The 111624-nt window shown below is 71.3% G+C and carries 108 protein-coding genes and 6 pseudogenes (1 of these 114 only partly in view); 71 read left to right on the forward strand and 43 right to left on the reverse strand.

The window, feature by feature from the left end; translation table 11 throughout:
- The first annotated feature begins 179 nt into the window (after positions 1 to 179).
- Entirely contained in the window at positions 180 to 821 is a 642-nt protein-coding gene (locus ACWCPI_RS23930) for a superoxide dismutase (RefSeq protein ID WP_451040024.1), read from the forward strand.
- Positions 822 to 1022: 201 nt separating this feature from the next.
- Here the strand turns inward: ACWCPI_RS23930 and ACWCPI_RS23935 are convergent, their stop codons facing one another.
- Positions 1023 to 1268 carry a hypothetical protein gene (locus ACWCPI_RS23935; protein ID WP_451040025.1) on the reverse strand — a complete coding sequence of 82 codons (246 nt, stop codon included), beginning with the start codon at positions 1266 to 1268 and terminating at the stop codon, positions 1023 to 1025.
- Between the two features lie 158 nt (positions 1269 to 1426).
- Here ACWCPI_RS23935 and ACWCPI_RS23940 point away from each other — a divergent pair, with 158 nt between their 5' ends.
- Positions 1427 to 2116 (forward strand): HAD family hydrolase, encoded by a 690-nt coding sequence (locus ACWCPI_RS23940; protein ID WP_451040026.1) that lies wholly within the window; start codon positions 1427 to 1429, stop codon positions 2114 to 2116.
- A gap of 232 nt (positions 2117 to 2348) precedes the next feature.
- Here the strand turns inward: ACWCPI_RS23940 and ACWCPI_RS23945 are convergent, their stop codons facing one another.
- A complete protein-coding gene (locus tag ACWCPI_RS23945; RefSeq protein ID WP_451040027.1) occupies positions 2349 to 3512 on the reverse strand; it encodes a magnesium and cobalt transport protein CorA in 1164 nt (387 codons plus the stop codon).
- 151 nt (positions 3513 to 3663) lie between these two features.
- Between ACWCPI_RS23945 and ACWCPI_RS23950 the strand changes: the two genes are divergently transcribed.
- Positions 3664 to 4815, forward strand: coding sequence for a winged helix DNA-binding domain-containing protein (locus ACWCPI_RS23950; RefSeq protein ID WP_451040028.1), 1152 nt, complete (start codon positions 3664 to 3666; stop codon positions 4813 to 4815).
- A 64-nt stretch (positions 4816 to 4879) separates the two neighbouring features.
- Here the strand turns inward: ACWCPI_RS23950 and ACWCPI_RS23955 are convergent, their stop codons facing one another.
- From ACWCPI_RS23955 to ACWCPI_RS23970, 4 genes are all read right to left on the reverse strand, one after another.
- Complete coding sequence (locus ACWCPI_RS23955; protein WP_451040029.1) at positions 4880 to 5527, reverse strand: LysE family translocator; 648 nt, start codon at positions 5525 to 5527, stop codon at positions 4880 to 4882.
- Between the two features lie 180 nt (positions 5528 to 5707).
- Positions 5708 to 6496 (reverse strand): S1 family peptidase, encoded by a 789-nt coding sequence (locus ACWCPI_RS23960; protein WP_451040030.1) that lies wholly within the window; start codon positions 6494 to 6496, stop codon positions 5708 to 5710.
- Positions 6497 to 6736: 240 nt separating this feature from the next.
- Positions 6737 to 9565: a helix-turn-helix transcriptional regulator gene (locus tag ACWCPI_RS23965; protein WP_451040031.1), complete on the reverse strand. Its 2829-nt coding sequence runs from the start codon at positions 9563 to 9565 to the stop codon at positions 6737 to 6739.
- Between the two features lie 303 nt (positions 9566 to 9868).
- On the reverse strand, positions 9869 to 10699 hold the full coding sequence (locus ACWCPI_RS23970; protein ID WP_451040032.1) for a response regulator transcription factor: 831 nt from the start codon (positions 10697 to 10699) through the stop codon (positions 9869 to 9871).
- 124 nt (positions 10700 to 10823) lie between these two features.
- Between ACWCPI_RS23970 and ACWCPI_RS23975 the strand changes: the two genes are divergently transcribed.
- From ACWCPI_RS23975 to ACWCPI_RS23990, 4 genes and pseudogenes are all read left to right on the forward strand, one after another.
- A complete protein-coding gene (locus ACWCPI_RS23975; RefSeq protein ID WP_451040033.1) occupies positions 10824 to 12494 on the forward strand; it encodes an AMP-binding protein in 1671 nt (556 codons plus the stop codon).
- Positions 12491 to 13180, forward strand: a pseudogene (locus ACWCPI_RS23980) (AMP-binding protein); the annotation flags it as partial. The gene ACWCPI_RS23975 and the pseudogene ACWCPI_RS23980, both read left to right, overlap by 4 nt.
- A gap of 125 nt (positions 13181 to 13305) precedes the next feature.
- A pseudogene (locus tag ACWCPI_RS23985) lies at positions 13306 to 13724 on the forward strand (protein kinase); the annotation flags it as partial.
- 367 nt (positions 13725 to 14091) lie between these two features.
- The gene (locus ACWCPI_RS23990; RefSeq protein ID WP_451040034.1) at positions 14092 to 14361 is read left to right on the forward strand and encodes a hypothetical protein; all 270 of its coding nucleotides are present in this window, start codon (positions 14092 to 14094) and stop codon (positions 14359 to 14361) included.
- 1 nt (position 14362) lies between these two features.
- Here the strand turns inward: ACWCPI_RS23990 and ACWCPI_RS23995 are convergent, their stop codons facing one another.
- The 5 genes from ACWCPI_RS23995 to ACWCPI_RS24015 all read right to left on the reverse strand — a co-directional run bounded on the left by ACWCPI_RS23995 (position 14363) and on the right by ACWCPI_RS24015 (position 17850).
- Positions 14363 to 14509, reverse strand: coding sequence for a hypothetical protein (locus tag ACWCPI_RS23995; protein ID WP_451040035.1), 147 nt, complete (start codon positions 14507 to 14509; stop codon positions 14363 to 14365).
- A 645-nt stretch (positions 14510 to 15154) separates the two neighbouring features.
- Positions 15155 to 15988 carry a helix-turn-helix domain-containing protein gene (locus tag ACWCPI_RS24000; protein ID WP_451040036.1) on the reverse strand — a complete coding sequence of 278 codons (834 nt, stop codon included), beginning with the start codon at positions 15986 to 15988 and terminating at the stop codon, positions 15155 to 15157.
- On the reverse strand, positions 15985 to 16500 hold the full coding sequence (locus ACWCPI_RS24005) for a DUF6879 family protein (RefSeq protein WP_451040037.1): 516 nt from the start codon (positions 16498 to 16500) through the stop codon (positions 15985 to 15987). Before ACWCPI_RS24005 ends, ACWCPI_RS24000 begins: the two co-directional genes overlap by 4 nt.
- On the reverse strand, positions 16484 to 16690 hold the full coding sequence (locus tag ACWCPI_RS24010) for a hypothetical protein (protein ID WP_326755621.1): 207 nt from the start codon (positions 16688 to 16690) through the stop codon (positions 16484 to 16486). Before ACWCPI_RS24010 ends, ACWCPI_RS24005 begins: the two co-directional genes overlap by 17 nt.
- A gap of 428 nt (positions 16691 to 17118) precedes the next feature.
- A complete protein-coding gene (locus tag ACWCPI_RS24015) occupies positions 17119 to 17850 on the reverse strand; it encodes a restriction endonuclease (RefSeq protein WP_451040038.1) in 732 nt (243 codons plus the stop codon).
- Positions 17851 to 18028: 178 nt separating this feature from the next.
- Here ACWCPI_RS24015 and ACWCPI_RS24020 point away from each other — a divergent pair, with 178 nt between their 5' ends.
- The 5 genes from ACWCPI_RS24020 to ACWCPI_RS24040 all read left to right on the forward strand — a co-directional run bounded on the left by ACWCPI_RS24020 (position 18029) and on the right by ACWCPI_RS24040 (position 21602).
- Complete coding sequence (locus ACWCPI_RS24020; RefSeq protein WP_451040039.1) at positions 18029 to 18343, forward strand: hypothetical protein; 315 nt, start codon at positions 18029 to 18031, stop codon at positions 18341 to 18343.
- Positions 18340 to 18966 carry a helix-turn-helix domain-containing protein gene (locus ACWCPI_RS24025; protein ID WP_451040040.1) on the forward strand — a complete coding sequence of 209 codons (627 nt, stop codon included), beginning with the start codon at positions 18340 to 18342 and terminating at the stop codon, positions 18964 to 18966. Before ACWCPI_RS24020 ends, ACWCPI_RS24025 begins: the two co-directional genes overlap by 4 nt.
- Before the next feature lie 227 nt (positions 18967 to 19193).
- Complete coding sequence (locus ACWCPI_RS24030) at positions 19194 to 19658, forward strand: hypothetical protein (RefSeq protein WP_451040041.1); 465 nt, start codon at positions 19194 to 19196, stop codon at positions 19656 to 19658.
- A gap of 596 nt (positions 19659 to 20254) precedes the next feature.
- The gene (locus ACWCPI_RS24035; RefSeq protein WP_451040042.1) at positions 20255 to 20851 is read left to right on the forward strand and encodes a hypothetical protein; all 597 of its coding nucleotides are present in this window, start codon (positions 20255 to 20257) and stop codon (positions 20849 to 20851) included.
- Between the two features lie 82 nt (positions 20852 to 20933).
- Complete coding sequence (locus ACWCPI_RS24040) at positions 20934 to 21602, forward strand: hypothetical protein (RefSeq protein WP_451040043.1); 669 nt, start codon at positions 20934 to 20936, stop codon at positions 21600 to 21602.
- Between the two features lie 341 nt (positions 21603 to 21943).
- Here the strand turns inward: ACWCPI_RS24040 and ACWCPI_RS24045 are convergent, their stop codons facing one another.
- Positions 21944 to 23365 (reverse strand): recombinase family protein, encoded by a 1422-nt coding sequence (locus ACWCPI_RS24045; RefSeq protein ID WP_451040044.1) that lies wholly within the window; start codon positions 23363 to 23365, stop codon positions 21944 to 21946.
- Between the two features lie 24 nt (positions 23366 to 23389).
- Here ACWCPI_RS24045 and ACWCPI_RS24050 point away from each other — a divergent pair.
- Positions 23390 to 24325 (forward strand): annotated as a pseudogene (locus ACWCPI_RS24050) (AMP-binding protein); the annotation flags it as partial.
- An 84-nt stretch (positions 24326 to 24409) separates the two neighbouring features.
- On the opposite strand, the gene ACWCPI_RS24055 reads toward ACWCPI_RS24050, so the two are convergent.
- Positions 24410 to 24925, reverse strand: coding sequence for a GNAT family N-acetyltransferase (locus ACWCPI_RS24055; protein WP_451040045.1), 516 nt, complete (start codon positions 24923 to 24925; stop codon positions 24410 to 24412).
- A gap of 41 nt (positions 24926 to 24966) precedes the next feature.
- The gene (locus ACWCPI_RS24060; RefSeq protein ID WP_451040046.1) at positions 24967 to 25647 is read right to left on the reverse strand and encodes a hypothetical protein; all 681 of its coding nucleotides are present in this window, start codon (positions 25645 to 25647) and stop codon (positions 24967 to 24969) included.
- 229 nt (positions 25648 to 25876) lie between these two features.
- On the opposite strand from ACWCPI_RS24060, the gene gcl reads away from it, so the two are divergent.
- Complete coding sequence (gcl, locus tag ACWCPI_RS24065) at positions 25877 to 27661, forward strand: glyoxylate carboligase (RefSeq protein ID WP_451040047.1); 1785 nt, start codon at positions 25877 to 25879, stop codon at positions 27659 to 27661.
- 638 nt (positions 27662 to 28299) lie between these two features.
- On the opposite strand, the gene ACWCPI_RS24070 is transcribed toward gcl, so the two are convergent.
- The 3 genes from ACWCPI_RS24070 to ACWCPI_RS24080 form a co-directional block, all read right to left on the reverse strand.
- The gene (locus ACWCPI_RS24070) at positions 28300 to 29763 is read right to left on the reverse strand and encodes a catalase (RefSeq protein WP_451040048.1); all 1464 of its coding nucleotides are present in this window, start codon (positions 29761 to 29763) and stop codon (positions 28300 to 28302) included.
- Between the two features lie 187 nt (positions 29764 to 29950).
- Entirely contained in the window at positions 29951 to 30841 is an 891-nt protein-coding gene (locus tag ACWCPI_RS24075; protein ID WP_451040049.1) for a 2-hydroxy-3-oxopropionate reductase, read from the reverse strand.
- 155 nt (positions 30842 to 30996) lie between these two features.
- Positions 30997 to 31836, reverse strand: coding sequence for a TIM barrel protein (locus tag ACWCPI_RS24080; RefSeq protein WP_451040050.1), 840 nt, complete (start codon positions 31834 to 31836; stop codon positions 30997 to 30999).
- Positions 31837 to 31969: 133 nt separating this feature from the next.
- On the opposite strand from ACWCPI_RS24080, the gene ACWCPI_RS24085 reads away from it, so the two are divergent.
- The 7 genes from ACWCPI_RS24085 (at position 31970) to ACWCPI_RS24115 (ending at position 37715) form a co-directional block, all read left to right on the forward strand.
- The gene (locus ACWCPI_RS24085) at positions 31970 to 32221 is read left to right on the forward strand and encodes a hypothetical protein (RefSeq protein ID WP_451040051.1); all 252 of its coding nucleotides are present in this window, start codon (positions 31970 to 31972) and stop codon (positions 32219 to 32221) included.
- Positions 32218 to 32586 (forward strand): helix-turn-helix domain-containing protein, encoded by a 369-nt coding sequence (locus tag ACWCPI_RS24090; RefSeq protein ID WP_451040052.1) that lies wholly within the window; start codon positions 32218 to 32220, stop codon positions 32584 to 32586. The genes ACWCPI_RS24085 and ACWCPI_RS24090 overlap by 4 nt, the downstream gene beginning before the upstream one ends.
- A 123-nt stretch (positions 32587 to 32709) precedes the next feature.
- Positions 32710 to 33219: a 2-oxo-4-hydroxy-4-carboxy-5-ureidoimidazoline decarboxylase gene (gene uraD / locus ACWCPI_RS24095; RefSeq protein WP_451040053.1), complete on the forward strand. Its 510-nt coding sequence runs from the start codon at positions 32710 to 32712 to the stop codon at positions 33217 to 33219.
- A 14-nt stretch (positions 33220 to 33233) separates the two neighbouring features.
- On the forward strand, positions 33234 to 33626 hold the full coding sequence (uraH, locus tag ACWCPI_RS24100) for a hydroxyisourate hydrolase (protein WP_451040054.1): 393 nt from the start codon (positions 33234 to 33236) through the stop codon (positions 33624 to 33626).
- 4 nt (positions 33627 to 33630) lie between these two features.
- Positions 33631 to 34578 (forward strand): factor-independent urate hydroxylase, encoded by a 948-nt coding sequence (gene pucL, locus ACWCPI_RS24105; RefSeq protein ID WP_451040055.1) that lies wholly within the window; start codon positions 33631 to 33633, stop codon positions 34576 to 34578.
- 122 nt (positions 34579 to 34700) lie between these two features.
- Positions 34701 to 36077, forward strand: coding sequence for an 8-oxoguanine deaminase (locus ACWCPI_RS24110; protein ID WP_451040056.1), 1377 nt, complete (start codon positions 34701 to 34703; stop codon positions 36075 to 36077).
- Positions 36078 to 36323: 246 nt separating this feature from the next.
- On the forward strand, positions 36324 to 37715 hold the full coding sequence (locus tag ACWCPI_RS24115; protein WP_451040057.1) for a nucleobase:cation symporter-2 family protein: 1392 nt from the start codon (positions 36324 to 36326) through the stop codon (positions 37713 to 37715).
- Positions 37716 to 38355: 640 nt separating this feature from the next.
- Here the strand turns inward: ACWCPI_RS24115 and ACWCPI_RS24120 are convergent.
- From ACWCPI_RS24120 to ACWCPI_RS24145, 6 genes are all read right to left on the reverse strand, one after another.
- Positions 38356 to 38805, reverse strand: a complete 450-nt coding sequence (locus tag ACWCPI_RS24120) for a spore-associated protein (protein ID WP_451040058.1) — start codon at positions 38803 to 38805, stop codon at positions 38356 to 38358.
- Positions 38806 to 39040: 235 nt separating this feature from the next.
- Positions 39041 to 39463, reverse strand: a complete 423-nt coding sequence (locus ACWCPI_RS24125) for an acyl-CoA thioesterase (protein WP_451040059.1) — start codon at positions 39461 to 39463, stop codon at positions 39041 to 39043.
- A 53-nt stretch (positions 39464 to 39516) separates the two neighbouring features.
- Entirely contained in the window at positions 39517 to 40152 is a 636-nt protein-coding gene (locus tag ACWCPI_RS24130) for a hypothetical protein (protein ID WP_451040060.1), read from the reverse strand.
- Between the two features lie 520 nt (positions 40153 to 40672).
- Positions 40673 to 41074: a DUF5955 family protein gene (locus ACWCPI_RS24135; protein ID WP_451040061.1), complete on the reverse strand. Its 402-nt coding sequence runs from the start codon at positions 41072 to 41074 to the stop codon at positions 40673 to 40675.
- 11 nt (positions 41075 to 41085) lie between these two features.
- The gene (locus ACWCPI_RS24140) at positions 41086 to 43404 is read right to left on the reverse strand and encodes a hypothetical protein (protein ID WP_451040062.1); all 2319 of its coding nucleotides are present in this window, start codon (positions 43402 to 43404) and stop codon (positions 41086 to 41088) included.
- A gap of 114 nt (positions 43405 to 43518) precedes the next feature.
- A complete protein-coding gene (locus ACWCPI_RS24145) occupies positions 43519 to 44727 on the reverse strand; it encodes a pyridoxal phosphate-dependent aminotransferase (RefSeq protein WP_451040063.1) in 1209 nt (402 codons plus the stop codon).
- Positions 44728 to 44814: 87 nt separating this feature from the next.
- On the opposite strand from ACWCPI_RS24145, the gene ACWCPI_RS24150 reads away from it, so the two are divergent.
- On the forward strand, positions 44815 to 45453 hold the full coding sequence (locus ACWCPI_RS24150) for a winged helix-turn-helix transcriptional regulator (protein WP_451040064.1): 639 nt from the start codon (positions 44815 to 44817) through the stop codon (positions 45451 to 45453).
- Between the two features lie 86 nt (positions 45454 to 45539).
- Here ACWCPI_RS24150 and ACWCPI_RS24155 read toward each other — a convergent pair whose 3' ends face one another.
- From ACWCPI_RS24155 to ACWCPI_RS24165, 3 genes are read right to left on the reverse strand one after another with little or no spacing between them, the layout of a single operon-like run.
- Positions 45540 to 46343, reverse strand: coding sequence for a hypothetical protein (locus ACWCPI_RS24155; RefSeq protein ID WP_451040065.1), 804 nt, complete (start codon positions 46341 to 46343; stop codon positions 45540 to 45542).
- Positions 46343 to 47611 carry a VWA domain-containing protein gene (locus ACWCPI_RS24160; protein ID WP_451040066.1) on the reverse strand — a complete coding sequence of 423 codons (1269 nt, stop codon included), beginning with the start codon at positions 47609 to 47611 and terminating at the stop codon, positions 46343 to 46345. The genes ACWCPI_RS24155 and ACWCPI_RS24160 overlap by 1 nt, the downstream gene beginning before the upstream one ends.
- 43 nt (positions 47612 to 47654) lie before the next feature.
- Positions 47655 to 49169 (reverse strand): IucA/IucC family protein, encoded by a 1515-nt coding sequence (locus ACWCPI_RS24165; RefSeq protein ID WP_451040067.1) that lies wholly within the window; start codon positions 49167 to 49169, stop codon positions 47655 to 47657.
- Between the two features lie 93 nt (positions 49170 to 49262).
- On the opposite strand from ACWCPI_RS24165, the gene ACWCPI_RS24170 reads away from it, so the two are divergent.
- On the forward strand, positions 49263 to 50774 hold the full coding sequence (locus ACWCPI_RS24170) for an IucA/IucC family protein (protein ID WP_451040068.1): 1512 nt from the start codon (positions 49263 to 49265) through the stop codon (positions 50772 to 50774).
- 55 nt (positions 50775 to 50829) lie between these two features.
- On the opposite strand, the gene ACWCPI_RS24175 is transcribed toward ACWCPI_RS24170, so the two are convergent.
- Genes ACWCPI_RS24175 through ACWCPI_RS24185 form a run of 3 tightly spaced genes read right to left on the reverse strand, consistent with a single transcriptional unit; the run spans position 50830 to position 53088 of the window.
- The gene (locus ACWCPI_RS24175) at positions 50830 to 51879 is read right to left on the reverse strand and encodes a fatty acid desaturase family protein (protein ID WP_451040069.1); all 1050 of its coding nucleotides are present in this window, start codon (positions 51877 to 51879) and stop codon (positions 50830 to 50832) included.
- Between the two features lie 14 nt (positions 51880 to 51893).
- Positions 51894 to 52082, reverse strand: coding sequence for a hypothetical protein (locus tag ACWCPI_RS24180; RefSeq protein WP_451040070.1), 189 nt, complete (start codon positions 52080 to 52082; stop codon positions 51894 to 51896).
- A 10-nt stretch (positions 52083 to 52092) separates the two neighbouring features.
- Positions 52093 to 53088, reverse strand: coding sequence for a DUF2156 domain-containing protein (locus ACWCPI_RS24185; RefSeq protein ID WP_451040071.1), 996 nt, complete (start codon positions 53086 to 53088; stop codon positions 52093 to 52095).
- 174 nt (positions 53089 to 53262) lie between these two features.
- Between ACWCPI_RS24185 and ACWCPI_RS24190 the strand changes: the two are divergent.
- From ACWCPI_RS24190 to ACWCPI_RS24285, 20 genes and pseudogenes are all read left to right on the forward strand, one after another.
- Positions 53263 to 53351, forward strand: a pseudogene (locus ACWCPI_RS24190).
- Positions 53352 to 53512: 161 nt separating this feature from the next.
- Complete coding sequence (locus tag ACWCPI_RS24195) at positions 53513 to 54532, forward strand: diacylglycerol/lipid kinase family protein (RefSeq protein ID WP_451040072.1); 1020 nt, start codon at positions 53513 to 53515, stop codon at positions 54530 to 54532.
- Positions 54516 to 55988: an MmgE/PrpD family protein gene (locus tag ACWCPI_RS24200; RefSeq protein WP_451040073.1), complete on the forward strand. Its 1473-nt coding sequence runs from the start codon at positions 54516 to 54518 to the stop codon at positions 55986 to 55988. Before ACWCPI_RS24195 ends, ACWCPI_RS24200 begins: the two co-directional genes overlap by 17 nt.
- A 59-nt stretch (positions 55989 to 56047) precedes the next feature.
- Positions 56048 to 57682 (forward strand): aldehyde dehydrogenase family protein, encoded by a 1635-nt coding sequence (locus ACWCPI_RS24205; RefSeq protein WP_451040074.1) that lies wholly within the window; start codon positions 56048 to 56050, stop codon positions 57680 to 57682.
- A gap of 36 nt (positions 57683 to 57718) precedes the next feature.
- Positions 57719 to 58858, forward strand: coding sequence for an acyl-CoA dehydrogenase family protein (locus ACWCPI_RS24210; RefSeq protein ID WP_451040075.1), 1140 nt, complete (start codon positions 57719 to 57721; stop codon positions 58856 to 58858).
- A gap of 53 nt (positions 58859 to 58911) precedes the next feature.
- Entirely contained in the window at positions 58912 to 60207 is a 1296-nt protein-coding gene (locus ACWCPI_RS24215; protein ID WP_451040076.1) for an aspartate aminotransferase family protein, read from the forward strand.
- Positions 60194 to 60676, forward strand: a complete 483-nt coding sequence (locus tag ACWCPI_RS24220; protein ID WP_451040077.1) for an SRPBCC family protein — start codon at positions 60194 to 60196, stop codon at positions 60674 to 60676. Before ACWCPI_RS24215 ends, ACWCPI_RS24220 begins: the two co-directional genes overlap by 14 nt.
- A gap of 63 nt (positions 60677 to 60739) precedes the next feature.
- On the forward strand, positions 60740 to 61288 hold the full coding sequence (locus ACWCPI_RS24225) for a hypothetical protein (protein WP_451040078.1): 549 nt from the start codon (positions 60740 to 60742) through the stop codon (positions 61286 to 61288).
- Between the two features lie 5 nt (positions 61289 to 61293).
- Positions 61294 to 61839: a flavin reductase family protein gene (locus ACWCPI_RS24230; protein ID WP_451040079.1), complete on the forward strand. Its 546-nt coding sequence runs from the start codon at positions 61294 to 61296 to the stop codon at positions 61837 to 61839.
- The gene (locus ACWCPI_RS24235) at positions 61836 to 62822 is read left to right on the forward strand and encodes a VlmB-like protein (protein WP_451040080.1); all 987 of its coding nucleotides are present in this window, start codon (positions 61836 to 61838) and stop codon (positions 62820 to 62822) included. Before ACWCPI_RS24230 ends, ACWCPI_RS24235 begins: the two co-directional genes overlap by 4 nt.
- Positions 62819 to 63856: a beta-ketoacyl-ACP synthase III gene (locus ACWCPI_RS24240; RefSeq protein ID WP_451040081.1), complete on the forward strand. Its 1038-nt coding sequence runs from the start codon at positions 62819 to 62821 to the stop codon at positions 63854 to 63856. Before ACWCPI_RS24235 ends, ACWCPI_RS24240 begins: the two co-directional genes overlap by 4 nt.
- A 103-nt stretch (positions 63857 to 63959) precedes the next feature.
- The gene (locus ACWCPI_RS24245; RefSeq protein WP_388809089.1) at positions 63960 to 64190 is read left to right on the forward strand and encodes an acyl carrier protein; all 231 of its coding nucleotides are present in this window, start codon (positions 63960 to 63962) and stop codon (positions 64188 to 64190) included.
- On the forward strand, positions 64190 to 65407 hold the full coding sequence (locus ACWCPI_RS24250) for a beta-ketoacyl-[acyl-carrier-protein] synthase family protein (protein WP_451040082.1): 1218 nt from the start codon (positions 64190 to 64192) through the stop codon (positions 65405 to 65407). The genes ACWCPI_RS24245 and ACWCPI_RS24250 overlap by 1 nt, the downstream gene beginning before the upstream one ends.
- Before the next feature lie 173 nt (positions 65408 to 65580).
- Positions 65581 to 66015, forward strand: coding sequence for a PaaI family thioesterase (locus tag ACWCPI_RS24255; RefSeq protein ID WP_451040083.1), 435 nt, complete (start codon positions 65581 to 65583; stop codon positions 66013 to 66015).
- Positions 66016 to 66121: 106 nt separating this feature from the next.
- A complete protein-coding gene (locus ACWCPI_RS24260; protein ID WP_451040084.1) occupies positions 66122 to 67105 on the forward strand; it encodes an LLM class flavin-dependent oxidoreductase in 984 nt (327 codons plus the stop codon).
- Positions 67106 to 67958: 853 nt separating this feature from the next.
- Entirely contained in the window at positions 67959 to 69020 is a 1062-nt protein-coding gene (locus ACWCPI_RS24265; protein WP_451040085.1) for an SDR family oxidoreductase, read from the forward strand.
- A gap of 1 nt (position 69021) precedes the next feature.
- Complete coding sequence (locus ACWCPI_RS24270) at positions 69022 to 69519, forward strand: type II toxin-antitoxin system RatA family toxin (RefSeq protein ID WP_451040086.1); 498 nt, start codon at positions 69022 to 69024, stop codon at positions 69517 to 69519.
- Between the two features lie 56 nt (positions 69520 to 69575).
- Positions 69576 to 70415 (forward strand): SDR family oxidoreductase, encoded by an 840-nt coding sequence (locus ACWCPI_RS24275; protein WP_451040087.1) that lies wholly within the window; start codon positions 69576 to 69578, stop codon positions 70413 to 70415.
- Positions 70412 to 71050, forward strand: a complete 639-nt coding sequence (locus ACWCPI_RS24280) for a sterol desaturase family protein (protein ID WP_451040088.1) — start codon at positions 70412 to 70414, stop codon at positions 71048 to 71050. Before ACWCPI_RS24275 ends, ACWCPI_RS24280 begins: the two co-directional genes overlap by 4 nt.
- Positions 71051 to 71061: 11 nt before the next feature.
- Positions 71062 to 71694 carry a class I SAM-dependent methyltransferase gene (locus ACWCPI_RS24285; protein ID WP_451040089.1) on the forward strand — a complete coding sequence of 211 codons (633 nt, stop codon included), beginning with the start codon at positions 71062 to 71064 and terminating at the stop codon, positions 71692 to 71694.
- On the opposite strand, the gene ACWCPI_RS24290 is transcribed toward ACWCPI_RS24285, so the two are convergent.
- Positions 71646 to 72473 (reverse strand): AfsR/SARP family transcriptional regulator, encoded by an 828-nt coding sequence (locus ACWCPI_RS24290; protein ID WP_451040090.1) that lies wholly within the window; start codon positions 72471 to 72473, stop codon positions 71646 to 71648. The genes ACWCPI_RS24285 and ACWCPI_RS24290 overlap by 49 nt on opposite strands.
- An 809-nt stretch (positions 72474 to 73282) precedes the next feature.
- On the opposite strand from ACWCPI_RS24290, the gene ACWCPI_RS24295 reads away from it, so the two are divergent.
- The 8 genes from ACWCPI_RS24295 (at position 73283) to ACWCPI_RS24330 (ending at position 77503) form a co-directional block, all read left to right on the forward strand.
- Positions 73283 to 73750: a hypothetical protein gene (locus ACWCPI_RS24295; RefSeq protein WP_451040091.1), complete on the forward strand. Its 468-nt coding sequence runs from the start codon at positions 73283 to 73285 to the stop codon at positions 73748 to 73750.
- A gap of 14 nt (positions 73751 to 73764) precedes the next feature.
- Positions 73765 to 74217 carry a hypothetical protein gene (locus ACWCPI_RS24300; RefSeq protein ID WP_451040092.1) on the forward strand — a complete coding sequence of 151 codons (453 nt, stop codon included), beginning with the start codon at positions 73765 to 73767 and terminating at the stop codon, positions 74215 to 74217.
- A 106-nt stretch (positions 74218 to 74323) separates the two neighbouring features.
- Positions 74324 to 74725 carry a peptidoglycan-binding domain-containing protein gene (locus ACWCPI_RS24305; protein WP_451040093.1) on the forward strand — a complete coding sequence of 134 codons (402 nt, stop codon included), beginning with the start codon at positions 74324 to 74326 and terminating at the stop codon, positions 74723 to 74725.
- Positions 74726 to 74797: 72 nt separating this feature from the next.
- Complete coding sequence (locus ACWCPI_RS24310) at positions 74798 to 75241, forward strand: hypothetical protein (RefSeq protein WP_451040094.1); 444 nt, start codon at positions 74798 to 74800, stop codon at positions 75239 to 75241.
- 32 nt (positions 75242 to 75273) lie between these two features.
- Positions 75274 to 75777, forward strand: coding sequence for a hypothetical protein (locus ACWCPI_RS24315; protein ID WP_451040095.1), 504 nt, complete (start codon positions 75274 to 75276; stop codon positions 75775 to 75777).
- Complete coding sequence (locus ACWCPI_RS24320; RefSeq protein ID WP_451040096.1) at positions 75774 to 76217, forward strand: hypothetical protein; 444 nt, start codon at positions 75774 to 75776, stop codon at positions 76215 to 76217. Before ACWCPI_RS24315 ends, ACWCPI_RS24320 begins: the two co-directional genes overlap by 4 nt.
- Before the next feature lie 105 nt (positions 76218 to 76322).
- Positions 76323 to 77228 carry a HipA family kinase gene (locus ACWCPI_RS24325; protein ID WP_451040097.1) on the forward strand — a complete coding sequence of 302 codons (906 nt, stop codon included), beginning with the start codon at positions 76323 to 76325 and terminating at the stop codon, positions 77226 to 77228.
- A complete protein-coding gene (locus tag ACWCPI_RS24330) occupies positions 77225 to 77503 on the forward strand; it encodes a SelT/SelW/SelH family protein (RefSeq protein WP_451040098.1) in 279 nt (92 codons plus the stop codon). The genes ACWCPI_RS24325 and ACWCPI_RS24330 overlap by 4 nt, the downstream gene beginning before the upstream one ends.
- A gap of 37 nt (positions 77504 to 77540) precedes the next feature.
- Here ACWCPI_RS24330 and aceB read toward each other — a convergent pair whose 3' ends face one another.
- Positions 77541 to 79163, reverse strand: a complete 1623-nt coding sequence (gene aceB / locus ACWCPI_RS24335; protein ID WP_451040099.1) for a malate synthase A — start codon at positions 79161 to 79163, stop codon at positions 77541 to 77543.
- A gap of 209 nt (positions 79164 to 79372) precedes the next feature.
- Positions 79373 to 79975 carry a nucleotidyltransferase family protein gene (locus ACWCPI_RS24340; RefSeq protein ID WP_451040100.1) on the reverse strand — a complete coding sequence of 201 codons (603 nt, stop codon included), beginning with the start codon at positions 79973 to 79975 and terminating at the stop codon, positions 79373 to 79375.
- 186 nt (positions 79976 to 80161) lie between these two features.
- On the opposite strand from ACWCPI_RS24340, the gene ACWCPI_RS24345 reads away from it, so the two are divergent.
- The gene (locus ACWCPI_RS24345; protein WP_451040101.1) at positions 80162 to 80482 is read left to right on the forward strand and encodes a DUF5955 family protein; all 321 of its coding nucleotides are present in this window, start codon (positions 80162 to 80164) and stop codon (positions 80480 to 80482) included.
- 138 nt (positions 80483 to 80620) lie between these two features.
- Here the strand turns inward: ACWCPI_RS24345 and ACWCPI_RS24350 are convergent, their stop codons facing one another.
- Complete coding sequence (locus ACWCPI_RS24350; RefSeq protein ID WP_451040102.1) at positions 80621 to 81415, reverse strand: IclR family transcriptional regulator; 795 nt, start codon at positions 81413 to 81415, stop codon at positions 80621 to 80623.
- A 249-nt stretch (positions 81416 to 81664) separates the two neighbouring features.
- On the opposite strand from ACWCPI_RS24350, the gene allB reads away from it, so the two are divergent.
- Together allB and alc are read left to right on the forward strand one after the other, a co-directional pair.
- Complete coding sequence (gene allB, locus ACWCPI_RS24355) at positions 81665 to 83005, forward strand: allantoinase AllB (protein ID WP_451040103.1); 1341 nt, start codon at positions 81665 to 81667, stop codon at positions 83003 to 83005.
- Positions 83006 to 83042: 37 nt separating this feature from the next.
- Complete coding sequence (gene alc / locus ACWCPI_RS24360) at positions 83043 to 84173, forward strand: allantoicase (RefSeq protein ID WP_451040104.1); 1131 nt, start codon at positions 83043 to 83045, stop codon at positions 84171 to 84173.
- An 82-nt stretch (positions 84174 to 84255) separates the two neighbouring features.
- Here the strand turns inward: alc and ACWCPI_RS24365 are convergent, their stop codons facing one another.
- Complete coding sequence (locus ACWCPI_RS24365; protein ID WP_451040105.1) at positions 84256 to 85002, reverse strand: SDR family oxidoreductase; 747 nt, start codon at positions 85000 to 85002, stop codon at positions 84256 to 84258.
- Between the two features lie 154 nt (positions 85003 to 85156).
- Here ACWCPI_RS24365 and ACWCPI_RS24370 point away from each other — a divergent pair, with 154 nt between their 5' ends.
- Together ACWCPI_RS24370 and ACWCPI_RS24375 are read left to right on the forward strand one after the other, a co-directional pair.
- A complete protein-coding gene (locus tag ACWCPI_RS24370; RefSeq protein ID WP_451040106.1) occupies positions 85157 to 85783 on the forward strand; it encodes a dihydrofolate reductase family protein in 627 nt (208 codons plus the stop codon).
- Positions 85784 to 85951: 168 nt separating this feature from the next.
- Complete coding sequence (locus tag ACWCPI_RS24375) at positions 85952 to 86338, forward strand: ribonuclease domain-containing protein (RefSeq protein WP_451040107.1); 387 nt, start codon at positions 85952 to 85954, stop codon at positions 86336 to 86338.
- Positions 86339 to 86355: 17 nt separating this feature from the next.
- On the opposite strand, the gene ACWCPI_RS24380 is transcribed toward ACWCPI_RS24375, so the two are convergent.
- Positions 86356 to 86556 (reverse strand): hypothetical protein, encoded by a 201-nt coding sequence (locus ACWCPI_RS24380; protein ID WP_451040108.1) that lies wholly within the window; start codon positions 86554 to 86556, stop codon positions 86356 to 86358.
- Between the two features lie 180 nt (positions 86557 to 86736).
- Between ACWCPI_RS24380 and ACWCPI_RS24385 the strand changes: the two genes are divergently transcribed.
- The 3 genes from ACWCPI_RS24385 to ACWCPI_RS24395 all read left to right on the forward strand — a co-directional run bounded on the left by ACWCPI_RS24385 (position 86737) and on the right by ACWCPI_RS24395 (position 89966).
- On the forward strand, positions 86737 to 87981 hold the full coding sequence (locus ACWCPI_RS24385) for a sensor histidine kinase (protein ID WP_451040109.1): 1245 nt from the start codon (positions 86737 to 86739) through the stop codon (positions 87979 to 87981).
- 75 nt (positions 87982 to 88056) lie between these two features.
- The gene (locus ACWCPI_RS24390; protein WP_451040110.1) at positions 88057 to 88737 is read left to right on the forward strand and encodes a response regulator transcription factor; all 681 of its coding nucleotides are present in this window, start codon (positions 88057 to 88059) and stop codon (positions 88735 to 88737) included.
- Between the two features lie 44 nt (positions 88738 to 88781).
- A complete protein-coding gene (locus ACWCPI_RS24395) occupies positions 88782 to 89966 on the forward strand; it encodes a cytochrome P450 family protein (protein WP_451040111.1) in 1185 nt (394 codons plus the stop codon).
- Between the two features lie 34 nt (positions 89967 to 90000).
- Here ACWCPI_RS24395 and ACWCPI_RS24400 read toward each other — a convergent pair whose 3' ends face one another.
- The gene (locus tag ACWCPI_RS24400; protein ID WP_451040112.1) at positions 90001 to 91023 is read right to left on the reverse strand and encodes a Gfo/Idh/MocA family protein; all 1023 of its coding nucleotides are present in this window, start codon (positions 91021 to 91023) and stop codon (positions 90001 to 90003) included.
- A 129-nt stretch (positions 91024 to 91152) separates the two neighbouring features.
- Here ACWCPI_RS24400 and ACWCPI_RS24405 point away from each other — a divergent pair, with 129 nt between their 5' ends.
- The 5 genes from ACWCPI_RS24405 (at position 91153) to ACWCPI_RS24425 (ending at position 99339) form a co-directional block, all read left to right on the forward strand.
- Complete coding sequence (locus ACWCPI_RS24405) at positions 91153 to 91890, forward strand: GntR family transcriptional regulator (protein WP_388809087.1); 738 nt, start codon at positions 91153 to 91155, stop codon at positions 91888 to 91890.
- A gap of 211 nt (positions 91891 to 92101) precedes the next feature.
- Positions 92102 to 93250 (forward strand): ROK family glucokinase, encoded by a 1149-nt coding sequence (locus ACWCPI_RS24410; protein ID WP_451040113.1) that lies wholly within the window; start codon positions 92102 to 92104, stop codon positions 93248 to 93250.
- Positions 93247 to 93828 carry a sugar kinase gene (locus tag ACWCPI_RS24415; RefSeq protein ID WP_451040114.1) on the forward strand — a complete coding sequence of 194 codons (582 nt, stop codon included), beginning with the start codon at positions 93247 to 93249 and terminating at the stop codon, positions 93826 to 93828. The genes ACWCPI_RS24410 and ACWCPI_RS24415 overlap by 4 nt, the downstream gene beginning before the upstream one ends.
- 139 nt (positions 93829 to 93967) lie before the next feature.
- Positions 93968 to 96787, forward strand: a complete 2820-nt coding sequence (locus tag ACWCPI_RS24420) for an SNF2-related protein (protein ID WP_451040115.1) — start codon at positions 93968 to 93970, stop codon at positions 96785 to 96787.
- A 479-nt stretch (positions 96788 to 97266) separates the two neighbouring features.
- Positions 97267 to 99339, forward strand: coding sequence for an SWIM zinc finger family protein (locus ACWCPI_RS24425; protein ID WP_451040266.1), 2073 nt, complete (start codon positions 97267 to 97269; stop codon positions 99337 to 99339).
- Positions 99340 to 99634: 295 nt separating this feature from the next.
- On the opposite strand, the gene ACWCPI_RS24430 is transcribed toward ACWCPI_RS24425, so the two are convergent.
- Entirely contained in the window at positions 99635 to 99967 is a 333-nt protein-coding gene (locus ACWCPI_RS24430) for a cupin domain-containing protein (RefSeq protein WP_451040116.1), read from the reverse strand.
- Between the two features lie 93 nt (positions 99968 to 100060).
- A complete protein-coding gene (locus tag ACWCPI_RS24435; protein ID WP_451040117.1) occupies positions 100061 to 100390 on the reverse strand; it encodes a universal stress protein in 330 nt (109 codons plus the stop codon).
- A gap of 145 nt (positions 100391 to 100535) precedes the next feature.
- On the opposite strand from ACWCPI_RS24435, the gene ACWCPI_RS24440 reads away from it, so the two are divergent.
- Positions 100536 to 101441, forward strand: coding sequence for a universal stress protein (locus ACWCPI_RS24440; RefSeq protein WP_451040118.1), 906 nt, complete (start codon positions 100536 to 100538; stop codon positions 101439 to 101441).
- A gap of 50 nt (positions 101442 to 101491) precedes the next feature.
- On the forward strand, positions 101492 to 102373 hold the full coding sequence (locus tag ACWCPI_RS24445) for a universal stress protein (protein ID WP_451040119.1): 882 nt from the start codon (positions 101492 to 101494) through the stop codon (positions 102371 to 102373).
- 337 nt (positions 102374 to 102710) lie between these two features.
- Here ACWCPI_RS24445 and ACWCPI_RS24450 read toward each other — a convergent pair whose 3' ends face one another.
- Entirely contained in the window at positions 102711 to 103436 is a 726-nt protein-coding gene (locus ACWCPI_RS24450; RefSeq protein ID WP_451040120.1) for a CBS domain-containing protein, read from the reverse strand.
- 531 nt (positions 103437 to 103967) lie between these two features.
- Between ACWCPI_RS24450 and ACWCPI_RS24455 the strand changes: the two genes are divergently transcribed.
- Positions 103968 to 104876: a universal stress protein gene (locus ACWCPI_RS24455; RefSeq protein ID WP_451040121.1), complete on the forward strand. Its 909-nt coding sequence runs from the start codon at positions 103968 to 103970 to the stop codon at positions 104874 to 104876.
- A 134-nt stretch (positions 104877 to 105010) separates the two neighbouring features.
- Here the strand turns inward: ACWCPI_RS24455 and ACWCPI_RS24460 are convergent, their stop codons facing one another.
- On the reverse strand, positions 105011 to 106723 hold the full coding sequence (locus tag ACWCPI_RS24460) for a SulP family inorganic anion transporter (protein ID WP_451040122.1): 1713 nt from the start codon (positions 106721 to 106723) through the stop codon (positions 105011 to 105013).
- 375 nt (positions 106724 to 107098) lie between these two features.
- Here ACWCPI_RS24460 and ACWCPI_RS24465 point away from each other — a divergent pair, with 375 nt between their 5' ends.
- Both ACWCPI_RS24465 and ACWCPI_RS24470 read left to right on the forward strand, forming a co-directional pair.
- Positions 107099 to 108004 carry a universal stress protein gene (locus tag ACWCPI_RS24465; RefSeq protein WP_451040123.1) on the forward strand — a complete coding sequence of 302 codons (906 nt, stop codon included), beginning with the start codon at positions 107099 to 107101 and terminating at the stop codon, positions 108002 to 108004.
- Between the two features lie 27 nt (positions 108005 to 108031).
- Positions 108032 to 108937: a universal stress protein gene (locus ACWCPI_RS24470; RefSeq protein WP_451040124.1), complete on the forward strand. Its 906-nt coding sequence runs from the start codon at positions 108032 to 108034 to the stop codon at positions 108935 to 108937.
- An 8-nt stretch (positions 108938 to 108945) separates the two neighbouring features.
- Here ACWCPI_RS24470 and ACWCPI_RS24475 read toward each other — a convergent pair.
- Positions 108946 to 109279 (reverse strand): annotated as a pseudogene (locus ACWCPI_RS24475) (polyphosphate kinase 2); the annotation flags it as partial.
- Here ACWCPI_RS24475 and ACWCPI_RS24480 point away from each other — a divergent pair.
- Positions 109278 to 109473, forward strand: a pseudogene (locus ACWCPI_RS24480) (hypothetical protein); the annotation flags it as partial. The pseudogenes ACWCPI_RS24475 and ACWCPI_RS24480 overlap by 2 nt on opposite strands.
- A 123-nt stretch (positions 109474 to 109596) precedes the next feature.
- On the opposite strand, the gene ACWCPI_RS24485 reads toward ACWCPI_RS24480, so the two are convergent.
- Entirely contained in the window at positions 109597 to 110301 is a 705-nt protein-coding gene (locus ACWCPI_RS24485; RefSeq protein ID WP_451040267.1) for a CBS domain-containing protein, read from the reverse strand.
- Positions 110302 to 110342: 41 nt separating this feature from the next.
- A complete protein-coding gene (locus tag ACWCPI_RS24490) occupies positions 110343 to 110807 on the reverse strand; it encodes a Crp/Fnr family transcriptional regulator (RefSeq protein ID WP_451040125.1) in 465 nt (154 codons plus the stop codon).
- A gap of 488 nt (positions 110808 to 111295) precedes the next feature.
- On the opposite strand from ACWCPI_RS24490, the gene ACWCPI_RS24495 reads away from it, so the two are divergent.
- A protein-coding gene (locus ACWCPI_RS24495; RefSeq protein WP_451040126.1) for a carbamate kinase crosses the window boundary here: on the forward strand, positions 111296 to 111624 show its start. It continues 595 nt past the right edge of the window; only the first 329 of its 924 coding nucleotides appear in the window; it begins with the start codon at positions 111296 to 111298; its stop codon lies off the right edge, out of view.

Here is a 111624-nt window from a genome sequence, read left to right on the forward strand (position 1 = left end):
ACGAGGGCTTCCGCCCGGCACGCCGAGAGCACGCACCATACGCCGCGGGGCCCGCCCTCCGGGCGGACGACGGGACTTTGCGGACACGACCTAGGTCCGACGCCTGATCGATAAGGAGCCGCTCCTGCTGTTAGCGTGCAGCTGCACACTATTCGCAATAACGTCGGAGGACGTTGGACATGGCGGTTTACACGCTCCCGGAGCTTCCGTACGACTACTCGGCTCTCGCGCCCGTGATCAGCCCCGAGATCATCGAGCTGCACCACGACAAGCACCATGCCGCGTACGTCAAGGGCGCCAACGACACCCTGGAGCAGCTTGCCGAGGCGCGGGACAAGGAGTCGTGGGGATCGATCAACGGCCTGGAGAAGAACCTGGCCTTCCACCTCTCCGGCCACATCCTGCACTCGATCTACTGGCACAACATGACCGGCGACGGCGGCGGCGAGCCGCTGGAGAAGGACGGCGTGGGCGAGCTGGCGGACGCGATCGCCGAGTCCTTCGGCTCCTTCGCGGCCTTCAAGGCCCAGCTGTCCAAGGCGTCGGCCACGACCCAGGGTTCGGGCTGGGGCGTGCTCGCGTATGAGCCGCTGAGCGGTCGTCTGATCGTCGAGCAGGTCTACGACCACCAGGGCAACGTCGGTCAGGGCTCGACCCCGATCCTGGTCTTCGACGCCTGGGAGCACGCCTTCTACCTGCAGTACAGGAACCAGAAGGTCGACTTCATCGAGGCCATGTGGCAGGTCGTCAACTGGCAGGACGTGGCCAGGCGCTACGCCGCCGCCAAGGAGCGCGGCGACAGCCTGCTGCTCGCGCCGTGACGGGCCGGCCGCGTCGCCGGGCATGACGGAAGGGCTCTTCAGGGCGTGGGCCCCCAAGAGCCCTTCCGTCGTCGTCTCCGCTCGTGGTGGGGGCGGGGCCGGGTGCCGGCGGCACGTGGCCGCCGGCCTTGCCGGTGCTCAGGCGCAGCGGGCGGACGACGGTGCCATGCAGCCGGTCCTACGGCATCGAGCGCATGGCGCTCACTGTCCGCCGGGAGCCGTCAGGTTCTCCAGCAGGTGGACCAGGGCCGACTTCGGTACGGCCTCGTCCCCCCAGCCGCCGCTCTGCCGCAAGGCCGGGCTGCGGTCCGTGGAGGTCGATCCCTTGGCGTCGTTGACGCCCTGGATGATGCCGAAGTCGATGGGGCCGTCGTCCGCCGAGGCGGGCACTGTGGCCGCGAGGAGGGCCGCGCCGGCGAGGGTGAGGGAAGTGATCGTCTTCTTCATGCCTGGCTCAACGACGACTGTGCCGCCAGGATGTCCTGTTCCGCACCTTTGGTGGAGTATGGGCCCGTCTCGGCCCATGAGCCCCTGTGTAGGGACGGGCGGCGATGCGGCGGCCGCCCGGTGCGCCGTCGCGAGCGGTCGCCTGGCATGATCGCTCCGTGATCAGTGAAACGGCGCAGCCGAGCCGCATGAGGTACGTACTGTTCGATGTCGACGGCACGTTGATCGACGCGCTGAGCAACCAGCGCAAGGTCTGGGCCACTTGGGCGGAGCGGTACGGGCTGGACGCCGACGAGGTCTACCGGGTGGCTCTGCGGACCCGGCCGATGGAGACGTTCGCGCAGGTCGCCGCGGGCCGCGACCTCGACGAATGCCTGGCCGTGCTGCACGAGTTGGAGGACGAGGACGTCCGCTCCGGCAGCTATACGGCCTTCGACGGCGCCGCGGAGCTGCTGCACGGCCTGCCGCCGGGGTCCTGGGCGCTGGTCACCTCGAACTACGAGCACCGGGTACGCGGCCGGTTCGAGCGTACGGGCCTGCCGGTCCCGGAGCTGATCGTGGACGCCGCCGCCGTCGAGGAGGGCAAGCCGTCCCCGGTCCCGTACCTCCAGGCCGCCGCGCACCTGGGAGCCGATCCGGCAGACTGCCTGGTCATCGAGGACGCCCCGTCCGGGGTGCGGTCCGGGAGGCGGGCCGGGATGACGGTGTGGGGTGTGAACACGGCCGTCCCCGTGGAGGGTGTGCACCGCCACTTCGTCAGTCTGCGCGAGGCGGTCCCGCACATTCTGGCCTCCGTGTGCGGGCCGCGGGTGGTCACCGGAGCCACAGGAGCCACCAGCGCCGGCTGATTGCCCTTCGCGAGGAACGGAAGAGCGAGTCCTGGCCCGGTGTGAGGGTGAACGCGGTCGGCCCGGGCCGCACCGCGACCGGCCTCTCGCCACCATGGGGGACGGGGCGGCCTGCATGTGCTTGAGCCCGCGCCATGCCTGAGAAGGGATGGCGGGCGGCACCTCAAGGGCGTCCGGCGCGCCCCTGACCGGAGGTCTCCGACCTGCCGAGCAGCGGCTCAGCCGTGATTGCTCAGAGCCAGTCCCGCCGCTTGAAGATGAGGTACAAACTGGTGCAGACAACCCCCATCAGGGCAATGGCGAAGGGGTATCCGAGCACCCAGCGCAACTCCGGCATGTGCGTGAAGTTCATCCCGTAGATCGTCCCGACCAGCGTCGGAGCGAACAGGATCGCCGCCCACGACGAGACCTTCTTGATCTCCTCGTTCTGCTCGAACCCCGCCTCCGCCAACGCCCGCATCTCCGCGTTCTGTTGCTGCGTCACCAGCGTCGCGTTCACCGTGAGGATCTCGGTGAGGGCCTGGCGGAAGCCGTCGACGCGTTCGCTGGTGTGCGTCACGTGGTCGGCGACGTCGCGGAGATAGCGCTGCAGTTCCTCGTCCGTGTCGTACTTGGAGAAGCCGGCCATGAGGCCGTGCAACATGCCGACCAGGGGGCGGGTGGCGCGCTGGAACTCGACCATCTCGCGGGAGAGTTCGTAGATGCGGCGGGAGACCTCCGGGTCGCCGCGGAAGACCTCGGTCTCGATCTCGTCGATGTCGTTCTGGACGCCCGCCACGACCGGTGCGTAGTCGTCGACCACCGCGTCGAGTATCGCGTAGAGGACCGCCTCCGGGCCGAGTTTGAGCAGTTCCGGCGACTCCTCCATGCGCCGCCGAACCGCTGACAGATCGGGGGCGGCTCCATGGCGCACCGTGATCACGAAGTCCGGGCCGACGAAGACGTGGAGTTCGCCGAAGTCGACCTCCTCGGGCGCGTCCAGGTAGCGGGCCGCGCGCAGGACGACGAAGAGCGTGTCGCCGTAGCGCTCCAACTTGGGGCGCTGGTGCGCCTCCATCGCGTCCTCGACGGCGAGCGGGTGCAGGTCGAACTCGGCGGCGAGCGAGAGCAGTTCGGACTCGGTGGGGCGGGCCAGCCCGATCCAGGCCATGCCGGACGGCTGTTCGCGCAGCTCGCGGTAGGTGTCGGCGAGGCCGGTGGGGGAGGAGACGCGTACGCCGTCCTGGTACAGCGCCGCCTCCACGACGCTCGCCACCTCGGCGGCCTCAAAGGCCTCGGCCTCCGGCGGGCCGGTGGCCGCGGTCGGTGCCTCCGGTGGCCTCGGCGAAGCGAGGGCTCGGCGCCAGACTGACTTCATGGGGTTCTTGGAGACGGGTCGGGCGCGTCGCTCGGACATCGCGGCTGCCTCCCGGTCTGGACGACGAGTGCGTGCGTGATCACGGAGCAGGATATACGGGGCGAATGTCGCGAGCGCGAGGGGGAGTGCGTCGGGGCCGGACAGGGATTGAGGACAGAAGATGTCCGCAAGCCTCGCTAGCGTGAATGGTATGACGAAGCGGACCACGAACCAGCGCACCACGACGAGCCGCGGCGCCGGCAGGGCGACGGCGGCGACCGGCACCGTCCTCGGCGCCCGCGCCCTCAACCGGGCCACCCTCGACCGGCAGTTGCTGCTGCGCCGTTCGCCGATGTCCGCCCTGGCGGCCGTGGAGCATCTGGTCGGCCTCCAGGCCCAGGAGGTCAAGCCGCCGTACCACGCGCTCGCCGCCCGCCTCGACGGCTTCACCACCGAGGAGCTCTCCGGACTGCTCGCCGACCGCGCGGTCGTACGCATCGTCACCATGCGCTCGACGATCCACATGCACACCGCGGACGACAGCCTCACCCTGCGTCCGCTGGTGCAACCCGCCCGGGACCGCGAGATCAACTACTTCCGCAAGGGCCTCGTCGGCGTCGACCTGGACCGCCTCGCCGTGCTCGCCCGTGAACTCGTCGAGTCCGAGCCCCGCACCATGAAGCAGCTGCGCGAGGCCCTGGGTGCCGAGTGGCCGGACGCCGACCCGCAGTCGCTGGCCGTCGCGGCCCGCTGCAAGCTCCCGCTGGTCCAGGTGACCCCGCGTGGAATGTGGGGCCGCAGCGCCCAGGTCACCCTCACGACCGCCGAGCACTGGCTCGACCGCCCCGCGGAACCGGCCGCCTCCGCCGAGGCCGCGGTCCTGCGCTACCTGGCCGCCTTCGGGCCGGCCTCCGTGAAGGACATGCAGACCTGGTCCGGACTGACCAGGATGCGCGGCGCCTTCGAACGGCTCCGCCCCGAGCTGGCCACCTTCCGGGACGAGAACGGCGTCGAGCTCTTCGACCTCCCCGATGCCCCGCGGCCCGATCCGGACACCCCGGCTCCGCCCCGCTTCCTGCCCGAGTTCGACAACCTCCTCCTCTCCCATGCCGACCGCACGCGGGTGATTCCGTCCGCGAACCGTGGCCGCACCTGGCAGGCCAACACCTTCTACTGCCCGCTCCTCGTCGACGGCTTCCTCGCGGGGGTGTGGCGGATCCTGGGCGACGCCCTCGTCATCGAGCCGTTCACCGAGCTGACCAAGGCCCAGCGCGACGAGGTGAGCGAGGAGGCGGAGCGGATGCTGCGAGTGGTGCACTCGGGGACGCCGTACGACGTCCGCTTCGGAACCGTGATCACCTAGGGGGTGCTGCGCGGGCTTCGGCGACATCGCCCTGGCGTCCGTCGTCGGGCCGCGGCACCTTTCGTCAGTCCGCCCGCCCGGTCACCGCGACCGTCACCCCGAGTCCGATCATCGTGCACCCGCCGGCTCCGCCTATCAGCGACAGCCGGCGGTCGGAGCGGGCGAACCAGGCGCGGGCCGCCGACGCGGTCAGGCCCCACAACGTGTCCGTGACCAGGCCGATGGTGATCGGGATCAGTCCCAGCAGCAGCATCTGCAGCGGCACACCGCCGGCCGAGTGGTCCACGAACTGGGGAAGGACGGCGGCGAAGAACACGACACCCTTGGGGTTGGTGACGCCGACGAGGGCGCCGTCGAGGACCGTGCGCAGATCACCGCGCGGCGGTCCAGCGGACTGCGTGCGTATCGCCGACGCCTTCAGCTCCTTGCGGTGCCGGAACGCCTGCACGCCCAAATGAACGAGATACGCGGCGCCGGCCAGCTTCACCGTCAGGTAGACGGTCGCGGACCGCTCCACCAGTGAGCCGATTCCCACCGCGACGGCGACCACCAGCAGGTACGAGCCGATGACATTGCCGAGCACGGTCGCCACGGCGGTGCGGCGGCCGTGGGCCAGGGCACGGCCGATGACGAACAGCACGCTCGGTCCCGGGATCACGATCACCAGGACCGACATCGCCGCGAAGGCCAGGAACCGGTCTGCGGACACCATGCCCATCACCCCCATCCGCAACCCATTGAAACAGGGAGCACCGACAACGGACCTGGACGCGGACAACGATCCCGACGGGACATGGACAGGGGGCGTTGCGGGCCGCTCGTGGAGGCCCGCAACGCCCCCTGGTCTGTCACCCGAGCGGTGCTCGGGAAGCCTTCCGGGCGCCGTTCCCGGCTACGACCGCACCTGTGCGGTCACCTCCGCCGAGAAGGTGGTCAGCCGGGTGTAGACACCCGGGAAACCGGCCTGGGCGCAGCCCTCGCCCCAGGAAGTTATCCCTGCCAGGACGCCCCCGATGAGCAGGGGACCGCCGCTGTCGCCCTGGCAGGTGTCGACGCCGCCGGAGGTGGGTCCGGCGCAGACCATGTCGGACCGGACGAAGTCCGAGCCGTAGGAAGTCGCACAGCTGGAGTCGGCGACGACCGGCACGGTCGCCGTCCGCAGCTGGTTGGAGGAACCGCCACCCGAGGAGGTGGTGCCCCAGCCGATGATGCGGGCCGTGGTGCCGGCGGCGTACACGCCGGTGTCCGCGGCGCCGACGTACTTGGCCGCCGTGTACGGCATCGAGGTCGAAAGGGTCAGCACGGCCACGTCGTTGCCCTCGGTGGCGGTCGTGTAGTCCGGGTGGACCCAGATCTTGCTGACCCGGCTGACGGTGCCGTTCGTCCCGTTGCGATGGGTGCGGCCGCCGACGACACGGAGGCTGCTGGTGGTCTCGCCGGCCAGGCAGTGCGCCGCGGTGACGACCTTGGTGGCGGAGACGAGCGTGCCGCCGCAGAACTGGCTCTGCGAGGCGTCCGTGATCTGCATCATGAACGGGTACGCGGTCGTCGTGGTCGTCGTGCCACCCACGATGCGCGTGGAGGCGGCCTCAGCGGTGGGGGCGCTGAGCAACGCCGCCGCGGCGGCGGCAGCGGTCGCCGTGACGGCGGCGGTCGTTCTGGCACGGGTGAGCCCGAACATGAGACTCCTCTTTGGGGATCGCCGGTGGGGGGAGCGCGGGTGTGGGGGGTGTGCACGGGGGCCGCGGGACCGGCCCCCGTGTGCCCGGCGAGCGGCACGCCCCCCAAATTAGGTCGCGCGACATCCCTTCCCAATGAGGGAACCCCCTAGGGGAGTTGGGCAGGGAAAACCCTCGGTCGTGTCAGGCCAAACCTCGACCGACCGACCAGGACGGGTGAATTCGCGGCGATCGGCTCCGACTCACGTCGTGCGGCGGCCCGCCGCCAGCCTCACGATGTCGACCCGCGATCGGATACCGAGTTTGCGGTAGACGCGAGTAAGGGTCGCTTCGACCGTTTTGACGCTGATGAACAGTCGCGTGGCGATTTCCCGATTGGTCGCGCCCTCCATCACGAGGGCGGCGACCTGACGCTCCATCGAGGCGAGCCCGTCCAGCCCGTCCACGCCGTCCCGGCCGTTCGGCGCGGAGGCGGGGGTGGGAACCGCCTGCGCGCGGCGCGCCTCGGTGGCCGCCTCCACCTGCCGCAGCCAGGGCAGCGCCCGGCAACGGCGGAACAGCCGGGCCGCCTCGTCGTACGACGCCGGACCCGGAGCGCCCGTACGCAGCTGGGCCAGGGCGAAGGCGGCCCGGGCCTCCTCCAGGCCGTAGCCCAGTCTGCCGAGCCGGTCCCGCGCCGACGTCGCCTGGGCCACGGCGGCCTCCTGCTCGCCGCGTGCCGCTCGGACCAGTGCCTCGGCCCGGTCGAGGACGGCCAGAACGCTCCCGCGGTTCAGCCGCAGCGCCTGCTCGCGCGTGACGTCGATGACGTCCTGTGCCTCCGCGAGCTCCCCGCTCCGTACCAGGGCCTCGGCGAGGTCGCCGTGCCAGCGGCCGCGGGCGGGGTCGGTGATGCCGAGGCTCTGCTCCACCTCCCGCACCCGGCGCAGTGAGCCGACGGCGGCGGAGGTGTCCCCGGCCACCAGCTGGGCGTGGCCGAGAGCGGCCAGGGCGCGCGAGCAGTACATCTGGTCGCCGTCCCGCTCGGCGTGCTCCAGGGCCTCACGGGCCAGCGCCAGCGCCCGGTCCACCTCGCCGCCCGCCGCCTCCGCGAGCGAGGTGAGCACGGCGGAGGCCACCTCGCCGATCCCGGTGTCGCGGGCCAGCCGCAGGCTTTCGCGGGCGAGGTCGAGGGCGTGCCCGCAGTGGCCCGAGTGCAGCTCGGTCTCGGCGACTCCGCGCAGGAAGTGCACCTCGCTCTCCACCCACCCGTGCCTGCGCACCTCGCGCAGCAGGGTGGTGACCGCGGCACGGGCCTCGGGCAGCTGGTCGCTCATGATCAGCCAGCGGAAACGGGAGTAGCCGGCCCCGTTGTGATGGCAGGCCACCCTCGGGTCCTGAGGCTCCTGCAGCGCCCGCCGGATGGTCGCCGGGGCGTCCGGGTGTCCCATCAGGGTCTCGATCTGGGCCTGGAAGGCGAGCGCCATCAGCTCGGTGTACCGGTCGTCCGCCCGTGCGGCCAGCGCCGCGGCGTACGCCGCCTCCTCCCGGGCCTCGTCGAAGTCGCCCTTCACGAGTACCGCGCGCCAGGTCAGCTGGTAGTGGACGAGCGCGAGCAGCCTCGGGTCCTCGCCCGCATCGGCAAGGGCCTGCGGGAAGACCGCGTCGACCTCGGTCATCGCGTGACCCGCCGTGTCGATCACGATGATCCAGGCCCGCACCCGGTCCGCGGGAACCGTCGCCCGGGTGAGCACCTCGCGGGCGATGTCCCGCGCGAGGTCCAGTTCCCCGGCCGTGACCGCGTCCTCGGCGGCGTCCAGCCGCAGCACCTCGGGGCGCGGCGGACCGTCCGCGGGGGTGTGCCGGGCGGCCAGCAGGGAGAGCTGCGCGGCCACCGAGGGCGCTCCGCGGTCGCGTGCCAGGGCGGCGGCCTCGGCCAGCCGGGCCGCGACCTCGGGGTCCGTGCCGGAGGTCGCCAGGGCCAGGTGCCGGGCGCGCTCGATGGGGTCGGACGCCGCGGTGGACAGCGCGGTGTGCGCGGCGCGACGTTCCTGCGCGGGTGCCTCCGCATACAGCGCGGCGGAGATCATCGGGTGCGCGAACCGCAGGGCGGGGCCCTCGGGTTCGGTCGCCAGCAGCCCGAGCTCGGCGGCCTGCGCGGTCTCGGCCTCGGCGTTGTGCCGGCCGGCCGCGTGCAGCAGGGCCAGCGTGGGGCGGGCTCCGGCACTCGCGACCAGCAGGGTGCGGCGGGCCTCCTCCGACAGCATCTCCAGGCGGTTGAGCACCAGGGCGCGCAGCGAGGTGGGCACCGGCAGGGGCTCGCCGGCCCGGGGCGGGGTGGGGTTCTCGGCGAGGGCGCGGCCCAGTTCGAGGGCGAACAGGGCGTTGCCCCCGCTGGTGCGGTGGATGTCCCGGACCGTGGAGCGGGGCAGGCCCGTGAAGCCGCGGTGGTCGAGAAGGGCGGACATCTGGGCGCGCGTCAGCGGACCCAGCCGTACGGCGAGGGTGTCCGGCGGTGCCGCCCGCAGATGACGGTCGTACTCCTGGTCCTCGGTACGCACCGCGCACAGCATCCGCACGGGCGTGTCGCCCAGGCGGCGGGCGGCGAAGCCCAGGAGTTCGGCACTGGCGGGGTCGAGCCACTGCAGGTCGTCGGCGACGACGAGGACGGGCCCGGCCTCGGCGAGGACGCGCAGGGCCGACAGCACGGCCAGACGCAGCGCCAGGCCGTCGCGTTGCAGGGTGGACTCGCCGCGGCCGGTGAGCGCCGCCTCCAGGGCGGTGCGCTGGGCGGCGGGGAGCCGGTCGGACACCTCGTCCAGGACCAGGCCGAGGAGGTCGGCCAGGGCGAGGAAGGGGAGATGGGATTCGGTCTCCGTCGGTGAGCAGCGCAACACGGTGCGGGCCTCGTGGCCGTATTCCGCGGCCAATGCCCGCAGGACCGTGGACTTCCCAATTCCGGCAGGCCCGTGAAGCAGCACGCTGCCGCCCCGCGCCAGCTGCTCACGCGCCGCGCCGAACAGCTCCTCCCTGCCGATGACCTGGTCGGGGCGGCATCTCGCAGGCTCCTTGAAGTCCCGTCGCACGGTCACCGCTCCCCTCCGTGTGTCGTGTTCGGGCCAATATTAGGCAACAGATCTTTGAAATTCGGACCGGCGACGTGGTGAGGCAAATAACAGCGGCGAGGCATGGGCAAATTCAAAGGCCCGCCGAATGAATGGAGGGTCGTCGAGATGGGCTGGACCACCCTGACGACCCGCTGCAGGCCCACTGCGGTCCGGGTGCCGGTCCTCCGCCGGACCCCCGCCACACAGCACGGCACCATCGCGGCCCCACCACCGACGCACCACCCACGCACCGCCCCACCCCCCCCCACGGACGCACCACCCCGGCGTCTACGGCAGCAACCCGGCCCGGCGTGCCGCCACCACCGCCTCTCCCCGGGTGCGCGTGCCCAGTTTGCGCATGGCCGAGCGCAGGTAGCCCTTGACCGTCTCGGCCCGCAGCCCGAGCCGCTCGGCGGCCACCGCGTTCGTGGCGCCGGCGGCGACACAGGCGAGCACGTCCAGCTCACGCGGGGCCAGCGTCACCGCGCTCGCGGGCTGCTCCGCCGTCAGCAGGGCGCAGGCCGCGAGGAGCTCCGAGCGCAGCGCGGGGTCGGTGATGCGCGGTGCCAGGGCCCGCAGAGCCGCGTGGGCCTCGCGGACCTGCTCCCGGGCGGCCCCCTCCTCGACCGGCGCCTGCCGCGGCCGTGCCGCGTCCAGCAGCCCCCGCACCTCGTCCCGCACCACCAGCGCCTGCTCCACGTCCCGTGCCGCCGCGACGGCCGCCGCCAGCGTGCGCTCACCGAGCGGCTGGGCCGTGCGCAGGGCGCCGTACAGGACACCGCGCACCCGGCGTCGTACCACGACCGGGACCGCCACCACCGAGCACAGGCCCTCGCGGGCGACGGCGGCGTCGTACTCGTGGCTGATCTGCCGTGAGCGGGAGTAGTCCGTGACCGCGCAGGGGCGGGCGAGCGCCACCGCCTTGCCGCCCAGCCCGTGGCCGGCGGTCACGGCGAGTCCGCTCAGGGACTCGGTCGCCGTGCCGTTCAGTTCGCTGATGCGCATCCGGCGGCACCCGGACTCCATCAGGCCGCCGAAGGCGACCGGGAGGCCCGTGGTGCGGCGCAGGCGCGCCAAAGCGCCCCTTATCTCCACCGTTGCGGCCGCGTCCACTGCCACGTACTCGCCCTTTCGCTGCGGCTTCCCCGGAGCGCACACCCCCGTTCGGGGGTAGTGAGACCCACGTCACGGATTAGACGATGACAGAGAGCCGCCCGGCAAGGTCCGGTAACCAGGAGGACAGATGAAGACGGGGACGGAACTGTTCCGCAGCGCGCGGGACTTCCTGCTCGAACACCGCGAGGACTACGCCGCGGCCTACGAGGGCTTCGCCTGGCCCCGGCCCGAGCGGTTCAACTGGGCGCTCGACTGGTTCGACGTCATCGCGGACGGGAACGACCGCACCGCGCTGCACATCGTCGAGGAGGACGGCACCGAGGTCCGGGTGTCCTTCGCCGAGATGGCCGAGCGCTCCGCGCGCGTCGCGGGCTGGCTGCGCGAGCGCGGGGTGCGGGCCGAGGACCGCGTCCTGGTGATGCTCGGCAACCAGGTCGAGCTGTGGGAGACGGCGCTCGCCGCGATGAAACTGCGCGCCGTCGTCATCCCGGCCACCCCGCTGCTCGGCCCCGCCGATCTGCGCGACCGGGTCGAGCGGGGCCGGGTCCGCCATGTGCTGGTGCGCGCCGAGGACACCGGCAAGTTCGACGCGGTGCCCGGGAGCTACACACGCGTCACCGTCGGCGGGGCGCGCGAGGGGTGGCAGACGTACGAGAACGCGTACGACGCCTCCGCCGCGTTCACGCCCGACGGGCCGACCGCGGCCGACGACCCGCTGATGCTCTACTTCACCTCCGGCACCACGGCCCGCCCCAAGCTGGTCGAGCACACCCACACCTCGTACCCGATCGGGCACCTGGCCACCATGTACTGGATCGGCCTCAGGCCCGGCGACGTGCACCTGAACATCTCCTCGCCCGGCTGGGCCAAGCACGCCTGGTCCAACCTGTTCGCGCCCTGGAACGCGGAGGCGACCGTCTTCATCCACAACTACACCCGCTTCGACGCGGCCCGGCTGATGGCCGAGATGGACCGCGCGGGTGTCACCACCTTCTGCGCCCCGCCGACGGTCTGGCGCATGCTCATCCAGGCCGACCTGAGTGCCCTGCGCAGCCGGCCCCGTGAGGCCGTCGCCGCCGGTGAGCCGCTCAACCCCGAGGTCATCGAGCGGGTCCGCGAGGCCTGGGGCGTGACGATCCGGGACGGCTTCGGGCAGACCGAGACAGCAGTCCAGGTCTCCAACAGCCCCGGCCAGCCCCTGAAGACAGGCTCCATGGGCCGCCCCAGCCCCGGCTTCCGTGTCGAGCTCCTCGACCCGGTGACCGGCGCGCCCGGCGCCGAGGAGGGCGAGATCGCGCTCGACCTCTCGTCGCGGCCGGTCGGTGTGATGACCGGCTACCACGGCGACGCGGACCGTACGGCGGAGGCGATGGCGGGCGGCTACTACCGCACCGGTGACATCGGCTCCCGCGACGCCGACGGCTACATCACCTACGTGGGCCGGGCGGATGACGTCTTCAAGGCGAGCGACTACAAGATCTCCCCCTTCGAGCTGGAAAGCGCCCTTCTGGAGCACGAGGCGGTGGCCGAGGCGGCCGTGGTGCCGGCGCCGGACGAACTGCGGCTCGCGGTGCCGAAGGCGTACGTCGTGCTCGCGGAGGGCTGGGAGCCGGGCCCCGACACGGCGAAGGTGCTCTTCGAGCACTCACGGGACGTCCTGGCTCCGTACAAGCGCGTGCGCCGCCTGGAGTTCGCGCCGCTGCCCAAGACCGTCTCCGGCAAGATCCGGCGCATCGAGCTGCGCGAGGCCACGGCGGCCGGGTCGGACGCCGAGTACCGCGAGGAGGACTTCCGGTGACCTCTTCGCTGTCGTACACGCACGGCACGAGCGGGACGGCCCTGCTGGGGGACACGATCGGCGCCAACCTTGACCGGGCCGTGGCGGCCTGGCCGGACCGGGAGGCACTGGTCGACGTGCCGTCCGGGCGGCGCTGGACGTACGCCGGGTTCGCGGCCGACGTCGACCAGCTGGCGTACGCGCTGCTCGCGAGCGGGGTCGGCAAGGGCGACCGGGTGGGCATCTGGGCGGTCAACTGTCCCGAGTGGGTCCTGGTCCAGTACGCCACCGCGCGGATCGGCGCGATCATGGTGAACATCAACCCGGCCTACCGCACCCACGAGGTCGAGTACGTCCTCGACCAGGCCGGTGTCGCGCTGCTGTTCGCCTCCCTCAGCCACAAGAGCAGCGACTACCGGGCGATGGTCGAACAGGTGCGGGGCCGCTGCCCGCGGTTGCGGGAGACCGTGTTCATCGGTGACCCGAGCTGGGAGGCGCTGGTCGCGCGCGGAACGCCGGTGCCCTTCGAGGACCTGTCCTGCGACGACCCGATCAACATCCAGTACACGTCGGGGACGACGGGCTTCCCCAAGGGGGCCACCCTCTCCCACCACAACATCCTGAACAACGGCTACTTCGTGGGCGAGATGATCGCCTACAGCGAGCAGGACCGGGTGTGCATCCCCGTGCCCTTCTACCACTGCTTCGACTGATACAGCTTCAAGGTACACGCTACAGGCCAAGCCCCGCACGGGAACCCGCCTTCACCGTACGCTGGTTGGGAGGTGATTCCATGTCGCTCCAGGAGAACGTCCGCAACCATCGGCGCCGCGAGGGATGGACGCACGGCGACGTACAGCCGGCACACTTCATCGTCGGGCGGGATGAGACGCACCTGATCGACCTCTCACTGGCCCACGGGGGCTGGGTGCCGGAAGGGCGGGACTTCCCGTACCGCGGCTGCCTGGTCCACTACGAGGTGCCCAAGATCTCCGCCTCCGTGCTGGCGGCCGGGGAGGCCGAGTCGTCCCCGGAGTCCGACATCTACGGCCTCGGCGCCACTTTCCTGATGTCGAAGACCGGGTGGCGGGCCGTCGAGTACCCCGACGATGCTCGCGCGCCGTGCAGCGTCAGGCCGTTGTGGACGGGAAGCGCCGCCAGGTGACCGTGCCGGGCAAGCTCGGCTCCCTGGTCGACGACATGCTGAGCTACAACCCTGCCGACCGGCCGACGAAGTCGTGGCCGCGCTGAGCTGAGCTGGAACGACGAAAGACCCCCCGGCCGCGCGGTCGGGGGGCTTCGTATGCCGTACGTCCAGGCGTAGTTGGACAGTCACATCGTGTATCGTTGGTCGCCGGAAAGAAAACGGCACGCCCCCAGCAACCAAGGCGCTGCCGTGACAGTTGAAGGTGGCCATTGGCCAACCCAGCACTACCGAGTTTTGTCGAAGGTTGCGCGACAAGACTCGACCGGGCAGTCGCCCCGCCAAGCGACTGCTCAGAGGGTCGTCCGGTGCCGCCAGTCGGAAGGGCTCTCTTGAGTCGCCCATACCAGGGTGACCGGTCGAGTCTTGCCGAGAGTCGCCCGGTCGCCCCTACTGAGAAGGGGAACACCGGGCATGAGTCCCAACCACAAGAAGCTGTGCGCCGCTGGGGTGGCGCTCATCGTCTCCGTCGCGCTCGGCGCACTGAGCGCACTGGCGTTCGCACTCATCGACGAAGATCATGACGACTGGGCTGTCCTGGCGGTTTTTTGGCTCGTGACTGGTACGTTCTTCATCGGCTCCGCCGCATGGGTCGCACTCTTCGACTTCTCCGACAGTCGCCCTCAGTCGCCGGCACTCGGACAGGCGCCCTCGAACAGTTCGTCGGGGACGCCTGTCCCGTGAGCTACCGCACTGGGCAGGCTCCCGTGCTGCACTCCTCGTCCGTCGAGTCCTCGACCGAGGTCACCTCGTACTCGGCGAACTGCTCGGCGGTCAGCCGCTCGTACGGGGCCTGCTCGCGCGTCCCGTCCGGCCGGTACGGCTCATGCACTCGACGCCCCCCTGCGCCGGCTGTCAACGGCTCCGCCTTACAGTCGCACGTCATGCACTCCGCCTCGAACGTCATGCAGATGTCCGGCTGCTGGGTGATCCGGTGCTTCACGTACCGCAGGACGGAGCGGGTCACTGCGCACCCTCTCGGGCTCTCATCGCCTCGGCCATCCGCTCGGCCACATCCGCACGCACCATGCCTACGTGTACGTACGCCGTGCCCTTGTGGGTGACGACAGGGCGCACGGTCCCCCAGACGCTCTCTGGAACGCCGAGGGAGGCGAGGGCCGCCCGTAGGCCTCGGTCGCTGCAATGGCCGCAGCTCGGCCGTCTCGCCACGTCTGCATGTCCATCACTCGGCCCCGTGGTCTTCCCGCAGGTGCGTACGGAGCACGACGTTCGCGTCCGACACCTTCGAGTAGTCCCCGACCGATCGGGCGTTGGTTCGTGTAACGGCGTGGCCGAGGCATTCCCGACAGCTTGCTACGGGTTCCGGCTCCCGGTCCGGGGCCATCAGGTGCACCGGCCCCGTGATCGTCGTCTTCGGCGTACTCATTCCGTGCGGCCTCCCGGACTTCGTATCTGCCGAAGCATGATCCCGCGGAATGCGCACCGGTCCTCGGTTCATGCGCGTTGTCGACTGAAGTCATGCACGGCAAGCCGCCGACCACTCGGCGAGCGTCGCTCGAAGCTCCTCACCGAACAGCGCGCATTCCTCGTACCCCGCGAATTCCTTCAAGTAGGTCTGCACGTCCCGGCCGTCACGCAGTACGAGACTGCCCGCCGAAGTTTCGATGGTGAGCAACGATGCATCGTAAATCGTGAAGGTGTTCAGTGGCGCCCGAGGAGTTACCGTCCCCACGGGAATCACACCGATGCGCACATTCGGAAGGTAGGACAGGGAAGACAAGCGGTCCATCTGTTCGGCCAACGCCAGGGGCGAAACGACCGGCCAGCGAACTGCTTGCTCGGTCAGTAGGAACGTGAACTGTTTCGACGCGTCGTAGAGAACGGCTTGCCGCTCCAACTTTCCCGCGACTGCCTTACTCGTATCTGCCGGGGAGTGCGCGAGGCTCGCCCTCACGTATTCCGGCGTGGCGAGGAGACCGGTAATCATCGAGAGTAGGAAGTAGCGCATGCGCGTCGAGGACGCTTCAAGCCCTTTCAGCTCTGCCTGTCGTGTTCCGAGCCCCTTCCGGCGAAGCTCCCGCAGGTTCCGCCATTCCGTGTTTGCCATCCTGGCGAGTGCGGACGCTTCGGCGACCAGTTCGGGCGGAGCGTCCAAGGCCCTGAGGATCGCCTCCACGTCGACCAGGGACGGCCGTGTCCGGCCGTTCTCGATCCGGCTCACCTTGGACTGAGACATGTTGCAGCGCGCGGCGAGCCGATCCCCTGAGAGACCGGCTCGCTTGCGTAGCTTTCGGAGCAGTGAGGCAAGTTCCGGGCCGAACTCCCCGAGCTGCTCAGCTTCGAACGTCATCCCTTCACGTACTCCAGGAACGGGACCGACTCGGCAACGGCGATGCGCTGGTATTCGATGAAGTCGGCCGGCTCGCCCTCGAACAGCTCTCGACTCACCTGGGCGCCGTCGCTCTCGTAATGCATGAGAACGACCGTCGATCGATCGAACATCCAGAAGTCTTGGACTCCCGGCAAGGGATTCTCTCGCTCGGTCACGTCGAGAATTCGGATGTCTTCCCCGGCGAGTACATGCGGGGCGTAGTACCTGGAGAACTCGAATTGCAGATACTCGGAGAGCGGCCGAGTCACGATGTGCACTCGCCCCTTACGCCTCCCCTCACCGCGAAGCCTCTTCAGGTCTTCCGTGTACGGCGACGAGTAGGTGTCTGGGTCCACTCGCTTACCTGCTCGGAAGTCTTCGAGCTCTCCGGCTTCCTGCGGTACGAGGTACTGCGGCAAGGTTTCCAGTCGCCACGCCTCGGACTGGAACCCCCGAAGAGTCGCCTTCCAGTCGTCACCATCCAAGAGCACGAACAGCCTCCCGAAGAACGCTCTCGGGAATCTCCACAAGCCCTTCCCCTTGCGGCGGAGCGAAGGCATTGGAAACGTCACCCTGCACGACGAACGTCCCCCGCTCGGTCCGGTAGACATTCGGGCAGTCGTCTTCGCCGCACTCTCCGTTTCCGTTGCCGGTAAGCCGAGTCAGTTCTTCGCGTGCCATGCGAAACCCCCTTGTCTGTCGGCCCTGTTCGGCCGTTGGACCCGACCGTACGAGTGTCATGCCCGGCCGTCCATTCACGTTCGTGGGTATGCACGTTGTTGCATGAACTGGCCAGCGCGGCGCCACCTTACGGGAGCAGTGGGCGCCCCTCCTGCGCGGCCCGGATGTGCTCAGGCTTCAGCGCGTCCTCGCCGTACCGGGCGGTGAACGCCCGCACGCGGCCGAGGGGGAGTCTGGCGGAGGCGGCTCCTCGCGCACCCACTGATCGGACGCTGAATCTCTCCCCGAGTGGTCTGCCTCGGGGAGGGGTTGAGCGAGCCGGCCACGGCTCGCCTGTCGCCAAGGAGCGCCGCGCCCTCGTCGAGGTGGCCGAGCTACTGGCGCCGTGACAGCTCCGCTCAGCCAGCCTCCGTCCTCGCCGTCGCCGACTACAAGAAAGAGTTCGGGATGGAGTGATTCAGCCAGCCTCTGGCTCTCTCGGCCTGGGCTTGGCGGGCCCAGATCTCGTCCCGTTCCTTGTCGGTCAGATCCTCAAGCCCATCCATCATGTACAACCAGTCCTCTGCTGTTGGCTCCTCTCGATGCCACATGTAAAGGTCGATGCTGGGGTGCAGAACCGCGAGAAGGCGCCTGAAGGCGGCCGGGGTTACGCCGCCGAAAACACACAGAACTCCACGGTCGACGCGTAGGTCCAGGAGCTTGCCGATGAACTCCTCGACAGTGCCGATGCTCACGGCCCGCTTGTAGAGCTTGCACTCGAAGGCGATGCGCAGGGTTCCGCCGATGGCTGGCACAGATGCCAGTACGTCAATCTGGCGCTCGATCTTGCTGTGGACACCGACCAACCTCGCGTCGTGCTGGACGGTCGCGTTGGCGTCGAGCTTGCTGACCTGGTCCGCAACCAGCCGTTCGAACGATTGCCAATTGTCGGCGTCGCTGGCCCAGAACGGCATCCGGTTCATCATCAAGTTCCCCACGTGGCAAGAGTAGGTGCAGGGTCTGACAGTGGTCCCAGAGAGTGCCTGTCCCCACCAGCAAACGCCTTTGGGCGTTTGGTCCTGCCGGGCAAGACGCTCGGCTGGCAGATCGCCGGCCGGTGCGAAGTTGACCGGATCGGTCGGCATCATGTAGTCAATCTCTTCCGCCTCTTCGAGGCGCACCGTAGCTCCCGCCGCTCGTCGGCGGCCGAGCTGGACACTCCGTGAGAGTCCGCCATCCCGAGGGGCTGGCAGGGGAAGCCGAGGGCACCCCGAGCGCGAACGGTACGCGCGATCTCCCATCACCACGCCGAGGCGTAGCCGTGCGCTGCCCTCAGCCTCTCGAAGGAGGTCGCAACCCGTGACGTCGACTGCCTACCTGCTCGACCTGGCCGTCACTGACTACCACCTGTCCTACTCGCACATCTCCGCCGAGCTCATCGTCGCTCTGCCCGAGGGCTCTGCCGTCTCAGCCGTCCGCATGATGCCGGACGGCTCCTCGCTCCGACTGACGTTCGTTCGCAGCTACGGCGAACGGGAGCTCTGGCACGTCCCCGGACTTCGCGCCCGAGGGATCTCGAACGAAGAGCTCTCCCGAGAGCTCGTCTGCGTCCTGTACCGCCCTACCGCCACCGTGACCACGGAGCGGACACGCCCCTTGGAGGTGGCTCGATGAACAACGGCACGAAGAAGAAGGGAGCCCCCTTCAAGGTCCAGTGGGAGCGGCACGTTCTGCGAGTGGCGAAGCTGAAGAACCCGACTCACGCGCTCGTCGGCATGGCTTACATCGGCTACGCCAACGCTGACGGGAGCAACCTACGCCCGCCCGCCATGAAGCGGATCGCCGCAGACCTCGGCCTGTCCGAGCGCACCGTAGAGCGCGCCTTCGAAGGGCTGGAGGCTGCGGGGCTCATCGTGCGACTGAGCCGAGGAGTCCCCAGCAAGGCGAGCCACTGGCGCTTCGTCATCCCTGCGGAAGACCCGACAGCCGTGACAGGTGTTGTCGAGGCCGAGAAGGAAGACCCGACAACCCTGACGGAGACACCCGACAGTGGTGACAGGAAGAACCGACAGCCCTGTCAGGAAGACCCGACAGCGGTGACGGCGTACCAAGACAAGTACCAACACACCACCAACACAACTACCAACACAGAGGCGGCTCTCACGGGCCGCATCAACGTTGACGACGTCTGGGCTCAGGTCGAGGCCGAGCACTACGAGCGGGAGCACTACGAAGAGCTCTCGACTCGCCACCTGCTCGAACGCTTCGAGCTCGGGGCGCCTGTCGGCGCCCTCTGACGTAGACCGCGACGGCGAGGTGATCGCCGAGCGCCACACCTTCGCCGTTGCTCTGTTCGCTCTGTGGCGCCCTACCGGGCGCCCCTGACGCATGCCTGCCTACTCACTGGGGGCGCTACCGCGCCCCACTTCCCGAAGACCCTCGCGGCAAGCGACTCCACCTTGCCGTTGCAGCTCTGCTCAAGCGGCGCTCGACAGGGCGCCCCATCACAAGGAGGACTTACACAGTGACTACGTACTCCCCGATCATCGCCGCCGATGGAAGCAAGCTCTGTGGCATCGAGTCGTGCGGCCGTCCGCACCGCGTGCGCGGCCTCTGCCTTGCGCACGGTCAGCGCGTCCGCGTGCACGGCCATCCGCAGGCTGACAAGCCGTTGCGCTCCCACGCCTCCCGCAACTGGAAGGGCGAAGACGTCTCGTACATCGGCGCACACAACCGCGTGACCCGAGAGCACGGCAAGGCCGCCGAGTGGAAGTGCGCTTGCGGATGCGGCCGACACGCCAACGACTGGGCGTACCTCGGGACCGATGCGGCGGCAAAGGTCGACGAGACCGGCCGCCTGTACTCCGTCAGCCCGGACCACTACGCGCCCTTGGCGAAGACGTGTCACCGCGGCTTCGACACCTGGCAGGCGCAGCGCCGTACCGGTGTCCCCATCGGTCTCGTCATCGCCGAAGCGCTGGCCGCGTAACCACCCCCTACCGGAAGGAAGTGATCCCACTGTTCACCGTCTCCCACGTTCACCGCTCCGCCCGCCGTACCGGCGAGCGCCTGTCGGCCCTGCTCGACGCCGACACTGCCCGAGGCGTTGACGTCCGGCTCATCTTTGCCGACGCACACTAAGGCCGAGGGTCGGCCCGTTGGCTCGACGTCGAGCTGTACGCCACGAAGGGGCATGGCTACCCACACGCCGACACGGCCGAGGCTCTCCGCTCCGTGGCGCTCGTCCTGGACTCCGTCACCGGCCACGAAGTACAGGGCTTCGGTTCGGTCGCTGGCGGCGCCCTCACGGGCTCTCACGCCATCCGGGAGGGTCTGGCGCTCTCACTTCGGTTGTGCGTCCAGACGGATGCACCGGGACTCCCCGACTCACGTTTCACTCTCGACAGCCGAGACCGTGCGCCGTAGGGGGCTGCGCACCGAAGCCGCAGACCCACTGAGCACGGGGGCGTGTCCTGGGGAGTGCTCGGGACATACCCGTCGCGTGTCGGCCGGCTCAGTGAGTCTTGGAGCCAAGTCGCGGAAAACCGCTACGAGTTGACCGGCTGACAACGCCACACTTGAGGCATGGACGAACTGTATGTAGTCCGGCATGAGCCGACCTGGCGCGAGGAGCCGGAACCAGACGACGAGTACGACAACGACACGGACCACAAAACCCTGTACGCCCTCTTCGGGCTGGCCATCTACAAGGCCAACGTCCTCGAACACACCCTCGTCAACACCCTCGCCCTGGCCAGAATCATCACGGCGGAGGAGCAGGGGGAACAGCTCATCCGGGACCCTTGGGCGCAAGGCTTCAAGGACATGATGGGCAAGCTCATCAAGCGCGCCGAGCCGCACGTAAGCGCCTACCCGGAAGTGGTAGACGACCTGACCAACAGCCTGAAGCGGCGCAACTTCCTGGTTCACCACTTCTGGCGTGAGCGCATCCAAGAGACGATCGCCGAGGCGGGTCGAGCCAAGATGTGCGCGGACCTGAAGGCCGACTGCCGACTGTTCACTCAGACGGATGAGCGCCTGAGCGAGAGGGTCTTTGACCCCCTGGCGAGGAAGCGGGGTATCACGGCCGAGATGATCGAGGCTGCGTACGCGAAGGAACGCCGCGAGGCGATGAAGCGCTACGAGCCCGACTCGTTCACGGCCGAAGACGATTCGGCCTGACCTGCTTGCTCACGCGCCCCCGGTCAAGCCGAGATTGCCCTGAAGTTCCTGGGAGGCAACGGCGATGATGTAGCTTCCGGCCATGAACACTCTGGCGGGGGACTGGTGGGAATCCGGCTCGTGGTGGCAGCTCGTCGTCACAATCGCTGCGAGCATCGCGGTGGGCATTCTCGGAGCCTGGGCGGCTCTCAGGTCCAGCAACCCAAAGCGCCAGCTCACCTGGCGAGTGCGGTCCAACACCCCGCTCATGAGCGTTCCCGGAGACCCCCAGGGGTCTGCGCTCGCCGTCACCTTCTTCGGTGCGCCGCTGGCATCACCGCGCATCGTTGAACTCGTCATTGCCAACTCAGGTCGGCGTGACATCACCGCCGCCATGTTCCATGACGCTCAACCACTGCGGTTCGACTTTGGCGCCCCCGTCTGCACCATCCTGGAAGTGACGACATCCCCCGCCGGAAGCATCCGTCCCACGTTCGACACCGCTGGCTGGCACATCGTGGGCGATGACACATCGGGAGAATGTTGGGTTGACGTCCTCCCCACGCTGCTCAGCAAGGGGCAGGAAGTCGTACTCTCTGTACTCGTCGACGGCGATGAAAAACCAGTGGACTTGGTCAGGTTCCCGCTGGTCGATGTCACTCCAGTCTCCGAAGCGCCGGGGGAACGGTCGCGAGCGCTCGACGAGGCACTCAGCCGAACGTCGATCTACCTCGGGCCGATCCGCATCAGGGTGCGCTCTGATCGACCCTGAAACCGTGGCGCAAGGGCGGGCGGTAAGACGTAGCGGTGCGGAAATCACGGCTCAGGGGATCACCCCCCACCCCCCCCGACCGTCGTCCGACCGAGCGGGCAGGCGTCCGGGCGGCCGAGGACGCAGCACGCGGCGCGCTCGCGAACGATCACGCAGCCTCGGGCCCCACTCCTCGGCCGCTCCCTCGACGACAACGACGCGGACGACCGGGCACTCCTCGACGAGCTGATGCCCATCACGTACAACGCCTTCAACCGCAACGGTCGCGTCGCCCCCTGACGCCAGGCAGACGGAAGCCCCGGTACCCCCGAAAGGGGGTAGCCGGGGCCTCGTCGTATCCGCTACTCGCTCACGTCCCGCCACTCGATGGTGACGTGGTCATCGACAGACATGGAGGACATGTGCCGGCCCTTGGCCGGGTTCAGGGTGACGATGCAGCAGAAGTCCACCCACGCACGACGCGTCGGCAGAGGCAGACTCGGCCACCCCTCGATCAAGCCCGCGACCCCCTTCACCGGGTCGAGCGGAGGGATGCCGACCGAGCTCACCATCTCCAACTCGATCTCTTCGAGCTTCTTTTGGAGCGCCGTCGACCCAGCGGTCATCTGAGACAGGCTGATCGCACCCTCTGCGTAGGCCACAGCCAGCCCGTCGAGACGCTGCCGCAGTTCCTGTGCCTGACTCTGGAGCTGGGCCCCTGACTGGCCGTCCTGGGCGTTCTGACTCTCCAGGATCTGACCCAGGAAGTCAGGGAACATCAGCCGGGCCAGCGTTGCCTTGCTCGCACGGTCGTCGGCGATGCTCCGCGGAGTACGCGTGTGTGTAGCCGCGCAGCCGTACACCGGGACACCCCGGTAGCCGCGACCGTTGACCGTGTCAGCGCATCCGTCGTACCCGCAGTTCCCGATACCGGCGAGCAGCGTGCCCGGCGTCCGGCCGGTCCGCTTGCCTCCCGAGAACCGCTCCGGGCTGTTCAGGATGGCCACGACTGAGTAGTGCACCTCCGGGTCGAGGATCGGGGGCCACTGCGCCTGCCCCATCACCTCACCGAGGTACGTGGCCATCCCGGCGTAGCGCGGGGACGTGAGCACCTTCTTCACTCCGCGCAGCGTCCACCCCTTGGCGCCCGTGACCTTGCTGCGGGGCGACTGGAGCTTGGCCTCGTCCCACTTGCGCGCGACCGCCGACAGGGACTCCCCGGCGAGGATCATCTGGGCGCCCTCGACGATGGCCGCAGCCTCGTCGGCGATGATCGTCATGTGGTCGTCGCCGTACCCGAAGGGGCGGATGCCGGCGGTGTACGGACGGCCCTGCTGCGCGGCCTGCTGGTTGGCCAGCTTCTGGCGCGCGGCCTTCTGCTCACCCTCGTAGGTGGCCCAGGCCGTCACCGTGCGGGCGACAGCTCGGCCGGCCGGCGTGGACAGGTCCAGGTGCCCGGCCTCGACCGCGTAGACGTTCACGCCGAGCTCAATCACTCGCTCCAGATCCCGCGTCACGCGGATGAGGCGGTCGGTGTGCCAGCACACGATCGCCTGCGGCTTGCTCTGGAGCATGGCCTCGAAGTCGGGCCGGATGACGTTCTTCTTCGTGGCGCTCAGATCGTTGTCGACCCAGACGTGCCGGACCTTGAGTCCGAGCTGCGCGGCGAGTGCCCGGCAGCGCTTCTCCTGCCGCTGGACCCCGAGCTCGTCGCCCGTGAGATCCTGGCTGATGCGGACGTAGATGTCGCACTCGGCGCACTGCCCTGACCCGCGATTTTGCATGAAGGACATGGTATCCCCAAGGTGTACCGCTCGTTCGGCATGGTCATGGGCAACCTGGCGGCCACCTCCCACGGCGCCTGCATGGTGATCCCGGCCCCCTCCTTCGACCCGAAGGCCACGCTGGAGGCCGTCCAGCGGGAGCGCTGCACGTCCCTGTACGGCGTGCCGACCATGTTCATCGCGGAGTTGAACCACCCCGACTTCGCCTCGTACGACCTCTCCTCGCTGCGCACCGGCATCATGGCGGGCTCGCCCTGCCCGGTGGAGGTGATGAAGCGCGTGGTCTCGGAGATGCACATGGCCGAGGTGTCGATCTGCTACGGCATGACGGAGACCTCGCCGGTCTCCACCCAGACCCGGCGCGACGACGACCTCGAACACCGCACCGGCACGGTCGGCCGCGTGCTGCCGCACATCGAGGTGAAGATCGTCGATCCGGTGACGGGGGTGACCCTGCCCCGCGGCACGGCGGGCGAGTTGTGCACCCGCGGCTACAGCGTGATGCTCGGCTACTGGAACGAGCCCGAGAAGACCGCCGAGTCCGTCGACGCCGGGCGCTGGATGCACACCGGTGACCTGGCGACGATGCGGGAGGACGGCTATGTCGAGATCGTCGGCCGCATCAAGGACATGATCATCCGGGGCGGCGAGAACATCTACCCGCGCGAGATCGAGGAGTTCCTGTACGCCCACCCCAAGATCGCGGACGTCCAGGTCGTCGGGGTGCCGCACGAGCGGTACGGCGAGGAGGTGCTGGCGTGCGTCATCCCGCGCGACCCGGACGACCCGCTGACGCTGGAGGAACTGCGGGCCTTCTGCGACGGGCGGCTGGCGCACTACAAGGTCCCGAGCCGGTTGCGGGTCCTCGACTCGTTCCCGATGACGGTGTCCGGGAAGGTGCGCAAGGTGGAGCTGCGGGAGAGGTACGCGGAGAGCCGGGACCGACCGCTCGGTCCCTGACGAACGGGGTGTGTGGTGCACGACGGCCCGGTCGGCGACGTCGTCCAACTGCTGTTCGAGTACGGCGGTGTCCACGCGGGCGTTCTACCGGCTGTCCAGATCGCGGCGCATGCACACGCGCGGCCACCGGTCGAGGCCGAGTTCACCCTCATGGACGCGGATCTGCCGAAGCCCGGAGGTGAGCTCGGCCCGGTCCAGTACGCGAAAGCCCAGGCGGGTGTAGTACGGCGCGTTCCACGGGACCTCGGTGAAGGTGGTCAGGGTGAGGGCGGCGAGGTCCTGCTCGCGTGCGCGGTCGGCGGCGTACGTGAGGAGGGCGCGGCCCACGCCCCGGCGGGCGGCGTCCGGGTGGACCGAGACCTGCTCGATGTGCAGGGCGCCGTCGACGGGCTCGCAGATCAGGTAACCGACCGGGCATTCACCGGCGTCGCAGGCGACCCAGGCGCGGCCCGCCCGGCGGTAGCGGTCCAGGACGTCCAGGGTGGGCGGCTCGTCGTCGGCGATCGCCGCCATGCCGAGGTCGCGGAAGGCGGCTCCCGCGGCGCGCTCGATGTCCTGGAGGCCAGGCAGGTCGTCGGAGGTCGCGGGGCGGATGCGCATGAGCCGAGTGTCGGTCGCCGGTGGGGTGCGGCGCGAGCGAGTTACCGCGCGCCCGTCGCGTCCAGTTCGTCGGCGAGGCTGTTGACCGGCTGGGGCGTACCCGTGAGGTCGAGGACGAACAGGGGCACGCCCAGCGTGTCCGCGCGGGCGCGGGCGTCGGGTGCGTAACCGGCGAGGGAGAAGTAGACGCAGGCCGCGGACTCCGTCATGGCCGTCAGCCACAGGCACTCCACGTCCCGCAGGGACGCCGGCCCGACGGTCGGGTCGACCTGGGCGAGCAGGCCGTGCGCGGCGATGCCGATGCCGGTCGGGGGACGCTGGTCGGCGCGGCGGATGCCCCGGTAGCCGAGCCAGCGCAGATAGACGGCGGCCGCGGTCACCGCGTCGCGCGCGGTACGGATCGTCACGGGCTGGAAGGGGCGGCGCGCGGCGGGTGCCTTCCGCCTGGCCGCCTTCGGGGCCGCCCCGGCCACCGGGACGCACAGCACCGTCCCGCAGGGGCAGCCCACCTCCGGGCGGGGCCACTCGGTGGTACGGCCGCACGCCCCGCAGCGCACGCCGACCCACTCGTCTTCCCAGCTGCGCCGGGTGACGGCGGTCACCCTCCCGTCGGGGTCGAGCGCGGGTGTGACGGGCGTCCCGCACTCACAGGGATAGGCGGGTGCCGTGTAGAGATGCTCGCGCCGGCAGGCCGGGCAGCGCACCGACACACTCTCGGACATGGCCCCTCCAGGTCGACCTCGCACCGGACAGCGCTCCCCATGCTCCTCCACCGCGCGGCCGGTTGTCCGCCCCTTGACGCTCCTCACGGGCCCACTTACATTACTTCCAGATAGTAGAAAAATATTTCCGCTATGCGAAATAACAGTAGCGGAGATGTCATCGTCACGGAATTGCTCACCGCGGGGCGCGACGGGAGTGCGAATCCGACAGCCGAAGCAGGAGTACTCAATGGCTCGTATGACCGCTGCCCGAGCGGCAGTCGAGATCCTCAAGCGCGAGGGCGTCAGCAACGCGTTCGGTGTGCCGGGAGCGGCGATCAACCCCTTCTACGCGGCGCTCAAGGCATCCGGCGGGATCAACCACACGCTCGCCCGTCACGTCGAGGGCGCCTCGCACATGGCCGAGGGCTACACGCGTACCCACCCGGGCAACATCGGGGTCTGCATCGGCACCTCGGGCCCGGCCGGCACCGACATGATCACCGGCCTGTACTCCGCGATCGGGGACTCGATCCCGATCCTGTGCATCACCGGCCAGGCCCCGACCGCAGTGATCCACAAAGAGGACTTCCAGGCCGTCGACATCGCCTCGATCGCGGGGCCGGTCACGAAGATGGCGGTGACCGTCCTGGAGGCAGCGCAGGTCCCCGGCGTCTTCCAGCAGGCGTTCCACCTGATGCGCTCCGGCCGTCCCGGCCCGGTCCTCATCGACCTGCCGATCGACGTGCAGCTGACGGAGATCGAGTTCGACCCGCAGACGTACGAGCCGCTCCCGGTCTACAAGCCCGCCGCGACCCGCGCCCAGATCGAGAAGGCGATCGGGATGCTGAACGCGTCCGAGCGCCCCCTGATCGTCGCGGGCGGTGGCGTCATCAACGCCGACGCCGCCGACCTCCTCGTCGAGTTCGCCGAGCTGACCGGCACGCCGGTCGTCCCGACCCTCATGGGCTGGGGCCTGCTCCCCGACGATCACGAGCTGAACGCCGGCATGGTGGGGCTGCAGACCTCGCACCGCTACGGCAACGCGACCTTCCTGGAGTCCGACTTCGTCCTCGGCATCGGCAACCGCTGGGCCAACCGCCACACCGGCAAGCTGGACGTCTACACGGCCGGACGGAAGTTCGTCCACGTCGACGTCGAGCCGACCCAGATCGGCAGGATCTTCGCCCCGGACTACGGCATCGCCTCCGACGCGAAGGCGGCCCTGGAGCTGTTGGTCGAGGTGGCACGGGAGTTGAAGGCCGCGGGCAGGCTGCCCGACCGCTCCGCGTGGGCCGCGTCCGCGCAGGAGAAGAAGGCGAGCCTCCAGCGCCGTACGCACTTCGACGACATCCCGATCAAGCCGCAGCGCGTCTACGAGGAGATGAACAAGGCCTTCGGGCCTGAGACCCGGTACGTCTCCACCATCGGCCTCTCGCAGATCGCGGGCGCCCAGATGCTGCACGTCTTCAAGCCGCGGCACTGGATCAACTGCGGCCAGGCGGGCCCGCTCGGCTGGACGATCCCGGCCGCGCTGGGTGTCGCCAAGGCCGACCCGGAGGCGCAGGTCGTCGCCCTGTCCGGTGACTACGACTTCCAGTTCATGATCGAGGAGCTGGCGGTCGGAGCGCAGCACAAGATCCCGTACGTCCATGTCCTGGTGAACAACTCCTACTTGGGCCTGATCCGCCAGGCGCAGCGGGCGTTCGACATCGACTTCCAGGTCAAGCTGGAGTTCGAGAACATCAACTCGCCCGAGCTGGGCGTCTACGGCGTCGACCACGTCAAGGTCGCCGAGGGCCTCGGCTGCAAGGCGATCCGGGTGACGGACCCGAGCGAATTGGGCGCCGCCTTCGAGCAGGCCAAGAAGCTCGCGCAGGAGTACCAGGTCCCCGTGGTCGTCGAGGCGATCCTGGAGCGCGTCACCAACATCTCCATGTCGACCACGAACGACATCAGCAACGTCGTGGAGTTCGAGGAGCTCGCCACGGAGCCGGGACACGCGCCGACGTCCATCAGGACGCTGAAGGTCTGACACGGGAGGTCCTGACGCCTGTCGTCAGCAAGGGGGCGGTCCGACCGAGAGGTCGGACCGCCCCCTTTGTGTTCCCCCGTGCTGTCCCCCGTGCGGTGTACCCCCGTTCACGGAGCCCGCCGCCCCCGTGCCGGCGGGCCCCGTGTGAGGAGAATGTGCCCTGCGCCGGGGGTGGTTGAAGCCTTTTGACGCCGGTTCAGAGGTTGATCTGAGGGTTGCGTAGGCGACGTACGACCCGTGGTGTACGCGCCCGTCGGGGTCGCGTGCGGGGCGCAGCGGCACGCCGAAGAGCGCCGGGTACGGGACCGTCCGTACCCGGCGCTCTTCAGCCGGTGAGGTATCGGGTTGTGGCCGTCCGACGGTGCGAGGCTGGGCGCGACAGGACGTTCGCGCCGCCGGACGGGGTCCCGAGAGGGCTGGGGACCGCGGCGGATGCGACGGAACCGGGGGCTCCTTCCCTCAGGTCGAAGAAGGAGGCCGGACCTTCACCACCGCACTGGCTCGCACACCGCCGCGGTCCTCACGTCGCCCGCGCCCGTTCCCGGCGACCACCCCTCATCCGGGTCGGCCGGTCGCGGTGCGCGGGCGATGCGCCCGGTTCATGACCTCCCGTCAGGAATCGGGCGCGGTCTTGGGGTTCAGTCCTCGCGCAGGGCGCGGACCGCCTCCTCCACGCGCTTGCCGTAGTCCGGGTCGGCGGCGTGGAAGTGGGCCAGGTTCTTCTCGATCACGTCGTCGCGGGAGACCTGGGAGAGACCACCGGCGATGTTCGCGACCAGGCGGGACTTCTCCTCGGCGGACATCAGCCGGTACAGCTCGCCGGCCTGGAAGAAGTCGTCGTCCTTGGTGTGCAGGGGCGCCGCGTGCGTGCCGGTGTGGCCGGCCACCGCGAGCGGGGCCGACAGCGGGCGGCCGGTCTCCACCGGGCCGTCGTAGGAGTTCGGCTCGTAGTTCTTCGCGCCCCGGCCCTGGGTGTTGGAGGCCATGAAGCCGTCGCGGCCGTAGTTGGCGGCGCCGCCCGGCACCGCCTTCGGGGCGTTGACCGCCAGCTGCGTGTGGTTGACGCCGAGGCGGTAGCGGTGGGCGTCCGCGTAGGCGAACAGGCGGCCCTGGAGCATCTTGTCGGGGGAGGGGCCGATGCCCGGCACGAAGTTGTTGGGCGAGAACGCGGCCTGCTCGACCTCGGCGAAGACGTTGTCGGGGTTGCGGTCCAGGACCAGCCGGCCCACGCGCTGGAGCGGGTAGTCCTTGTGCGGCCACACCTTGGTGAGGTCGAACGGGTTGAAGCGGTAGTCCGCCGCCTCGGCCGCCGGCATGAGCTGGACGTACAGCGTCCAGGACGGGTGCACACCGCGCTCGATGGCCTGGAGCAGGTCCGTCTGGTGCGAGGCCGGGTCCTTGCCCGCGAGCTCGGCGGCCTGCTCGCTGCTCAGGCAGCGGACGCCCTGGTTGGTCTTGAAGTGGTACTTGACGAAGAACGCCTCGCCTTCGGCGTTCGTCCACTGGTAGGTGTGCGAGCCGTAGCCGTTCATGTGGCGGTACGACGCCGGGATGCCGCGGTCGCCCATCAGCCAGGTCACCTGGTGCGTGGCCTCGGGGGCGTGCGCCCAGCAGTCCCAGACGTTGTCCGGCTCCTGACGGCCTGTGAACGGGTCGCGCTTCTGCGAGTGGATGAAGTCCGGGAACTTGATCGGGTCCTTGATGAAGAACACCGGGGTGTTGTTCCCGACGAGGTCGTAGTTGCCCTCCGCCGTGTAGAACTTGACCGCGAAGCCGCGCGGGTCGCGCACCGCGTCCGCGCCGCCGAGGCTGTCGGCCACGGTCGAGAAGCGCAGGAACACCTCAGTCCGCCTGCCGACCTCGCTGAGGAAGTCGGCGTGGGTGAAACCGGTGACGTCGTCGGTCACCTCGAAGTGGCCGTACGCGCCGGAGCCCCGGGCGTGCACCACGCGCTCCGGGATGCGCTCGCGGTTGAAGCGCGCGAGCTTCTCCAGGAGGTGCTGGTCCTGGAGCAGGAGCGGGCCGCCGACGCCGGCGGAGGCGGAGTTCTGGTTGTCGGCGACCGGGGCGCCGGCCTCGGTCGTGAGCACGCGCTTCGACATCGTGGACCTTCCGTGCGGTGGCACTTCCGTGCGGGTGGCAGCGGAAAACTCTTTCCGCTTGATGGAGCCTAGAAGTGGGAGAAACTGAGCGTCAACAGTTTGTTGAAGTTGATTCCGGGCGGCGCCCCCGCCTGGGCGCGACAGGACAGGTGTCGGCGAAGGCGCCGCCCGGAAGTCTCGGGGTGGGTCAGACCCGGGCGCCGGAGAGGCGCTCGACCGCGCGCAGCAGCGCGGAGTGGTCCAGGCCGCCGTCGCCCTGTGCGCGCAGGGACGCGACCAGCTGGGCGACCACGGCGCCGACCGGCAGGGCGGCACCGACATTGCGGGCGGCGTCCGTGACGATGCCCATGTCCTTGTGGTGCAGGTCGATACGGAAGCCGGGCTTGAAGTCCCGGTTCAGGAAGTTGTCCTTCTTCCGCGTCAGCACGGTGGAGCCCGCGAGACCGCCGTTCAGGACGTCCAGCGCCGCCTTGAGGTCCACGCCGGACTTCTCCAGGAAGACCACGGCCTCGGCGCACGCCTGGATGTTCACGGCGACGATCAGCTGGTTGGCCGCCTTCACCGTCTGGCCCGAACCGTGCGGACCGCAGAGCACGATGGTCTTGCCGAGGGCCTCGAGAATCGGCTTCGCCGCGTCGAAGTCGGCCTGCTCACCGCCGACCATGATCGACAGTACCGCCTCGATGGCACCGGCCTCACCGCCGGACACGGGAGCGTCCAGGACCCGGATGCCCTTGTCCTTGGCGGCCTTCGCCAGGTCGACCGAGGTCTGCGGGGTGATCGAGGACATGTCGATCAGCAGCGCACCGGACCTCGCGTTCTCCAGGATGCCGTCGGGGCCGTAGGAGATGGCCTCGACCTGCGGGGAGGCCGGGACCATCGTGATGACGACGTCGGCGTCCTTCACGGCCTCGGCGATCGAGGCGGCGGCCGTGCCGCCCGCGGCGGCCAGGCGGTCCAGCTTGTCCTGCTCCAGCGTGAAGCCGGTGACCTGGTAACCCGCCTTGATCAGGTTCTCGGACATGGGGGAGCCCATGATGCCGAGACCTATCCACGCGATCTTGGGGAGATTGCTCATGATGGGGGTGCCTCTCTGTACTGCTGTGGTGCGTGAACGAACAGGTGCCGGTCAGCGGCCGTCGGCCCCTGCCGGCGTCAGCGGGCGAGGCCCTTTTCGGGGGTCGCGACGGGGCCGTCACGGGTGCCGTGACGTGGGGGCCGGGAGCGGTGCCGTCAGCGCGCGGAGCGCTGCTCGACGGGCAGCCAGCCGAAGGCCTCCGCGCTCGGACGGTCGCCCGGCTTGTACTCCAGGCCGACCCAGCCCTCGTAGCCCGCCTTGCCCAGCCGGTCGAGCAGCTCCTCCAGCGGGAGCGTGCCCGTGCCGGGCGCGCCGCGTCCCGGGTTGTCGGCGATCTGCACATGGCCGGTCTTCGGGGCGTACCGCTCGATCACCGACGGCAGGTCCTCGCCGTTCATGGACAGGTGGTAGAGGTCCATGAGGAAGCGGGCGTTGCCCAGTCCCGTCGCCTCGTTGACCTTGTCGACGACGCCGACCGCGGCCGGTGCGGACACCAGCGGGTACAGCGGCGACTCGGGCTTGTTCAGGGCCTCGATCAGCAGGATCGCGCCGATCCGGTCGGCCGCCCGTGCGGCGAGCACCAGGTTCTCCAGCGCGAGCGCGTCCTGCTCGGCCGGGTCCACGCCCTCGACGCGGTTGCCGTACAGGGCGTTGAGCGCCCCGCAGCCGAGGGACCTCGCGAAGTCCGCCGCGACGTCGACATTGGCGCGGAACCGCTCCGACTCCTCGCCAGGGACCGACAGGGCGCCACGGTCGGGGCCGGGCAGCCGGCCCGCGTAGAAGTTCAGCCCGGTGAGCCGGACGCCCGCGTCCTCGATCGCCTTCCTGAGGGCGTCGAGCTCCGACTGCCCGGGGTCGGGGGAGTCGATCCACGGCCACCACAGCTCGACCGCGGTGAAGCCGGCCGCGGCGGCGGCCGCGGGGCGCTCCAGGAGCGGGAGTTCCGTGAAGAGGATCGACAGGTTGACGTTGAAGCGCTGCTCTGCGAATCCCATCGCCGGCGCTCCCTTCCGTGTCGAGATTCCATATTGCGGAAGTTAGTTTCTGCTTACTGGAAGATTGCCGTTGGGTGTCGAAGCTTGTCAAGAGGGCTCGGCGGATGGCCGCACCGCGCGTTAGGTTGAGCGCGTGCGATTGAGAGTGGAGTTCACGACCGAGCCCTTCGACCTCGACGAGGCGCCCGCGCACGCGGTCGTGGCCCGCGAGGTGGTCGAGGCTGCCGAGCTCGACGCGGTGGACGTCGGCCCCTTCGGCAACACGGCGGAGGGTGGCGCCGACGCCGTGCTCACCGCCGTGGACGCCCTGCTGCGCCGGACCCTGGAGGCCGGTGCCACCCGGATCTCGCTCCAGCTCAATGTGGTCGGGGAGGGCGAGGCGTGACCGGAACCGGGGACGAGCCCTTCATCGCGGCGGTGAAGCCGCTGGTCGACGCCATGGGCGGCCAGATCCTCCCGCCGGACGAGGCCGGCCCCGAGGATGTCGTGCTCGCCTGGGAGGGGGTCGATGTGGTGGCCGTGCGCCTGCCCCAGCTCGCCGACTCCCTCGATCACATCCTGGCCGCCATGGAGCGCAGGAAGGGCAAGCCCCTGGCCGAGCTGGACCGCAAGGCCAAGCAGGAGGTCGTGCGGATTCTGGAGGCACGCGGCGCCTTCTCCGTGCGGCACGGTGTGGAGACCGTGGCGAGCGCGCTCGGAGTGAGCCGCTTCACGGTCTACAACTACCTGAACCGGGACAAGAACCCCTGACGGCGTCCCCCCGGTTTCGTTACCGCGAATTTTCAACAAAGTGTTGACGTCTCGTCGTCGTAGGGCGTTAGCTAGCGGCACGCCCGTTCAGTACGAAGGCCCAGCGCGGCCACGGAGGCTCCCGTGACGTCGAATTCCACGCCCCCGGGCCTGGCCCGGTTCAACGCCCTGGAGGAGCACGCGGCCCATGCCGCTCTCCACGAGGCGTGCGCCTCCTCGGTATGGGCGGCAAGACTGCTCGCCGCCCGCCCCTACGCCACCGCCGACGACCTCTACAGCGCGAGCGACGCCGCCATGGCGGAGCTGACCACCGAGGACCTCCAGGAGGCGATGGCCGGGCACCCGCCGATCGGCCGCCCCAAGCCGGGCGACCCGACCTCGGCCCGGGAGCAGCGCGGCATGGCCGGCGCCGCCGAGGAACTCAAGGCCGAGATGCTTGAACTCAACCTTGCCTACCAGGACAGATTCGGCCATGTCTTTTTGATCTGCGCCACCGGCCGGACGGGCGAGCAGATGCGCGACGCGGTCAAGGAGCGGATCGGCAACTCGCCGGAGCAGGAGCGGGAGATCGTCCGCGCCGAGCTGGGCAAGATCAACCGTATCCGGCTCGCCCGCCTCGTCGAAGAATCCTGAAGAGGACGCAGACCATGAGCACCAGCACCACCGCCTCCGTGTCCACGCACATCCTGGACACCAGCATCGGCCGCCCCGCCGAGGGCGTCGCCGTCCACCTCTCGGCCCGCTCGGGCCGGGACGCCGACTGGCGCGAACTCGGCGGCTCCGCGACCGACGCGGACGGCCGGTGCAGGGACCTCCCGGTGCCGCCGGAGGGGACCACCCACGTACGGCTCGATTTCGCGGTCGAGGCGTACTTCGAGAAGAAGCAAGCCGATGCGCAGCAGGACGCCCCCGCGAATCGGGACAGCGGTGCCGTGTTCTTCCCCGAGGTGGCGATCACCTTCGCCGTGAAGCCCGGGGAGCACTACCACGTACCGCTGCTGCTCAACCCGTTCGGCTACTCCGTTTACCGAGGGAGCTAGCTAAATGACCGTCAATTCCCGCCCTGGCCGCCCTGTGCTCCTGGGACAGAACCAGTACGGCAAGGCCGAGAACCGAGTCGTGAAGATCACGCGGGACGGCGCCACCCACCACATCAAGGACCTGAACGTCTCCGTCGCCCTGTCCGGCGACATGGAAGAGGTCCACTACTCCGGCTCCAACGCCAACGTCCTGCCGACCGACACCACCAAGAACACGGTGTACGCGTTCGCCAAGGAGTACGGCATCGAGTCCGCCGAGCAGTTCGGCATCCACCTCGCCCGGCACTTCGTGACCAGCCAGGAGCCGATCAAGACGGCCCGGATCCGCATCGAGGAGTACGCCTGGGAGCGGATCGAGGCCTCCGACGCCAACTCGCGGTTCATCGGGTCCGACGAGGTCAAGCACTCCTTCGTCCGCAAGGGCCAGGAGACGCGGCTCACCCAGATCACGTACGACGGTGAGCAGTGGGAGGTCGTGTCCGGTCTGAAGGACCTGGTCGTGATGAACTCCACCAACTCCGAGTTCTGGGGCTACGTCAAGGACAAGTACACGACGCTGAAGGAGGCGTACGACCGCATCCTGGCCACCCAGGTCTCCGGCCGCTGGCGGTTCAACTGGACCGACGACGAACAGCGGATGCCCAACTGGGAGAAGTCCTACGAGCAGACCAGGAAGCACATGCTCCAGGCCTTCGCCGAGACGTACTCGCTCTCGCTCCAGCAGACCCTGTACCAGATGGGTTCGCGGATCATCAACAACCGCAGCGAGATCGACGAGGTCCGCTTCTCCCTCCCGAACAAGCACCACTTCCTGGTGGATCTGGAGCCGTTCGGGCTGAAGAACGACAACGAGGTGTACTTCGCCGCCGACCGCCCCTACGGCCTGATCGAGGCCACCATCCTGCGGGACGGTTGCGAGGCGCGGATCCCCGTGGACCTCACCAACCTGTAAGCAGCAACAGAAATTTCGGCACCCGCGGCCGGAGAGCCGGGCTCCGAGGGCCGCCCGGCCGCGGTACTCAAATCCCCCAGGGTCCTGCCGTGCCCTCTCCACTTCAGCGCAAAGGACGAATCATGGCAGCAGCCCAGCGCATCGTCATCGAGAACTGTTCGATCGCGACGGTGGACGCGAACGACACCGAGTACGCCACCGGCCACCTCGTCGTCGCGGACAACCGCATCGAGTCGCTCGGCGCGGGCAGTGCCCCGGACGGCCTGCAGAACGTCGTGCGCCGCATCGACGCCACCGGGCATCTGGTCACCCCTGGCCTGATCAACACCCACCACCACTTCTACCAGTGGATCACCCGGGGCCTGGCCACCGACCACAACCTCTTCGACTGGCTCGTCGCCCTCTACCCGACCTGGGCGCGCATCGACGAGCAGATGGTGCGCTCGGCCGCGCAGGGCTCGCTCGCGATGATGGCCCGCGGCGGCGTGACCACCGCCATGGACCACCACTACGTCTACCCGCGGAACTCCGGCGACCTGTCCGGTGCCATCATCGGCGCCGCCCGCGACATGGGCGTCCGCTTCACCCTCGCCCGTGGCTCCATGGACCGCAGCGAGAAGGACGGCGGACTGCCCCCGGACTTCGCCGTCGAGACCCTCGAAGGCGCGCTCGCCGCGACCGAGGAGACCGTCAAGCGGTACCACGACGCCTCCTTCGACGCGATGACCCAGGTCGCCGTCGCCCCGTGCTCCCCGTTCTCCATCTCCACCGAACTGCTCAAGCAGGGTGGTGAGCTGGCCCGCCGGCTCGGCGTGCGCATGCACACCCACGGGTCGGAGACCGTGGAGGAGGAGAAGTTCTGCCACGAGCTGTTCGGCATGGGCCCGACCGACTACTTCGAGTCCACGGGCTGGCTCGGCGAGGACGTGTGGATGGCGCACTGCGTCCACATGAATGACTCCGACATCGCCGCCTTCGCCCGCACGAAGACGGGTGTCGCCCACTGCCCGTCCTCCAACGCCCGGCTCGCCGCCGGCATCGCCCGCGTCCCCGACATGCTCGCCGCCGGCGTCCCGGTCGGCCTCGGCGTCGACGGCACCGCCTCCAACGAGTCCGGCGAACTGCACACCGAACTGCGCAACGCCCTGCTCATCAACCGCCTCGGCGCGCACAAGGAGGCGGCGCTGAACGCCCGGCAGGCGCTGCGGCTCGGCACGTACGGCGGCGCCCAGGTGCTCGGCCGCGCCGCCGAGATCGGCTCGCTGGAGCCCGGCAAGCTCGCCGACCTCGTGCTGTGGAAGCTGGACACCCTCGCCCACGCCTCCATCGCCGACCCGGTGACCGCGCTGGTCTTCGGCGCGGCGGCCCCGGTCACCGCGTCGTTCGTCAACGGCCGGCAGATCGTCGACAACGGGCGGCTGCTCACGGCCGACGAGGACGCCATCGCCCGCTCGACGCGGGACGAGGCGCGGCGGCTGGCGCGGATCGCCGCGCGGTAGCCCCGTACGCCGACCGCTGATGGCGGTACGGCCCCTGATCACCGGCCGGGAGGGACGGCTCCCGGCCGGCAGCCGTGGACCCGAGCGGGGTCCATGGCGGCCGTCGCCGGGGCGTGCGTGCACGCGCGCGCCCCGGAACGGTCACCCGTCACCGCACGTCCGGTCCCGCACGACCACCCGCACCACCTCCCTGAAACCCACGGCAGCCATGCGGCGAGCCGTGTACCCGACCGGAGGGACGCCGCCGTGGCCGACCACCCCGTTGACGAGAAACTCCCCGCCCTGAAAATGGCGACCACCGGCCTGCAGCACGTGGCCGCCATGTACGCGGGAGTCGTCGCCCCACCCCTGATCGTCGGCGCGGCCATAGGCCTGAGCGCCGCCGACCTGACCTTCCTGACCGGCGCCTGCCTGTTCACCGCGGGCCTGGCCACCTTCCTCCAGACGCTCGGCATCTGGAAGATCGGCGCCCGGCTGCCCTTCGTCAACGGCGTCACCTTCGCGGGTGTCGCCCCCATGACCGCGATCGTCGCCTCCACCGAGGACAAGTCCGACGCGCTGCCGATCATCTTCGGCGCGGTCATCGTCGCCGGCCTCCTCGGCTTCCTCGCCGCCCCCTTCTTCAGCAAGGCGGTCCGCTTCTTCCCGCCGGTGGTGACGGGTACGGTCATCACGCTCATCGGCATCTCCCTCCTGCCGGTCGCCTTCGGCTGGGCACAGGGTCCGAACCCGTCAGCCGACGACTACGGCTCGGCGACCAATCTCGGCCTCGCGGCCGGCACCCTGCTGATCGTCCTGCTCCTGCGCCGGTTCACCAGGGGCTTCGTCAAGCAGATCGCCGTCCTGCTCGGCCTGGTCGCCGGCACCCTGATCGCGATCCCGTTCGGGGCCACGGACTTCGGGCCGGTGGCGGACGCGGACGTCATCGGCTTCCCGACCCCGTTCCACTTCGGCGCCCCGCAGTTCCAGCTCGCCGCGATCGTCTCGCTGTGCGTGGTGATGGTGGTGTCGATGACCGAGTCGACCGCCGACATGCTGGCCCTGGGCGAGATCGTCGACCGCCCCGCCGACGAGAAGACCATCGCCGCCGGCCTGCGCGCCGACACCCTCGGCTCGGCGATCAGCCCCCTCTTCAACGGCTTCATGTGCAGCGCCTTCGCGCAGAACATCGGCCTGGTGGCGATGACGAGGATCCGCAGCCGGTACGTCGTCGCCGTCGGCGGCGGCTTCCTGGTGCTGATGGGCCTGTGCCCGATGGCCGCCTCGCTGATCGCGGTCGTACCGCGTCCGGTCCTCGGCGGCGCGGGTGTCGTGCTGTTCGGCTCGGTCGCGGCGAGCGGCATCCAGACCCTCGTCCGGGCCGGTCTGGACAAGGACAACAACGTCCTGATCGTGGCGGTCTCCCTGGCCGTCGGCATCGTCCCGATCACCGCGCCGGAGTTCTACCACGCCTTCCCGGAGACGGCGAGGATCGTCCTGGACTCGGGCATCTCGACCGGCTGCGTGGCGGCGGTCCTGCTGAACCTGGTCTTCAACCACCTGGGCACCGGCGGCCGGGACGCCCACGACGTGACCCACCCGATGGAGGCGGGGGAGGAGCTCAAAGGGACGACGCCCCGGGCCCCCGCCACTCCATGAGGTTGGCGAACAACTCGGCCTGCTCGACGGCGTCGTCCAGCGCGATGGGGGTCCCCCCGGGCTCGAGCGAAGTCGAGAGCTTGGGGGAGCGTGTGACGGCGCCTCGACAGCAGCTCGCGCGGCATCGTTCCCTTCGCCACCGCGCGCAGCGGCAGGCCCGCCTTCGTGGCGTACAGCGTCTTCATGTCCAGGCAGCCCGAGTGCCCGAAGGGACTCGCGCCGGTGAAACGGATCAAGTACCAGTACAGGAAGGTCCAGTCGTACGACGCCGGATAGCCGCACATCACCGGCTGCGCGTCGCCGCAGACCTCGCGCACCCAGCGTGTGAACTGCGCGAGAGCCAGGGCGGGGTCGAGGCCCTCCTTCCCGAGGCGATCGCGGTCGAGCCCGCTCACGGCCAGCGCCTCCGGCACGAACTCCTCGCTGATGGGGCGCAGTTCACGGTAGAAGGTCTGCCGCTCTGGGTCGGCCGCGGCGAACCCGTCCGCGTCCTGCACCCCGGCGACCGCCGCCCCGAGGCTCAGCATGGAGTACGGCTGGCCTTCCGGCGCGAGGCGGCCTGATCACCCGGTGGCCCCGCACGTGCGCCCCGGCACAGGCTTGCGGTTCTGCCGGGGCGCACTGTGTCACTGTGGCTGGATCAGCGGGTGAAGGTCACCCGGTGCTCCTTGAGGGCTCCGCAGTTGGAGCCCGACACGTGCACGTAGTGGTTGTTGATGTGGCCGCCCCAGTCCACGCAGTGGCCCTTGCCGTAGACGTAGGTGGGTCCGGCGTACGAGGTGAAGCGCCCGTAGTCGTCGTCGTACTCGTCGGTGTCGGGGACGCCGACCCACGCGGACATCTCCACCGCGGTGCCCGGGTTGTTGCGGATGGTCGCCACACAGTTCTTGCCGTTGGCGGCGTTGTACGTCAGGTACACGGTGCCGAGCGTGCCGACGGGCACCGAGTTCACGGTCTTGTAGGCGCTGCCGCAGACCTTCTGCGGCGTGGTGTTGGGCGCTGCGGAGGCGGGCGCCGTCAGGGCGGCCGTGGTCCCCACCGTCAGGGCCGCCAACGCGGCAGTGGACAGGACAGAGCGCGCGTATCGCATATTTCCCCCTGGTACGTATTGGAGTTGGTTGCTCCTGCATGATGTGACCCGCGGGGCATGCGAATGGTTGTGCTCGGTTCTGTCGCTTCCTCGGCACCGCCGCCTCGGTACCAGGACCCCGACAGCGATCAACGTTCCTACCAGGCAGGCGAGTTGGACGCTCGCCGCCGTGGCCGCCCTCCGTGTCGCCGAGTCGCGCGGCCCACGACGGCGGCCACGCACCGCAGTCGGGTGGTCAGAGCCCGAACAGGGCAGGGTCCGACGCCAGTTCCTTGAAGATCTCGTCGGGACGGTCGACCAGCTTGCGCTCCTTGAGGTCGAGGATCCCGCCCACCGCGGTGATCTCGGCCGCCACCGTGCCGTCGGCCTTGCGGATGGTCTGCTCGATGCTGAACGTCTTGCCGCCGCCCCACACGAAGGCACACGTCACCTCGACCTCGTCGCCCGCGAGCAGCTCCCGCCTGTAGCGGATCGTCGTCTCCAGGGCCACCGGCCCCACGCCCTCGGAGATCAGACGGGTCTGGCTGATCCCGGCCGTCTGGAGCAGCGCCCAGCGGGCGTGTTCGGCGTAGTTCAGGTACACCGCCTGGTTGAGGTGTCCCTGCACATCCGTCTCGTAGCCACGGACGGTCACCGGAACGGAGAACGGCTCGGTCACGACTTCCCCTTCGCACTGGTTTTCACGGTCGGTCCGATCCTGACATGTGCCCTCTACATCCGTCGTGGGGATGCCAGCAGGTATCGCTCTCGTGTACGAGGGTCGGTGTGTTCACCGACCTGCCACCCGGCCCCTTCCAGCGTGGTGGCGCAGGCCCGCAGGCGTGTGCCGTCCGGGTCGTACACGGCGACCGCCTCCGGTTGCGGGGTGGCCCGCACCCGGTAGCCCTCCGCGGGGTCCCGCCCGGAAGGAGGGTGCCCGGCAGCCTCCAGGGCCAGCGCCGCGGCCTGCACCAGATGCGTACGCTCCCAGCCGCACGGCCGGTCCTGAGCCCCGTCCGCATGGGTCATCCGGCGCAGCTCCAGCAGGCCCTGCCAGGCGCTGTGCACCTCGCGGACGCGGGCGGCCCCCGCGGCCGGCGCGTCCTGCTCGCCGCCGACGCGCGCGGCGAACACCCCGGCGGCGCTGGTGGAAGCCGCCTCGGCGGGCTCGGGGCCCCGCGGCGCCGCCTCCCGTATCCGGTGCCCCGCCGGCGTCAGGAAGTGATCGTGCGGCGGCCGCGGGTGCCGGAAGGCGAGCCCTCGCCTCACCAGCGCCGCCAGCTGCGCCTCCGTACCCCTGAGACGTCCGGTGACGGGGTCGGCGGCGTCGATGACACGCCGCTGGGCTGCGGTCGGTGGCCTGGTCACGGCGTGTTCCTTCCCGGGCGCTCGGGCACTCGCCCTCTCTGCCGGGAAGGCTACGACGCGGCTCTGACAATCCCTCCGGCGACCAACGGCAGCCCCTGCTCCGTGCTCCCGCGGGACGGCGTGCCCCTGGGCGCGACCGGCCCCCCACGCACCCCTCGTGCGCGGCGCCCGCCCGCCCCTCACGGGGACCCAGAGACCCCGGAGCGCATCCGGACCTCCTCGTGGCCGTCCCCCGGGGATGCTCGGGGCCCAGGTGCGGCCTGCACCGTCAACCGGTGTGCCGTCGTACCGCTCGCGCCGGCTCTCGGCGGTCGTGGTCGCCTCGGGCCGGTCCGGCCGTTCGGCAGTCCGGGTGCGTCGGGACGCCGGGACGAAGGCGGCCCTGGCGTCGGCGCGGGTGGATCCACGGCGTCGGATGCCCAGCCTTGCGCCGCCTGGCCCGGCCGATGCCGGATCCGCCGGACGGTGTGGCTCCCGGCCCACCGTCATCGCCCGCTCCCGGCGGCCGGGCCGTCCCGTCTCAGCCCCCGGGAAGGCCCTGCACCGACGCCGCGAGCTGGCCGACGGCGACGACGAGCGGGGCCACCGGCTGGACGAACTCGTTCAGCCGGTCGAGCGCGCGCCGCAGGACGGTCGGCTGCGGTTCCTCCTCCTCAAGCTCCTCGCGCAGGCGGCGCAGTTCCCGGCTGGTGGCGTCGGGGTCGGCGAGCGCCGCGCGGTGCTCCTCCAGCAACCGTTCGACGACGGTCAGGAGCTCGGCGGTGCGTGCGGCCTGCTCGGGGTCCTGCGTCTGGAAGGAGACCGAGCCGGAGAACGCCCGGGCGCCGTCTCCCACGGCCTGGTTGCCCACGTAGTGGGTGCCGCCGCTGATCATGACGCCCTTGTTGACGGGAGGGTCCTGGCGCCCGTCGTCGTCGCGCATGATGAAGTCCTCTACTTGTCGGAGCCGCCGGCGGCGCTGAGCGCGGAGGAGCCGGACTGCTGCGGGATGTTCTGGTGGGCGGTCGCGCCCGAGCCGATCGCCTGGTTGCCGATGATGCTCATCCCGCCCTGCTGGATGAGCCCCTGGTTGAGGATGGTCTGCTGCTGGGTGCGGAAGTCGGCGATGTCGTAGCCGCGTTCGTCGAGGAACTCCCGGATGGCGGCGAGGGTGTGGCGCTCCACCAGGGAGGTGATCCGGCCGGCGTCCACGACCTGGAAGTAGTTGTGGTAGTCGGGGCTCAGCGCCATCTCCCGGATGCTCACCCGGGCGCCGTAGTCGTAGAGGGGGTCCTGCTCCATGGCCTTCAGTTCGTCCACCATGCGTCTGCTGTGCCGGGTCTCGAAGCGGGCGTGGCGCAGCGCCCGGAACGGCGCGCCGAGGAACGCCCCGCCGGTGCGGGCGAGGGCGGCCAGCAGCAGGCCGCGTCTGGCGTCGGGACCGAGGGGGCCGCGCAGCCGGTCCACGACGTGGTAGCCCGCGGCCACCGGGCCGAGCACGTGGTTGTCGCAGTGCAGGTGCAGTGTTCTGCCCGCGGTCGAGAAGTGCAGGAACACGCTCGGCACCACGTCCCCGCCCCACATCGGAACGTGCACCGCCAGATAGTGGCGGACGGTACCGGTCGGACGGACCATGATCCGTTCGACCTCCTCGGGTGACAGCCGTGCCGCCGGAGTGATGCTGCGGGCCCTGATGAACCGCTCGTCGTCACCGATCGTCGTGCCGCTCGCGAACACCCGGTCCTCGATGAGGAGGGAGCCGAGAGCCTCCTCGCCCGGTTCCGCGGCCCCGTCGGTGACACCGCGCGCGGCGACCGCCCGCAGCCGTGCCCGGACGTGGTCGACGAGTTCGGCGACCGTGAAGGCCTCCGGCTCGGCGGGCCGCGAGCGCCCTTTGACACGGTCCTCGGCGGGCAGGAGCGGCACCGCGAGCGACCACTTGGAGCTGGTCTCCGAATAGCCGACGAACGGGGTGTATCCGCTGTAGACGGTGACGTTGCCGGTCTGCGCCTCCTGGAGGGCCGCCAGACGCTCGGCCATCCACTTGCGCCGGGGGACGGAGGGACGGGGCTGCCCGGCGAAGGTGCCCCGGGTCATGGTGGTGCGCAGCAACCGGTCGATGTCGAGGTCGTGCCGCGCCACCGTCGCGTAGGCGAACGCCACCGCGGCGAGGGACGCGAGCACGGCCGGCACCCCGCCCAGGTAGGCGCCCAGCAGCCAGGCGACGAAGCCGGGTGCGGGCAGCGCCGAGAAGAGGAAGCCGAAGTAGAAACCGAGGAGCACCACGACCGCGCCCGTGACGGCAGTGCCCACCAGCACGCCGCTGCCGGGCTGGTGATGGCCGCGCGTGGCCAGGCTCGGCTGGGCGGCGGGGCGCCCGGTGAAGGACAGAAGCACCGCGACGTACAGCAGCCACAGCGGTGCGATCAGGGCCAGGGCGGCGAACGTCCCGGCCAGTCGCAGATCACGCCGGTGGCGCAGGTCCTGTGCCGTCAGGCAGTGGCGTGCCACCGCGACCAGGTCGACGTCGGGGGAGGGGGCCACGGCACTGGCCTCGTCGGCCAGCACCTCCTCCACCACCCGGTCGGCGAAACGTTCGTCCACATAGGCCGCGGCACACAGATAGCGGGTGACGTCACCCGGTGTGCTCCCGACCGGCATGCGTACCTGCGGGATCGTCATGCCGAGTCCTCCCTTGTTCCTCCTGGCCGGTGACGTCCTGGGGATGGCGACGGATTTCCGGACCCGCAGGCCGGGCAGCCCGACGGTCAGCAGCGCGAGGAGCGCGCCGACCGCGAGTCCGAAGACGAGTGCCGAGAGCGTGAGGTCCTTCAGCAGGGTGTCGGTGGCCACGACTTCCGCGTCGGAGGCGACGCTTTCGAGCAGGACCCACCGCAGCACGGCCTCGCACTCGGCCGCCAGCACGCCCACGGCGAGGCAGCGCGTCCAGCCCGCGCCGCGGCGCAGCAGGAGCCAGGCGAAGAGGGCGAGCCCGGCGAGGAGCGCCGCGACACAGGCATCGTCGATGACCAGGAAGGTCATGTTGGTGTACCGGTCGGAGGAGTACTCCCAGCCAGGGATCAGCGCCGCTTCGATGAGCATGCGCAAGGTCTCGCCGCCGGACATCTCGACGTAGAACTTCTCGATGTAGAAGTCCCAGACCCGCCGCTGCGCCCACGGGCTGCCTCCGGCGAGGACGAGCAGGAGCAGGAGGGTGACTCGGGCGCGTAAGTGTGGTGGCGAGCCGGACTCACTCCGAAGAGACAAGAACACCTGCCGGTTCCCCCATCCCCGACCCCACAGATCAGTGGCCGCACTCTACGGCATCCCCGTTCTGCGTGATCCCGAATCAGCGAACATCGAGAGCCCGGCCCGACCGGCCCGGGCCTACTGCCGGTACCCGCTGAGGAACCGTCCGATCCGCCCGATGGCCGCCTCCAGGTCGTCCGCGTACGGCAGGGTCAGGATCCGGAAGTGGTCGGGGGCCGGCCAGTTGAAGCCCGTGCCCTGCACCACCTGGATCTTCTCCCGCAGCAGCAGGTCCAGGACGAACTTCTCGTCGTCGTGGATCCGGTGCACCTTGGGGTCCAGACGCGGGAACGCGTACAGCGCGCCCTTCGGTTTCACGCACGACACGCCGGGGATCTCGTTGAGCTTCTCCCAGGCCACGTCGCGCTGTTCGTGCAGCCTGCCGCCCGGCGCGGTGAGGTCGGCGATGGACTGGCGGCCGCCGAGGGCGGCCTGGATGGCGTACTGCGCGGGAGCGTTGGCGCACAGCCGCATGGAGGCCAGCATCGTCAGGCCCTCCAGGTAGTCCTTGGCGTGCTGCTTCGGGCCGGTGACGACCAGCCAGCCGGAGCGGAAGCCCGCCACCCGGTACGTCTTCGACAGGCCGCAGAAGGTCAGGACGACCAGGTCGGGGGCGAGGGAGGCGGCCGAGTGGTGCACGGCGTCGTCGTAGAGGATCTGGTCGTAGATCTCGTCGGCGAACACCATCAGGCCGTGACGGCGGGCCAGGTCGAGGATGCCCTCGACGATCTCCCGGGGGTAGACCGCGCCGGTGGGGTTGTTCGGGTTGATGATGACCACGGCCCTGGTCCGGTCCGTGATCTTCGACGCCATGTCGTCCAGGTCCGGGTACCACTCGGCCTGCTCGTCGCAGAGGTAGTGCACGGCCTTGCCGCCGGCGAGGGTGGTCACCGCCGTCCACAGCGGGAAGTCCGGGGCGGGGATGAGGACTTCGTCGCCGTCCTCGACCAGTGCCTGGACGGCCATGGAGACCAGCTCGGACACGCCGTTGCCGAGGAAGACGTCGTCGACGTCGACCTCCAGTCCCAGCGTCTGGTACCGCTGGGCCACGGCCCGGCGGGCGGAGAGAACGCCGCGTGAGTCGGTGTAGCCGTGCGCCCGGGGCAGCATCCGGATCATGTCCTGGAGGATCTCCTCCGGCGCCTCGAAGCCGAACAGCGCGGGGTTGCCCGTGTTCAGGCGCAGCACGCTGTGGCCCGCCTCCTCCAGTGCGTTCGCGTGCTCGATCACGGGACCGCGGATCTCGTAACAGACCTCGCTCAGCTTGCTCGACTGCCGGAACTCCATGCGCGCTCGCCCCTCCGGTTTCGTGTGTTGCTTGGTTTTACCAAGTTCGAGCTTGGAAAGTCCAACAACTTGTCTACACTGCGTCGCATGCCACCTCGCCGAAGCTACGACCAGTACTGTTCCGCCGCCCGCGCGCTCGACCTGGTCGGCGACCGCTGGACCCTGCTGATCGTCCGGGAGCTGCTGGCCGGTCCGCGGCGCTACACCGACCTGCACGCCGACCTGCCGGGCGTCAGCACGGACGTACTCGCCTCCCGGCTGAAGGACATGGAGCGCGACGGCCTCGGCACCCGGCGCCGGCTGCCGCCGCCCGGGGCCGCCCACGTCTACGAACTCACCCCGCGAGGAAGGCAGTTGCTGCCGGTGCTCCAGGCGCTGGGGGAGTGGGGGCAGGCCGAACTCGGCGCACGGCGCCCCACCGACGCCGTGCGCGCACACTGGTTCGCGCTGCCCCTGCTGCGGTCGCTGCGGGACGCGTACGCGGGGGCGGGCCTGGTCGAAGTCCGGCTGGAGGAGGGCGATTTCCACCTGCACCTCGGCGCCGAGGACGGGCCGGTCTACGGGGACGGCCCCGCTCCGGAGGAACCCGACGTGCGGCTGGTGCTGGACTCGAAGACGTGCGAGGCGCTCGCGCGGGGGGAGTGGGGGGTCGTGGACGCCGTGCGGGACGGGCGGGTCGAGGTGACGGGGGACGGGGCGTTGGCCAAGGCGTTGCGGGAGAGCTGACGGGCCGCGTCGCTGTGTGAAGCGGGGCGGGGCGATGCCCGCCGTACGGGTGGTACGGCGGGAATCGCTGTCGCTCCGACGAGCCGTCAGGCTCCCGGCGGGACCCGCGCGGGCCGCCCCGAGCCCCGCGTCAGGGCGTACCCGCCGACTCCGGCGAGCGCGGCCAGCACCCCGCCGATCCCCGTCCACACCCATCGGTCGGACCACCAGCCGGACCCCCACCCACCGCTGGGTTCGAGACTCGCCGGCAGGGCCTGCTCGGTCGACTCCTCCTCGTCGCCCTCGGAGATGGCCCCGGCCCCCGGCACCAGCGGATGCGCCAGCGCCCCGTCCACCGCCGCCGCACCGCCGACGTCCGCGGAGCCGACCCGGACCTCGGCACCGACCGGCAGCCCCCGGTCGGAGGCCGGCAGGTTCACCACCGTCAGCCGGATGTAGTACGTGCCCGGCAGCGGATCAGCGGCCCACGGTTCCGACCAGGCACGGACGGTACGCAGGACGCAGGTCAGCGCCACGGAGGACGCGTCGGCCCCGGCGGTGCGCGTCTGCGCCCCGTACTGGCAGGCCTGGCGGCGCCGCAGGCCGTCGTACACGTCGATCTGCCAGGTCTCGGCGGCGTGGGTGTCCGGCAGCTTCACCGTCGCCTTCACGGTGGGACGCTGTCCGGCGTCGGCGGGGAACGACCAGTACAGGTAGTCACCCGTGGACGCGCTCGCCGTGGCCGTCTGCTCCTGCTCGATCTCGGTCGCCGTACGGAACGAGGTGCCCGCCTCGGTCGGCGCGCCGCCGTCCTGCGACGCGCTCGGTGACGGCGAGGAGTCGGCCGCCGCGGGGCCCGCCGCCAGCCCCAGCGTCAGCAGGGACGCGCTCAGCACTCGGGTGATCCGCATCAGTTGGTCCTCCAGACCGCGATCCGCCAGCGCGACAGCCAGCCCCAGACAAGACCGGTCAGGAAGCCGGTGAGGATCAGCGCGCCCAGCAGCCACCAGCCGCGCCCGAGGCCGAAGGAGGCCACGTCGCTCGATCCGTCCGGTCCCGGCACGACGTCGATGGTCACTTCCAGGGGCAGGCCGGGAGTGCTCTGCACGCCGGCCGCGGGTGAGAAGGAGTGGGTGACCTGGAGGCACACGGGCTCGGGCGGCAGCGCGCCGTCCCCGTCCTCCAGGTCGGCCCTCGGGTGGCGCAGCCCCGTGGAGATCACGTCGGTGCGGCCGTTGCCCGCCGCCTCACCGCGCACGATCTCCCGCCCGCGCTCGGTCACCGCCCGCAGCAGCAGCCCGTACGACGGGTCGACCGCGCGGTCGGCCGCGACGCTCACCGAGGCGCGCAGTTCGTGGCCGTCCGGAACGTTCACGCGGTACCAGCGCTGCTGCCCGAACTCCGCGCGGTCGGTGTACAGACCGGACTTCAGCACCGGCGCCTTCTCGCAGGTGCCGGTGCCCTCCACGGCCTGCGGAACGGCCACCGGATCGGCCGCCCGGTCCACCAACTGGTTGACCTTGTCAGCTAGTTCGTCGGTGTGCTCGACGGAGGTGAAGGTGCCGCCCGTCGCCTCGGCGATACAGCTCAGCTGCTGCCGCAGCTTGGTGTTCGGGACCAGGCCGAGCGTGTCGATGGTCAGGCCGATGCCCTTGGCGGCTATCTCCCGGGCCACCTCGCACGGGTCGAGCGGGGCGCAGGTGTCCTCGCCGTCGCTGATCAGCACGATGCGCTTGGAGCCCTCGCCGCCGTCCAGGTCCTCGGCCGCCTTCAGCAGGGCCGGGCCGATCGGCGTCCAGCCGGTGGGCGTGAGGGTGGCCACCGCCGCCTTGGCCTCGGTGCGGTCCAGCGGTCCGACCGGGTACAGCTGAGCGGTGTCCTTGCAGCCCGTCCTGCGGTCGTCGCCCGGGTAGTCGGCGCCCAGCGTGCGGATGCCGAGCTGGACCTCCTCGGGCGTGGCGTCCAGCACCTCGTTGAACGCCTGCTTCGCCGCGGCCATCCGCGACCGGCCGTCGATGTCCTTCGCCCGCATCGAACCGCTGACGTCGATCACGAGATCGACCTTCGGGGCGGTGGCGGTGGTCTCGTCGGCCATCGCTCCGGCCGGGAAGACCATCCCGGCCGTGAGCGCGGCGAGCAGGGCGAAGACCCGGGCCGCCGGCCGTAGTGTTCTGATCATCGGCGGATCTTATTGATCAGAGGCGGCTGGCTTCAAAACGAGGTCAGAACACCTCGGTCAGCAGCGGATTGGGCAGCTCCGCCCACTGGTCCCCGGGTGTGCCCGGCGACAGCCGCATCAGCGTCAACGCCTTCGTGGGCAGCGGCTCACCGAACAGAGCCGCTCGATCGGGAGTGCCCGGCAGATCCCGTACGACCGACTCCAGCGCCCCGCGCAGCGCCGCCCCCGAACCGGCCGTACCCGCCAGCGCCCCGGCCACCAGGGAGCCGAACAGCTTGCGGCGCAGGACCGTCACATCGTCCGTGAGGATCCGGCCGGTCAGCTCCGGCGCCGCGATGCCGTGCCGGGCCAGCCGTGCCGGGCTGATACGGATGTCGGCGAGGTCCCGGTAGACCAGACGCACCGGCGCGCCGCTCGCGGACAGCACCACGAGCAGGTTCTGGCCGTGCGCCTCCAGCGCGACCCCCAGCTCCAGCAGCCGCAGCCCCACGGTGAGGGCGAGACGCGTGAACTCGGCCAGCCAGCCGGCGGATGCGGGCAGCTCGGTGGTGGCGAGCGCGGCCACCGGCACGACTCGCTCCCCCGGGCCCGCGTACGCCTGCGGCGACTCCCGCAGCACCGCCGCCAGGTCGGGGGAGTGGGCCGTGGCGGCCCCCAGCGTGCGGGTGACGTGCAGCAGCCCGTCCATGCGGGCCGCCAGTGTCTGGGCGAACTCCGACAACGTGGCGGACAGGCCGACGGAGTACACCGAGATGTCCCGCACCGAGGACGTCAGCCGTGCGCTCAGCGCGGTCTTGACATGCGGCCCCTCGGTGAGGGCCAGCGTCCGCAGGGACATCAGCGGGTGTGCGGCGACCGTGCCGCCGTAGGAGTCTTTCGGGCGCTTGAGCACATGCTCGGCCTGCCAGGGATGCACCGGGACCAGCAGCCGCTCCCCGTCCCGCAGCTCACTGGGCCACCGACCCGTCACCAGGCACTCGTCCGCCCGCACCGGCACCGTTCCCAGCGTGACCACCGGCCGGTGCTCGGGCCCGTACGCCAGCTGCTCGGCGACCGAGAAGCCGGGCCGGGAGCGGCAGCCCGGGTGGAAGGGATGCCCGTCGACCACGCGCTGCTCCCACGCCCAGTCGATCAGCGGCCACTGCGCCCGGTGAGCGTCCTGCCCCGCCCGGGCCAGCGCCAGCGAGGCCGCACTGTGACCGAGTTCGGCCGCGAAGGACGTGCCGTGCGGTACGGCGAGGTCGGTCAGCAGCCCGGCCGGATCGTCGTACGACACCTCGTCGAGCCGGACCGCCCCGACGTACGCGGCGGTGGCGTACGGGTCGGCGTGCGGGCCGTGCAGCCGGCGGCCGTCGGCCAGACGCAGGGTGAGACCCTCCCGGCCCGGCGCACGCCCGGCGATCCAGGGCAGCGGCTCGTGTGCGAGGGCACGCCACAGACGGGTCAGCACGGCCGCCCGGGCCCCGGGGAGCTCGGCCGCGTACCGGGACGCGAGGTCGGGGCGGATGTCGGCCAGTTCGGCGGCGACCTCGGCCTCGGCGCTGGGGTGACGGTGCAAGGGCGAACTCCTCGGGTACGAGTAGGGCGTCGGGCAGGTGCCGACGACAGACATACTGATCGCCCTCCCGTAGATACGGACAGTAGAGAACGAGTGGATCGCGTGCACCTCAACCCCCCTTCCGTCGCCTGTGCCGACCCGGACCAGGACGTCGCGGCCCGTGCCGACGCCCACGCCGTCGCGCCCCTGCTCAACTGCTTCCTGCGTGAGGTGGCCGAGCCCCAGCCGGGCACGGACGGTCGGCGGGTCTACCGGCTGCCGGGCTCCGGCCGTCTGCTCCGGGTCCTCGGGGAGCGGCGGCCGGCCGAGCCGGAGGTGCGGGTGGCCGGTGCGTGGCAGCGCGTCGGCCACACGGATCTGATCAAACTCGTCGCCGACGAGCTGCGCCGGTACACCGGTGTCTCCAACCACGAACTGCCCGCGGAGATGATCGACAGCCGGGACGCGGTGGCGGCGCTGCTCACGGCACGCGCGCGTGCCACGCCCCCGGACGACCCGTACCAGCGCTCCGAGCAGTCCCTGCTCACCGGCCACCCCTACCACCCGGCCCCCAAGGCGCGCGGCGGCGGACCGGTCGCCTCCTGGCTTCCGTACGCCCCCGAGGCGCACGCCCGTTTCCCGCTGACACTGCTCGGCGTGCGCGCGGACGCGGTCGTCGAGGAGGGCGACACCGCCGCCCTGGACACCCTCGGCGAGGCCCCGCCCGGCTACCGGCTGCTGCCCGCCCACCCCTGGCAGCTCGGCCTCGTGGACCTCGCGCCGGCCTTCGCCGACGGACGGCTGATCCGGCTCGGCACGACCGGGTTCGGCACCTGGCCGACGGCGGCGATCCGCACGCTGTACGCCCCCGAGCGCGATCTGTTCCTGAAGTTCAGCCTCGATGTGCGGATCACGAACGACATCCGCCGGCTGTGGCGCCACGACCTGCTGAAAGTGCGCCGCACCGACACGGCGGCCACCGCGGCCTTCGCCGCCGGCCGCGCGGCCTGGCTGAGCGACCGCGGCTATCGCACCGCCGACTTCGCCTTCGAGGAACTCGCGGTCCTGGTCCGGGACGGGCTGCGCGGCCACCTGCTGCCGGGCGCGACCCCGCTGCTCGCCGCCGGGCTGGTCGAGGGCTTCGAGGGGAGCCCGCTCGACGGCGCCGCGGACCCGGCGCTGTGGTGGGAGGCGTACCTGGCCCAGGTCGTGCCGCCCGCCCTCGCGGCCTTCGCCGAGCACGGCGTCGTCGTCGAGGCACACCTGCAGAACACCCTGGTCGCCGTGGACGCCCAGGGTATGCCGGTGCAGGCCCTGTTCCGGGACGCCGAGGGCGTGAAGCTGCTGACCGACGTGGAGCGGGCGGCCGGCTGGGAACGGCTGGTGTACTGCCTGGTCGTCAACCACCTCGTGGAGATGGCCGGAGCCCTCGCCGAACGCCACCCGACGGTGGACGTCTGGGCCGCCGTACGCCGCGAACTGGCCCGCCACGACCTGCCCGAGATCGCCGGGCTGCTCACGGCCGCGACCCTCCCCGGCAAGACGAACCTGCTCCTGCGCTGGACGAACGCCGACGGGGCGGACGCCCGCTACCGGCCGCTGCCGAACCCCCTGGCCCGCCCCTGAGCCCACCGCGGTCCGGCGCCGCGCCGGAACCCGGCGGCCGCCCCTGCCCGCCGGCTCAGGCGCCCGTCGGGTGCCCCGCCCGGTCCAGCCGGCCCTGGCGGATCGGCTCGCTGACCTCGCGCAGGTACGAGGCCACCTCCCGGTAGGAGGCCCAGAACCCGACCTCGTGGTACGGCAGTCCGCGCTCCGCGCAGTACGCGCGGGTCAACTCCCTGGCACGGGGCAGGTTCTTCTGCGGCATCGCCGGGAACAGATGGTGCTCCACCTGGTAGTTGAGCCCGCCGTAGAGGAAGTCGACGTACCAGGAAGGGCGTATGTTCCGGGAGGTCAGCACCTGGCGCTCCAGCCAGTCCAGGCTCTCCGCCTCGCCGTCACGAACCTCCATGCCCTTGTGGTTCGGTGCGAAGAGCAGGCCGATGTACACGCCCATCGACATCTGCTGCACCAGGATGAAGCAGACCGCGAGCAGCGGCGACAGCACCATGAAGACGCAGGTCAGATAGACGGCCGCACGGGCGAGGATCAGCCCCGCCTCCAGCACCGGCCGCTTGCTGTTTCCCGCCGCGATCGAGCGCACCGCCGTCTTCTGCATCTTGAAGGCTTCCAGCACCAGCAGCACGAAGAAGAGCACCGCCTGGTGCCGCACGATGAAACGCTGCACGCCCCGGCGGGTGGCGTACTGCTTCACATGGAAGATCGCCGTCCGGCGGCCGATGTCGGGGTCGAGGCTCAGGTGGTTGGGATTGCTGTGGTGCTTGTTGTGGTGGTTGACCCACCACCCGTAGCTCACCCCGTTGACGAGGTTGGCGTGGAGGTAGCCCACCGCCGAGGCGGCCTTCTTGTTGCGGAACATGGCCTTGTGCCCGGCGTCGTGCCACATGAATCCGCTCTGGCCGCCGCACAGGCCCATCCACAGCGCCACGAGCAACTGCCACCAGGAGTCGCCGATCAGGAAGAAGGCCACCAGGCCGCCGACCAGGAGCGCGGTGTTCAGTGCCAGTCTGCCGGCGTAGTAGCGCGGATCGAGGTCCAGCAGCCCTTCGTCCTTCACCCGCTTCAGCAGTTCGGTGAAGGTGGCCGACGCTCCCATGGACTGTTGAGACATCTGTGCTGCTCTCCTCACCTGGTGTGCGACGCCGGGGCCGTCACGTCCGCAAGGGCGTCCAGGTCGCGCAGGGCGGTGTCCGCCTGCCGAGCGAGCCCTGCGTCGTCGGGTGCCTGGATGATCCGCATCAGGTAGTCGACCAGCGACAGCCTCATCGCGTCGAGGTCGCCCATGCCCTGATCCGCTGTGCTTTCCTCGTTCATGAAGGTCTCCTCAAAAGGCGTTGCAGGCACGGAAGACATGGGCGAAGGAGGCGAGGGACGCCTGACCGTCGAAGGCGATGTATTCGGGGATCGCCAGGTCCGGAGCCCATTTCTGCTTGTAGGCCAGTTGGGACCGCGCCGGATACAGCTGCTCGCCCTGCGCCCACAGACAGTGCATCAGCCACTGGAAGGATGGGCTGTGTCCGGGGAGTTCGTGCCGGGAGTCCAGCCCTGTGAAGGGCGTGAATCCGAAGTGGAGCCACTGGACGCCCTCGGACCGGAACTGCTCGATGGCATGGGCATTGATGGCCTCCATGAGCCCCGGTGAGCCGTCCGGAACGCGTCGGCTCAGATCGTGCATCCAGCCGGCCCGACTGCCGTAGACGGGGGAGTACGAGATGTAGGCGACCGGCGAGCCGTCGATGGTGCCGAGGAACAGGCGCCGGTGTTGCTGGAACTCGCCACCGACCTCGCCCACCAGGAATTGGAGCGGGCGGGCGTGCTCCCCTTTGGATCCCAGCCACGCCCCGTCGATCCGTGCCAGCGCGTCGTACCGGTCCTCGGCGGTCACTTCCTTGACCTGCAGGCCGCTGCGCAGGGCGCGGGAGATCTTGTTGCGCAGCTGCATGAAACGGGTGCCGCGCAGGGTGAAGTCGGCAAGTCCGACCGCCCACGACGCCCCGATCTGGTTGACGGTGAAGCCGGCTGCGGCGTAGCGCTCCGCGTCCGCGCGCTGCAACTGCACGCCGACCAGCCGAAGGCCACGGTCTCTGACGTGTTCGACGAACCGCTGCAGCAGCGGGCCGTAGGAGTCCGGACTCGCGAACGGCCCGCCGAACTGGACCACATGGCGGCCGGTGCGCCGATAGACGATCACACCCTCGGCGTCCGGGGCGGCGAAGACGTCGTTCCCTGCGTTGAGTGCCAGGAAGGAACTCGGATTCTCCGCGAGCGAATGCGTGCGGACCGCGCTCAGAACGGGATGGTCGGCAGCGGGTGCAGACATATGCACGCTCCCTTGTCGGAGAGACGGCGACGCCATGAGTAAAACACCGGTGCAGCTCCGAACGAAAGGGCTTCAAAAGGGTTTGATGAAACGTCAGTCATGCGTCAGGGGTGTATCAGGGAGGGTCTGTAGAGTCATTTCCGTGAACGGCTCGGGGGACCGGGCCGGGAGCGAGGAGAGGTGCCCGGAGTGGCTTATCGGGAACCTGAGCGCAGCTCATGGTTGGGTGTACGCCCACGCAGGTTCAAATCCTGCCCTCTCCGCCGTGCCGTGCCATGGACCAGAGTCCTGACAAATTACAGCGGAATGACGTCCCGAGTCTCGGTCGAAATCCGCGGGGGCCGGCATCTTTTATGGTCTGGAATCAATTCCTGCAGGTCCCGACGGATTTCACTTGCTCATTTCCGCTGAGTGCGAGGACGGCATGACCACCCACAGTCCGACCAAGACCGCGCCGACGTCCGGAGCCCGGCCGCCACGCGGTGCCCTCATCGTCGCGAACCCGACCGCCGGCACCTTCCAGGACGCCCGACTGACGGAGCTCACCGAGCTGTGCCGAGAGCGACTGGCCGCGGTCGAACTGCGGCTGACGGGCGACCGGGGCGAGGCCACCGAGGTCGTACGTGACGCCCTGTACGGCTCCGGCGGCAGCCCCGCCGTCGATCTGGTCGTCGCCGTCGGCGGCGACGGCACCGTGCGCGAGGTCGTCGAAGGCCTGACCGGGGCAGGACGCGCACCGTCGGCGGCCCTGTTCGTCGCCCCGTTCGGCACCGGCAACTCGGGGTATCGCGCCCTGTGGGGCCGGCGCCCCTGGCAGGAGGCGCTGTCGGCCGTCCTCACCGGCGGCGAGGACCGCGCCATGAGGCGCCGCCTGGACCTCGCCCGGCTGGCGCAGACCGGTGCGCTCGTGCTGCTCGGCGCCTGCTCCGGCCTGGTCGCGCAGGCCCTGGCGACCGCGCGGACCCTGCCGCTGACCGGCCACGCCCGATACCGGCGGGCGTACCGCGAGACCGCGCGGTCCTTCGTCCCGTACCCCGGCCGCGTGAGCGTGGACGGAACCGTTCTGCACGAGGGCGGCACGGTGCTCGCCAACGTGGGCGGGGGCCGCCACCGCGGCGGACAGTACCTGCTGCTCCCGCGGTCCGAGCTCGACGACGGCCTGCTGGACGTCTGCGTCATCGGCGACGAGGTGGCCCCCGCGAACGTGCCCGAGCTGACCCGTGACGGAGCGCACCTCGGCCACCCGGGTGTCCACTACGGCCGCGGCCGGCGCGTCACCGTGGAGCGCCTCGACGGCCGGCCGCTGGTGTTCGAGCACGACGGCGAACTCCAACCGGAACGCTGGGACCGCATGACGCTGGAGGTCCTCCCGCACGCGCTGCCCGCCTGGTCCGCGCCCGAGGCGGACGACGGCCCCTGGAGGGTTCGTGCCGACCGTTCTTGAGGACCTGTGCGACTGGGCGGCGGGGCTGCGCGCCGAGGACGTTCCCGAGCGGGTGCGGGCCCTGGCCGGCAGCCAGCTGCTGTCCCAGCTCGCCTCCATCCGCGCGGGCGCGGCCCATCCGCTCGGCCGCCGGATGACCGACGCCTTCGGACCGCCCTTCCAGCCGGACCCGCGGAACTCGGCCTGTGTGCTCGCCGGACTCGGATCCTGGCTGAACCTCGACGACACCGCCTATGCCGGACACCTGTCCAACTCGACCGCGGCCGTACCCGTCGCCTTCGCGTACGCGCTGGGACTCTCCGGTGAGGCACTGCTGACGGCCGTGGTGGCGGCCAACGAGTGCGCCGCCCGGATCACCGCCGCCGCCACCCTCGGTCCCCTGCGCGGGCACAGCGCCGTGCACACCCACCTGGCCGGTGCGGCGGCAGGCAGACTGCACTGCGAGGGCGCCGGCCGCTCCCTGTGGACCGCCGCCCTGAGCATGGCCTTCTCGATGCCGAACCGGCCGCTGATGCGCGCCTTCCTGGCGAGCGACGGAAGGCTGCTCAACTCCCTCACGCCGGTGCGCACGGCGATGGACGCCTGCGACGCCGCCCGAGCCGGCCTCAGCGGGCCCGCCGACGTCATGGAGCACCCCGACGGATTCCTGGCCCACTTCGCGGCCGTTGCGCTGCCCACCGCGGTGAACGCCGCACTCGGCACCCGCTGGCACACCGAGACGCTCTCCTTCAAGATGCATCCCGGCGGGCCCGGCATCGACGCCGCCGTCGACTGCGCGGCCGACCTCCACCACGAACTCGGCTCCCCCCGACCGGACGACATCGCCGAGGTCGTCGTGGAGACCTCGCTCTACACGTTGCTGGCCGCGCGCAAGGCCGAGCGCTATGTCACCGGCCCGGACGCCCCGCTGGGCGCCCTCGTGCTGCACACCCCGTACCCGGTGGCCACCGCCCTGCTCACCGGCGGCCTGACGGTCGCCGACCTCACCGGGCCCCGGGTGGCGGAGCGTGCCCGCTGGCAGGTGGCGCAGCGGGTACGGCTCGTGCACGACGAGGCGTTCACCCGGGCCCTGTTCGCCTCGGAGGCGCCGTTCGGGGAAGCGGTGCGGCACGCCGGAGAGGCGGCCGTGCCGTGGCTGCGTGACTTCGCCGGGCCCCGGCTGGCCGCGGTCGCGGCCGAAGCCGCCGCCGGGCACCGGGCCCCCGACTTCAGCGCCGCCACCAAGGCCACGGGCGCACGGGTGACGGTACGGCTGGCCGACGGCCGCGTCCGCACCGCGCAACGACTGATCCCGCTCGGCGCCGCCGGCCCGCACACCCGCGCCCACCACGCCGAGCTGACCCGGGAGAAGTTCATCGCCCACGGAGGCGACAAGGACGTGGCCGCGGCGGCCGGTGAAGTCGCAGGCATGACGCCCGACCGATTGCGCGAGTGGCTCGGGGCGGCGCTGCGATGAACGGCCCCGCCGAGCCCGACCCCACGACACCCGCCCCACAGCAGGGAGGAAGCCCCACGGTGGACCCCACCCCAGCCACGGCACCCGCCCACCCCCCACGCGCACGACCGCTGCTCAGCTATCCGCTCCTCGTCGCCGGCAAGGACATCGACGGCGAGGGCTGGGTCTACACCGTCAGCGGACGCTCCCTCCTGGAGGACGTCTTCACCAGCATCAGCCTCAAGCGGTCGTTGGAACGCGACCCGGAATCCGAGGCCGCGCACCATCCGTACGTCGTGGGCCGGTGCGCCGTCGCCGGGGAGGCCCAGATCGACCTGGCCACCGAAGCCGGCGCGTCCGCCGCCCCCGGCTGGGCCTCCGTACCGCTGGACCGGCGCATGCGGCTCGGCCACCGGTTCCGCGAGGAGCTGATGCGGCAGCGGGACACCTTCCTGGAGATGCTCGTCGTCGAGTCGCACCCGATGAAGCTGGCCCGCTGGGAGCTGAGCGGCCTGCTGCAGATCTTCAGCGAGGAGAGCCTCGACTGGTGCCGACGGCAGATGCACACCGAGATCCGGCTGGGGGAGCGGCGACTGGTCGTACGCCGCCGTCCGGACGGCGTCGTGGCGTTCAACCCTCCGCAGAACGCACCGATGTCCAGCGCGGCACTCGCGGTGCTCGTCCTCATGGCGGGCAACGCCGTCGTGGTCCGCGCACCCCGCAGCATCGCACTGAGCACCATGTGGCTGCTGCGGGAGATCGTGGCCCCGCTGCTCGACGAGGCCGGGGCCCCGCCGGGCACGCTCAACGTGGTGTGCGGCAACCCCAAGCAGACGCTGGACCGCTGGGTGCGCAGCCCGCTCGTCGACGACATCTTCTACATCGGCGGCAGCGAGGAGGGCCTGCGCTTCGAGCGGGACTGCGTGGCCCACGGCAAGAAGCCCATCCTGGAACTGGCCGGCAACGACGCGATCGTGGTCTGGTCCGACGCCGACCTCGACTGGGCGGCGGAAGCCGTCACGGAGGCGTTCTACGGCTCCGGTCAGATCTGCATGGTGCCCAACTGCGTCCTGGTCCACCCGCGCGTGGCCGACGCACTGCTCTCCCGCGTCAAGGAGCAGACCGCCTCCATCCGCCCGGGCTACCCCGAGGACGAGGACGTCCTGCTGTCCCCGGTGCGGCGCAGCGAACGCTTCTTCGCCCTGCTGCGGCAAGCGCTCGACAAGGGGGCGCGGCTCGTCACCGGCGGCCGGCGCACGGAACTGGACGGCACCCCCTCGGACACCGGCGTCTTCCTCCAGCCCACGGTGGTGCGCATCGACGGACTGGCCGACGCCCGCTCCTACGACCTGGTCCGGGAGGAGACCTTCTTCCCGCTCATCCCCGTCGTCGTGCCCGAGCCCGCGCCCGACGCACAACTGCTCGACAGCTTCATCGACTTCGTCAACGCCAACCCCTACGGCCTGCGCAACTCCCTGTGGGCCCGCTCCGACCGGGTGATCGACGAGTTCGTGGGGCGGGTGGGCAACGGCGGTCTGCTGAAGGTCAACGACTCCCACATCGGGTTCGTCCCCTGCCTGCCCAGCCACGGCGGCACCGGCCTGACCGGCGGCGCCTTCGGCGAGGCCAACTACCCGATGCTGCGCACCTCGCATCTGCAGGGTGTGAGCATCGCCGGCGGCGTCAGCCCGCACCGCGCCGTCTTCGGCACCTGACATCCCCTCACGGCGAGAGCCGAACGGAGGTTCCCGATGCGTACCCTGGACTTCGCGCGCACCGTCTGCGAACGCCACCACCCCGGGCTGGTCAAGGCCCTTCAGGACGTGCCGTACGCCGAGCGCGAGCAGCCCGGCAGCCCGGTGATCGAACTCTTCCGAGCCTGCGGCGGCGTCGGTCTGCTCGTCCCCGCCGAGTACGGCGGTCAGGGCGCCGATCCGCTCACCGCGATCCGGGTGCAGCGGGCGATCGGCTCGCTCTCGCCCTCGCTGGCGGCCGCCGTCACGATGCACCACTTCACCGCGGCGATGCTGTACGCCCTGGCCGCCGAACCCGGACGCCTCACCGAGGCCCAGCTGAACCTGCTGCGCGACGTGGTCCCCCAGCAGCAGCTGATGGCCTCCGGCTGGGCCGAGGGCAGGACCCGGGCGAACGTGCTCACCCCGTCGGTCACCGCGCGCCCGGTCGAGGGCGGCTACCTGCTCTCGGGCGTGAAGAAGCCGTGCAGCCTGTCGCGCTCCATGGACCTGCTCACCGCGAGCGTCGCGGTGCCGGGCACGGACGGGACACCCGAACTGGCGGTGGCCCTCGTCCCCGCCTCGTCCCCGGGACTGTCGGTGCACCCCTTCTGGGGCAGCGGGGTCCTGGCGGGCGCCGAGAGCGACGAGGTCCGGATGGCGGACGTCTTCGTGCCCGAGGACCTGGTGGTGCGCACCGCCGCGGACGACCCGCATCGGCTGGACGACCTGCAGACGGCCGGATTCGTCTGGTTCGAGCTGCTGATCTGCGCCGGGTACGCCGGGGCGGCCGGCGCCCTGGTGGGGCAGGTCCTGGAGCACGGCGCCGGATCCGCCGAGGAGCGCGCGACCCTCGTCGTCGAATGCGAGGCGGCCTTCGGGCTGCTGGAGGGAGCGGCCCGGGCGGCACGCGACGAGGAGCCCGGCGAGGCGACCGTGGCGGCCGTCCTGGTGGCCCGCTACTCCGCCCAGGAGACCCTAGTGCGGGTCACGCAGCAAGCCCTGGAACTGCTCGGCGGCATGCACTTCATCCGCTCCTTCGACGCCGCGCACATCGCAGCCTCGGTACGCCCCCTCGCCTTCCACCCCCCGGCCCGGCGGGCCACCGCGGAGCCGCTCCTCGGCTACTTCGCGGGCGGCCCCCTCGAACTCGCCTGACGTCCCCGACACCCGCACCGGACCAGAACCGCGCCGACCTGGAGGAGACAGCCGTGAGCGTGCGCCAGGATGCCCGAGGCGACGTGGAGAAGGAGATCCTCGCTCTCTACCGGGCCCATCTCAGCAAAGGCAGAGCCACCCTCGCGGAACTGCTGGGCAGCCATATGGAGGTGGAGTCCTGCGGAGCGTGGCTGACCACGAGCGACGGCGAGCGGTTCCTCAACGCCGGAGGCTACGGCGTCTTCATCATGGGGGCCCGCCACCCGCTCGTCCTCGAACACGTGACGCGTCAGCTGCACACCCATCCCACCGCCACCCGCATCCTGCTCGAACCGACGGTGGCCAGGGCCGCCGAGGAACTGGTCTCGGTCCTCCCACCGGGACTGGACCGGGTGCACTTCGCCCTGTCGGGCGCCGAGGCGGTGGAGACGGGACTCAAACTGGCCCGGGCGAATGGCTACCGGCGCACCGTCTCCTTCTCGGGCGGCTACCACGGCAAGACGCTCGGCGCCCTGTCCGCCACCGCCAAGGAGGTCTACCAGCGGCCGTTCCGCCCGCTGGTGCCGGGCTTCACCCAACTGCCCTACGGCGACGCCGACGCGCTGCGCGCCGAACTCGCCGCCCATCCCGGCGAGGTGTGCGTCATCGTCGAACCCGTCCAGGGCGAGGGAGGCGTGGTCATCCCGCCCGCCGGCTACCTCAAGCAGGTCGAGGAACTCACCCGCACCTACGACGGCTTCCTCGTCCTGGACGAGGTCCAGAGCGGGTTCGGCCGCCTCGGGGAATGGTGGGGCGCGGACATCGAGGGCATCCAGCCCGACGTACTGCTGGCCGGCAAGGCACTCGGCGGCGGTGTGCTGCCGGTCTCCGCGGCGGTCGCCACCCGCCGGGCGTTCAGCCCCTTCGACAAGGACCCCTTCGTCCACACCGCCACGTTCTCCGGGCAGCCGGTACTGATGGCCGCCGTCCAGGGCGCCATCCGAGCCGTGAAGGAGGAGCGCCTGGTCACCCGGGCCATGGACCTCGGCGCGCAGCTGCTGCCCAGGCTCTCCGAGATCGCCCACCGCAACCTGCCGGGGATGGTCGCCGACGTCCGCGGACGCGGGCTGCTCATCGGGGTGGAGCTGACCGAGGCGGGACTGGCAGGGGAGCTGCTGATCGAGCTGTTCAACAACGGAGTGGTCGCCAACCACTCGATGAACGGCAACGCGGTCGTGCGGTTCACCCCGCCGGCCACGCTGACCCCCGCCGACGTCTCCTACCTCCTCGACGCCTTCGAACGGGCCACCCGCGACCTCGTCCGCCGCTCGGCAAGGATGCCGGAAGGAGCCTCCCATGCGCTGCGTTGAACTGCGGGCCGTCCTGCACGGTGAGGACGCCCTGGCCGCCCTCGACCGCATCGGCGCCTGGGAGAGATACCCGGAGCTCGCGCCGCACGTGAACGCCACTCAGGTGCACGCGGCCCCGCCCGCGCCGGTGTGCTCCTCCAGCTGGGAGCTGCACTTCCGCAGCGGGCTGCTCACCTGGTCGGAACAGGAGGAGTTCCGCAGGGACCAGCTGCGCATCCGTTTCACCCAGACGCACGGCGACTTCGACAGCTTCTGCGGCGACTGGGAGCTGCGCCAGACCGGCGACGACGTCGAGGTCCTTTTCCGGGCCGAGTTCGACTTCGGCATTCCGAGCATGGAGGGAATCCTCGACCCGATCGCTGAACGCGTGTTGAAGGAGAGCGTCGCCTGGGCCCTGACCGGGCTGTTCCAGCGCGCCGAGATCCTCGGTGAAGCCGATCTGGCGCCCGTCCGAGGCGACGCCGTATGAGCGCCGTATGAGCACCCCACCCCCCACGCGCCACCGCATGCCCCCGCCCGAGGAGCCGAACCGATGGATCAGGCCAACCCCTTCGACACCCCCAGGACCTTCACCCTGCACCGCGCCGAGTACCTGGTCGGCCTCGCCGTCACCACCGGGCTGATCGTCGCGCACTTCGACGACATCCGCTGGCTGCCCGCCATCGGGCTGTTCCTCTACATCGACCTCATCGGCTACATCCCGGGGGCGATCGCGTTCCGACGCGCCAAGGGCCGGCCCATAGCGAAGACCTACTACACCCTCTACAACGTCATGCACAGCCTGATCACCCAGGCAGCCGTCGCCGCGCTGTGGTGCTGGCTGGTGGAACCGGAATGGGCCCTGCTGGCGCTGCCGTTCCATCTCTTCGGCGACCGCGGGCTGTTCGGGAACTTCTACAAGCCCTACGCCCTGCCCTTCGAGCCGGTGCGGCAGCCGGGCTACCTCCGGCTCCTGGACGACCTCGGGGTGGCCCACCCCAAGCCGCTCGGGCACACCTTCGACCCCGTGCCGGTCGGCCATGTGCCCGCCGTACCCGGGCTCGGGCCGGGGCTGCCGGAGCAGCCGGAGGCGGTCCGGTGAGCACCATGGCCAGGCGTCGACGGCAGTCGCGTCCCTTGCGCCATCTGGCCTCCGCCGTCTCTGTCCTGACGGTCCGTCATCAAGGGGATCCGCACGGCACCACGGCCAGCAGTGTCACCGCGGTCTCCCAGATGCCCCCGCTGCTCGGCGTCTGCCTGCGCACCGGATCGACCTTCGCCCGACTCGCGGCCGCCGAGGGAAGGTTCGTGGTCAACGTGCTGGACGCGTCCCAGACCGGACTGGCCCGCAGGTTCGCCGACCCAGCCCGGCCGGACGGGGACGAGCAGTTCACCGGCGTCCCGTGGAGCACGGACTCCTATGCCGACGCCCCCCTGCTGGCCGGGGCCCTCGCGCACTACAGCTGCCGGGTGTTCGCGGTGCCCCGGGTGGGCGACCACGACGTGCTCCTCGGCCACGTCACCCGCGCCGCCGTCCACCGGGGCGTCCCGCTCCTGTCGTACGCCGGGGACATGTTCGCGGGCGCGATCCCCCCGGCGGCCGCGACCCGCGGCACCCCCACGAGGAACAGGAAGGAGAACATCGCGACATGACCGATTCCGTGGCCACGGAGGCCGACTGGGACCGCGCTCCCGGACTGCTGGAGGGAGCGAAGGAACTCACCCTCGGGCCCCGCGAGTGCGATCTCGCCTACTGGATCACCGAGGTGGCACAGGGAACGCTGAAGGACCGCGGCAGGACCGGACACCACCGGGACGCGGCCGTACCGGCCCTCCTCACCGAACCCGGACCGCTGCGCGAGGCGCTCATCCAGGAGTTCGGCCTGCGTGCCCTGTCCGAGGAACTGGCCACCCGGCTGCTGGGACAGTACGTCACCATCGCCCCCGGCATCCCCGAGATGGAGTTCTACGCCACGCAACTGATCGACGAGGCCAGGCACGCCCGGGTCTTCCGCGAGCACCTCGTGGAGCTGGGACAGCCGGCCGACACCCTCGTGCGGGACATCGACGAGATGGCGGCCGACTACCGCCGCCGGGTCCTCAAACCCGTGGAGGACTTCGCGAACGACATCGTGCGCGAGCAGCGGGACTTCGCCGGGGGAGTGGCGGTCTTCGCCATCGTCATCGAGGGTGTGCTCGCCCCGGCCGCCGAACTCAGCGAGCGCAAGTGGACACCGCTGTCCCCGGCCACCGGAGAGATATCCCGCGGCACCGCCATCGACGAGATCCGCCATCTGACGGTCGCCAGCACCATCCTGCGCGACCACGTCGCCGCGCACCCGGAGTACCGGCCCCGGCTGCTGGAGATCCTCCGGGCCGGTGTCCGGCTCTGGGACGAGGTCCCCGACCGCGAGTTCGTCATTCCCCGGGAGGAGCTGTTCCAGGAGGGCATGCTCCAGCACGCCGACCTCATCGGCGACTACGAACTGTGGCCCGGCGTGCGGATGCTGGACACCACGCCCGAGCAGCGCTACGAGATGGCCGAGGCGTGGACCGACGAACTCGCCGAGGCCCGCATGGCCTACATGGGGCTGCCCCTGGAGGTCCTCTCCGGCGCCGGAGAGGCCGGAGCGTGAGCGCCCTCGACCCCCCGCCCGCCCCCGAAAGCGCCCGGCGGGCCGCGGTGATCGCCGGCATCGGGTCCTATGTGCCGCCCGACGTGGTGACCAACGACGAGCTGACCGCCCGTCTGGAGACGTCGGACGAATGGATCCGCACCCGCACCGGCATCGTGACCCGGCACCGGATCACACCGGGCACCGCGACCTCGGACCTCGCGGTGGAGGCCGGGCAACGGGCCCTGAAGTCCGCCGGCGCCTCCCAGGCGGACGCGGTGGTCCTGGCCACCACCACGCCGGACCAGCCCTGCCCGGCGACCGCGCCCCAGGTCGCCGCGCGGCTGGGCTGCGCGGAAGCGGCCGCGTTCGACGTGTCGGCGGTGTGCACCGGGTTCCTGTACGGCCTGGCCACAGCCGCCTCCCTCGTCGTCGGGGGCGTCGCGGACAGCGTGCTGCTCGTCGCCGCCGAGGCGTTCACCAGCCTCGTCGACCCCGACGACCGTCACACCGCGATCATCTTCGGGGACGGGGCGGGCGCGGTGCTGCTGCGCGCGGGCACCGCCGGCGAACCCGGTGCGGTCGGTTCGTTCGTGCTGGGCAGCGACGGAACGGCGAGCGATCTCATCGAGGTCCCGGCGGGCGGCTCACGCCAGCGCTCGGCCCGGGGATCGGCCCGGCCGCGGGACACCTACCTGCGGATGCGGGGCCGCGACACCTACCGGCACGCGGTCGAACGGATGACGTCCGCCTCGCGGCAGGCGGTCCACGGCGCGGGCTGGACCTTCGCCGACGTCGACCGGTTGGCGGCGCACCAGGCGAACGCCCGCATCATCGCCGCCGTCGCCGACCGGCTCGACCTGCCCGAGCAACGGCTGCTGTGCAACGTCGCGCAGGTCGGCAACACCGGCGCCGCGTCGATCCCGTTGCTGCTGTCCGAGGCCGTGGAAGCAGGACGGCTCACGGCCGGCCACCGCGTCCTGCTCACCGCCTTCGGCGGTGGGCTGACCTGGGGCGCCACCACATTGACCTGGCCCGATGTCACCGCGGGCTGACCGGTTCCGGCAGCCCCGGCACCCGGCGTCGGCGCGAGCGCCACACCACCGGGTCGCCGCGAGCGCCACACCATCCGAACGAGAGGAGCACACCATGTCCGCCATGTTCGAACAGCTGAAGGAAATCCTGGTCAGCAAGCTCAAGGTGGATCCGGAGCACATCACGCCCGACGCGACACGCGAGGACATCGAACTGGACTCGCTCGCGGTGGTCGAGCTGTCCCTGGTGCTGGAGAAGGAACTCGACCTGCGGATCAGCGACGACGAGCTGATGGAGATCCCGACGGTCGGCGCCATGGTCAGGCTGCTGGAGGAACGGAGCGCGGCGGTCTGATGGGCTCCGACATCGCGGTCACCGGTCTCGGCCTCGTGACCCCGGCCGGCATCGGTGTGACGGCCGCCTGGGAGAGGATCTGCGAGGGCAGGTCCGCCGGGGCACCGGACCCCGCCCTGCGGGACCATCCGGCGCGTATCTCCTGCCGGGTCCCCGACTTCGACGCCGACCGGCTGCTCGGGGCCAGGCGCGCGCACCGCCTGGACCGCTTCGTGCAGTTCGCCCTGGTGGCCGCGCGTGAGGCGGTCGCCGACGCCGGACTCGACCCCGCCACCTGGGACGGTGCCCGGGTCGGCGTCGTGCTCGGCTCGGCCGGCGGAGGCTCGGGCACGGTGGAGGAACAGCACCGGGTGCTGCGGGAGGAGGGGCCGGACCAGGTCTCGCCGCTGCTGCTGCCCATGGAACTGCCCAACATGGTCGCGGGACAGGTGGCCATCGAGTTCGCCGCCCGCGGCCCCAACCTGGTGGTCGCCACGGCGTGCGCCTCGGGGGCGAGCGCCATCGGGACCGCCCGGGACCTGCTGGCCCTGGACCGCTGCGACATCGTGCTCACCGGGGGCTGCGAGGCCCTCGTCACGCCGCTGATCATGGCCGGGTTCGCCAGGATGAGGGCGCTGTCCCGACGCCACGACGACCCCGCGGGCGCCTCACGCCCGTTCGACGCCGACCGCGACGGCTTCGTCGCCGCGGAGGGGGCGGGCCTGCTGGTACTGGAGCGGACCGCTGACGCACGGGCCCGCGGCGCACGGGTCCGCGCCCGGATCGTGGGCTACGGCGCCAGCGCGGACGGCCACCACATCACCTCGCCCGATCCGGACGGCACCGGGCTGACCCTGGCCGTACGCGCGGCCCTCGACGACGCCGGGGCCGCCCCCGGCGACGTACGGCACGTCAACGCGCACGGCACCTCCACACCGCTCAACGACCTGGCGGAGGCCCGGGTGATCCGGCAGAGCCTGCCGCACGGCCCGCTGGTCACCTCCACCAAGGGGGTGACGGGGCATCTGATGGGCGCCGCGGGAGCGGTGGAGGCCGCGTTCACCGTGCTGTCCGTGGAGCACGGGCTGGTGCCGCCCACGGCCAACCTGCACCGGCTCGACCCGCGTGCGGACATCGAGGTGGCACGGTCGCCCAAGGCGGGCGTCCTCGATCTGGCGCTCAACAACTCCTGCGGCTTCGGAGGACAGAATGCGGTCCTGGCCATCGCCCGGGCGTGACCACGCCTCGGGGCCCGGCGGGTCGCGGCAGGGCCCGCGGCGAGGCGGTGGCGCGTTCTCGTCCGTCGCGGCGGCGCCCTCGACGTGGGCTGCCACACTGGCACGGTCGGCCCGCCGGACGATCACTCCCGCGTGCCCCAGACCGCTTCCCCGGACCCGAAAGGCAGCACTCCATGCCCCCTTCCGAGACGGCAGCCCCCAGCCCCGCCGACCTCCTGGCGGCCATGCCCTTCGCGGCACACGCGGGCATCGAACTCCACGAGGCCACCCCCGACCGGGCGGTGGGCAGCCTGTCCTGGACCCCGGATGCCTGCACCGCCGGCGGCATCCTGCACGGCGGCGCCCTGATGACGCTGGCCGACTCCGTCGGTGCCGTCTGCGCCTACCTCAACCTCCCGCCGGGTGCCGCGACGTCCACGGTGGAGTCCAAGACCAACTTCATGCGCGCGGTGGCCTCCGGACGGGTCCAGGCCACAGCCCGCCCCTTGCACGTCGGCGGCACCCTCGTCGTCGTGCAGACCGACCTGCGGGACGACAAGGACCGGCTCGTGGGGCAGACCACCCAGACCCAGATCGTGCTCGCTGCGAAGGACCGCGCCACGAACTGACCCCGCTCGCGGGACGGCCGCGGGCGCTCGCGCGCTCCTTTCCAGCCGGGCAGCCACCGTACGGCACACGCACACGTACGACTCCCGAACCGGAACGGAAGCAGACATGGCCCTGCCACGGCACCCGCTGCGCATCGGAATCCTGCTCCCCACCAGGGAGCAGGCCATCTCCGAGAACGTCGCCGCCTCCCCGCTGCTGGACTTCGCCCGCCAAGCCGAATCCCTCGGCTTCGACTCGCTGTGGACGGGTGACTCCCTGACCGCCCGGCCGCGCCTGGACCCCCTCGTGGTCCTGGCCGCGGCCGGCGCGGTCACCACGCGGATCACCCTGGGCACCGCCGCGCTCACACCCGCCCTGCGCCACCCGGTGATCGGCGCCAACATGCTCGCCAGCCTCGACCACGTGTGCGGATCCCGTCTGATCCTCGGCCTCGGCTCGGGCTTCCCCGTACCGGAGACCGAGGAGGAGTTCCACACGGTGGGCGCGAGCTTCTCCGGCCGCGCGGGACGGCTGGACGAGATCACCGCCCTGTGGCGCACGGCGTGGCAGCGGCACGACGGCACCGGCCGGGCCGACTTCAACGGCCGGTACTGGCAGGCCGAGGGCCTGGACCGGCTGCCCCCGCCCCACCGGCCCGGCGGGCCGCCCCTGTGGCTCGCCGGCAGCGACACCCCCCGCGTGGTGGAACGGGTGGCCCGCCACTACGACGGCTGGATGCCCTTCGTCCCGTCCGCCGAGGCCTACGGCCGTGCCTGGGACGGCATCCAGCGGGCACGCGACGCGGCCGGCCGCCCGGCGGACGCCGTCACCCCCGCCCTGTACGCCACCCTCACCGTCGACCCCGACCGGGCCCGGGCCCGCGCCGAACTGGAGCACTACATCAGCCACTACTACGGACGCTCGCTCGACCAGATGTCCGCGATCCAGGCGTACTGCTGGGGCAGCGCCGAGGAGTGCGCCCAGTGGCTCGCCGGATACGTGCGGGCCGGTGCCCGGCACCTGATCATCCGCGTCGGTTCCCTCCAGCCCGAGGCACAGCTCAAGGAGATCGCCGAGGCCGTCGTACCGGCCGTGCGCGAGCTGGGCTGACCACCACGGGACGGGGCCGGGGCCGGGGAAGGGAGTGAGGTGTGAGGTTCCCGCAGCGCGAGCGTGCCGTACCGGAGGAACCGCTGCCCGGTCCGGACGGGCGGTCGGCCACGCAGGTCCCGGCGAGGCCGCAGGCCGAGGGCAGTCGCGGTGCCCGCCCCGCACGGCGGACGCGGTGCCGCCCTGTTCACGGCGGTGCGGGTGCAGCCCACCAGGGAGCACGCTCCGTCACTCTCGCCGCGGCGAGAACCATGCACCGCTTTTCGGCCGCATCGCTCACCGAGACGGCCGCGGCCGGTCCGGGCACGGAGTGGAGGCTGCGGCGGCCGTCGCCCGGCAGGGCCTGCCGCTGTCCTCCGCGGCGCTCGACCGCATCCGGCCGCGCTGCGTGGAGGCGTCGGGAGACATGACGTTCGTGGGTTCCGGTGAGATCACCCACCGGTACGCGGCCTGCCGCGCCCCGGCCCCGGCCTTCCCCCCCGACCGCCCGGGACGCCGTGGCCGCTTCACCGGGCGGCCGCTTCACGGACGGCGCGCCGCTGCGCATGCCTTGAGGGCGGGGCGGGTGGCCGACCCGACCACCGCGTCGCCCCGGCCGCCGGCCGCGGCCACCCCTGACCCCGCCGCCCGGTCCCGTCGGCACGCCCCGCGGACCGTGGCCGCCCGCCCCCCCCGTGTCCCGGCCCGTCACCACGGCGGCCGACCCGACTCCCTACCCCTACCCCAGCCCCCTGTTCCGTCCCTGCCCCCTGCCCCCTGCCCCCTGCCCCCTTCCCCCTTCCCCCCCCGTCCCCTGTGCCCCGGCCCTTCCTTCCGAGCCCTGGTCCCCCCATCGCCCGCGAGGTGTTCGCTCATGTCCAAGTCCCCCACGGTTGTACTCACCGGGGCCTCCGGCGTCCTGGGCAGTGCGCTGCTGCCCGAGCTGGCCGACTGCCATGTCATCGCCCTGACCCACGGCAGGCCCGTCCCCGCCGCGGACGAGCAGATGGCCTGCGATCTGACCGCGCCCGGCCTCGGGCTCGGCCGAGCCGCCCGCCGGCGGCTGGCCGCGCGGGTGGACGCGGTCGTGCACTGCGCGGCGGCCACCGGCTTCGCCACCGGACCCGACCGCGCTTTCGCGCTGAACGTGGCGGGGACCCGCCGGGTCGCCCGGCTGGCGGCCGAGACCGGCGCCGCGCTGTACCACGTGTCCACGGCATTCGTCGCCCGCACCGGCCTCGCCCGGCCCCGCACCGGTCCGCCGCGGGCGAGGACCGCCCATCCGGCGCACTACCTGCACTCCAAACGGGCGGCGGAGAACGAGGTGCGGGCTTCGGGGGCGGCCGCGACGATCGTGCGTCCTTCGGTCCTGATCGGTGACAGCGTCACCGGCGCCATCGCCGCCTTCCAGGGCCTGCACGCCATGCTGCACGGCCTGCTGCGCGGTCTGGTGCCGATGCTGCCACTGGCGCGAGGGTCACTCGTGGACTTCGTCCCGCAGGACGTGGCGGCGTCGGCGATCGCCGCACTGATACGCGCCGGACGGTGTGGGGGCGAGATGTGGATCACGGCGGGAGACCGGGCCCTGACCGTCGAGGACGCCCTGCACGTCCTCACGGACACCGCCGAAGACCTCGGCATCCCCGTGGCGTTGCCCCGCCTGGTCGACCCCGACACCGTGGAGCGTCTGATCCGACCCGTCTTCCTCGGGCATCTCCGCCCGGGCGACCGCCGTCAGTTCGAGGCCGTGCTCGCGCTGACCTCCCTGTTCTCCGGCGCTTCGGACTTCCCCACCAGCCTGGGCGCGACCCTGGGCGGTCCGACCGCGCCGACCGTCCCCGGCCTACGGGCCGCGCTGCGCACCTCGATCGTGCACCTGGCCCGGGCCAAAGGCCTGGCCCCGACCGCCGCCCGCCTCTCGGAAGGGGTGCGCTGACATGCCCGAGGTGATTCTGGACGCACGCGTCCCGGGGGCTCGTGCCGGGGAGGTGTTCGACCGCCTGCGGGACTTCGCCGCCTACCCCCGGCACTGCTCCGCCGTACGGCAGGTCACCGTCACCGACCGCGGCGGCGGTGTCCTCGACTCCGACTGGTCCGTCGACTTCCGTGGCGGCGTGCTGCGCTGGTCCGAAAGGGACCATGTGGACCGGGCGGCGCTGGGCATCGATTTCGTCCAGACCAATGGCGACTTCGAACGGTTCGAGGGCGGTTGGCGGGTGCGCGCCCACGACGGGGCCGTGACCGTGCGCTTCACCGCCGCCTTCGATCTCGGGATGCCCACCCTCGCCGCCGTCCTCGACCCGATCGCCCGGGAGGCGCTGGCCGAGTCCGTCGGGCTCATCCTGCGCGGACTTCTGGGAGACCGGATCACGGTCACCGTCCCGGACGGCCCCGAGGGCGAGGGCATGCTCCCGGCGCCCCGCGTCTCCGCGTGAATCCCACCCTTTCCGTCCGGCCCCAGCCGGACCACCCACCCCCGAAGGAGGATCCCGTGCCCAGGGACATCAACGACAAGGTCGTCGCCATCGCCGGCGGCAGCCGAGGCATCGGTCTCGCCACCGCCGAACTCTTCGCCCGCCAGGGAGCCCGGGTGACCATCGGCGCCCGAGACCTGGACCACGCCGAGAAGGCCGCCGCCGGGATCGGCGCCCGGGCCCACCGGCTGGACGTCACCGATGCGGCCTCGGTCCAGGGCTTCTGGGACGCGGTGGAGGCCGAGTCCGGTGAGATCGACGTCCTCGTCAACAACGCGGGGGAAATGCTCGTGGGCCGCTTCGAGGACGAGAGCCCCGAGGACACCGTGCATCAACTGGGGGTCAACCTGCTCGGCACGATGAACGGCATGAAGACCGCCATCCCCCCGATGCGGGCCAGGGGACGGGGGCACATCATCAACATGGTGTCCGCCGTCGGCATGGTCGGTCTGCCCGGCTGCGCCACGTACTCGGCCGCCAAGCACGCGGTGACCGGACTGTCCGAGGCGGTCCGCGGCGAACTGCGCGGCAGCGGCGTCGACCTGTCCGTCATCCTGCCCATCCCGGCCGGAACCGATCTGACATCCGGCGTCGGCAAGGGCCGGTTCGTTCCCCTGCTGACGCCCCAGCAGATCGCACAGGCAGTCGTACGCACCGCCAGGCGCCCGGTCTACAACCGGTACGTGCCCGGCTGGACCAACCCCGTCACGCGGTCGCTGTTCCTGCTGCCGCAGCCCTGGCGCGACGCCATGGGCCGGCTGCTGAAGGCCGACCAACTGCTGCGGACCACCGACCTGTCGGCCCGGTCCCGCTACGAGACGAGGATCAGGTCGGCGCGAGCGGAGGTGGGCCGGTGACCACGGACACCTCCGCCCGCACAGCCCCCTCCGCCCGGGGCACCGTACGGCGCGGTGACGCGCCGCCGGTGACCGGCCGGCGCCTGCTCGACGGCCTGCTCCACGTCCATCCCGCGGTCGCCGCGGCCGTGTACGGTCCCCTCGCGGCCGGCGCCGCCGTCGCCTCCGCCGGCCGTGCCGAGCCGTGGGCACTCGCCGGCTGGGCCGGAGCCGGCTATGTCGCCTGGACCCTGACCGAGTACTGGGGCCACCGGCTGATCCTGCACTTCGAACCGGAACGCGGCCTCGGCGCCCGGCTGCACTACGTCGTGCACGGCGTCCATCACGACTATCCGCAGGACGTACGCCGCTCCGTGCTCAGCCCGCTGCTGAGCGTCCCGATGACGGCGGCGGCCTTCGCCGCGGGCCGCGCGCTGGACCTGCCGCCGATCTTCGCGGCGGGCTTCGTGACGGGCTGTCTGCTGTACGACATGTGCCATCTGTACCTGCACCACGGGCGGCCCAGAAACCGTCTGCTGCGCGGGTTGCGCTCGCGCCACATGCGCCATCACCACCGAGACGACAGCCGCGGCTTCGGGATCAGCGCGCCCTACTGGGACGCGCTGTTCGGCACCTCCGTCCGCCGCGGCCGGTGAGGGGGACACCCATGCTGCTCAACCGGGTCGAGAAGGCGCTCGTGAACAGCTGGGCCCGGCGGGCCCTGCTGCGCCGGTACGAGATTCCCGCACTGCTGCGGCTGGCCGGCGGGCCGCTGCCGCCCGGGGGACGGGCGGTGGAGGTCGGCTGCGGCACGGGATTCACCACCGAGGAGATCCTGGACCGGTTCGGCGCGGCCCGGGTGGACGCCATCGACCTGGACCCCGACATGGTGGTCAGGGCCCGACGGCGGCTGGCGGCACGGGGCGAACGAGTGCGCCTGGCCGCGGGCGACGCGACCGACCTGCGGGCCGCTCTGGGGGCCGAGGACGGCACGTACGACGCCGCGTTCGACTTCGCCATCATCCACCACGTGCCCGACTGGCGGGCGGCGGTCGCCGAGATCGTGCGGGTGCTCGCCCCCGGCGGCGTCTTCGTCTTCGACGAGGTCACCTCCCACGCCCTGGCGCGCCCGAGTTACCGGCTGCTGTTCGACCATCCCCGGCACGACCGCTTCTGCGCCGGGCAGTTCCTGGACGAACTGGAGCGCCAGGGCCTGGACATCCGTGGGGCGTACACCGTGGTCAGCGGCGACTACCTGCTGGGCGCGGCCCGCAAGCCGGCCTCATCCCGGGCGCCTTGACAGCGGGGCCTGCGCCAGCGGCCCCAGCTCCGGGTCGTGCCCAGGATGGCCTGTTCCACCCGGCGCAGCTTGGGTGAGGGCTCCACACCCAGCTCCTCGGACAGCCGGCGGCGCATCCGCCGGTAGATGTCCAGGGCCTCGGCCTGCTGGCCCGAGCAGTAGAGAGCGATCATGAGCTGCTCGCAGAAATGCTCGCTCATGGGGTGGGCGTAGTGCTGTTCGTAGAGTTCGGCGATCACCCCCGCGTGATGGCCGGCGGCCAGCTCGGCATCGAACATGAGCTCAAGGGCGCGGATGCGGTACGCCTCGTAGCGGGCCGCCGCCCTACGGCACAGAGGGATCTCCACGGAGCCGCCGAAGACCGGCCCGCGCCACATGGACAGGGCCGCCCGCAGGCGGCCCGCTAACTCGTGCGGGGGTATGCGCGAGGCGGCCTCTATCGCGTTGACGGCCTTGACGAACTCGACGGCGTCGAGTTCCCTCTCCGACAGGGCCAGTCGGTAACCGGTGGGGTGGGCGGTCAACCGGGGTGAGGGACGGCCGGGTTCGAGACTGCGCAGGCGGCGTCGCAGTCGGCTTATGTGTGCGTGCAGGGCGTTCGCCTGGATGTCCTCGGCGGCGTCTCCCCACATACCGTGCATCAGCTCCTCACTCGGAATCGGCTCGCCCTCTCCGACCAGCAGGGTCTGCAACAGCGAGCGTTGCAGGCATCCGGGCACCTCGATCCTTCCGTCGGGCGTGTCGATCTCCAGAGCCCCGAGAATGGAAAATTTCAGCACGGTTCTCTTTCCTTTCGAAAAGGTGGGGAAACGATTCGCGTCGTCTCGGTCGCGGCGCAAAGTTCAGCTGTCAGAGGGCTTCACCGACAGGACTGCCGGGCATGGTGCGGCGCCTTGTGAATGTGTTCGGTGAAATCGGGTGATCGCGTTCTTCGCCGCGATCTTCTGGATGTACGGGTAGAGCGCTTTCATCCGTACCACGGGTGACTGGCTGCGCGTCAACCAAATTGATAAGGGCATGAATAGCGGCCATATGCGTTCATGGGCATCGTGAACCGGAGGCCCGCCGAAGGCCCAGTGAGTCCCTCCGTCCGGACCCCCGCCGGTCACATGACGGCGATCGGCCCACTGCTGAACGCGCTCTGCGCATCGTCCCTGCACGGACCCGTGCTCCGGTGCCCGCGATGGGATCACCCCCCGTCACACCGTCGAAGCGGCAGTGAACCGGCTTCTGCGGCGACCTGTCGTTCACTTCTCACAGACCCTGCCCATGCTCAATCGCCTCACACACTGTGCCCGCTCGCCCGGGTCGTCGAGGCACCCCCTTTCAGACAAATTGACCAGCGGCGCGATGAGCGTTCATTGGTCTTGACATCCAGCCGCCCCGCAATGATCGTCCGGCGTTCCCGGCATACGGCTCCAGGTGTGAGGAGTGCTGAAATCAGGCCAGTGTCAGCTGAATGTCAGGGCACCTGGCCAAAATGGACGAGCAGTGGGGAGGTACGCCGTGTCAACGGCTGAAGACCGCCACCTCTCCGGTCACTGACAGGTGTTCGCCGATTCACCTGCATCAAAGGGGGGATTCACGAATGACGGCCAAGATCGGCAGAGCCAGGGCCCGGGGCGGGCGTCGCGCCCGCACACCGGGCAGCAGCGTACGAGCGGTGGCGGTGACGGCCCTTCTCGCCAGCGGCACACTGATGGTCCCCGGGACCTCCGAAGCCGCCGACTCCTGCGTGAGCAGGCCGACCGCGGAGCACGTCGACTGGACGCCCATGAACTTCGTCGGCGACGTCGTCTGCCCGCACACCCTCGGCAACGTACGGCTGCAGTCCACCACCCAGAGCTCGGTCAACGGCCAGATCCGCTTCTCGCCGAGCTGGTTCGTGTGCTGGAAGCGGGGCGGGGAGTACCAGGGCAGCACCATCTGGTACTACACGCAGGGCGACACGGTCTCCGCCAGCCGGATCTCCAAGGGCTGGGGCTACCTTCCCGCGGCAGAACTGCGCGTTCCCATCCATCCGGTGCCCGGCCTTCGCCAGTGCACCTGGTCCTGAGCCAGGAGGTCGCGATGAGAGCCGAACGTACCCCGCTCAGGGCCCGCAGGACGCTCACGGCCGTCCTGCTCTGCCTGGGCATCGGTGCCACGCCCACCGCGGTCGCGAACGCCGAGGCCCCGGACACCGCACGGGCCACCTGCTCGCTGCGTCAGCAGCGGCCCCACGCGGACGCCATCGGAAACGTCTTCTCCTTCGACCTGTACTGCGACAACCTCGCCTCGGACGTCTACGGCAGGGCGGCCTTCGACGCACCGGTCACCGGGCGCCTGATGATGTCGCCGAGCTGGTTCGTCTGCTGGACCGAGGGTTCCGCCCCCGCCGGGGAGAGCCGGGTCTGGTACTACACGCAGGCCGACCGCGTACTGACCCAGCGGCGCATCAAGGGCTGGGGCGTGGTGCCCGCGCGGATCGTGCAGGCCCCCGCTCACCCCTACCCGGGACTGCCCCGCTGCTCGTGGTTCTGATCCACCCAGCCCCGCCCGTGCGGCGGCCTCCCCGGCTCCGGGCGACGTCCCTGCGGAACCTGCCCGGCGGGCCCCTGCCGCGGTCCGTCTCGACTCTGGAGATCCCATGCCCGTCAAGCGAAAGAGATACCTCGGGGCCACCCTGGCCTCACTGCTCGGCTGCGCCCTGCTGTCCGCCCCCGTGATGGCCCTGAACTCCGGCGCGACAGGGGCCGGCCGACAGGAACCCGCGGCCCACTCCGCCCCGCGCGTGATGAACGCCGTCAACGGCGAATGGCGTCTGTGCCCCTACTCGGGCACCCACCCGGAGCTGGGCCAGGGCCACGCCAGCGACGCCGTGGGGCACCTCCAGTGCGTGCTGAACCAGGTGTACGGCTACACGAGCGTCAGCATCGACAAGATCTTCGGCCCCGCGACACGAGCCGCGGTCGTCGACTTCCAGCAGTCCGTCGGCCTGACAGCCGACGGCTTCGTCGGCCCGCGCACCTGGGCCGCCCTGCACCCCTGACCTGACCGACGCGTCACGCAGGTCACCCGCCATCGCCGGCCCAGCGGGCCGGCCGACACACCGAGGACGGTCATGAAGACAGCACGGGCCCGGGCCCTGGGCGTGCTCGGCGCGGTCGTGGCCCTGGTGGCCACCACCGCGTCCGGCCCCGCCCGGGCGGGCGGCGCCCCCTCCGGCGCCGCGGCGGCGTGCGAGACACGCGAGGGGGTCCAGCACGTCGACTGGACCGGCATGTGGTTCGACCACGACGTGGTGTGCGACAACGCGCCGGGGGACGTACGCCTGCAGTCCTTCTCGGCCAGCCCGGTGGTCGGGCGGATGCACACCATCCGGAGCTGGTTCGTCTGCTGGAAGCTCGGAGACCTCCACGCCGGCGGCAACAGCATCTGGTACTACACGCAGGGCGACGAGGTCGTGAGCCGGCCCTCCACCCAGGCCTGGGGCTACCTGCCGGCCTCCATGGTGTACTCCGGCAGCCACCCCGCCCCCGGCCTGACCAGGTGTCCCTGGGGATGACGAGAGAACAGCAACGCCGACGAGGGGGAGAGATGACGAGGCACGAGCCCGCCCAGGGACCGAAACGTCGCCGGACAGGGCGCTGGGCGGCGGTCGCCGCCACCGCCGTGCTGGCCGCGACCGCGGCCACGCCGCCGGCGGTGGCCGACACCGCGCAGGACCGGGCGCAGCGCATCTGCAAGGTCCGCACGGGGGTGTCCCACACCGATCACACCGGCAAGACCTTCACCACGGACCTGTACTGCGAGAACGCCGTCGCCGACGTCTACGCCAGTCCGGAGAACTACGGCACCGTCATCGCCAAGCTCGCCACCACGCTGAGCTGGTTCGTGTGCTGGGAGACCGGTGAGATGCACGCCGGCGGCAATCGCATCTGGTACTACACGCAGGGCGACCGCATCCTCAACTGGCCGCTGCGCAAGGGCTGGGGCTATGTGCCCGCGTTCTACCTGTGGACGGAACAGGACCCGTTCCCGGGCCTGCCGCCGTGCCTGCCCTCGATGAAGGAGAAGTCCGGCACGGCGGAGCGGTCATGACGCGGCCCGCAGCGGGGCGCAGGGCCCGTACCGCCGCGGGGGCCTTCCTGCTCGCGGCCGCAGCGGTGCTGTCCACGGACTCCGTCGCGGCCGGCGCCTCCGTCGAGCGGACCTGCCACATCCGTGAGGGCGTTCGGCACCAGGACACCCTGGGGAACGCCTTCACCAAGGACCTCTACTGCGAGAACAGCCCGGGCAAGGTGTACGGGCGCGCCGCGTTCGAGGCTCCGGTGACCGGTCTGCTCAACAGCACGACCAGCTGGTTCGTCTGCTGGACCATGGGCGAACCGCATCCGGGCGGCAACAACGTCTGGTACTACACCCAGGGGGACGAGACGGTACAGGTCCCGTCCGTCAAGGCGTGGGGCACCATCCCCGCCAACCACCTGTGGACGCCCCAGGACCCCTTCCCAGGGCTGCCACGCTGCCCCTGGTGGTAGGCCCCCGGGTCTCGCACGCTGGACGACTACTATGTTCTCTTCATGTCCGGGACTACATGGGGCCGTCGTGAAACACAGGGCACGTGAACCGTGGGGCCTTCGAGCATGCTGAGGGAGGTCACCGCCACCCGCTACGTCGCTCCCCTCCACTCCGGTGGCTCCGTCCCCGGGGTGGTGGAGGCCGACGACCTGGGCACGTACGTCGTGAAGTTCACCGGCTCGGCGCAGGGCCGCAAGGCGCTGGTCGCCGAGGTGATCGTCGGTGAGCTGGCCCGCGCGCTCGGTCTGCGCTTCCCCGAGCTGGTCCTGGTCCACTTCGACCCGGCGATCGCCGACAGCGAGCCCCATCAGGAGGTACGCGACCTGCACGGCGCGAGCGCCGGCGTCAACCTCGGCATGGACTGTCTGCCGGGCGCGCGCGACTTCACCCCGGAGGTCGCAGCCACCTTCCGCGTCGACCCGCTGGAGGCGGGCCGGATCGTCTGGCTGGACGCGCTGACCGCGAACGTCGACCGTACGGTGCACAGCTCGAACCTGATGGTCTGGCCGACGTTCGGCACCGCACCGGCGCGGCTGTGGCTGATCGACCACGGAGCGGCCCTGGTCTTCCACCACCGCTGGGACGGCTCCGACCCCGAGAAGGCGTACGACTTCCGCCACCACGCCCTCGGCCACTACGCCCCGGACGTGCGGGCGGCCGACGCGGAGCTGGCGCCCCGGGTGACCGAGGAGCTGCTGCGGGACATCGTGGCGGAGGTGCCGGACGCGTGGCTGACCGACTTCGCCTCGCCCGGCGAGGCCCGCGAGGCCTATGTGGCGTACCTCCATGCGCGCGTGCGTGCCTCACGGCAGTGGATCCCCACCGGCTTCCCCAGCCGGGAGGAACTCGCCGCCGAGGAGTCCCGGCGCGCGGCGAGAAGCCGTCAAGGACGCCCCGCGTGGCTCAAGCAGGTCCCGGATCTGCACGGCAAGCCCGCGGCCCAACAGGATTGGTCGGTGCACCTCGGATGAGTGGCCGTGTCGAGATCGAGTACTGCACCCAGTGCCGCTGGCTGCCGCGTGCGGCCTGGCTGGCTCAGGAACTGCTCACGACGTTCGAGGCCGAGCTGACGGAACTGGCACTCAAACCCGGCACGGGCGGTGTCTTCGTCGTCCGGGTCGACGGGGAGACCGTCTGGGACCGCCGTGAACAGGGATTCCCCGAGCCCACGGCGGTCAAGCAGGCCGTACGCGACCGAGTGGCCCCGGGGAAGTCCCTGGGCCACTCGGAGAAACCGGCCCCCTGAGGGTTCAGCGAGGGGGCGCCGCGGGGTCCGCCAGGGTTCAGCCCTTCAGCTGCTCGTAGGCCGGAAGCGTCAGGAAGTCCGCGTAGTCCTCGTCGAGGGAGACCTCCAGGAGCAGATCGTGGGCCTGCCGCCAGTGGCCGGCGGCGAAGGCCTCCTCGCCGATCTCCGCCCGGATGTTCGCCAGCTCCTCGGCGGCGACCTTGCGGGCCAGCTCGGGGGTGGCCTTCTCGCCGTTCTCGAACTCGACGCCCGCGTTGATCCACTGCCAGATCTGGGAGCGGGAGATCTCGGCGGTGGCCGCGTCCTCCATCAGGTTGAAGATGGCGACCGCGCCGAGACCGCGCAGCCAGGCCTCGATGTAGCGGATGCCGACCTGGACGGCGTTGACCAGACCCGGATACGTCGGCTTGGCGTCCAGGGAGTCGACCGCGATGAGGTCCTCCGCCTTCACGGAGACGTCCTCGCGCAGGCGGTCCTTCTGGTTCGGCCGGTCGCCGAGCACCTTGTCGAAGGACTCCATGGCGATCGGCACCAGGTCGGGGTGGGCGACCCAGGAACCGTCGAAACCGTCGTTCGCCTCACGGTCCTTGTCGGCCTTGACCTTCTCGAACGCGACCTTGTTGACCTCCTCGTCGCGCCGCGACGGGATGAACGCCGCCATGCCGCCGATCGCGTGCGCGCCGCGCTTGTGGCAGGTGCGGACGAGCAGCTCGGTGTACGCCCGCATGAACGGGGCGGTCATCGTCACCGCGTTGCGGTCCGGGAGGACGAACCTGGCGCCGCCGTCACGGAAGTTCTTGACGATGGAGAACAGGTAGTCCCAGCGGCCGGCGTTCAACCCGGAGGCGTGGTCGCGCAGTTCGTAGAGGATCTCCTCCATCTCGTACGCGGCCGTGATCGTCTCGATCAGCACGGTCGCGCGGACGGTGCCCTGCGGGATGCCGACGTAGTCCTGGGCGAAGACGAACACGTCGTTCCAGAGGCGGGCCTCCAGGTGGGACTCCGCCTTGGGGAGGTAGAAGTACGGGCCCTTGCCGAGGTCGAGCAGGCGCTGAGCGTTGTGGAAGAAGTACAGGCCGAAGTCGACGAAGGCGCCGGGGACCGGCTGACCGTCGACCTGGAGGTGACGCTCGTTCAGGTGCCAGCCGCGCGGGCGCATGACGACGGTCGCGAGCTCGTCGTTCGGGCGCAGGGCGTACGACTTGCCGGACCTCGGGTCGGTGAAGTCGATGTTCCGGGTGTACGCGTCGATCAGGTTGAGCTGGCCGAGGACCACGTTCTCCCAGGTCGGCGCGGAGGCGTCCTCGAAGTCTGCGAGCCAGATCCGAGCGCCCGAGTTGAGGGCGTTGATGGTCATCTTGCGGTCGGTGGGACCGGTGATCTCGACCCGGCGGTCCTGCAGCGCGGGCGGGCACGGGGCCACCCGCCAGGAGTCGTCCGCGCGGATCGCGGCGGTCTCCGGGAGGAAGTCGAGGGTGGAGGTGCGGGCGATCTCGGCGCGGCGCTCCGCACGGCGGGCGAGGAGTTCGTCACGCCGGGGCGTGAACCGGCGGTGCAGCTCGGCCACGAAGGCGAGGGCCGCCTCGTTGAGGACCTCCTCCTGCCGCGGCAGGGGCTCGGCGTCGACGATGGCCAGCGGGGACGGCGCTGGTGCGGACATGAGCTGTCACTTCCTTCAGCGAGCTACGTGGACGAGCTGTCGAGCTCTGGCACCGGGTGCCAGTCTTCCCGGATACGGCGGACAACGCCCGCGGAGCCGTCGGGCGCTTCTGAACAGTGGATACTAGTTTCCTCATGGTGGAAGTTCAATGGTTTGTTGATATCGAGATTCTCTGAGTCGAGGCAAGGTGGCTCTCGGTGCCACCGCACTCACTCAAGGTGGGCGAGATCGGCCTCGGTGTCGATGTCATAGGGACGAGCCACGTCCCCGCACTCGACGAGCCCGATCGCGTCCTCGTGCTCCTTCAGATAGGCGCGTGCCCCCCGGTCGCCGGTGGCGGTCGCCGCGACGCCCGCCCAATGGGCGGCACCGAGGAGGACGGGATGCCCGCGTACGCCGTCGTAGGCGGCCGAGGCGAGCGACGACTCGTCCTCGTAGGCGGCGCGTACCCGGGCCACCGCCTGTGCTCCGATGCCCGGCTGGTCGACGAGCGAGACCAGTGCCGCTCTCATCCCCGTCCCGGCCAGTGAGTCGAGCCCCACGCGCAGGGAGGAGCCCATTCCGTCCGCCCAGTCGGGGTTCTCCACCAGTACGCAGCCGCCCAGTTCCGCCCGTTCCCGTACGGCGGCGGCCCGCGCCCCCAGCACGACGTGCACACGTGCGCAGCCGGCCGCGCGCAGCACCCCCACGGCATGCTCGACGAGCGGCCGGCCGCGGTGCGGCAGCAGCGCCTTGGGCCGTCCGCCGAGCCGCCTGCCGCCCCCCGCCGCGAGGAGCAGACCGGCGACCGGGGACGCTTCTGTCTCAGTCATATGTCCTGCTTACCTGACACCTGCGCGAGAGCCCGGTTTCTCAGGGCTGAATTTCCGTCCGCATGGTGGCGCGCCCCGCATCGGGTGGCGTTTACTGACCCGCGTCCCCGGCGCCCGACCGACGCCGGGGGAGCTCGACGGGGGAGCGGGACCACGGGCGCACAACGGCGTGCGAGGGGGAGTGCTGTGTTGCGGAGCTTGGGGCAGAGGCCGGTGACGAGCAGCGACGAGGACGCGAGGGTGGTGGCACTGCGGACGGCCGTGTCCCGTCTGCGTCGCGAACTCGCCGCGCATCCGGCCGAGTTCCGGGACCGGGCGATCGCCGAGGACGAACTGGCCGCGCTGGCCGCGATGACGGACGGCGGGGTACCCGAGACACCGCGGCTGCGGAGGTCGTTACTGCTGATCGCCGGTGCGATCGGGTCCGTCAGCGCCCTGTCGCGGGGTTTGTCCGATGTTCGTGACGCCGTGGACCTGTTCGGGGAGCAGTCTCGCGGGCGTGGCTAGGGGCTGTCGTCGGACCATGCCGGTGCCGACGCGTCCCGGGTCGGAGGCCGGGCCCGCCCTCATCGCGCGGCCGGTGTGCCCGCGGTGTGACGGTGGCCGGCCCGTCCGTGTGTCGCCCGGACCGGCGCGGCCTCGCCGTCATCCCTGGTTCTGGCTGGCCAGTGCCTCGGACAGCTCTGCGGCCACCTGCTGGAGCACCGGCACGATCTTGTCCGTGGCCGCCTCGGTGACCCGCCCCGCCGGACCGGAGATCGAGATCGCCGCCGCGGTGGGGGAGTCGGGGACGGAGACGGCCAGGCAGCGGACGCCGACCTCCTGTTCGTTGTCGTCGACCGCGTAGCCGTTGTTCCGCACGTCCTCCAGGGCAGCGAGGAAGCCGTCCGGCGTGGTGATCGTCTTCTCCGTGGCGGCCGGCATGCCGGTACGGGCCAGCAGTGCGCGCACCTCCTCCGCAGGGAAGCCGGCGAGCAGTGCCTTGCCGACACCGGTGGAGTGCGGCAGCACCCGCCGGCCCACCTCGGTGAACATCCGCATCGAGTGCTTGGACGGCACCTGGGCGACGTAGACGATCTCGTCCCCGTCGAGCAGGGCCATGTTCGCCGTCTCACCGGTCTCCTCGACCAGCCGGGCGAGATACGGCCGGGCCCAGGTGCCCAGCAGCCGGGACGCGGACTCGCCGAGGCGGATCAGACGCGGGCCGAGGGCGTAGCGGCGGTTGGGCTGCTGGCGTACGTATCCGCAGGCCACGAGCGTGCGCATCAGGCGGTGGATGGTGGGCAGCGGCAGCCCGCTGCTCGCGGAGAGCTCGCTCAGGCCGACCTCGCCGCCCGCGTCGGCCATCCGTTCGAGCAGGTCGAAGGCGCGCTCAAGGGACTGGACGCCACCGTTGGAGGACCTGGCGGAGTCGGTGGTGCTGGCGCTGGACGTCGGCACGGCGCGTTCCTTTCGGGACCGGTGGGAGGGCCAAAGCCTACCCGTCGGTCGGTTGACTGCCCGCTTGTGCATAGCTACGTTCTGCTTGTTGGAATACTAATTCCGCTTTGTGGAAACGTCCAGAGTGCGTCCGGTGGGTGCACTGTGGAGAAGTGTGCCCTTGACGGCTCGGGAACGGGAGTGAAGACTCCTTCAACAGAAAGTTGAATTCCGTCACGCGGAAGTTGACGGCGGCAGAGAGGGGTCCGGGTGTCCGACGCTGAACTGGTGCTGCGCTCGACGCGCGTCATCACACCCGAGGGGACGCGCGCCGCCTCGGTCGCGGTCGCCGACGGGAAGATCACGGCCGTGCTGCCGCACGACGCCGAAGTCCCGCCCGGCGCCCGTCTGGAGGACCTCGGGGACGACGTCCTGCTGCCCGGCCTGGTCGACACGCACGTGCATGTCAACGACCCCGGCCGCACCGAGTGGGAGGGCTTCTGGACCGCCACGCGCGCGGCGGCCGCCGGCGGCATCACCACCCTCGTCGACATGCCGCTCAACTCCCTGCCGCCCACCACCACGGTCGACCACCTGCGCACCAAGCGGGACGTGGCCGCCGACAAGGCCCACATCGACGTGGGCTTCTGGGGTGGCGCGCTGCCCGACAACGTCAAGGACCTGCGCCCGTTGCACGAGTTGGGCGTCTTCGGCTTCAAGGCCTTCCTGTCGCCGTCCGGCGTGGACGAGTTCCCGCACCTGACCCAGGACCAGCTCGCCCAGTCGCTGGCCGAGATCGCCTCCTTCGACGGCCTGCTGATCGTGCACGCCGAGGACCCGCACCACCTGGAGGCCGCCCCGCAGCAGGGCGGCCCCAGGTACGCCGACTTCCTCGCCTCGCGCCCGCGCGACGCGGAGGACACGGCGATCGCCCAGCTGATCGCCCAGGCGAGGCGCCTCCACGCGCGCGTGCACGTCCTGCACCTCTCCTCCAGCGACGCTCTGCCCCTGATCGCCGAGGCCAAGCGGGAAGGCGTACGGGTCACCGTCGAGACCTGCCCGCACTATCTGACCCTGACCGCCGAGGAAGTCCCGGACGGTGCCAGCGAGTTCAAGTGCTGTCCGCCGATCCGTGAGTCCGCCAACCAGGACCTGCTCTGGCAGGCGCTGGCCGACGGCACCATCGACTGTGTGGTGACGGACCACTCGCCCTCCACGGCCGACCTGAAGACGGACGACTTCGCCACGGCCTGGGGCGGCATCTCCGGGCTCCAGCTGAGCCTCGCGGCAGTGTGGACCGAGGCCCGCGGGCGCGGGCACGGCCTGGAGGACGTGGTCCGCTGGATGTCCACGCGGACGGCCGAACTCGTCGGGCTCGACGACCGCAAGGGCGCCATCGCGGTGGGCCGCGACGCGGACTTCGCCGTGCTCGCCCCCGAGGAGACGTTCACCGTCGACCCGGCAGCCCTCCAGCACCGCAACCGCGTGACGGCGTACGCGGGCAGGACCTTGTACGGCGTCGTCAGATCCACCTGGCTGCGCGGCGAACGCATCGTCGTGGACGGCGACTTCACCGAGCCGAAGGGGCGACTGCTCACCCGGACCAGCTGACCACACCCACCGACACCGAAAGGCAGACCTGATCACCGTGACGGCGCAGCATCCATCTGCTCTGGCTCGCTTCACCGGCGACGCACACCCCTACGGAGGCGGCGACCCGTACGCGGACTACCGCACCGCCGACTTCCCCTTCACCCGGTACGCCAACCTCGCCGACCGGCGCCTCGGCGCCGGTGTCATCGCAGCCAACGACGAGTTCTTCGCCCAGCGCGAGAACCTGCTGGTGCCCGAGCGGGCCGAGTTCGACCCCGAGCACTTCGGGCACAAGGGCAAGATCATGGACGGCTGGGAGACCCGGCGGCGACGCGGTGCCTGCGCCGAGCACCCCTGGCCGACCGCCGAGGACCACGACTGGGCGCTCGTCCGGCTCGGGGCCCCCGGCGTGATCCGCGGGATCGTCGTCGACACGGCCCACTTCCGCGGCAACTACCCGCAGGCGGTGTCGGTCGAGGCCGCCTCGGTACCGGGTTCCCCGTCCCCGGAGGAACTGCTGGCGGACGACGTGAAGTGGACGACGCTGATACCCCGCACGCCCGTCGGCGGCCACGCGGCGAACGGTTTCGCCGTCGCCGTCGAGCAGCGCTTCACCCACCTCCGGGTCAACCAGCACCCCGACGGCGGCATCGCGCGCCTGCGCGTGTACGGAGAGGTGGCTCCGGACCCGCGGTGGCTGGAGGCGCTGAACACCCTCGACGTGGTCGCCCTGGAGAACGGCGGCCAGGTCGAGGACGCCTCCGACCTCTTCTACTCGCCCGCCACCAACACCGTCCAGCCGGGCCGCTCCCGCAAGATGGACGACGGCTGGGAGACCCGCCGACGCCGTGACCAGGGCAACGACTGGATCCGCTACCGGCTGGTGGCGCAGTCCCAGATCCGGGCGATCGAGATCGACACGGCGTACCTGAAGGGCAACAGCGCGGGCTGGGCGTCCGTCTCGGTCAAGGACGGTGAGAACGGCGAGTGGCGGGAGGTGCTTGCGCGCACCCGCCTGCAGCCCGACACCAACCACCGCTTCGTCCTCGACGCCCCGGCGACGGGCACGCACGCGCGCGTGGACATCTTCCCGGACGGCGGCATCTCCCGGCTGCGCCTGTTCGGGTCACTGACCGAGCAGGGTGCGGCGGGGCTGGCGGCGCGCCACCGCGAACTGGGCGGCTGAAGCCGTACCGGGCGACTGAAGCCGTGGGGCGCACCGGCCCGGACAGCACCGGTGCGCCCCACGTCATGGCCGACGGCCTAGGTCACGCCGCGTGGCCGCCGTCCACGGCGAACTCCGCGCCCGTGACGTAGTCCGCCCCGGCCAGGTGGGCGACCGTCGACGCCACCTCCTCGGCCGTGCCGAACCGCCCGAGCGCGGTCATCGCCGACTGGCCCGGCGCGTACGGGCCGTCCGCCGGGTTGAGGTCCGTGTCGATGGGGCCGGGATGGACGATGTTCGCCGTGATGCCGCGCGGGCCCAGCTCCCGCGCCAGGGCCTTCGTCAGGCCGATCAGCGCCGACTTGCTGGTGGCGTAGAGCGTCCCGCCCGGCCCCGGCACCCGCTGGGTCATGCAGGTGCCGATGGTGATGATCCTGCCCCCCGCGGTCATCCGGGCGGCCGCTGCCCGGGAGGCCAGGAAGACGCCCCGGACGTTCACTGCGAGGACCCGGTCCACGTCCGCGAGCGACAGGTCCTCCAGCGGGCCCAGGACGCCGACGCCGACGTTGTTCACCAGCACGTCCAGACCCCCGAGCGCCTCCGCCGCACGCCCGACCGCGCCGGCGGCCTCGTCCGCGTCCGCGGAGTCCGCCCGCAGGGCCACGGCCCGCCGCCCGAGCGCCGCCACGCGCCGCACGACCTGCTCGGCCGCCTCCTCGCCGTTCACGTACGTCACGGCCACGTCCGCGCCCTCCCGCGCGAGCCGCAGCGCCGTCGCGGCGCCGATGCCGCGACTGCCGCCGGTGACGAGGGCGACCTTGCCTTCCAGGGTTTCGTAAGTGGTTGTCATGGGTCCATTGCAGTGCCGCGCGGGCCCGGGCACCGGCGGTGAACGGACATCGAGATCCGCAGGGCGGGCGGCGCGCGGCCCACCGATGAGTTGCGGGCGCCACCGGGGTCTGAGGTGATGACAGCAGACCCCACCCCGGAAAGAGGCACCTGTCATGGGCAAGCTCGTCTCCACACTCTTCGTCACGCTCGACGGTGTCTACCAGGCGCCCGGCGGCCGGGAGGAGGACACCCGCGGCGGCTTCGAGCACGGCGGCTGGAGCTTTCCTTACGCCGACGACGACTTCGGCCGGTTCGTCGACGAGGTCTTCCAGCGCCCGGCCGCCTTCCTCCTCGGCCGGTACACGTACGACATCTTCGCCTCCTTCTGGCCGAAGGTGACCGACCCGTCCGACCCGGTCGCGTCCAAGCTCAACGCGCTGCCCAAGTACGTCGTTTCCTCGACGCTGACCGCCCCCGAGTGGGACGGCACCACCGTGGTCCGCGGCGACCTCGGCAAGGAGGTCACCGCCCTCAAGGAGCGCACCGACGGCGAGCTCCAGGTGCACGGCAGCGCCGCCCTGGTCAGGTCCCTGCTGGCCCTCGGCCTTATCGACACGCTGCACCTGCTGACCTTCCCGGTCGTGCTGGGCACGGGCCACCGCCTGTTCACGGAGGGCGCCGTGCCCACCGCGTTCAGGCACACCGCAGGCCGCACCACGAGCACCGGCGTCGCCATCCACTCGTACGACCTGGCGGGCCGCCCCGAGTACGGCACCTTCGGGCTGCCCGAGAACACATGACCGCAGCACCCCGCCCCACACGTCGACGGCGTCCTCGCACCATCTCTTGGAGATCGTGTGAGGACGCCCGGGCGAACGTTAACTTCCCGAAAACTGATCGGACTTGCCGGGAAAATCTCCGGCGTTGTCATTGACATGCCACTGTCTACGCGCGTCATCATGAGGGGCATGAGATTCCCCCCACGAATCAGCCGCATCGGCACCGCGGCCGCCGTCCTGTCCGCCCTGCTCGTCGGCGGAACCGTCACCGCCACGCCGGCGGCCGCGGCGGTCGGCAGCATCTGCCACAGCCGGCTGCCCTCCCAGGCCCACGACACCCTCGACCTGATCGAGCAGGGCGGGCCCTACCCCTTCGAACAGGACGGCACCGTCTTCCAGAACCGGGAAGGCATCCTGCCCAGCCAGTCGTCCGGCTACTACCACGAGTACACGGTGATCACGCCCGGCTCCGACACACGCGGAGCTCGCCGGATCGTCACCGGTGAGCGGAACCAGGAGGACTACTACACCGCCGACCACTACGAGTCGTTCGCCCTGGTCGACTACGGCTGCTGAACCCCACCGGGCCCGGTTCAGCCGGATCTGCGGCTCTCGGCGGCGGCGAACAGCGCGAACGCCAGCGCGAGCAGGGCGGCGTTCGCGTAGATCTCGAAGCCGTCGAGAAAGCCGATCCGTTGCACGAGACCCCAGTTCCAGTCGGTGAACTCGTGCACCAGGCCCGCGACGCCCTGCACCAGGGCGATGAATCCAAGGATCTCCAGCAGCTGCTTCATGGCACGATCCTCGCCCCGCGGACCCCCCACCCCCAATCGGCCGCGGGGCGAGCCATGTCGGACGCAAGTCCAGGTTCCGTACGCCCCGGCCGCGACCAAGGTCGCCGATGCCGCGACTTTGGTCGACGAACGCGCCGCCGTGGCGCCCCGGGCCGTCGGCACTGCGTAGATTGGGCGACCGTGAGTGGTGACGAGCCGGAGCCCGTACCCCAGGCGTTCGCGGGGCGGCGCTGGCTGCTGCCCTCAGCCCTGATCAAGGAGTTCGACCCCGACGCCGCGCGCCCCGGGCGCCCCCGGCGCACCGCGCGCGACTGGGTGGTCGACTTCTCCTGCTTCCTGGCGGCCGTCTTCATCGGCCTGCTCGGCGCGGACACGCTGCAGAAAGAGGACCTGTCGGCCGGTTACGCCGCCTTCGACCAACTGCTGGGCGCGCTCTCGTGCGCAGCGGTCTGGCTGCGGCGCCGCTGGCCCCTCGGGCTCGCCGTCGCGATGATTCCGGTCAGCTTCGTGTCGGCCACGGCGGGCGGCGCCGGCCTGGTCGCCCTGTTCACGCTCGCCGTGCACCGGCCCTTGCGGTACGTGGCCTGGGTGGCCGGCGCCTCCGCGGTGCTGAACCCGCTGTACTTCTGGTGGCGCCCCGAGCCCGACGTGCCGTACGGCTTGGCCGTCGTCCTGGCCACGCTGCTGACCGCCCTGGTGGTCGGCTGGGGCATGCTCGCCCGGTCCAAGCGGCTGCTCATGCTGAGCCTGCGCGACCGCGCCCGGCGTGCCGAGACGGAGGCCCGGCTGCGCGCCGAGCAGGCGCAGCGGCTCGCCCGCGAGGCCATCGCCCGGGAGATGCACGACGTCCTCGCGCACCGGCTGACGCTGCTCAGCGTGCACGCGGGCGCCTTGGAGTTCCGTCCCGACGCACCCCGCGAGGAGATCCAGCGGGCGGCCGGCGTGATCCGGGAGAGCGCCCATGAGGCGCTCCAGGACCTGCGGGAGATCATCGGCGTGCTGCGGGCCGGTGAGCCCGACGACACCGGCCGCCCGCAGCCGACCCTCGCGGCACTGGAGGCGCTGGCCGCCGAGTCGCGGGAGGCGGGCATGAAGGTCACCCTCGACCAGCGCGTCACCGCCCCCGCCGACGTGCCCGCCTCCGTCGGCCGCACCGTCTACCGCATCGCCCAGGAGGGCCTGACCAACGCCCGCAAGCACGCCCCCGGCACCGAGGTCACCCTGACGGTGACCGGCGCGCCCGGCGAGGGGCTGGACGTGTCGGTGCGCAATCCCGCGCCCGAGGGCGAGGTCCCGCATGTCCCCGGCTCCGGGCAGGGCCTGATCGGCCTGACGGAACGGGCCGTCCTGACCGGCGGCCGGCTGGAGCACGGCCCGGCCGTGGACGGGGGGTTCGAGGTGCGGGCCTGGCTGCCCTGGCGATGACCCGCGTGGTCGTGCCGCGCACCACGTGCGCCGGTCCGGAACGCCGGTCCGCACAACCGTGATTACGTAAGACCCATGACTGCGATCAGACTTCTCCTCGTCGACGACGACCCGTTGGTCAGGGCCGGCCTGTCCTTCATGATGGGCGGCGCCCAGGACATCGAGATCGTCGGCGAGGCGTCCGACGGCGCCGAGGTCGACGCGCTGGTCGACCGTGTCCGGCCGGACGTTGTCCTGATGGACATCCGGATGCCGTCGGTCGACGGCATCACCGCCACGGAGCGGCTGCGCGGCAGGAAGGACGCCCCGCAGGTCGTGCTGCTGACCACCTTCCACGCCGACGAGCAGGTGCTGCGGGCCCTGCGGGCCGGCGCCGCCGGGTTCGTGCTCAAGGACACCCCGCCCGCCGAGATCGTCGACGCGGTGCGCCGCGTCGCGGCCGGTGACCCCGTGCTGTCGCCCACCGTGACACGCCAGTTGATGCAGCACGCGGCCGGCACCGCCGCCGACACCCGCCGCGCACGCGCGCGTGAGCGGCTCACCGTCCTCAACGACCGCGAGCGCGAGGTCGCCGTCGCGGTGGGCCGGGGCCTGTCCAACGCGGAGATCGCCGCGGGGCTCTTCATGAGCGTCGCCACCGTCAAGACCCACGTCTCCCGCGTCCTGGCCAAGCTCGACCTCAACAACCGTGTACAGATCGCCCTGTTGGCCTACGACGCGGGACTTCTTGAAGAACTGGAGGAAGACGGGCACTAGCGCGCCGAGCGGGTCGTTGTCGGAGTGGTGAGAAGGGGGAAGCCATGACCGAAGTGATCGACCTCGGGGCGTACGGCGACGAGTTCCGCGCCGACCCGCACCCCGTCTACGCGCGGCTGCGCGAGCGGGGCCCGGTACACCGGGTGCGGCTGCCGGAGCCCGACGCCCACCACGAGACCTGGCTCGTCGTGGGGTACGAGGAGGCGCGCGCGGCGCTCGCCGACCCACGGCTGGCCAAGGACGGCCGCAAGATCGGGGTGACGTTCCTCGACGAGGAGCTGATCGGGAAGTACCTGCTGGTGGCCGACCCACCCCAGCACACCCGGCTGCGCGGCCTCATCACGCGCGCGTTCACGATGCGCCGCGTCGAGGAACTGCGGCCGAGGATCCAGCAGATCACCGACGAACTGCTCGATGTGATGCTGCCGCAGGGCCGGGCCGACCTCGTCGACTCGTTCGCCTACCCGCTGCCGATCACGGTGATCTGCGAGCTGCTCGGCGTACCCGAGATGGACCGTGCGGAATTCCGCAAGCTGTCCACCGAAGCGGTCGCGCCCACCAGCGCGGACAGCGAGTACGCCGCCTTCGTGCGCCTCGCCGAGTACCTCACCGACCTCATCGAGGACAAGCGCCGGGCCGGCCCGACCGCCGACCTGCTGGGCGAGCTGATCCGCACCACCGCCGAGGACGGCGACCGGCTCTCCCCGGAGGAACTGCGGGGCATGGCCTTCGTGTTGCTGATCGCCGGCCACGAGACCACGGTCAACCTCATCACCAACGCGGTCCACGGCCTGCTCACCCACCCGGACCAACTGGCCGCCCTGCGCGCCGACATGACTCTCCTGGACGCCACCGTGGAGGAGGCGCTGCGTTACGAGGGCCCGGTGGAGAACGCGACGTTCCGATTCGCCGCCGAGCCCCTGGAGATCGCCGGCGTCGCGATCGCGCCGGGTGAGTCCGTGCTGGTCGGCCTCGCCGCGGCCGACCGTGACGCGGACCGCTTCCTGGCCGCGGACCGCTTCGACATCCGCCGTGACTCCCGCGGCCACCTCGCGTTCGGCCACGGCATCCACTACTGCCTGGGCGCGCCCTTGGCCCGCCTGGAGGCCCGCACGGCGCTCCGGTCCCTGCTGGAGCGTGCTCCCGGCCTGGCCCTGGACGGGGCGCCGGGGGAGTGGCTGCCAGGGCCGCTGATGCGTGGGGTGCGGAGTCTGCCGGTGCGTTGGTAGGGGCGGGGGGCCGGAGCCCTTCCGAGGACGGCTCTCACAGCGCCGACGCCGAGGCCCCGCCCGGCAGCTCCGCCAGCGGGACGGGTCTTCGCTCGCGCCGCGACACCTCGCAGGCCTCCGCGATCCGCAGCGCCTGCAGGGCCTCCCGCCCGTCGCAGGGATTGGCGCGCTCGCCCCGCACCACTTCCACGAACGCGTTCAGCTCCGCCTCGTACGCGGGCGCGAACCGCTCCAGGAACCCCGACCACGGCTTGTCCGCCGCGGGCGGCCCCGTCGGCTCGGTGGACGCGATCGGCGTACGGTCGTCCAGGCCCACCACGATCTGGTCCCGCTCCCCGGCCAGCTCCATGCGCACGTCGTACCCGGCGCCGTTCAGCCGTGTCGCCGTGGCCGTGGCGAGCGTGCCGTCGTCGAGCGTGAGCACCACCGCCGCGGTGTCCACGTCGCCCGCCTCCCGGAACATCGCTGGGCCGGCGTCGGACCCGGCCGCGTACACCAGGACGACCTCGCGCCCGGTCACCCAGCGCAGCACGTCGAAGTCGTGGATCAACGTGTCCCGGTACAGCCCGCCGGACAGCGGCAGCCACGCGGCCGGCGGCGGCTCCTGGTCGCTGCTCACCGCCCGCACGGTGTGCAGCCGCCCGAGCCGCCCGGAGCGCACCGCCTCGCGGGCGCCCAGGTACCCGGCGTCGAAGCGGCGCTGGAAACCCATCTGCAGGATCGTCCCGGCCGTCTCCACCTCGCCGATCGCGCTCGACGTGCCCGGCAGATCGAGGGCGATGGGCTTCTCGCAGAACACCGGGAGGCCCGACCGTGCTGCCCGACCGATCAGTTCGGCGTGGGCCGAGGTCGCCGTCGTGATCACCACGGCGTCCACGCCCCACCGGAAGATCTCGTCCACTCCGGGCGCCGCCGTCTCGCCCAGCCGGTGCGCCAGGGTCTGGGCCCGCGCGGTGTCCGCGTCCGTGAGGATCAGGGACCCGACGTCGCGATGGCGGCTGAGCGTGTTGGCGTGGATCGTGCCGATGCGGCCCGTACCGATGACACCGATGCGCATGGAAACAAAGTGCGGGTTCAGTGCGTACGCTGTCAATGCAAATGTCCGGACAATCGAACTACACGACTTCCCGTCAACAACGCGTAGAGCTACAGTCAGGCCGTGCCGAAACCAGAAGTGGACCCGACCGTGGAACTCGAGCTCAGTGTGGACCGGAGCAGTCCGGTGCCCTTGTACTTCCAGCTGTCCCAGCAGCTCGAGGCCGCGATCGAGCACGGAGCGCTCACTCCCGGCAGCCTGCTGGGCAACGAGATCGAACTCGCCGCGCGCCTCGGCCTGTCCCGGCCGACCGTCCGCCAGGCGATCCAGTCACTGGTCGACAAAGGTCTGCTGGTGCGCCGCCGGGGTGTCGGGACGCAGGTCGTGCACAGCCAGGTCAAGCGCCCGCTGGAACTCAGCAGCCTCTTCGACGACCTGGAGTCGGCCGGCCAGCGACCGGCGACCAAGGTGCTCGTGAACACCGTCGTCCCGGCGTCCGCCGAGGTCGCCGCCGCACTGGGCGTCGCCGAGGACAGCGACGTGCACCGGATCGAGCGGCTGCGTCTCGCGCACGGGGAGCCGATGGCGTACCTGTGCAACTTCCTGCCGCCGGGTCTGATCGACCTGGACACCCCGCAGCTGGAGGCGACCGGCCTGTACCGCCTGATGCGCGCCGCCGGCATCACCTTGCACAGCGCCCGGCAGACCATCGGCGCCCGCGCGGCCACCGCCCCCGAGGCGGAACGCCTCGCCGAGGAGGAGGGCGCGCCGCTCCTCACGATGCAGCGGGTGACGTTCGACGACACGGGTCGAGCGGTCGAGTACGGCACGCACACGTACCGGCCGAGCCGGTACTCCTTCGAGTTCCAGTTGCTCGTACGGTCCTGACGGGCACGGTCCGCGAGGTCGCCCGGGTCCGGCGGACCGCTCGGTACGTTGCAATGTCAGGACAATGGATGCTCCCGCTCTGTGACGTGCCCCAGAGGCGCGGTGAACCGTGCGAGCGGCCACAAACCACCCGTACCGGGCAGGACGCGGGAACGGCGCCCTCGTTCCCCCGCTCGGCACCCAGTGTCAGCGTGCGGCACAATCGGGCCTGATGAGCACCTACCGCGACTTCACCGCACCGATCGGCTCCCGCAGAGCCCCCGTCCTGAGGACGGTGGGCCCCAGAGAGCGCCGCTCGCACCTGTCGGCGCCCCGTGTCCCCACCGTGGGCATCGACATCGGCGGCACCAAGGTGATGGCGGGCGTCGTGGACGCCGACGGCAACATCCTGGAGAAGCTCCGCACGGAGACCCCGGACAAGTCCAAGAGCCCGAAGGTCGTCGAGGACACGATCGTCGAGCTGGTCCTGGACCTCTCCGACCGCCACGACGTGCACGCCGTCGGCATCGGCGCGGCCGGCTGGGTCGACGCCGACCGCAACCGCGTGCTGTTCGCCCCGCACCTGTCCTGGCGCAACGAGCCCCTCAGGGACCGTCTCGCCGGCCGGCTCGCGGTGCCCGTACTCGTCGACAACGACGCCAACTCCGCCGCCTGGGCCGAGTGGCGCTTCGGCGCCGGCCGCGGCGAGGACCACCTCGTCATGATCACGCTGGGCACCGGCATCGGCGGCGCGATCCTGGAGGACGGCCAGGTCAAGCGCGGCAAGTACGGCGTCGCCGGTGAGTTCGGCCATATGCAGGTCGTGCCCGGCGGCCACCGCTGCCCGTGCGGCAACCGAGGCTGCTGGGAGCAGTACAGCTCGGGCAACGCACTGGTGCGGGAGGCGCGCGAGCTGGCGGCCGCCGACTCGCCGGTGGCCTACGGGATCATCGAGCACGTCAAGGGCAGCATCGGCGACATCACCGGCCCGATGATCACGGAGCTGGCCCGCGAGGGCGACGCCATGTGCATCGAGCTGCTCCAGGACATCGGCCAGTGGCTCGGCGTCGGCATCGCCAATCTCGCGGCCGCCCTGGACCCGTCGTGCTTCGTCATCGGCGGCGGTGTGTCGGCCGCCGACGACCTGCTGATCGGCCCCGCCCGGGACGCCTTCAAACGCCACCTCACCGGCCGCGGCTACCGCCCCGAGGCCCGCATCACCCGGGCCCAGCTCGGCCCCGAGGCCGGCATGGTCGGTGCCGCCGACCTGGCCCGGCTGGTCGCCCGCCGCTTCCGCCGCGCCAACCGGCGCCGGGTCGAGCGCTACGAGCGCTATGCCCGCTTCGCCGAGGCCCGCCGGTCCGCACAGGGGTCGGCGTGACCGTGACCGTACCCCGCCAGGCCGACTCCCCGGACGAGCCGCAGCCGCCGACCGAGGACCGCCGCCACATGATCCGCCGCAGGGCGCTGACCCTGCTCATCATCGTGCTGCTGATCGGCGTGCCCGCCGGCTACCTGGTGATCTCCGCCAACCAGAGCCGTGACAGCGGCAAGGACAAGGAGCGGAAGTACTCCGCGACCGGCCTCACCGAGGGCTGGCCGTCCCGGGTGCAGCGGCGGCTGTACCAGATCCCCGTCCCGGACCCGTCGTACAAGGTCGCGTACTACGAGACGAACAACTGGCGGACCAGCCGTCTCTACGTCCAGTTCCAGACGGCCGACTCCAACATGGACTGGTTCCTGAGGACCGTGGGGGTCACCAGGGACGATCTGAAACCGGGAGCCATCACCATCAGCGCCCGCGACCAGAAGGTCACGGGCTGGGACTTCAGCGGCCCCGGCCCGTGGTACGGCTTCGTCCACAAGCAGAAGAACCCGGCCCCCACCCAGGACGTCGTCGTGAACATGTCCGACCCGGACAATCCGTTCGTGTACGTCGTCTCGCGCACGGTCCCTTGACCGGTCCCCGAGGTCTCCGCCCCGGGCGGCGGTCACGCCGGCAGTGAGACCGCCGCCCGCCGGCGGGGCCGATTGTCAGACCCCGCCCGTAGAGTCGGAGACGGTTGATCCGACTCAGGGGCGGGAGGTGGCAGGACGTATGAGCGAGGTGGCTGTGGTGGCCGAGCGCGCGGGGGACGCCGTGCCCGTGCGGCTCGCGGCCGTCTTCCTGCCCGCTCCCCTCCCGCGCGAGGGCCGGATGGCCTTCTGGGACCCCGACGGCGGCCCGCTGCCCGCCGAGGACACCGAGCTCACCGTCGTACGACGCCATGGAGCCGGAGTCCGCCGCAGAACCACCCCCGCGCTGTCCCTGCCGCTCGGCGAGGCGCTGCCACTGCTCGTGCGGGCCCGCCACGATCCGGCCGCCCACCCCGCCACCGCCTGCTGGGGCGCCGCCACGCTGCACGCCCTGCGGCTCACCGCGCGCGGCCGGCTGCTGCCCGGCCTGACCCCGACCGGCCATGACGCCTGGCGGGCCGGCCCGCTCGACCCGGACGACATCGCCCATCTGCGAGCGGTCGCCGCGGCCCTGCCGTACGAGGGCCACGCGGTCCCGCTGCCCGGGACCGGCCCACTGCGGCTGCCTGAGCCCGAAGCGCTGATGCGGTCCTTCCTGGACGCGGTCGCGGACACCCTGCCCCGCACCCCCGCCGCACCGCACAGCTCCGGCAGGCCCTTCGCCGCGCGCGAGGGCGTGCACCTGCCCACCGCCCACGACTGGGCGGCCGAGGTCGCCGCCGGCATGGACGCGGGCGTGCGCGTCTCGCTGCGCCTGGACCTGTCGGCGTACGACCTCTTCGACGACAGCGGTGACGGCGCCCGCAGCGCCGGCGCGGCGATCGTCCAGGTGCACAGCCTCGCCGACCCCACCCTCGTCGTGGACGCGGCGGCCCTGTGGTCCGGCGAGGCCGACGCCGCGTTCGGCCCGCGGGCACGGGTGGACGCCGCCCTCGCGGTGCGCCGCGCGGCGCGGGTGTGGGCGCCGCTCGACCGGCTGTCCGAACAGGACGTGCCCGACGTACTGGCCCTGTCCGACGAGGAGCTGGGCGATCTGCTCGGCATCGCGGCGACCCGGCTCGCGGCCGCGGGAGTCGCCGTGCACTGGCCCCGGGACCTGGCCCAGGACCTGAGCGCGGCGGCGGTGGTACGGCCCGCGCCGGGCTCGGCGACCGACGGCACCGGCTTCTTCGAGAGCGAGGAACTGCTGCAGTTCCGCTGGCAGCTGGCGATCGGCGGAGATCCGCTCACCGAGGCCGAGATGGACGCCCTCGCCGAGGCGCACCGCCCGGTCGTCCGGCTGCGGGACCGCTGGGTGCTGGTCGACCCGGCCCTGGTCCGCAAGGCACGCAAGCGCGAACTGGGCCTGCTCGACCCGGTCGACGCCCTCTCCGTCGCCCTCACCGGCAGTGCGGAGGTCGACGGCGAGACGGTCGAGGCGGTGCCGGTCGGTGCCCTGGCCGCCCTGCGCGACCGCCTCACCGCCGGGGTGCGACCGGCCGAGCCACCGCCGGGACTGCGGGCGACGCTGCGCGACTACCAGCTCCGGGGCCTGGCCTGGCTGGACCTCATGACGTCCCTGGGGCTCGGCGGCTGCCTGGCCGACGACATGGGACTCGGCAAGACGATCACGGTCATCGCCCTCCACCTGAAACGTGCGGGTACCGCCCCGACCCTGGTGGTCTGCCCGGCGTCCCTGCTGGGCAACTGGCAACGGGAGATCGCCCGTTTCGCGCCCGGCGTCCCCGTCCGCCGCTTCCACGGCCCGGAGCGCACCCTGGACGACCTGGACGCCGGCTTCGTCCTCACCACCTACGGCACCATGCGGTCGACGGCGACGACGCTGGCCCGGCACACCTGGGGCATGGTCGTCGCCGACGAGGCACAGCACGTCAAGAACCCCTACTCCGCTACGGCCAAGGCGCTGCGCACGATCCCGACTGCCGCACGCGTGGCGCTCACCGGCACCCCGGTGGAGAACAACCTCTCCGAGCTCTGGGCCCTGCTCGACTGGACGACCCCCGGCCTGCTCGGCCCGCTGAAGTCCTTCCGGGCCCGGCACGCGCGCGCGGTGGAGAACGGCGAGGACGAGGAGGCGGTGGAGCGCCTGGCCCGGCTGGTCCGCCCCTTCCTCCTGCGCCGCAAGAAGTCCGACCCCGGCATCGTCCCCGAGCTGCCGCCCAAGACGGAGACCGACCATCCGGTCCCGCTCAGCCGTGAACAGGCGGCGCTCTACGAGGCGGTGGTGCGCGAGTCGATGTACGCCATCGAGACGGCGGAGGGCATGGCACGCAGGGGCATGGTGCTGAAGCTCCTGACGTCGCTGAAGCAGATCTGCGACCACCCCGCGCTGTATCTCAAGGAGGAGCGCGCGCCCCACGACCGACTGGCGGTCCGCTCGGGCAAGTTGACACTGCTGGACGAGCTGCTGGACACCGTGCTGGCGGAGGACGGCTCGGCGTTGGTCTTCACGCAGTACGTGGGCATGGCCCGGCTGATCACCTCCCACCTCGCCGCCCGGGCGGTCCCGGTGGACCTGCTGCACGGCGGGACGCCGGTCCCCGAGCGGGAGCGCCTGGTGGACCGCTTCCAGGACGGCGTGACCCCGGTCCTGGTCCTCTCACTGAAAGCGGCGGGAACCGGGCTCAACCTGACCCGCGCGGGTCATGTCGTCCACTTCGACCGCTGGTGGAACCCGGCCGTGGAGGAACAGGCCACCGACCGCGCCTACCGCATCGGCCAGACCCAGCCCGTCCAGGTCCACCGCCTCATCACCGAGGGCACCGTCGAGGACCGCATCGCCGAGATGCTCGCGTCCAAGCGGGCCCTCGCCGACGCGATCCTGGGCACCGGCGAGGCGGCCCTGACGGAACTGACCGACCGGGAGCTGTCCGACCTGGTGTCGTTGCGGAGGCAGTCATGACAGGAGCGACGAACCGGGGGAGCGCGCGAGAAGGGGACGGCCGCGGCCGCGCCCCGGACGGGCCCGCACGTTCGGGTGCGGGCGAGACCGGCATGCCCGCCACCGGACTCGGCGAGGAACGGGACGTGGAGACGGCGCCCGGCCCGGTCCAGGAGGAGCCGGGCCGGGACTCCGAAGGCCACCCGGGTCCCGCTGCCTGCCCGGATCGTGCACCGGCCGTGCAGAACCCTTCGGTCCACCCGGTCGACCCCGGGCGTCCGGCCGATGCCGCGCGCCGGGCGCTCAGGGCCGCGAGGGAGCGGCGGGAGGCCGTTCCGGAGGAGTCGGCGCCGGACCGGGGCGAGCGCCCCGAGACCCGCCCAGGTGATGCGGCCCGGGCCGCGCTGCGCCGTGCCGTCGCGGGGAGCGGCACGTCAGACACGGCAGCCGACCGGACCGACACGGGCAGGGAACCTGGCTCACCGGCGCCCGATCCGGGGGTGCCGTCGCGCGCCCCCGCATCCGATTCGGATGTACCGCCGCGTAGTCCTGCATCCGACCCGGCGGTGCCGTCGCGCGCCTCCGCTTCCGACCCGGAGGTGCCGTCGCGTAGTCCTGCATCCGATCCGGCGGTGCCGTCGCGCGCCTCCGCTTCCGACCCGGCCGTACCGCCACGCACGCCCGCTTCCGGGCCGATCGCATCGCCGCCCGCGCCTGCTTCCGGGCCGCGGGGGGCGCGTCCGGCCGATGCCGCCCGGGAGGCGCTGCGGGCCGCGCTGGGGGAGAGGAGGCAGGCCCGGGCGGTCGACGAGGGCGACGGCGAGGGCCGCGAGCGCGGCGGCAGGCAAGGGCGACCGGTTTCGTCCGGCCCGCGGGGCCGGAAGGGTTCCGGCGGCGGTGTCGCCGGTCACCGTGCCCGTGCGGTGAGGGAGTTGCTCGCCGATGCCTTCGAGATGCCACCCATGGACGAGCCGGACACGGAGGTCTCGCAGACGTCCGGAGCGACGGCCCGGCACCGCGGCGACGACGCTCACCGCACCCCTGATCCGGCCCCCGTGTCGCCCTCTCGGCCCTCCGAGTCCTCCCGGCCGTCTGAGCTCTCTCGGCGTTCCGAGCCTTCTCAGCCTTCCGGGTCTTCTCAGCCTTCCGAACCCTCCGGACCATGGGCGCCACGAACGCCCGCCGCCCCCCTCCGGCCGCCCACCACCTCACCGCAGAGCCGGTCCTCCACCACCCCCTCGGCCTACCCGGACGGCGACACCCCGCCCCCGCCCGACGTTCCCACCACCCCCCAGGTGCCCCGCTCCATGGCCGCCCCCGGCCGTGACGGTGAACTCCGGCGCACGTTCCCGGCGTTCGCCCCTCGCCCGCCGGACGACGCCGCCTTCGCCGAGACCTGGTGGGGCAACGCGTGGGTGGCCGCGCTGGAGGAGGGTGCCCTCGACACCAAGAGGCTGGCACGCGGACGCGGTTACGCACAGCAGGGGCATGTCGATGCCATCACCGTGACGCCGGGGCTCGTGCTCGCCTATGTGCGGGGCAGTCGGCCCCGGCCGTACCGGGTCCAGGTGCGCTTGCGGACGCTGGGCGACGACGACTGGGCGCGGTTCCTGGACACCGCGGCGGACCGGCCGGGGCACATCGCCGCGCTGCTCGACAAGGAGATGCCCCAGTCCCTCGCCGACTGCGGCGTCCCCCTGCTGCCCGGCCCCGGCGATCTCGATCCCCACTGCAGCTGCCCCGACCACGGCCACCCCTGCAAGCACGCCGCCGCCCTCTGCTACCAGACGGCCCGCCTGCTCGACGCCGACCCCTTCGTCCTGCTCCTGTTGCGCGGCCGCGGTGAACGCGAACTGCTCGACGCGCTGTCTCGCCGCAACGCCACCCGCGCCGCACGCGCCGCGCAGGACAGGGAGCCGGCGCCCCTCCCCGGGGTGCGGGCCACCGACGCCATCGCGTCGGATCGACAACTCCCGTCCCTGCCGCCCCCGTTGCGCGTGCCCCCGCACCCAGAGCAGCCGCCCGTCTATCCGGCGGCTCCCGGTGGCCCGGACCCCTTCGCGCTGGACCAACTGGCGACCGACGCCGCGGCCCGTGCGCACGCCCTGCTCAGTACCGGCCGCGACCCGGTGGCCGACCTGACCCTGTGGCAGGACGCGGTCCGGCTCGCCGCGGCCCGCCCCGGCTCCGGGCTCACCGGCGCCACCCGCGGTCTGTACGCCGCCCTCGCCTCCGCCGCCGACCGCACCCCTGCCGAACTGGCCCGCGCGGTCGCCGCCTGGCGCCAAGGGGGACTTGAGGGCCTCACCGTCCTCGAAGAACCCTGGGACCCGCCGGCCGGCCGGTTCGACCGGGCACGCCCCCTGCTCCTCGCCGCCGACCTGCCCGCCTTCCGGCCCTGGCGCAACCGCCTCACCCACCCCCACGGCCACGTCCAGCTCCGCTTGGGCCGCAACGGCCTCTGGTATCCGTACGAGTCGGAACCGGGCCGCGACGACTGGTGGCCGAGGGGCACTCCCGACCTCGACCCGGTCGGTGCCCTGACCGGCCTGGGCGTCTCGCCGGACGGCTGACACCGCCCTGGCCAGGGACCGGCCCCGGGCGGCGGAAACGGCGGCGATGCACGGTGGACGACCGCGATGCACGGTGCACGACCGCGATGGCGATGGCGACCGCGACGGCTATAGCTGCTGCTATGGCTATGGCGCACAGTGCTGCGTGAGGGCGTAGTGGTTCCCCCTCCCGCGGCTGATGATCAGACCAGGGCGGCAGTAACCACCGGACGGACGGCCGTGCGGGAAGGCTTCTCGAGCCGTCCGGATCGTGCCTCGGCGTCGAACGCCCGGCGTGGCTCTGCGGACGCGAGCGTCAGCCGTGTTTGGCGACGGTGAGCAACACTGCGGCGTCCTCGATCGCCTGCAGGCTGTGGCGGGCCGGAGGGATGGCGATCAGGTCGCCGGTCCGGCCGTCCCAGGCGGTGTCACCGCTGGTGAGCCGGACACGTCCGCGTAGCACCAGCAGGGTTGCCTCGCCGGGGTTCTCGTGCTCGGCGAGGACGGTGCCTGCGGTCAGCGCGAGGACGGTCTGGCGCAGGACGTGTTCGTGGCCGCCGTACACGGTGGCGGCACTGCGTCCGGTGGAAGCGGCTGTGGCGCGTTCCAGGTGCTGGAGGGCCATGGCGTCGAGTGAGAGCTTCTGCATGGTTCGAGTCTCCGTGGATGTGACCGGTGGCGGCGGATGCGCCGTGCCGGCGACTGACCGTGGCCTCGGCGATATCGGCGTTCCGTCGGGACCTCAGTCGTGCGGGACGACGGCCACCGGGGCGGCTGAGTGGTGCTGTACGGCGTGGGTCACCGGGCCGATGCGCATGCCGAGGGCGGGCCGGTGCACCTTTCGGCCGACGACCACCAGCCCCGCACCACCGGTGGCCTGCAGCACGACCGCGGACGCGGAGGCGAGGCCGAGCGTCTGGACCACCGGTACCTGCGGGTACTTCTCCCGCCACGGCTTCAGCAGCTCGTCCAGATCCCTCGTCACGCGAGCCTCCAGGCCGCCGTCCTCGTCGCTGATGTGCACAGCTGCCGGGTTGTACCCGTAGACGGGCGGCATCTGCCAGGCGTGCACGGCGTGCAAGGTGGCCCCGCGGGCGGCTGATGGGGCCGTTCGGCCCCCTGCCAGGGGGCCTGCGGCCTCTCCCACACACCATCCCCGGCTGCGAGGCTGCAGCCGGATACTCCATGCGCTCGACCTGCCCCAGGAGGTACGTCCCATGTCCCGCACCGTCACCGTAGGGCTCGACGGCTCGTCCGAGAGTCGGGCCGCCGCCGAGTGGGCGGCCCGTGAGGCCCGGCTGCGCGGGGTGCCGTTGAGGCTGGTGAACGTCTGGGAACCGGTGCCGGCGCCGATGGCTCTTGCAGCCCTGCTGGGCCCCGAAGCGCAGCAGAAGTGGCCGGAACGGATCTTGCGTGAGGAGGCTGAAGGGCTGCGGCTGCGCCACCCCGGCGTGGAGGTCGTCGGGGAACAGCTCACCGGGCGACCGGGCGAGGTGCTCTCCGACGCGGCCGAGGAGGCTGAGCTCCTGGTGTTGGGGTCCCGGGGGCTGAGTGGCGTCGGCGGATTCCTGGTCGGCTCGGTCGGCCAGGCCGTCGTCGCGCGCACCGAGCGACCCGTGGTCCTCGTACGGGCCGGGGAAGCGGCCGCTGACGAGCGCGTCATGGACCCAGCGGGCATTCCGTCCGCCGCGACCGGGTACCGGCCCGTCGTCCTCGGGCTCGACATCGGGCTTCCCCACGAGGCGGTGACCGAGTTCGCGATCGACGCGGCCATGCGCCGCGCCACCACGCTGCAGGTCGTCCACGGCTTCAGCCTGCCGCCCTATTTCGCCTACGGGCTGCCCGACGACCCGGAGCTGAACGCCCTGATCGCCGCGGAACGGGCGTCCGCGCTGACCGAGGTCCTGCGTCCCTGGCGACAGAAGTTCCCGTCCCTGGAGATCGTCGAGACCTCCCGGGCCGGCAAGGCCGCCGACCAACTGGTGGCCGCCTCCCACGACGCCTCCCTGGTTGTGGTCGGGCGCCGGATCCGCCGCGCTCCGTTCGGCGCCCACATCGGCCCCGTCACGCACGCCGTACTGCACCACGCTGCTGCCCCCGTCGCCGTCGTCCCGCACGACTGAGCCGCCCGGCAGAAGAGTAAAGGGAAGGGACGGCAAGGGAGATGAGGAGCATGGAGTTGCCCCTGGTCGTGGGCGTGGACGGCTCCGAGCCGAGCATGCGGGCGGTGGACTGGGCGGCCGACGAGGCCGCCCTGCACGGGGTGCCGCTGCGGCTGGTGTACGCCTCCCTGTGGGAACGGTACGAAGGCGCCGCCCTCGCCCAGGGGCTGGGCAGATCCTCGGAACAGGTACTGGCCGACAACATCGTCGAGGCCGCCGCGCGCCGCGCCCACCGACGGGCCCCGGGTCTGAAGATCACCACAGCGGTACTGCCCGAGGACGCCGTCAGCGCGCTGCTCGACGAGGGCCACCACGCCTGCGCACTCGTCATCGGATCGCGGGGCCGCAGCGGTATCGCCGAGCGGCTGCTCGGCTCGGTCAGCCTGGCCGTCGCCGCCCGTGCCCGCTGCCCGGTGATCGTGCTGCGAGGCGGCCACGACAACCGACGCACTCCGCGGACCTACCAGCGCATCGTGCTCGGTGTCGGCGAGGAACCGGGAAACACGGCAGCCGTGCGCTTCGCCTTCGCGGAGGCGGCAGCCCGCTACGCCACCCTGCAGGCCGTACGGGCCTGGCGCCGCCCCACACACCCAAGCACCGCCCATGCCCTGCCTGCGGGAGAGCCCGCCCCTCATCCTGAGCAGCAGGCCGCCAGGACTTTGGAAGCGGCCCTGTCCGACACGGCGGCCGCCCACCCGTCCGTGCCGGTGCGCCGGCGCACCGTCGAAGGATTTGCCCACCAGGTGCTGCTGGATGCCTCGGCCACCGCCGATCTGCTCGTCGTCGGCGCCGAGCGGCGCCGCGGACACACCGGGCTCCAGCTCGGCAGGGTCGCCCACGCGGCCCTGCATTACTCCTCCTGCCCGGTGGCGGTCGTACCCCGGTGGACCTGACCGGTGCAGCGGCTCGCCGCGTGGCCGGGACGTAGGCCGGCGCGCCCTCGCCGTGCTGTTGGTCGCGGCGATGGCCGTGACGTGCGTCGTGGCCGCGGTGGCCGACGAACTGCTCGTGCGGTTGCTGCGCCGCCTGTATACGTGTCGGCAGGCGGCCATCCGCCGTCGTCGTCCCCCGGCCGGCTCCCCGACTGGGTCGCCCGCCCAGGCATCGGTGGGCGGGCACTCCGGGTAGCCGCCGATGCAGTTGCCTGCGACCGGGTGGCGGGAGGGGGCGCGGTCGGGGCGGGGAGGGCCGTGGCCGTCCCGTAGGCACGCCGCCGAAGCGGCGTCAGGGTCACCGCTGCGGAAGCGAGTAGTGGTCGATCCTGCGTGCGGGGTGCTTCTCGGATGGGCGGGTGTCGTCGAAGCGGAAGGTGAGGCTGTTCATCACGCCCACGACGCCGTCCACCTTCCAGGTCAGCCGGAGCACCAGCGGGATGTCGCTGCGCTGTTCCAGGCGGCCTTCCAGCGTGGCCACGCCGTCGTGCACGGAGACGGTGACCGTGTGCGGCGGCAGGGACATGGTGCGGGTCAGGACCTCGTCAATGATCTGCCGGCACACCTCCTCGTCGGTCCGCAGGAAGACCCGCAGCAGGTCACGGCGGGTGGCGATGCCGATGAGGCGGTCCTCCTCGTCGACCACGGGCAGCCGTTCGACGTGATGACGCTCCATCACCCGGGCCGCGTCCGCGACACCTTGTTCCGGGTGCACTGTGATCGCGGGCGTCGACATCAGCTGCCCGGCGGTGGTGGCACGCGCCTTGGCGGTCGTGCGCCGCGTCCTGCGGCGCAGTGCCGGGAGCCGGAAGCCGCGTCCCCGGCCCCGTTCGGCTTGCGCCGCCTGCCGGAGGATCAGGTCGGTCTCGGATATCACGCCCACGACTTTGTCGTCGGCGTCCACCACCGGCAGGCCGCTGATCCGATGCCGGCCGAGCAGGCGTGCCACCTCCTTGAACGACGTCTCCTGGCGGGCGCCGACGACCTCCCTGGTCATGACCTCGCCGACCGTGCAGGTCTTCATGACGGTCCTCCCTCCTTCACCACGTCATGCGGAGCGTGACGTGGTCCGCGGCGCGTACGGCGCGTACGGGCCTCCCGGACACCGCGGGGTGTCGTGGCCCCGCCAGGTGCACCGGGGCCATGGACTCGCGGGTTCGAGCGGCCGGTCCGGCCGTCGCTGTCCCGTCGGACTGTCCCGGGTAACCGGCCCTCCGATGCCACTTCAGCCTCCCGTGCCACGACTTGAGGGGGCAGGGCCGGTCGTCCCGGACCGCCCGGGCCGAACCGTCCCCTTCTCGGCCGGCCGCGGAAGGACCGGCGGGTCACGCCGTTTCGCGGAATCGACGAGCATGAGGCCGGCCCCCACCGTGGCGCGCGAGGGGCGGTGACGGAGGCCGCCATGTTCGGCATCGTGAAAGAACCTCCCCGCAACCACGGCGGGAAGCACGGGGGCCGCGAAGCCCCGAGGAAAGGGACCTCCGGTCCCTGCGCACGGCTCGGGGTCCGTAGCAGGCTTCGGAGTGGACACACGGACGCCGAGGAGGCACAGGTCATGGATCGACACGTTGCCGTAGGGATCGACGGCTCTCCCGAGAGCTTCGCCGCCGCGCACTGGGCGGCCCGGGAGGCCCTGCGCCGCGGCGCGGAGCTGCAGCTGGTGCACGCCTGGCAGGTGCACGCGCGTCCTGCGGCCTATGTGCCCATGGGCATGACCGAGCACGGCTGGGCCGAGCAGCTCCTGGCGGAGGCGTCGAACAGTGTCCGTGCCGCGCACCCCGCGCTGAGCATCGTCGACCGGCAGGTGAAGGAGTCACCGGTGGCCGCCCTGCTCGAAGCGGCCGAACGCGCCGACCTCCTGGTGCTCGGCTCCCGCGGTCTCAGCGGTGTCACGGGCTTCCTGCTCGGCTCGGTCTCCCAGCGGGTCCTCGCCAGGTCCACGCGCCCCGTCGTCCTGGCCCGGGCAGGTGAGAGCGCCGCCGCCGAACACCTCCCGGCCCCCGACGGTGTCTCCCCGGAGGAGATCCCCGAGCTCCCGTACCGCGACATCGTCCTCGGCCTCGACACCGGACAACCCTGCGACGACCTCATCGAGTTCGCCTTCACCGCGGCCCGGCGCCGCAGCGCCGCGCTGCGCGTGGTCCACACCTTCACCGTCCCGCCGGGATACGCCACCGCCGACCGGGTGGTCCCGCCGCCCGGCCCGGAGCTTCTCGCGGAGCACGAGCACGCCGTGGTCGCGGCGCTGCGCCCGTGGTGCGAGAAGTTCCCCGAGGTCGCCGTCACCGAGACGGTCGCCGAGGGCCGGGCGGCCACCGAACTGGTCCGTGCCGCCGCCGGGGCGGCCCTGGTGGTGGTGGGGCGCCGGATACGGGACAGCCGTCTCGGTATCCACACCGGTCCGGTCACTCACGCGGTGCTGCACCACGTCGGCTGTCCCGTCGCCGTTGTGCCCCACGTCTGAAGCCGGGCAGCCACAGGTCGGGTCCGCAGACCGTCGGCTCTGTCTGTGGCAGCCGTCCCGGGTGAGCGCCGACGGCGACGCGATCGCCAGGCGCTGCGCAAGCCGCACGCCGAGGGAGATGGACCTCGGGCGGTCTACTGATCGCTGCGCCACTGCCGGTACGCGGCCACCGCCGTCGGCAGAGTGGGGAAGATCCGTTCGCGGCCGACGGACTCCGCCAGGCCGTACGCCGTCAGGTCGTCCAGCAGGTCCTGCTTGACGCGGGCGAGGGCGAAGACGATGCCGCGGTGGGCAAGTTCGCGGCGGAGTTCGTCGACCGAGTCCAGGGCCGTGATGTCGACCTCCACATTCGCCTCGGTGTTGAGGACGAACCAGCGGACCGGTTCGGTCTGTTCGTCCACGGCGGCCAGGGCACGGCGGCGGAAGTCCTCGGCGTTGGCGAAGAACAGCGGGGAGTCGTAGCGGTAGACGAGCAGGCCGGGGATGGTGCGGGCCTGCGGGTAGTCGTCGATGTCGTGCATGCCGGCCACGCCGGGCACCAGGCCCTCGACGGCGTCGTGCGGGCGGGCCACCCGGGTGAGCAGTTCGGCGACCGACAGGCCGACGGCGACCAGCACGCCGTACAGGATGTCCAGGGTGAGAACCCCGGCCAGGCAGCCGAGCGCCAGCAGGAGTTCCCGGCGGCGAAAGGATGCCAGCCGCCGGAAGCCTGTCAGGTCGATCATGCGGACGGCCGCGTAGACCACGAGCGCCCCGAGGACCGCCGTGGGCGTGCGAGAGAGCAGCGGGCTCAGGAAGAGCAGGACCGCGAGGACGGCCGAGCCGGCCACCAATGCGTACGCCTGGCTGTGCCCGCCCGCCGATGAGGCGAGCGCGGTTCGGCTGGCGCTGCTGCTGACCGGGAATCCGTGCAGTGTGCCCGCGCCGAGGTTGGCCGCGCCCAGAGCGAGGAACTCCTGGTTGGCGTCGAGCCCGGGACCCTTGTCATCGCGCGTGGTGAAGGCCCGTGCGGTGAGGATGAAGTCGGTGTAGCCGACCAGGAGGAGGCCCAAGGCGGGGAGGATCAGGTGTGGCAGTTCGGTCAGGTCAGGCAGGGCCACGGCGGGCAGGCCCGACGGGACGTCGCCGATCACCTTGATGCCGTACTGGTCGTCGACGTCGAACAGGGATACGGCCGCCGTGGCGAAGACCACGACGAGGAGGGGGCCGGGAACGGCGCGGCAGAAGCGGGCCACCGTGAAGAGGACGCCGAGCGCCACCATGGCGAGCAGGGCCGTGGCCATGTGGACGTGTGACAGGTGCCGTACGAAGGACCACAGTTGGGCGAAGAAGGCCGAGCCCGTCGTCGGGACACCGGTGAGTTTGGGAAGCTGGTCCACGATCATGATCAGCGCCACGCCCGCCATGTACCCGATGAGCACCGGCCGGGACAGCAGGTCCGCGACGAAGCCGAGCCGCGCCGCCCATGCCAGCACGCACAGCAGGCCGACCGCGATCGCGAGTGTCGCCGCCAGTGTCGCGTACCGGGCCGGATCTCCGGCGGCGAGCGGCCCCACCACCGTCGCCGTCATCAGCGCGGTCGTCGACTCCGGGCCGACCGACAGCAGGCGGGAGGAGCCGAGGAGGGCGTACAGGGCGAGCGCGGGCAGGATCGCCCACAGCCCGGCGACCGGCGGCAGGCCGGCCACGCCCGCGTACGCCATCACCTGGGGCACGAGATACGCGGCCACCGTCACTCCGGCCAGGACGTCGCCTCTCAGCCACGAGCGCCGATAGCCGAGCAGCGTGCCGAGTCCGGGCACCAGACGGCGCCATCGTGGAGCACGGTCGACCGAGCTCTGGGACATGATCCTCCTTGCGCCGGAAGATCTCAGGATCCTCCGGGCTTCTGGTCGGCCGCCAGGTGCCGAACGGCCCGCGAGGCATCCTCTGCCGGCACAGCGCTGCTGGTCGACATGCTGGGCAGCGGTAGCCGACACCTCTCGGGGGAACAGACGGCACACGGGTGCTCTGCCCGAGGCCGGGTGCGCCTGCTCGCCGCTCGCTTGGCTCCGCTCGCACACATCGCTGTGTCGTCGGCCCGCGTCGCCGGACGCGGCGTCGGTGGGGACCCGTCGGCCCATGGGGCCTATCGGCCCGCGAAAGGGGACCTGCGGTCTCTGCACCGTGCCGTTCCCCCGCCACCACCCTGGGACCGGAACCCCGATCAGGAGGTGGACAACATGTCCCGCACCGTCACCGTGGGCCTCGACGGCTCGCTCGAGAGTCGCACCGCTGCCGAGTGGGCGGCCCGAGAGGCGAAGCTGCGCGGCCTGCCGTTGAAGCTCGTTCACGTCTGGGAGCCCGTCCCGGAGCCCATCGCGCAAGCTCCGCTCCTCGGCGCCGAGACGCAGCAGCACTGGAGCGAGCGGATTCCGCGTGAGGCGGCTGAGGGACTTCGCCTGCGTCACCCGGGTGTGGACGTGACCATGGAGCAGATCCCCGGCAGCCCGACGGAGGCCTTGGCCCAGGCGGCGAAGGACGCCGAGCTGCTGGTCCTCGGCTCCCGCGGGCTGAGCGGGATCGGGGGATTCCTCGTCGGGTCCGTGGGCGCGGCCGTGATCGCTCGCACCGAGACCCCCGTCGTCCTCGTGCGATCCGGCAAGCAGGCCGCCGACGAGCACGAGAAGGAACCCGCGGACGTCACCTCCGCCGCCACCGCGTACCGGCCCGTGGTGCTCGGCCTCGACACCGACCACCCCGATGACACGGTGATCGCTTTCGCGTTCGAGGAAGCCGCCCGCCGCGGCACCGTGCTGAAGGCCGTGCACAGCTGGATCCTGCCGCCCTACTACGTCTCCAGCCTGCCTGCCGCCCCCGAGGTGGGCGCGGAGCTGGCCCGGCAGGAAGCCGCCGCCCTGGCCAAGGTCCTGAGCCCCTGGCGGCAGAAGTACCCGGACGTCGAGGTCGTCGAGAGCTCCCGTCTCGGCAGCCCCGCCGAGCACGTCATCGACGCCTCCCGCGAGGCATCGCTGGTCGTCGTCGGCCGCCGGATCCGCCGCAGCCGGATCGGCGCCCACATCGGACCCGTCACGCACGCCGTACTGCACCATGCCACCGCCCCTGTCGCCGTCGTCGCGCACGACTGAACGCACCAGCTGAGGGGAGTGGAGATCATGAACGCACCGGCCGAACAAGCCCTTTACGGGCCCCTGGTCGTGGGCGTGGACGGCTCCGAGCCGAGCCTGCGCGCCGTCGACTGGGCGTCCGACGAGGCCGCGCTGCGCGCGGTGCCGCTGCGGGTGGTGTACGCCTGCCTGTGGGAGCGCTACGAGGGTGCCGCCCTCGCCCACGACATCGGTGAGCCGACCGCGCCGCCCCTGGCCCAGGACGTCGTGGGCGCCGCCGCTCAGCGGGCACGCGACCGGCACCTCGACCTGCGGGTGAGCGCCGACGTGGTGTTCGAGGAGCCGGAGTACGCCCTGGTCCGCGAGGCACGGAACGCCTCCGCGCTGGTCGTGGGCACCCGCGGCCGCAGCGGCATCGCCGAGATGCTGCTCGGCTCCGTCAGTCTGGCCGTCGCCGCCCATGCCGACTGCCCGGTGATCGTGCTGCGCGGCAGCCACGACAACCAGGCGACGCCGCCCGTCCACGGCCGCGTCGTCGTGGGCGTCGGCGAGGACGCGAAGGAGTCGGCGGCGGTGCGCTTCGCCGTCGCGGAGGCCCGGCGACGCGGCGTGCTTCTGGAGGCCGTTCGGGCCTGGCGGCGCCCCGCGCATGAGACCACCGACCATCCTCTGCTCGTCGGTGACCCCGCCCGCCTGCACGAGGAAACGGCCGCGGAGGAGCTGGAAGCGGCACTGCAGGACGTCCCGCAGGACGTCGAGGTGCACCGGCGCACCGTCGAGGGCCACGCCCGCCGGGTGCTGGCGGACGCCTCGCACCGTGCCGACCTCCTGGTCGTCGGCGCCACGCGCCGCGGGGGGCACTTCGGGCTCCAGCTCGGCCGCGTCGCCCACGCCGTGCTGCACCACTCGGCCTGCCCGGTCGCCGTCGTACCGCACCAGGCGCACGACGCCTGACGGGCGCCTCAGAGGCTCGCCGCGTGATCGGGGACACAGGTCTGCAGATCACGCGGCGGGCGCTCGCAGCCGGTCGACGGCGGCCGTTCCGGCAGCTCAAGCACCGGCGGCGGCGCCTCGTGACACGGCACGGAATCGACCGACTGGGCGATCATCCACAGCCGGGCCCGGCGTTCGTCGTCGCTCTCGACCACGTGCCACGGTGACTCGGCGATGTCGGTGTGCACCATCATCTCGTCCTCAGCCCGGGAGTACGTCTGCCCGCAGCAGGACCCCTGCCTCCACCAGCATCCGCTCGAAGACCGGGCACTGGCGCAGGAAGAGCTGGTACTCCTCCTCGGAGAGCGACGGCCGCACCGACCTCGCGCTGCTGCACCTGGAGTCCTTCGGCAGCCCGCGCGCCCTCTCCCGCACCGCCCGCCGCGTCACCTGCCGCATGCCGGTCCTGACCGTCGACGCACGGCCGCACCGACGCGGGCCGCCGCGCCGCCGCCTTCCACACCGCGGCCGCCGCCACCCGCTCGTCTCCCCGGCGGCAGCAGGTCAGCCGGATTCGACCCGGCGGCAGAAGGTCAGCCGGATTCGACCCGGCGGCAGAAGGTCAGCCGGATTCGACCCGGCGGCAGCAGGTCAGCCGGATTCGATGTGGCTCGTACGCGTCACGAGGTCGAGGCCTCCTCGCTGTGACTCGACGGAGCAGGGGCCGGCTCCCAGGAGCGGCCGTGCGCGGACACGTCGAACTCCACGTCCACGACGCCTTCAACGGCCCGGATCAGACGCGCGGCCACGGGGACCAGGGACGTGTCCCGGATGCGGCCGCTGAGCGTCACGATGCCGTCCCGCACGGCCACACGTGCGGCGGACGTCGGCGCGGGGAAGAGGTACGAGACCACCTCCCGGCGGACCTCCTCCGCGATGCCCTCGTCATCGCGCAGGAACACCTTCAGCAGGTCGGCGCGGCTGACGATGCCCTGCAGCATGCCCAGCCCGTCGACTACGGGGAGCCGTTTCACCTTCGCGCGCGCCAGGGTCCGCGCGGCCTGCGCGAGCGTCGCGTCCGCGTGGACGGTGAGGGCCGGGGAGGTCATCAGCTCGCCGGCGGTCACCGCGCCGGCTTTGGCGAGGTCGGACAGGCGCTTCAGCTGGGTGTGCCGGTCGGGGTCGTCGTCGCGGAACTCCTCCTTGTGCAGCAGGTCCGCCTCGGACACGACGCCGACGACGCGGCCCTCGCCCTCCAGGACGGGCAGGGCGCTGACCTTCCAGTCGTGCATCATCCGCACGATCTCCTTGAAGGTGGCGCCGCGGCCGATGGCGGCGACGGTGTGCGTCATCACGTCGCTGACGATGTGCGGGCTGCCGTGCATCATGCCTCCTGGGGCGTTCTCGCTTCGTCTCGTCGGTGTGTTCACAGAAGGCTGCCGCTGCCGTAGGGGGCGTACAGGTCCAGCAGCCGGATGCGGGTCGAGCGCAGGCGGTGGGCGAGAACGCCGCCCACCCACTGGGTGACGCTCGCGCCGAGCGCGGGGTCGTCCTGGCACATCGAGCGGATCGCGGTGGCGTCGAACTCGTAGGCGCGTACCGGGCTGGTCGCCTCGGCGCCGAGGTGCCAGGTGCGCGGGGCGAACAGCCAGGAGCAACCGATGAGTTCGTCGTGCCGGAGGGTCTCGATGACGGCGTCCCGGCGGCCGGGCACGCGCATGTCGAGGGTGACGCTGCCAGTACGGATGATCCAGAACCGGTCGGCGCGGCCGCCCTCCTCGAAGAGGCGGGTGCCCTGGGGGAACGACACCTCCCGGGCAAAGCGCATCAGCCGCTGCCGGTGCTCGGCGGGCAGCGCCTGCAGCATGCCGGCCGTGGCAGGAGCGTTCATGGCGTGCCTCCAGTCAGGGCGTACGGATCTGCCGCTCTCAGCGTGGGCCCGTGACCTGTGCCGGGCGATGGGCCACCCGGCCCCGTGGCCGGGCCGACCGGCACCGCCTGCGGGTCCTTCGGCACCCTGCGCCGGAACGGTTCCGGATGTTCGATGAAGACGACGGGCGACCCGGCGGAAGGGGGGTGTGCGCAGTGGCTACGTCACCGACCTCCGAGTTCTGGAAGCTGTTCGCGGTTCTTCAGGCGGTCTCCCTGGCGGTCACTTTCGTGCTCGGTGGTACTCGACGCACTGGCACTGCGGACGCATCGGCGCCGTGCCGACGATCGACCGGCCGTCGTGGAGGCGGCCCAGGCGCCCCGCCGACCTGATCGGATCCCGGTACCTCAGTGAGCGGCGAGCCGGGAAGCCGTCGCCCCTCGACCGGGCGGAGAACCGGCTGCACGCCAACAGCGCCGCATTCGTGGCCATCCTGGAGGACCAAAGCCATGCGCATCGTCATCGCCCTCGGCGGCAACGCACTGTTGCACCGGGGCGAACGCCCCGACGCGGACGTTCAAGAGGCGAACATCGACCGGGTGACCACGGCGATCGCGGCCCTCGCCCTGGAACACCAGATCGTCGTCACCCACGGCAACGGGCCACAGATCGGTCTGCTCGCCGAGGAGAGCGCCGCCGATCCGGCGCTGAGGGCTCCCTGTCCGCTGGACCTGCTCGGCGCCCAGACACAGGGGATGATCGGCTCGCTGCTGGTCCGCGCCCTGCACGACGCCCTGCCGGGGCACCGGATCGCCGCGCTGGTCACGCACACCCTGGT

This window comes from Streptomyces sp. NPDC001920 (assembly GCF_053594495.1).

Excerpts from the sequence above, each read along its gene's own strand:
- ACWCPI_RS23930 (WP_451040024.1), top strand. The coding sequence starts at position 180 with ATGGCGGTTTACACGCTCCCGGAGCTTCCGTACGACTACTCGGCTCTC.
- ACWCPI_RS23935 (WP_451040025.1), bottom strand. The coding sequence starts at position 1,268 with ATGAAGAAGACGATCACTTCCCTCACCCTCGCCGGCGCGGCCCTCCTC.
- ACWCPI_RS23945 (WP_451040027.1), bottom strand. The coding sequence starts at position 3,512 with ATGTCCGAGCGACGCGCCCGACCCGTCTCCAAGAACCCCATGAAGTCA.
- ACWCPI_RS23950 (WP_451040028.1), top strand. The coding sequence starts at position 3,664 with ATGACGAAGCGGACCACGAACCAGCGCACCACGACGAGCCGCGGCGCC.
- ACWCPI_RS23955 (WP_451040029.1), bottom strand. The coding sequence starts at position 5,527 with ATGGTGTCCGCAGACCGGTTCCTGGCCTTCGCGGCGATGTCGGTCCTG.
- ACWCPI_RS23960 (WP_451040030.1), bottom strand. The coding sequence starts at position 6,496 with ATGTTCGGGCTCACCCGTGCCAGAACGACCGCCGCCGTCACGGCGACC.
- ACWCPI_RS23975 (WP_451040033.1), top strand. The coding sequence starts at position 10,824 with ATGAAGACGGGGACGGAACTGTTCCGCAGCGCGCGGGACTTCCTGCTC.
- ACWCPI_RS23990 (WP_451040034.1), top strand. The coding sequence starts at position 14,092 with ATGAGTCCCAACCACAAGAAGCTGTGCGCCGCTGGGGTGGCGCTCATC.
- ACWCPI_RS24000 (WP_451040036.1), bottom strand. The coding sequence starts at position 15,988 with ATGACGTTCGAAGCTGAGCAGCTCGGGGAGTTCGGCCCGGAACTTGCC.
- ACWCPI_RS24010 (WP_326755621.1), bottom strand. The coding sequence starts at position 16,690 with ATGGCACGCGAAGAACTGACTCGGCTTACCGGCAACGGAAACGGAGAG.
- ACWCPI_RS24025 (WP_451040040.1), top strand. The coding sequence starts at position 18,340 with ATGAACAACGGCACGAAGAAGAAGGGAGCCCCCTTCAAGGTCCAGTGG.
- ACWCPI_RS24035 (WP_451040042.1), top strand. The coding sequence starts at position 20,255 with ATGGACGAACTGTATGTAGTCCGGCATGAGCCGACCTGGCGCGAGGAG.
- ACWCPI_RS24040 (WP_451040043.1), top strand. The coding sequence starts at position 20,934 with ATGAACACTCTGGCGGGGGACTGGTGGGAATCCGGCTCGTGGTGGCAG.
- ACWCPI_RS24045 (WP_451040044.1), bottom strand. The coding sequence starts at position 23,365 with ATGCAAAATCGCGGGTCAGGGCAGTGCGCCGAGTGCGACATCTACGTC.
- ACWCPI_RS24055 (WP_451040045.1), bottom strand. The coding sequence starts at position 24,925 with ATGCGCATCCGCCCCGCGACCTCCGACGACCTGCCTGGCCTCCAGGAC.
- ACWCPI_RS24060 (WP_451040046.1), bottom strand. The coding sequence starts at position 25,647 with ATGTCCGAGAGTGTGTCGGTGCGCTGCCCGGCCTGCCGGCGCGAGCAT.
- gcl (WP_451040047.1), top strand. The coding sequence starts at position 25,877 with ATGGCTCGTATGACCGCTGCCCGAGCGGCAGTCGAGATCCTCAAGCGC.
- ACWCPI_RS24070 (WP_451040048.1), bottom strand. The coding sequence starts at position 29,763 with ATGTCGAAGCGCGTGCTCACGACCGAGGCCGGCGCCCCGGTCGCCGAC.
- ACWCPI_RS24075 (WP_451040049.1), bottom strand. The coding sequence starts at position 30,841 with ATGAGCAATCTCCCCAAGATCGCGTGGATAGGTCTCGGCATCATGGGC.
- ACWCPI_RS24080 (WP_451040050.1), bottom strand. The coding sequence starts at position 31,836 with ATGGGATTCGCAGAGCAGCGCTTCAACGTCAACCTGTCGATCCTCTTC.
- uraH (WP_451040054.1), top strand. The coding sequence starts at position 33,234 with ATGAGCACCAGCACCACCGCCTCCGTGTCCACGCACATCCTGGACACC.
- pucL (WP_451040055.1), top strand. The coding sequence starts at position 33,631 with ATGACCGTCAATTCCCGCCCTGGCCGCCCTGTGCTCCTGGGACAGAAC.
- ACWCPI_RS24110 (WP_451040056.1), top strand. The coding sequence starts at position 34,701 with ATGGCAGCAGCCCAGCGCATCGTCATCGAGAACTGTTCGATCGCGACG.
- ACWCPI_RS24120 (WP_451040058.1), bottom strand. The coding sequence starts at position 38,805 with ATGCGATACGCGCGCTCTGTCCTGTCCACTGCCGCGTTGGCGGCCCTG.
- ACWCPI_RS24135 (WP_451040061.1), bottom strand. The coding sequence starts at position 41,074 with ATGCGCGACGACGACGGGCGCCAGGACCCTCCCGTCAACAAGGGCGTC.
- ACWCPI_RS24145 (WP_451040063.1), bottom strand. The coding sequence starts at position 44,727 with ATGGAGTTCCGGCAGTCGAGCAAGCTGAGCGAGGTCTGTTACGAGATC.
- ACWCPI_RS24150 (WP_451040064.1), top strand. The coding sequence starts at position 44,815 with ATGCCACCTCGCCGAAGCTACGACCAGTACTGTTCCGCCGCCCGCGCG.
- ACWCPI_RS24155 (WP_451040065.1), bottom strand. The coding sequence starts at position 46,343 with ATGCGGATCACCCGAGTGCTGAGCGCGTCCCTGCTGACGCTGGGGCTG.
- ACWCPI_RS24160 (WP_451040066.1), bottom strand. The coding sequence starts at position 47,611 with ATGATCAGAACACTACGGCCGGCGGCCCGGGTCTTCGCCCTGCTCGCC.
- ACWCPI_RS24175 (WP_451040069.1), bottom strand. The coding sequence starts at position 51,879 with ATGTCTCAACAGTCCATGGGAGCGTCGGCCACCTTCACCGAACTGCTG.
- ACWCPI_RS24180 (WP_451040070.1), bottom strand. The coding sequence starts at position 52,082 with ATGAACGAGGAAAGCACAGCGGATCAGGGCATGGGCGACCTCGACGCG.
- ACWCPI_RS24185 (WP_451040071.1), bottom strand. The coding sequence starts at position 53,088 with ATGTCTGCACCCGCTGCCGACCATCCCGTTCTGAGCGCGGTCCGCACG.
- ACWCPI_RS24195 (WP_451040072.1), top strand. The coding sequence starts at position 53,513 with ATGACCACCCACAGTCCGACCAAGACCGCGCCGACGTCCGGAGCCCGG.
- ACWCPI_RS24210 (WP_451040075.1), top strand. The coding sequence starts at position 57,719 with ATGCGTACCCTGGACTTCGCGCGCACCGTCTGCGAACGCCACCACCCC.
- ACWCPI_RS24220 (WP_451040077.1), top strand. The coding sequence starts at position 60,194 with ATGCGCTGCGTTGAACTGCGGGCCGTCCTGCACGGTGAGGACGCCCTG.
- ACWCPI_RS24225 (WP_451040078.1), top strand. The coding sequence starts at position 60,740 with ATGGATCAGGCCAACCCCTTCGACACCCCCAGGACCTTCACCCTGCAC.
- ACWCPI_RS24230 (WP_451040079.1), top strand. The coding sequence starts at position 61,294 with ATGGCCAGGCGTCGACGGCAGTCGCGTCCCTTGCGCCATCTGGCCTCC.
- ACWCPI_RS24235 (WP_451040080.1), top strand. The coding sequence starts at position 61,836 with ATGACCGATTCCGTGGCCACGGAGGCCGACTGGGACCGCGCTCCCGGA.
- ACWCPI_RS24245 (WP_388809089.1), top strand. The coding sequence starts at position 63,960 with ATGTTCGAACAGCTGAAGGAAATCCTGGTCAGCAAGCTCAAGGTGGAT.
- ACWCPI_RS24250 (WP_451040082.1), top strand. The coding sequence starts at position 64,190 with ATGGGCTCCGACATCGCGGTCACCGGTCTCGGCCTCGTGACCCCGGCC.
- ACWCPI_RS24255 (WP_451040083.1), top strand. The coding sequence starts at position 65,581 with ATGCCCCCTTCCGAGACGGCAGCCCCCAGCCCCGCCGACCTCCTGGCG.
- ACWCPI_RS24260 (WP_451040084.1), top strand. The coding sequence starts at position 66,122 with ATGGCCCTGCCACGGCACCCGCTGCGCATCGGAATCCTGCTCCCCACC.
- ACWCPI_RS24265 (WP_451040085.1), top strand. The coding sequence starts at position 67,959 with ATGTCCAAGTCCCCCACGGTTGTACTCACCGGGGCCTCCGGCGTCCTG.
- ACWCPI_RS24270 (WP_451040086.1), top strand. The coding sequence starts at position 69,022 with ATGCCCGAGGTGATTCTGGACGCACGCGTCCCGGGGGCTCGTGCCGGG.
- ACWCPI_RS24285 (WP_451040089.1), top strand. The coding sequence starts at position 71,062 with ATGCTGCTCAACCGGGTCGAGAAGGCGCTCGTGAACAGCTGGGCCCGG.
- ACWCPI_RS24295 (WP_451040091.1), top strand. The coding sequence starts at position 73,283 with ATGACGGCCAAGATCGGCAGAGCCAGGGCCCGGGGCGGGCGTCGCGCC.
- ACWCPI_RS24300 (WP_451040092.1), top strand. The coding sequence starts at position 73,765 with ATGAGAGCCGAACGTACCCCGCTCAGGGCCCGCAGGACGCTCACGGCC.
- ACWCPI_RS24305 (WP_451040093.1), top strand. The coding sequence starts at position 74,324 with ATGCCCGTCAAGCGAAAGAGATACCTCGGGGCCACCCTGGCCTCACTG.
- ACWCPI_RS24310 (WP_451040094.1), top strand. The coding sequence starts at position 74,798 with ATGAAGACAGCACGGGCCCGGGCCCTGGGCGTGCTCGGCGCGGTCGTG.
- ACWCPI_RS24315 (WP_451040095.1), top strand. The coding sequence starts at position 75,274 with ATGACGAGGCACGAGCCCGCCCAGGGACCGAAACGTCGCCGGACAGGG.
- ACWCPI_RS24320 (WP_451040096.1), top strand. The coding sequence starts at position 75,774 with ATGACGCGGCCCGCAGCGGGGCGCAGGGCCCGTACCGCCGCGGGGGCC.
- ACWCPI_RS24325 (WP_451040097.1), top strand. The coding sequence starts at position 76,323 with ATGCTGAGGGAGGTCACCGCCACCCGCTACGTCGCTCCCCTCCACTCC.
- ACWCPI_RS24330 (WP_451040098.1), top strand. The coding sequence starts at position 77,225 with ATGAGTGGCCGTGTCGAGATCGAGTACTGCACCCAGTGCCGCTGGCTG.
- aceB (WP_451040099.1), bottom strand. The coding sequence starts at position 79,163 with ATGTCCGCACCAGCGCCGTCCCCGCTGGCCATCGTCGACGCCGAGCCC.
- ACWCPI_RS24340 (WP_451040100.1), bottom strand. The coding sequence starts at position 79,975 with ATGACTGAGACAGAAGCGTCCCCGGTCGCCGGTCTGCTCCTCGCGGCG.
- ACWCPI_RS24365 (WP_451040105.1), bottom strand. The coding sequence starts at position 85,002 with ATGACAACCACTTACGAAACCCTGGAAGGCAAGGTCGCCCTCGTCACC.
- ACWCPI_RS24370 (WP_451040106.1), top strand. The coding sequence starts at position 85,157 with ATGGGCAAGCTCGTCTCCACACTCTTCGTCACGCTCGACGGTGTCTAC.
- ACWCPI_RS24375 (WP_451040107.1), top strand. The coding sequence starts at position 85,952 with ATGAGATTCCCCCCACGAATCAGCCGCATCGGCACCGCGGCCGCCGTC.
- ACWCPI_RS24380 (WP_451040108.1), bottom strand. The coding sequence starts at position 86,556 with ATGAAGCAGCTGCTGGAGATCCTTGGATTCATCGCCCTGGTGCAGGGC.
- ACWCPI_RS24390 (WP_451040110.1), top strand. The coding sequence starts at position 88,057 with ATGACTGCGATCAGACTTCTCCTCGTCGACGACGACCCGTTGGTCAGG.
- ACWCPI_RS24395 (WP_451040111.1), top strand. The coding sequence starts at position 88,782 with ATGACCGAAGTGATCGACCTCGGGGCGTACGGCGACGAGTTCCGCGCC.
- ACWCPI_RS24400 (WP_451040112.1), bottom strand. The coding sequence starts at position 91,023 with ATGCGCATCGGTGTCATCGGTACGGGCCGCATCGGCACGATCCACGCC.
- ACWCPI_RS24410 (WP_451040113.1), top strand. The coding sequence starts at position 92,102 with ATGAGCACCTACCGCGACTTCACCGCACCGATCGGCTCCCGCAGAGCC.
- ACWCPI_RS24420 (WP_451040115.1), top strand. The coding sequence starts at position 93,968 with ATGAGCGAGGTGGCTGTGGTGGCCGAGCGCGCGGGGGACGCCGTGCCC.
- ACWCPI_RS24430 (WP_451040116.1), bottom strand. The coding sequence starts at position 99,967 with ATGCAGAAGCTCTCACTCGACGCCATGGCCCTCCAGCACCTGGAACGC.
- ACWCPI_RS24440 (WP_451040118.1), top strand. The coding sequence starts at position 100,536 with ATGTCCCGCACCGTCACCGTAGGGCTCGACGGCTCGTCCGAGAGTCGG.
- ACWCPI_RS24445 (WP_451040119.1), top strand. The coding sequence starts at position 101,492 with ATGGAGTTGCCCCTGGTCGTGGGCGTGGACGGCTCCGAGCCGAGCATG.
- ACWCPI_RS24450 (WP_451040120.1), bottom strand. The coding sequence starts at position 103,436 with ATGAAGACCTGCACGGTCGGCGAGGTCATGACCAGGGAGGTCGTCGGC.
- ACWCPI_RS24455 (WP_451040121.1), top strand. The coding sequence starts at position 103,968 with ATGGATCGACACGTTGCCGTAGGGATCGACGGCTCTCCCGAGAGCTTC.
- ACWCPI_RS24460 (WP_451040122.1), bottom strand. The coding sequence starts at position 106,723 with ATGTCCCAGAGCTCGGTCGACCGTGCTCCACGATGGCGCCGTCTGGTG.
- ACWCPI_RS24465 (WP_451040123.1), top strand. The coding sequence starts at position 107,099 with ATGTCCCGCACCGTCACCGTGGGCCTCGACGGCTCGCTCGAGAGTCGC.
- ACWCPI_RS24470 (WP_451040124.1), top strand. The coding sequence starts at position 108,032 with ATGAACGCACCGGCCGAACAAGCCCTTTACGGGCCCCTGGTCGTGGGC.
- ACWCPI_RS24485 (WP_451040267.1), bottom strand. The coding sequence starts at position 110,301 with ATGCACGGCAGCCCGCACATCGTCAGCGACGTGATGACGCACACCGTC.
- ACWCPI_RS24490 (WP_451040125.1), bottom strand. The coding sequence starts at position 110,807 with ATGAACGCTCCTGCCACGGCCGGCATGCTGCAGGCGCTGCCCGCCGAG.